The sequence below is a fragment of the Bradyrhizobium sp. MOS002 genome, assembly GCF_003020115.1.
Taxonomy (GTDB): Bacteria; Pseudomonadota; Alphaproteobacteria; order Rhizobiales; family Xanthobacteraceae; genus Bradyrhizobium.
Window position 1 is genome coordinate 734,628 of sequence record NZ_PYFX01000002.1, and the last position, 113,910, is coordinate 848,537.

103 protein-coding genes, 1 tRNA gene and 4 pseudogenes (1 of these 108 cut by a window edge) are annotated in these 113,910 nt (G+C 64.1%); 58 read left to right on the plus strand and 50 right to left on the minus strand.

Translation table 11 applies throughout. The features are described from left to right. The 6 genes from C7G41_RS08135 to napE form a co-directional block, all read right to left on the minus strand. Positions 1-363: the start of an ATP-dependent RecD-like DNA helicase gene (locus tag C7G41_RS08135; RefSeq protein ID WP_007596183.1), read on the minus strand. It extends 753 nt beyond the left edge of the window; 363 of the gene's 1,116 nt are visible here — the first part of the coding sequence; its start codon is at positions 361-363; its stop codon lies off the left edge, out of view. Positions 364-449: 86 nt separating this feature from the next. After that, complete coding sequence (locus tag C7G41_RS08140; RefSeq protein ID WP_106942040.1) at positions 450-1,103, minus strand: NapC/NirT family cytochrome c; 654 nt, start codon at positions 1,101-1,103, stop codon at positions 450-452. After that, positions 1,100-1,570 (minus strand): nitrate reductase cytochrome c-type subunit, encoded by a 471-nt coding sequence (locus C7G41_RS08145; protein ID WP_199198246.1) that lies wholly within the window; start codon positions 1,568-1,570, stop codon positions 1,100-1,102. The genes C7G41_RS08140 and C7G41_RS08145 overlap by 4 nt, the downstream gene beginning before the upstream one ends. Next, a complete protein-coding gene (gene napA, locus C7G41_RS08150) occupies positions 1,567-4,080 on the minus strand; it encodes a nitrate reductase catalytic subunit NapA (protein ID WP_106942042.1) in 2,514 nt (837 codons plus the stop codon). The genes C7G41_RS08145 and napA overlap by 4 nt, the downstream gene beginning before the upstream one ends. Positions 4,081-4,096: 16 nt before the next feature. Next, positions 4,097-4,411, minus strand: a complete 315-nt coding sequence (locus C7G41_RS08155; RefSeq protein ID WP_106942043.1) for a chaperone NapD — start codon at positions 4,409-4,411, stop codon at positions 4,097-4,099. 26 nt (positions 4,412-4,437) lie between these two features. Beyond that, positions 4,438-4,623, minus strand: a complete 186-nt coding sequence (gene napE, locus C7G41_RS08160; RefSeq protein ID WP_106942044.1) for a periplasmic nitrate reductase, NapE protein — start codon at positions 4,621-4,623, stop codon at positions 4,438-4,440. 207 nt (positions 4,624-4,830) lie between these two features. Here napE and C7G41_RS08165 point away from each other — a divergent pair, with 207 nt between their 5' ends. The 5 genes and pseudogenes from C7G41_RS08165 (at position 4,831) to C7G41_RS08185 (ending at position 9,816) form a co-directional block, all read left to right on the plus strand. Then, entirely contained in the window at positions 4,831-5,958 is a 1,128-nt protein-coding gene (locus C7G41_RS08165; RefSeq protein ID WP_199198247.1) for a helix-turn-helix domain-containing protein, read from the plus strand. A gap of 88 nt (positions 5,959-6,046) precedes the next feature. After that, positions 6,047-7,285, plus strand: a complete 1,239-nt coding sequence (locus tag C7G41_RS08170; protein ID WP_106942046.1) for an acyltransferase family protein — start codon at positions 6,047-6,049, stop codon at positions 7,283-7,285. An 83-nt stretch (positions 7,286-7,368) separates the two neighbouring features. Beyond that, on the plus strand, positions 7,369-8,574 hold the full coding sequence (locus C7G41_RS08175; protein WP_106942047.1) for an LLM class flavin-dependent oxidoreductase: 1,206 nt from the start codon (positions 7,369-7,371) through the stop codon (positions 8,572-8,574). A gap of 11 nt (positions 8,575-8,585) precedes the next feature. After that, positions 8,586-8,910: pseudogene (locus C7G41_RS08180) on the plus strand (DUF2200 domain-containing protein). Positions 8,911-9,027: 117 nt separating this feature from the next. Further along, a complete protein-coding gene (locus C7G41_RS08185; protein WP_106942048.1) occupies positions 9,028-9,816 on the plus strand; it encodes a LuxR C-terminal-related transcriptional regulator in 789 nt (262 codons plus the stop codon). 57 nt (positions 9,817-9,873) lie between these two features. On the opposite strand, the gene C7G41_RS08190 is transcribed toward C7G41_RS08185, so the two are convergent. Continuing rightward, positions 9,874-10,743 (minus strand): transglutaminase family protein, encoded by an 870-nt coding sequence (locus C7G41_RS08190; RefSeq protein ID WP_106942199.1) that lies wholly within the window; start codon positions 10,741-10,743, stop codon positions 9,874-9,876. Positions 10,744-10,923: 180 nt separating this feature from the next. Between C7G41_RS08190 and C7G41_RS08195 the strand changes: the two genes are divergently transcribed. From C7G41_RS08195 to C7G41_RS37320, 10 genes are all read left to right on the plus strand, one after another. Further along, positions 10,924-11,793 (plus strand): transglutaminase family protein, encoded by an 870-nt coding sequence (locus C7G41_RS08195; protein WP_106942049.1) that lies wholly within the window; start codon positions 10,924-10,926, stop codon positions 11,791-11,793. Between the two features lie 88 nt (positions 11,794-11,881). Beyond that, positions 11,882-12,109 (plus strand): hypothetical protein, encoded by a 228-nt coding sequence (locus C7G41_RS08200; protein ID WP_199198248.1) that lies wholly within the window; start codon positions 11,882-11,884, stop codon positions 12,107-12,109. 88 nt (positions 12,110-12,197) lie between these two features. Then, positions 12,198-13,361 (plus strand): cytochrome P450, encoded by a 1,164-nt coding sequence (locus tag C7G41_RS08205; RefSeq protein ID WP_106942050.1) that lies wholly within the window; start codon positions 12,198-12,200, stop codon positions 13,359-13,361. A gap of 502 nt (positions 13,362-13,863) precedes the next feature. Then, positions 13,864-14,826, plus strand: a complete 963-nt coding sequence (locus C7G41_RS08210; protein WP_106942051.1) for a sulfonate ABC transporter substrate-binding protein — start codon at positions 13,864-13,866, stop codon at positions 14,824-14,826. 38 nt (positions 14,827-14,864) lie between these two features. Continuing rightward, positions 14,865-15,818 (plus strand): sulfonate ABC transporter substrate-binding protein, encoded by a 954-nt coding sequence (locus C7G41_RS08215; RefSeq protein ID WP_106942200.1) that lies wholly within the window; start codon positions 14,865-14,867, stop codon positions 15,816-15,818. Next, on the plus strand, positions 15,815-16,990 hold the full coding sequence (gene ssuD / locus C7G41_RS08220) for an FMNH2-dependent alkanesulfonate monooxygenase (RefSeq protein WP_106942052.1): 1,176 nt from the start codon (positions 15,815-15,817) through the stop codon (positions 16,988-16,990). The genes C7G41_RS08215 and ssuD overlap by 4 nt, the downstream gene beginning before the upstream one ends. Further along, positions 16,987-17,793, plus strand: a complete 807-nt coding sequence (ssuC, locus tag C7G41_RS08225) for an aliphatic sulfonate ABC transporter permease SsuC (RefSeq protein ID WP_106942053.1) — start codon at positions 16,987-16,989, stop codon at positions 17,791-17,793. The genes ssuD and ssuC overlap by 4 nt, the downstream gene beginning before the upstream one ends. Before the next feature lie 20 nt (positions 17,794-17,813). Beyond that, positions 17,814-18,650 carry an ATP-binding cassette domain-containing protein gene (locus C7G41_RS08230; protein ID WP_106942054.1) on the plus strand — a complete coding sequence of 279 codons (837 nt, stop codon included), beginning with the start codon at positions 17,814-17,816 and terminating at the stop codon, positions 18,648-18,650. Between the two features lie 32 nt (positions 18,651-18,682). Continuing rightward, positions 18,683-19,264 (plus strand): flavin reductase family protein, encoded by a 582-nt coding sequence (locus tag C7G41_RS08235; RefSeq protein WP_106942055.1) that lies wholly within the window; start codon positions 18,683-18,685, stop codon positions 19,262-19,264. A 95-nt stretch (positions 19,265-19,359) separates the two neighbouring features. Continuing rightward, a complete protein-coding gene (locus C7G41_RS37320; protein ID WP_018453881.1) occupies positions 19,360-19,518 on the plus strand; it encodes a hypothetical protein in 159 nt (52 codons plus the stop codon). Positions 19,519-19,585: 67 nt separating this feature from the next. Here the strand turns inward: C7G41_RS37320 and C7G41_RS08240 are convergent, their stop codons facing one another. The 9 genes from C7G41_RS08240 to C7G41_RS08280 form a co-directional block, all read right to left on the minus strand. After that, on the minus strand, positions 19,586-20,734 hold the full coding sequence (locus tag C7G41_RS08240) for a M20 family metallopeptidase (RefSeq protein WP_106942056.1): 1,149 nt from the start codon (positions 20,732-20,734) through the stop codon (positions 19,586-19,588). A 304-nt stretch (positions 20,735-21,038) separates the two neighbouring features. After that, a complete protein-coding gene (locus tag C7G41_RS08245; RefSeq protein ID WP_106942057.1) occupies positions 21,039-22,424 on the minus strand; it encodes a sigma-54-dependent Fis family transcriptional regulator in 1,386 nt (461 codons plus the stop codon). 44 nt (positions 22,425-22,468) lie between these two features. Next, positions 22,469-22,819, minus strand: a complete 351-nt coding sequence (gene fliN, locus C7G41_RS08250; RefSeq protein ID WP_007614079.1) for a flagellar motor switch protein FliN — start codon at positions 22,817-22,819, stop codon at positions 22,469-22,471. 3 nt (positions 22,820-22,822) lie between these two features. Continuing rightward, a complete protein-coding gene (locus C7G41_RS08255) occupies positions 22,823-23,443 on the minus strand; it encodes a FliH/SctL family protein (protein ID WP_106942058.1) in 621 nt (206 codons plus the stop codon). Further along, complete coding sequence (gene fliG / locus C7G41_RS08260; RefSeq protein ID WP_106942059.1) at positions 23,443-24,534, minus strand: flagellar motor switch protein FliG; 1,092 nt, start codon at positions 24,532-24,534, stop codon at positions 23,443-23,445. The genes C7G41_RS08255 and fliG overlap by 1 nt, the downstream gene beginning before the upstream one ends. A 17-nt stretch (positions 24,535-24,551) precedes the next feature. Then, complete coding sequence (gene fliF / locus C7G41_RS08265; protein ID WP_106942060.1) at positions 24,552-26,162, minus strand: flagellar basal-body MS-ring/collar protein FliF; 1,611 nt, start codon at positions 26,160-26,162, stop codon at positions 24,552-24,554. A 192-nt stretch (positions 26,163-26,354) separates the two neighbouring features. After that, a complete protein-coding gene (locus tag C7G41_RS08270; protein ID WP_002714638.1) occupies positions 26,355-26,630 on the minus strand; it encodes a DUF1153 domain-containing protein in 276 nt (91 codons plus the stop codon). 368 nt (positions 26,631-26,998) lie between these two features. Then, positions 26,999-27,706 carry a flagellar hook assembly protein FlgD gene (locus tag C7G41_RS08275; RefSeq protein ID WP_106942061.1) on the minus strand — a complete coding sequence of 236 codons (708 nt, stop codon included), beginning with the start codon at positions 27,704-27,706 and terminating at the stop codon, positions 26,999-27,001. A 13-nt stretch (positions 27,707-27,719) separates the two neighbouring features. Continuing rightward, positions 27,720-29,372, minus strand: a complete 1,653-nt coding sequence (locus C7G41_RS08280; RefSeq protein WP_106942062.1) for a flagellar hook-length control protein FliK — start codon at positions 29,370-29,372, stop codon at positions 27,720-27,722. 346 nt (positions 29,373-29,718) lie between these two features. On the opposite strand from C7G41_RS08280, the gene mnmA reads away from it, so the two are divergent. The 5 genes from mnmA to C7G41_RS08305 all read left to right on the plus strand — a co-directional run bounded on the left by mnmA (position 29,719) and on the right by C7G41_RS08305 (position 32,950). Beyond that, complete coding sequence (gene mnmA / locus C7G41_RS08285) at positions 29,719-30,900, plus strand: tRNA 2-thiouridine(34) synthase MnmA (RefSeq protein WP_106942063.1); 1,182 nt, start codon at positions 29,719-29,721, stop codon at positions 30,898-30,900. Positions 30,901-30,978: 78 nt separating this feature from the next. Continuing rightward, positions 30,979-31,617, plus strand: coding sequence for a class I SAM-dependent methyltransferase (locus tag C7G41_RS08290; RefSeq protein WP_106942064.1), 639 nt, complete (start codon positions 30,979-30,981; stop codon positions 31,615-31,617). A 44-nt stretch (positions 31,618-31,661) separates the two neighbouring features. Beyond that, positions 31,662-32,018: a hypothetical protein gene (locus C7G41_RS08295; protein ID WP_106942065.1), complete on the plus strand. Its 357-nt coding sequence runs from the start codon at positions 31,662-31,664 to the stop codon at positions 32,016-32,018. Between the two features lie 229 nt (positions 32,019-32,247). Further along, positions 32,248-32,324, plus strand: a tRNA-Met gene (locus C7G41_RS08300). Between the two features lie 356 nt (positions 32,325-32,680). Further along, the gene (locus C7G41_RS08305; protein WP_106942066.1) at positions 32,681-32,950 is read left to right on the plus strand and encodes a hypothetical protein; all 270 of its coding nucleotides are present in this window, start codon (positions 32,681-32,683) and stop codon (positions 32,948-32,950) included. A 111-nt stretch (positions 32,951-33,061) separates the two neighbouring features. On the opposite strand, the gene C7G41_RS08310 is transcribed toward C7G41_RS08305, so the two are convergent. The 4 genes from C7G41_RS08310 to C7G41_RS08330 form a co-directional block, all read right to left on the minus strand. Continuing rightward, positions 33,062-33,790, minus strand: a complete 729-nt coding sequence (locus tag C7G41_RS08310; RefSeq protein WP_106942067.1) for a DUF72 domain-containing protein — start codon at positions 33,788-33,790, stop codon at positions 33,062-33,064. A gap of 43 nt (positions 33,791-33,833) precedes the next feature. Beyond that, a complete protein-coding gene (locus C7G41_RS08315) occupies positions 33,834-34,760 on the minus strand; it encodes a Ku protein (protein ID WP_106942068.1) in 927 nt (308 codons plus the stop codon). A gap of 984 nt (positions 34,761-35,744) precedes the next feature. Then, positions 35,745-36,119, minus strand: a complete 375-nt coding sequence (locus tag C7G41_RS08325) for a hypothetical protein (protein ID WP_106942069.1) — start codon at positions 36,117-36,119, stop codon at positions 35,745-35,747. A 288-nt stretch (positions 36,120-36,407) separates the two neighbouring features. Beyond that, on the minus strand, positions 36,408-36,656 hold the full coding sequence (locus tag C7G41_RS08330; RefSeq protein WP_106942070.1) for a hypothetical protein: 249 nt from the start codon (positions 36,654-36,656) through the stop codon (positions 36,408-36,410). Positions 36,657-36,888: 232 nt separating this feature from the next. Between C7G41_RS08330 and C7G41_RS37690 the strand changes: the two genes are divergently transcribed. The 7 genes from C7G41_RS37690 (at position 36,889) to C7G41_RS37325 (ending at position 45,487) form a co-directional block, all read left to right on the plus strand. Continuing rightward, positions 36,889-37,074, plus strand: coding sequence for a hypothetical protein (locus C7G41_RS37690; RefSeq protein ID WP_199198249.1), 186 nt, complete (start codon positions 36,889-36,891; stop codon positions 37,072-37,074). Between the two features lie 71 nt (positions 37,075-37,145). Then, a complete protein-coding gene (locus tag C7G41_RS08335) occupies positions 37,146-37,826 on the plus strand; it encodes a response regulator transcription factor (protein ID WP_199198250.1) in 681 nt (226 codons plus the stop codon). A 9-nt stretch (positions 37,827-37,835) separates the two neighbouring features. Continuing rightward, positions 37,836-39,260: an ATP-binding protein gene (locus tag C7G41_RS08340; protein ID WP_106942072.1), complete on the plus strand. Its 1,425-nt coding sequence runs from the start codon at positions 37,836-37,838 to the stop codon at positions 39,258-39,260. A 60-nt stretch (positions 39,261-39,320) separates the two neighbouring features. After that, positions 39,321-40,244 (plus strand): RNA polymerase sigma factor RpoH, encoded by a 924-nt coding sequence (gene rpoH / locus C7G41_RS08345; protein ID WP_106942073.1) that lies wholly within the window; start codon positions 39,321-39,323, stop codon positions 40,242-40,244. Between the two features lie 79 nt (positions 40,245-40,323). Then, positions 40,324-43,506, plus strand: coding sequence for an efflux RND transporter permease subunit (locus C7G41_RS08350; protein ID WP_106942074.1), 3,183 nt, complete (start codon positions 40,324-40,326; stop codon positions 43,504-43,506). After that, positions 43,503-44,774, plus strand: a complete 1,272-nt coding sequence (locus C7G41_RS08355; protein WP_106942075.1) for an efflux RND transporter periplasmic adaptor subunit — start codon at positions 43,503-43,505, stop codon at positions 44,772-44,774. Before C7G41_RS08350 ends, C7G41_RS08355 begins: the two co-directional genes overlap by 4 nt. 11 nt (positions 44,775-44,785) lie before the next feature. Continuing rightward, a complete protein-coding gene (locus C7G41_RS37325; protein WP_158267996.1) occupies positions 44,786-45,487 on the plus strand; it encodes a hypothetical protein in 702 nt (233 codons plus the stop codon). Between the two features lie 49 nt (positions 45,488-45,536). Here C7G41_RS37325 and C7G41_RS08365 read toward each other — a convergent pair. The 5 genes and pseudogenes from C7G41_RS08365 to C7G41_RS08385 form a co-directional block, all read right to left on the minus strand. Beyond that, positions 45,537-46,746: pseudogene (locus tag C7G41_RS08365) on the minus strand (ABC transporter substrate-binding protein). 2,717 nt (positions 46,747-49,463) lie between these two features. Continuing rightward, positions 49,464-49,700, minus strand: a pseudogene (locus C7G41_RS38990) (transcriptional regulator); the annotation flags it as partial. Positions 49,701-50,183: 483 nt separating this feature from the next. Next, entirely contained in the window at positions 50,184-50,411 is a 228-nt protein-coding gene (locus C7G41_RS37695; protein WP_199198251.1) for a hypothetical protein, read from the minus strand. Positions 50,412-50,586: 175 nt separating this feature from the next. After that, a complete protein-coding gene (locus tag C7G41_RS08380) occupies positions 50,587-51,852 on the minus strand; it encodes an ABC transporter substrate-binding protein (protein WP_106942078.1) in 1,266 nt (421 codons plus the stop codon). A 318-nt stretch (positions 51,853-52,170) separates the two neighbouring features. Continuing rightward, positions 52,171-52,413 carry a hypothetical protein gene (locus tag C7G41_RS08385; protein ID WP_106942079.1) on the minus strand — a complete coding sequence of 81 codons (243 nt, stop codon included), beginning with the start codon at positions 52,411-52,413 and terminating at the stop codon, positions 52,171-52,173. 252 nt (positions 52,414-52,665) lie between these two features. On the opposite strand from C7G41_RS08385, the gene C7G41_RS08390 reads away from it, so the two are divergent. Further along, positions 52,666-52,947: a hypothetical protein gene (locus C7G41_RS08390; RefSeq protein ID WP_106942080.1), complete on the plus strand. Its 282-nt coding sequence runs from the start codon at positions 52,666-52,668 to the stop codon at positions 52,945-52,947. 115 nt (positions 52,948-53,062) lie between these two features. Further along, on the plus strand, positions 53,063-55,915 hold the full coding sequence (locus C7G41_RS08395) for a winged helix-turn-helix domain-containing protein (protein WP_245446467.1): 2,853 nt from the start codon (positions 53,063-53,065) through the stop codon (positions 55,913-55,915). A gap of 111 nt (positions 55,916-56,026) precedes the next feature. Here the strand turns inward: C7G41_RS08395 and C7G41_RS08400 are convergent, their stop codons facing one another. Beyond that, the gene (locus C7G41_RS08400; RefSeq protein WP_106942082.1) at positions 56,027-58,927 is read right to left on the minus strand and encodes a winged helix-turn-helix domain-containing protein; all 2,901 of its coding nucleotides are present in this window, start codon (positions 58,925-58,927) and stop codon (positions 56,027-56,029) included. A gap of 172 nt (positions 58,928-59,099) precedes the next feature. Then, on the minus strand, positions 59,100-59,993 hold the full coding sequence (locus C7G41_RS08405; protein WP_199198252.1) for an SDR family NAD(P)-dependent oxidoreductase: 894 nt from the start codon (positions 59,991-59,993) through the stop codon (positions 59,100-59,102). A gap of 359 nt (positions 59,994-60,352) precedes the next feature. Between C7G41_RS08405 and C7G41_RS08410 the strand changes: the two genes are divergently transcribed. The 4 genes from C7G41_RS08410 (at position 60,353) to C7G41_RS08430 (ending at position 63,522) form a co-directional block, all read left to right on the plus strand. Further along, entirely contained in the window at positions 60,353-61,408 is a 1,056-nt protein-coding gene (locus tag C7G41_RS08410; protein WP_106942083.1) for a catalase family peroxidase, read from the plus strand. Continuing rightward, the gene (locus C7G41_RS08415; RefSeq protein WP_106942084.1) at positions 61,405-61,968 is read left to right on the plus strand and encodes a cytochrome b; all 564 of its coding nucleotides are present in this window, start codon (positions 61,405-61,407) and stop codon (positions 61,966-61,968) included. Before C7G41_RS08410 ends, C7G41_RS08415 begins: the two co-directional genes overlap by 4 nt. Positions 61,969-62,030: 62 nt before the next feature. Next, the gene (locus C7G41_RS08420; protein ID WP_199198253.1) at positions 62,031-62,531 is read left to right on the plus strand and encodes a Dps family protein; all 501 of its coding nucleotides are present in this window, start codon (positions 62,031-62,033) and stop codon (positions 62,529-62,531) included. A gap of 310 nt (positions 62,532-62,841) precedes the next feature. Beyond that, on the plus strand, positions 62,842-63,522 hold the full coding sequence (locus C7G41_RS08430) for a YoaK family protein (RefSeq protein WP_106942086.1): 681 nt from the start codon (positions 62,842-62,844) through the stop codon (positions 63,520-63,522). 119 nt (positions 63,523-63,641) lie between these two features. On the opposite strand, the gene C7G41_RS08435 is transcribed toward C7G41_RS08430, so the two are convergent. Continuing rightward, positions 63,642-64,889, minus strand: a complete 1,248-nt coding sequence (locus C7G41_RS08435) for an oxalate decarboxylase family bicupin (protein ID WP_106942087.1) — start codon at positions 64,887-64,889, stop codon at positions 63,642-63,644. A 143-nt stretch (positions 64,890-65,032) separates the two neighbouring features. Here C7G41_RS08435 and C7G41_RS08440 point away from each other — a divergent pair. After that, positions 65,033-65,447: pseudogene (locus C7G41_RS08440) on the plus strand (molybdopterin dinucleotide binding domain-containing protein); the annotation flags it as partial. Between the two features lie 23 nt (positions 65,448-65,470). Here the strand turns inward: C7G41_RS08440 and C7G41_RS08445 are convergent. The 5 genes from C7G41_RS08445 to C7G41_RS08465 all read right to left on the minus strand — a co-directional run bounded on the left by C7G41_RS08445 (position 65,471) and on the right by C7G41_RS08465 (position 72,436). Continuing rightward, positions 65,471-67,033: a sensor histidine kinase gene (locus tag C7G41_RS08445; protein WP_245446468.1), complete on the minus strand. Its 1,563-nt coding sequence runs from the start codon at positions 67,031-67,033 to the stop codon at positions 65,471-65,473. A 41-nt stretch (positions 67,034-67,074) separates the two neighbouring features. Continuing rightward, positions 67,075-70,218, minus strand: a complete 3,144-nt coding sequence (locus C7G41_RS08450) for an efflux RND transporter permease subunit (protein WP_106942089.1) — start codon at positions 70,216-70,218, stop codon at positions 67,075-67,077. Continuing rightward, complete coding sequence (locus C7G41_RS08455; protein ID WP_106942090.1) at positions 70,215-71,387, minus strand: efflux RND transporter periplasmic adaptor subunit; 1,173 nt, start codon at positions 71,385-71,387, stop codon at positions 70,215-70,217. The genes C7G41_RS08450 and C7G41_RS08455 overlap by 4 nt, the downstream gene beginning before the upstream one ends. 20 nt (positions 71,388-71,407) lie before the next feature. Next, the gene (locus C7G41_RS37700; protein ID WP_199198254.1) at positions 71,408-71,917 is read right to left on the minus strand and encodes a hypothetical protein; all 510 of its coding nucleotides are present in this window, start codon (positions 71,915-71,917) and stop codon (positions 71,408-71,410) included. Positions 71,918-72,094: 177 nt separating this feature from the next. Then, positions 72,095-72,436, minus strand: coding sequence for a hypothetical protein (locus tag C7G41_RS08465; RefSeq protein ID WP_106942091.1), 342 nt, complete (start codon positions 72,434-72,436; stop codon positions 72,095-72,097). A gap of 314 nt (positions 72,437-72,750) precedes the next feature. Here C7G41_RS08465 and C7G41_RS08475 point away from each other — a divergent pair, with 314 nt between their 5' ends. The 10 genes from C7G41_RS08475 (at position 72,751) to C7G41_RS08520 (ending at position 81,544) form a co-directional block, all read left to right on the plus strand. After that, positions 72,751-73,536, plus strand: coding sequence for an alpha/beta hydrolase (locus C7G41_RS08475; protein ID WP_106942092.1), 786 nt, complete (start codon positions 72,751-72,753; stop codon positions 73,534-73,536). Positions 73,537-73,634: 98 nt separating this feature from the next. After that, a complete protein-coding gene (locus tag C7G41_RS08480; RefSeq protein ID WP_106942093.1) occupies positions 73,635-74,501 on the plus strand; it encodes an MBL fold metallo-hydrolase in 867 nt (288 codons plus the stop codon). Then, positions 74,498-76,144 (plus strand): malonate decarboxylase subunit alpha, encoded by a 1,647-nt coding sequence (mdcA, locus tag C7G41_RS08485; protein WP_106942094.1) that lies wholly within the window; start codon positions 74,498-74,500, stop codon positions 76,142-76,144. Before C7G41_RS08480 ends, mdcA begins: the two co-directional genes overlap by 4 nt. 10 nt (positions 76,145-76,154) lie before the next feature. Further along, positions 76,155-76,472, plus strand: a complete 318-nt coding sequence (gene mdcC / locus C7G41_RS08490) for a malonate decarboxylase acyl carrier protein (protein WP_106942095.1) — start codon at positions 76,155-76,157, stop codon at positions 76,470-76,472. After that, the gene (locus C7G41_RS08495; RefSeq protein ID WP_199198255.1) at positions 76,469-77,407 is read left to right on the plus strand and encodes a biotin-independent malonate decarboxylase subunit beta; all 939 of its coding nucleotides are present in this window, start codon (positions 76,469-76,471) and stop codon (positions 77,405-77,407) included. The genes mdcC and C7G41_RS08495 overlap by 4 nt, the downstream gene beginning before the upstream one ends. Continuing rightward, positions 77,394-78,116 (plus strand): biotin-independent malonate decarboxylase subunit gamma, encoded by a 723-nt coding sequence (gene mdcE, locus C7G41_RS08500; protein ID WP_106942096.1) that lies wholly within the window; start codon positions 77,394-77,396, stop codon positions 78,114-78,116. The genes C7G41_RS08495 and mdcE overlap by 14 nt, the downstream gene beginning before the upstream one ends. Beyond that, positions 78,091-78,771, plus strand: a complete 681-nt coding sequence (mdcG, locus tag C7G41_RS08505) for a malonate decarboxylase holo-[acyl-carrier-protein] synthase (protein ID WP_106942097.1) — start codon at positions 78,091-78,093, stop codon at positions 78,769-78,771. Before mdcE ends, mdcG begins: the two co-directional genes overlap by 26 nt. Next, on the plus strand, positions 78,768-79,649 hold the full coding sequence (mdcB, locus tag C7G41_RS08510; RefSeq protein ID WP_106942098.1) for a triphosphoribosyl-dephospho-CoA synthase MdcB: 882 nt from the start codon (positions 78,768-78,770) through the stop codon (positions 79,647-79,649). Before mdcG ends, mdcB begins: the two co-directional genes overlap by 4 nt. Continuing rightward, positions 79,646-80,596, plus strand: a complete 951-nt coding sequence (locus C7G41_RS08515; RefSeq protein WP_106942099.1) for an AEC family transporter — start codon at positions 79,646-79,648, stop codon at positions 80,594-80,596. Before mdcB ends, C7G41_RS08515 begins: the two co-directional genes overlap by 4 nt. A gap of 9 nt (positions 80,597-80,605) precedes the next feature. Further along, a complete protein-coding gene (locus C7G41_RS08520) occupies positions 80,606-81,544 on the plus strand; it encodes an acyltransferase domain-containing protein (RefSeq protein ID WP_106942100.1) in 939 nt (312 codons plus the stop codon). Positions 81,545-81,756: 212 nt separating this feature from the next. Here the strand turns inward: C7G41_RS08520 and C7G41_RS08525 are convergent, their stop codons facing one another. The 7 genes from C7G41_RS08525 to C7G41_RS08555 all read right to left on the minus strand — a co-directional run bounded on the left by C7G41_RS08525 (position 81,757) and on the right by C7G41_RS08555 (position 89,676). After that, a complete protein-coding gene (locus C7G41_RS08525; RefSeq protein ID WP_373681103.1) occupies positions 81,757-82,761 on the minus strand; it encodes a helix-turn-helix domain-containing protein in 1,005 nt (334 codons plus the stop codon). Positions 82,762-83,034: 273 nt separating this feature from the next. Further along, a complete protein-coding gene (locus C7G41_RS08530; RefSeq protein ID WP_106942102.1) occupies positions 83,035-84,327 on the minus strand; it encodes an HlyD family secretion protein in 1,293 nt (430 codons plus the stop codon). An 11-nt stretch (positions 84,328-84,338) separates the two neighbouring features. Beyond that, the gene (locus tag C7G41_RS08535) at positions 84,339-84,542 is read right to left on the minus strand and encodes a DUF1656 domain-containing protein (RefSeq protein ID WP_106942103.1); all 204 of its coding nucleotides are present in this window, start codon (positions 84,540-84,542) and stop codon (positions 84,339-84,341) included. Beyond that, on the minus strand, positions 84,539-86,443 hold the full coding sequence (locus tag C7G41_RS08540) for an FUSC family protein (RefSeq protein ID WP_106942104.1): 1,905 nt from the start codon (positions 86,441-86,443) through the stop codon (positions 84,539-84,541). Before C7G41_RS08540 ends, C7G41_RS08535 begins: the two co-directional genes overlap by 4 nt. 172 nt (positions 86,444-86,615) lie before the next feature. Continuing rightward, positions 86,616-86,996: a response regulator transcription factor gene (locus C7G41_RS08545; RefSeq protein ID WP_199198256.1), complete on the minus strand. Its 381-nt coding sequence runs from the start codon at positions 86,994-86,996 to the stop codon at positions 86,616-86,618. Positions 86,997-87,097: 101 nt separating this feature from the next. Then, positions 87,098-87,769: a response regulator transcription factor gene (locus C7G41_RS08550; protein ID WP_106942106.1), complete on the minus strand. Its 672-nt coding sequence runs from the start codon at positions 87,767-87,769 to the stop codon at positions 87,098-87,100. Further along, complete coding sequence (locus C7G41_RS08555; RefSeq protein ID WP_106942107.1) at positions 87,766-89,676, minus strand: ATP-binding protein; 1,911 nt, start codon at positions 89,674-89,676, stop codon at positions 87,766-87,768. The genes C7G41_RS08550 and C7G41_RS08555 overlap by 4 nt, the downstream gene beginning before the upstream one ends. A 457-nt stretch (positions 89,677-90,133) precedes the next feature. On the opposite strand from C7G41_RS08555, the gene C7G41_RS08560 reads away from it, so the two are divergent. Beyond that, positions 90,134-90,985: an AraC family transcriptional regulator gene (locus C7G41_RS08560; RefSeq protein WP_106942108.1), complete on the plus strand. Its 852-nt coding sequence runs from the start codon at positions 90,134-90,136 to the stop codon at positions 90,983-90,985. Then, the gene (locus C7G41_RS08565; protein WP_106942109.1) at positions 90,982-91,191 is read left to right on the plus strand and encodes a hypothetical protein; all 210 of its coding nucleotides are present in this window, start codon (positions 90,982-90,984) and stop codon (positions 91,189-91,191) included. The genes C7G41_RS08560 and C7G41_RS08565 overlap by 4 nt, the downstream gene beginning before the upstream one ends. A 1,107-nt stretch (positions 91,192-92,298) precedes the next feature. Here the strand turns inward: C7G41_RS08565 and C7G41_RS08580 are convergent. Then, entirely contained in the window at positions 92,299-92,853 is a 555-nt protein-coding gene (locus C7G41_RS08580) for a helix-turn-helix domain-containing protein (RefSeq protein WP_106942111.1), read from the minus strand. Between the two features lie 225 nt (positions 92,854-93,078). Between C7G41_RS08580 and C7G41_RS08585 the strand changes: the two genes are divergently transcribed. Further along, positions 93,079-93,816, plus strand: coding sequence for an SDR family oxidoreductase (locus tag C7G41_RS08585; protein WP_106942112.1), 738 nt, complete (start codon positions 93,079-93,081; stop codon positions 93,814-93,816). A 48-nt stretch (positions 93,817-93,864) separates the two neighbouring features. Here C7G41_RS08585 and C7G41_RS08590 read toward each other — a convergent pair whose 3' ends face one another. Together C7G41_RS08590 and C7G41_RS08595 are read right to left on the minus strand one after the other, a co-directional pair. Further along, positions 93,865-94,764, minus strand: a complete 900-nt coding sequence (locus C7G41_RS08590) for an SMP-30/gluconolactonase/LRE family protein (RefSeq protein ID WP_106942113.1) — start codon at positions 94,762-94,764, stop codon at positions 93,865-93,867. Between the two features lie 57 nt (positions 94,765-94,821). Beyond that, entirely contained in the window at positions 94,822-95,481 is a 660-nt protein-coding gene (locus tag C7G41_RS08595) for a GntR family transcriptional regulator (protein WP_106942114.1), read from the minus strand. A 230-nt stretch (positions 95,482-95,711) separates the two neighbouring features. Between C7G41_RS08595 and C7G41_RS08600 the strand changes: the two genes are divergently transcribed. From C7G41_RS08600 to C7G41_RS08640, 9 genes are all read left to right on the plus strand, one after another. Further along, positions 95,712-96,728, plus strand: a complete 1,017-nt coding sequence (locus C7G41_RS08600) for a TRAP transporter substrate-binding protein (protein WP_106942115.1) — start codon at positions 95,712-95,714, stop codon at positions 96,726-96,728. A 75-nt stretch (positions 96,729-96,803) separates the two neighbouring features. Then, the gene (locus tag C7G41_RS08605; protein ID WP_106942116.1) at positions 96,804-97,313 is read left to right on the plus strand and encodes a TRAP transporter small permease; all 510 of its coding nucleotides are present in this window, start codon (positions 96,804-96,806) and stop codon (positions 97,311-97,313) included. 58 nt (positions 97,314-97,371) lie between these two features. Further along, positions 97,372-98,652, plus strand: coding sequence for a TRAP transporter large permease (locus C7G41_RS08610; RefSeq protein ID WP_106942117.1), 1,281 nt, complete (start codon positions 97,372-97,374; stop codon positions 98,650-98,652). A 30-nt stretch (positions 98,653-98,682) separates the two neighbouring features. Then, positions 98,683-99,177: a type II 3-dehydroquinate dehydratase gene (locus C7G41_RS08615; RefSeq protein ID WP_106942118.1), complete on the plus strand. Its 495-nt coding sequence runs from the start codon at positions 98,683-98,685 to the stop codon at positions 99,175-99,177. Positions 99,178-99,191: 14 nt separating this feature from the next. After that, positions 99,192-99,848 carry a hypothetical protein gene (locus C7G41_RS08620; RefSeq protein ID WP_106942203.1) on the plus strand — a complete coding sequence of 219 codons (657 nt, stop codon included), beginning with the start codon at positions 99,192-99,194 and terminating at the stop codon, positions 99,846-99,848. After that, complete coding sequence (locus C7G41_RS08625; RefSeq protein ID WP_106942119.1) at positions 99,848-100,666, plus strand: sugar phosphate isomerase/epimerase; 819 nt, start codon at positions 99,848-99,850, stop codon at positions 100,664-100,666. The genes C7G41_RS08620 and C7G41_RS08625 overlap by 1 nt, the downstream gene beginning before the upstream one ends. A 28-nt stretch (positions 100,667-100,694) precedes the next feature. After that, positions 100,695-102,416, plus strand: a complete 1,722-nt coding sequence (locus C7G41_RS08630; protein WP_106942120.1) for an FAD-dependent oxidoreductase — start codon at positions 100,695-100,697, stop codon at positions 102,414-102,416. Between the two features lie 157 nt (positions 102,417-102,573). Next, positions 102,574-102,735 (plus strand): DUF2934 domain-containing protein, encoded by a 162-nt coding sequence (locus tag C7G41_RS08635; RefSeq protein WP_106942121.1) that lies wholly within the window; start codon positions 102,574-102,576, stop codon positions 102,733-102,735. 76 nt (positions 102,736-102,811) lie between these two features. Next, positions 102,812-103,117: a DUF2934 domain-containing protein gene (locus C7G41_RS08640; protein WP_245446472.1), complete on the plus strand. Its 306-nt coding sequence runs from the start codon at positions 102,812-102,814 to the stop codon at positions 103,115-103,117. A gap of 336 nt (positions 103,118-103,453) precedes the next feature. Here the strand turns inward: C7G41_RS08640 and C7G41_RS08645 are convergent, their stop codons facing one another. Next, positions 103,454-104,185 carry a DUF3750 domain-containing protein gene (locus C7G41_RS08645; protein ID WP_007614034.1) on the minus strand — a complete coding sequence of 244 codons (732 nt, stop codon included), beginning with the start codon at positions 104,183-104,185 and terminating at the stop codon, positions 103,454-103,456. 121 nt (positions 104,186-104,306) lie between these two features. Here C7G41_RS08645 and C7G41_RS08650 point away from each other — a divergent pair, with 121 nt between their 5' ends. Continuing rightward, on the plus strand, positions 104,307-104,567 hold the full coding sequence (locus C7G41_RS08650; protein WP_007595982.1) for a hypothetical protein: 261 nt from the start codon (positions 104,307-104,309) through the stop codon (positions 104,565-104,567). A gap of 159 nt (positions 104,568-104,726) precedes the next feature. Here the strand turns inward: C7G41_RS08650 and C7G41_RS08655 are convergent, their stop codons facing one another. Continuing rightward, positions 104,727-104,957, minus strand: a complete 231-nt coding sequence (locus C7G41_RS08655; RefSeq protein WP_106942122.1) for a hypothetical protein — start codon at positions 104,955-104,957, stop codon at positions 104,727-104,729. On the opposite strand from C7G41_RS08655, the gene C7G41_RS08660 reads away from it, so the two are divergent. After that, complete coding sequence (locus C7G41_RS08660) at positions 104,956-108,072, plus strand: DEAD/DEAH box helicase (RefSeq protein WP_106942123.1); 3,117 nt, start codon at positions 104,956-104,958, stop codon at positions 108,070-108,072. The genes C7G41_RS08655 and C7G41_RS08660 overlap by 2 nt on opposite strands. A 3-nt stretch (positions 108,073-108,075) precedes the next feature. Here the strand turns inward: C7G41_RS08660 and C7G41_RS08665 are convergent, their stop codons facing one another. From C7G41_RS08665 to glgA, 5 genes are all read right to left on the minus strand, one after another. After that, a complete protein-coding gene (locus tag C7G41_RS08665) occupies positions 108,076-109,347 on the minus strand; it encodes a DUF892 family protein (protein WP_106942124.1) in 1,272 nt (423 codons plus the stop codon). Between the two features lie 146 nt (positions 109,348-109,493). Further along, positions 109,494-109,787, minus strand: a complete 294-nt coding sequence (locus C7G41_RS08670; protein ID WP_106942205.1) for a hypothetical protein — start codon at positions 109,785-109,787, stop codon at positions 109,494-109,496. 96 nt (positions 109,788-109,883) lie between these two features. After that, the gene (gene glgX / locus C7G41_RS08675) at positions 109,884-112,121 is read right to left on the minus strand and encodes a glycogen debranching protein GlgX (RefSeq protein ID WP_106942125.1); all 2,238 of its coding nucleotides are present in this window, start codon (positions 112,119-112,121) and stop codon (positions 109,884-109,886) included. Positions 112,122-112,164: 43 nt separating this feature from the next. Continuing rightward, a complete protein-coding gene (locus tag C7G41_RS08680) occupies positions 112,165-112,422 on the minus strand; it encodes a DUF3606 domain-containing protein (RefSeq protein ID WP_106942206.1) in 258 nt (85 codons plus the stop codon). Between the two features lie 74 nt (positions 112,423-112,496). Further along, a complete protein-coding gene (gene glgA / locus C7G41_RS08685; RefSeq protein ID WP_106942126.1) occupies positions 112,497-113,906 on the minus strand; it encodes a glycogen synthase GlgA in 1,410 nt (469 codons plus the stop codon). Between the last annotated feature and the right edge of the window lie 4 nt (positions 113,907-113,910).

Sequence of the window (113,910 nt, forward strand, 5' to 3'; positions counted from 1 at the left end):
ATCGACCATCGAGCATTCGTCGATCACGATCAGCTTGGCCTTGGAGGCCGGGGCGTCGTCCCACAGCTCGAAGCTGGGCTGCTCCTCGCCGGATTCGCGGGTGCGGTAGATCAGCGAATGGATGGTGGAGGCTTCGTCGCACCCCTTGTTGCGCATGACCAGCGCCGCCTTGCCGGTGAAGGCGGCGAACTTCACCTCGCCGTCGACGCCGTCGGCGATGTGCCGCGCCAGCGTGGTCTTGCCGGTGCCGGCATAGCCGAACAGGCGGAACACCGGCGGCGTGCCGTTGCGGCCGGGTTTGGCCTTGAGCCAGTCGCCAACGGCTTTAAGCGCGGCATCCTGATGCGGGGTGAATGTGGCCATGTCTGCTTTGAGGAGGGGGCGAAACGGAGCGATTCGCCAGCCCTCAAACTAACCATTCGCCCCGCCGGTTCAAGCGGGCCTCGCCCCTATTGCCAGCCGGGAACGCCGCGCATGTCGGGCAGGTGGTGGGCGATGCCCTTGTGGCAGTCGATGCAGGTCTTTTCCTTGGTGAACAGGAAGCGCTGGTGGGCGACCGAGGCCCGCGGCGACTGCTTGGTGATGTCCATGGAATCGGCGCTGTGGCAGTTGCGGCACTCCAGGGAATCGTTGGACTTGAAGCGCGCCCATTCATGCGCCGCCAGCTCGAGCCGGTGATCCTGGAATTTCTCGCGGGTATCGATCGTCCCGAAGAGTTTGCCCCAGACCTCCTTGGAGGCTTGCATCTTGCGGGCGATCTTGTCGGTCCAGTTGTGCGGCACGTGGCAATCCGGACAGGTCGCGCGCACGCCGGAGCGGTTGGCGAAGTGGATGGTCGACTTCAGCTCGGCGAAGACGTTGTCCTTCATCTCGTGGCAGCCGGTGCAAAATTTTTCGGTGTTGGTCAATTCCAGTGCGGTGTTGAAGCCGCCCCAGAAGATCACGCCGGCCATGAAGCCCGCCAGCACCAGCACGCCGAGCCCGAACACCGAGCTCGGCCGGATCAGCACCTGCCAGAGCTCGCGCGCAAAGTCCAGGCTTCGCGCGACGAAGCCGCGTTTGGCCTTCATTCCCTCGTCGGGCTCATCGGCGGTCGTCGTCATCGGCGGCCACCGGGGCTTGCGCGCGACAGCAGCGTATCGATGTCGGTGAAGTCGTTGCTGACGGGCGGATTGGCGGTGTTCTGCGGCACGTGGCACTCCGTGCAGAAGAAGCGGCGCGGCGAGATCGAAGCCAGAAACTGGCCGTCGCGATCCATGAAGTGGGTGATCGAGACCATCGGCGCTTGCGATTCCGCGATGCGCGCCCGCGCATGGCAGGACAGGCACTTGTTGCCGTTGAGGTCGATCTGATAGCCGTCGATCGTATGCGGGATCACCGGCGGCTGTTCCGGATAGTTGCGCACTTCCCTTTCGGAGGTGTTGCGGTTCGGCAGCATCGGCGGCGCCGGTCCTTCGTCGTTGAGCGGCGTCGGGCCGCGCAGGCCTGACGTCACCGTCTGCGCGGTCAGCGAGCTCGCGCCGGCTGCGATCGCGACCGCGAGCAGCGCGATTCCAAGTCGTTTCATCATGACACGTTCACCCGCTCGATGCGCACGGCGCACTTCTTGTAATCGGTCTGCAGCGAGATCGGATCGGTGGCGTCCAGCGTCACCTTGTTGATCAGCTTGGATTCGTCGAACCACGGCACGAATACGAGGCCACGCGGCGGCCGGTCGCGGCCGCGGGTCTCGACGCGGACACGGATGAAGCCGCGGCGGGACACCACCTTCACCTCGTCGCCGCGGCGGATCTTCGCCTCCTGCGCGTCGTCAGGATGCATGAAGCACACGGCCTCGGGGAAGGCCTTGTAGAGCTCGGGCACCCGGCGCGTCATGGTGCCGGAATGCCAGTGCTCGAGCACGCGGCCGGTCGAGAGCCAGTAGGGATATTCGTTGTCCGGCGATTCCGCCGCCGGCTCGTAAGGAAGGGCGAAGATGCGTGCCTTGCCGTCGGGATAGCCGTAGAACTGCACGTCGGTGCCCTGCTTGACATAGGGGTCGCTGCCTTCGCGGAAACGCCATTTGGTTTCCTGGCCGTTGACGACAGGCCAGCGCAGGCCGCGCTCGCGATGATAGGTGTCGAACGGCGCGAGGTCGTGGCCGTGGCCGCGGCCGAAGGTGGCGTATTCCTCGAACAGGCCCTTGTGGACGTAGAAACCGAACGCCTTGGACTCGTCGTTGAGGTAGCCCTGCTCGATGTCGGAGACCGGAAACTTGTCGACCTCGCCGTTCTTGTAGAGCACGTCGAACAGCGTCTTGCCGCGCACGTCCGGCTTCTTGGCGATCAGCTCCTCCGGCCACACGTCCTCGATCTTGAAGCGCTTGGAGAATTCCATGAGCTGCCAGAGATCGGACTTCGACTCGCCCGGGGCAGCGACAAGCTGATGCCAGAACTGCGTACGCCGCTCGGCATTGCCGTAGGCGCCTTCCTTCTCCACCCACATCGCGGTCGGCAGGATCAAATCGGCGGCGAGTGCCGTCACCGAAGGATAGGCGTCCGAAACCACGATGAAATTGTCGGGATTGCGGAAGCCGGGATAGGTCTCCTCGTTGGCGTTTGGGCCGGCCTGGAGGTTATTGTTGACCTGCACCCAATAGGCGTTGATCAGGCCGTCCTTCAGCATCCGGCTTTGCAATACGGCGTGCGCGCCGGGCTTGTCGGGAATGGTGCCCTCGGGCAGCTGCCAGATATGCTCGGCCTTGGCGCGGTGCTCCTTGTTGGTGACGACCATGTCGGCCGGCAGGCGGTGCGAGAAGGTGCCGACCTCGCGCGCGGTGCCGCAGGCCGAGGGCTGGCCGGTCAGAGAGAACGGGCTGTTGCCGGGCGAGGAGATCTTCCCCGTCAGAAGGTGAATGTTGTAGATGAGGTTGTTGCACCAGACGCCGCGGGTGTGCTGGTTGAAGCCCATGGTCCAGAACGAGACCACCTTGGTCTTGGGGTCGGCATAGAGCTCGGCCAGCGCCTCCAGTCGGTTGAGCGGCACGCCCGACATCTCGGCCGCCTTCTCCAGCGTGTACTCGGAGACGAACTTGACGTACTCGTCGTAGCTCATCTCGGTGGAATCGTTGGCCTTTGCCGCGCCCGTCGCCTTCTTCTGCAGTGGATGCTCGGGCCTCAAACCATAACCGATGTCGGTCTGGCCGCGCCTGAAGATGGTATGCGCGGCAACGAAGTCCTTGTTGACCCGGCCGGTCTTGATGATGTGGTTGGCGATGGCGTTGAGCAGATAGAGATCGGTCTGCGGCTTGAAGATCATGCCGATGTCGGCGAGGTCGAACGAGCGATGCTCGAAGGTCGAGAGCACGGCGACGCGAACATGCGGCGCGGACAGCCTGCGGTCGGCGAGGCGCGTCCACAGGATCGGATGCATCTCCGCCATGTTGGAGCCCCACAGCACGAAGGCATCGGTGGCCTCGATGTCGTCATAGCAGCCGGCCGGCTCGTCGATGCCGAAGGTGCGCATCATGCCGGCCACGGCGGAGGCCATGCAGTGCCGAGCATTGGGGTCGATGTTGTTGGTGCGGAAGCCGGCCTTGAACAGCTTCACGGCCGCATAGCCCTCCCAGACCGTCCACTGGCCGGAGCCGAACATGGCGACGCCGTTGGGCCCGCGCTTCTTGATCGCCTCCTTCCACTTCACCTCCATGATGTCGAAGGCTTCGGTCCAGGTAACAGGCGTGAACTCGCCGTTCTTGTCGTATTTGCCGCCCGTCTTGCGCAACATCGGCTGCGTCAGGCGGTCGTGGCCGTACATGATCTTGGAGAGGAAGTAGCCCTTGACGCAGTTGAGGCCGCGATTGACCTCGGCCTTGATGTCGCCGTGCGTGGCGACGACGCGATTGTTCTTGGTCGCGACCATCACGGAGCAGCCGGTGCCACAGAAGCGGCAGGCGGCCTTGTCCCATTTCAATTCGGCGACGTCGCGCTCGGCGACGAGGTTCGCAGCGAGCGCTGGTGCCGGCATGCCCGCAGCGGCGGCCGCGATGGCGGCGGCCTCGAGCTTCAGCATCTGGCGGCGGTCGAGCTTTGGCGATGTCATAATGGCTCTTCCTGACTCAGGCGGTTTCAATGGCGTGGAAGACCAGCGCTGCGGAATAGACGTCGGGCAGCGACTGGATGGTGTTGAGCAGGGTGCCGAGGCTGCCGGAATCAGGCGCCTCGGTCACGACGATGAGCTTGCCGCGCGGGTCGCGGCCGTGGATCTCGCAGCCGGCAAGGGCGGTGATCGCGGCTTCCAGCTGGTCCAGACGCTCGGGGCGCGCCTGCACGATGATGCTGGCAATTTCGCAGCCTGGCGGCGCGACGACGCGGTCGGTGCTGAGCACCCGGCCGGTAATCAATGCTCGGCGGTTGAGTTTGGATTCGGCCATGATGCCTGTCTTTCGCTTCGAGGAGATCAATGCGGGGAGGGCGGCGGGCCGGGAGGGCCGGCGAACATCTGGTAGATCCAGACGCCAAGCCCGTATGTGCCGACCGTTCCGACCGCGAGAACGGGCATCACGACCGCGGTCAGGAACAGGAATGCGAAAATCTCCATGCGCTTACGGCGCACGCGCGAAGTCGCGTCGTCTGGGGCCGACATATTCGGTCTCGTCTGAAATGTGGGGATTGGGACGGCATCCGGGCCGTTGCCTTGCTGCATTTTAGATGCAGCAGGGCCACCGGCGCGTTGATCTGGATCAATCCGTCCATTAGCGGCGGTCGCCGCGGACGGAGCCACAACCGCAATTTTGGGTTGTTCCCGTGCGAAGGCGATGCGACAGTTTGACATCGAACGGGGATACGAGTTGTGACCGCGACAGGGCTGACGGCGATCGATGTCGGACTTCGCGGCGCTGCGAGCGGCGTATTCCTGTTGATCGTTCTCGTGGCCTTGCTGCGTCGTGCGACCGGCCAACAGGCTTTGCTGGGCATCGCGATGTGCGCAGGCGGCATATTCTATGCGATCGCGACGGCGCCCAACCTTCCCAAATCGTCATGGTGGTGGGTGTTGCCGATCCTGTCCGCGCAGCCTGCGGTCTTCTGGCTGTGGGCGCGCGCGGCGTTCGACGACGATTTCGTCCTGAGGCGTTGGCACGGTGCCCTGTGGCTCGCCATCGTGGCTTTCGGGTTTGCGATCACGCTGGGCTGGGCGTACTGGCCCGCTTTGGCCGGCGCAGGCGGGCGAGCTCTGGCTCTGGCCACCCTGGTGCTGGCCCTCGCTGCCGCGGTTCAGACGGTCAAGACCTGGCGAGCCGATCTGGTCGCGCGGCGACGCCGACTGCGGCTGGCGATGCTTGCGATCAATGTCGTGCTCATCGCGACCGTCGGCGTCGCCGGCTTCGCCGCAATTCCCGTCGCGGTTCCCGGTGCGCCGGGCAGTCTCCCGACCGCGCTCGGGCTGTTCGTGGTGGCCATGCTTGCCGGCATCGGCCTGTTCAGCGCGCCGGCGATGGCCGTCAATGACGCCACGGCCGCGATCGCATCCGGCGAGGCGGGGAGGCAAGCCCCGGCCGCCGATCGCGCCGCCGCGGGGCGGATCGTCGTCGACCCGATCCTGCTCCGGCGCCTCGACCATCTGATGACGGTGGAGCGAACCTACCGCCAGGAAGGTCTCGCGATCGGGGCGCTCGCGGCTCGGCTCGACGTTCCCGAGCATCGGCTGCGCCAGGCGATCAATGAAGGGCTGGGCTATCGCAACTTCAATGCTTTCCTCAACCGCTACCGTATCGATGACGCCAGGCTGGCACTGTCCGACGTGACACAGCGGGAGGTCCCGGTGCTGACCATCGCCATGGATGCGGGCTTCCAGTCGATCGGACCTTTCAATCGCGCGTTCAAGGCCGAAACCGGCATGACCCCGACCGAATTCCGGCGTGAGGCGCTGAGCCGGCCCGACAGCTCTGAACTCAGCCAGCCGCGCCGCGAAATCGGCTAGCCGATTTTTGGATCAGGCGAGAACGCCCTGTGCCGATTGGTTAGACCGTCCAGCATAAACTACCCATCCAGCCGGAACGAGCCTATCCATGTCCCACTCCACCGCCGTCACCCCTGCATCGGAAAGGCTCCACGCCCTCGACGCGGTCAGGGGTCTTGCCCTGCTGCTGGGCATCGTCCTGCACGCGACATTGTCGTTTGTGCCGGCGTCGCCCCGGTTCTGGATCATCCAGGACACCCATCCAAGCGCCGCTCTGGGCCTACTGTCCTTTACCATCCACGTCTTCCGGATGACGACCTTCTTCCTGATGGCCGGCTTCTTTGCCCGCATGAGCGTTCACCGCCGGGGAAGTTGGGGCTTCGTCAGGGACAGGCTGCAGCGGATCGGCCTGCCGTTCGTGATCGGCTGGCCGCTCGTGTTCATGCCGATAGCCCTGATCGTGAGCTGGGCATCTCACTTTCCAGATGGCGGTCTGATCCACCCCGCGTCCGGCTGGCTGCCGGCATTGCCTAGGTTCCCCCTGACCCACCTCTGGTTTCTTTATGTACTGCTGGAGCTCTATGTCGCGACGCTCCTGCTGCGCGGCGCAATTGTGTGGCTTGATGCATCAGGTGCGCTACGCATGGTGTTTGATCGCGTCTTCGCGCGGATCATGCGAAATCCGCTGGCTCCCCTGGTTCTGGCAATCCCGATCGGCATCGCCTTTTGCCTCGACCATCGTTGGATCAACGTGATGGGCGTGAGGACGCCGGATCAATCGCTCGTCACCAATGCGCAGGCCTGGATCGGCTTCGGCACCGCATTTGGCGTCGGTTGGTTCCTGCATCGGCAGATCGTTCTGCTGCGGCTCATCGAGCGACGCTGGCTGGCGTATGTGCTGCTCGCGCTCGGCCTGATCCTGGTCAGCTTCGCGTTGTCAGGCGTGATGTTGTCGCAGCCTGGCGCGCCGAAACTGCCGGTCAGCTTCGCCACGCTCAGGCTGATCTCCGCCGTCCTCTACGCACCGGCGATTTGGGTTTCCACATTCGCGGTCCTCGGCCTCGCCCTCCGCTTCATGTCCGGCTTCAGTCGGACGTGGCGCTACCTCGCCGATGCATCCTACTGGCTCTATCTGATCCACATGCCGATCGTGATGGCGCTGCAGGTCGCTCTGTCGCAGCTCGACTGGCCCGGGCTGATCAAGTTCGCCGTCATTCTCGTCGTCGCGCTTCCTCCGATGCTGGCGAGCTATCATCTGCTGGTGCGCTTCACCTTCATCGGTGTGGTCCTGAATGGCCGCCGTGCTGAAAAGCACCTTCTCCCGCAAGGCGGAATTGCGACCGCGTAGACAGCGCCGCCCCACGCATTAAGATGCCGGCAACAAAAATATAAGCGGCAAGAAAACTTGCAGGAAAACTTGGGAGAGGCGTCATGAAGTTCGGCATCTTCTATGAGCTGCAACTGCCACGTCCCTGGGTGGCCGGCGACGAGCTCAGCCTCTACCAGAACGCGCTTTCGCAGATGGAGCTTGCCGACCAGCTCGGCTACGACCACGCCTGGGTCGTCGAGCATCACTTCCTCGAGGAATATTCGCACTCGCCTTCGCCGGAATCCTTCCTCGCCGCCGCCAGCCAGCGCACCAAGAACATCCGGCTCGGCCACGGCATCCTCCAGCTCACGACGAACCATCCCGCTCGCGTCGCCGAACGCGTCGCGGTGCTCGATCTGCTCTCCAACGGCCGCTGCGAATTCGGCATGGGCGAGAGCGCCTCCATCACCGAGCTCACGCCGTTCGGCCGCGACATGGAGACCAAGAAAGAGGTGTTCGAGGAAGCCGTCGCGGCGATCTTCCCGATGTTCAAGGACGCGGGAAGCGAGCATCACGGCAAATATTTCGACATCCCCTTGCGCAACGTCGTCCCGAAGCCGGTGCAGAAGCCGCATCCGCCGCTGTGGATGGCCTGCTCGCAGCTGCCGACCATCGAGCGCGCCGGCCGCCATGGCTTTGGCGCGCTCGGCTTCCAGTTCGTCAGCGCGGACGCCGCGCATGCCTGGGTGCACGCCTATTACAACGCCATGACCAAGCGTCTCGCCAAGCTCGCCGACTACGAGATCAACCCGAACATGGCGCTGGTGTCGTTCTTCATGTGCGCGAAGACGGACGAGGAGGCCCGCGCGCGCGCCGACGGCGCCACCTTCTTCCAGTTCGCGTTGCGCTTCTACGGCGCCTCGCAGAATCGCCAGCGTCCGGCGCCCTACACCGTCAACATGTGGGACGAGTACAACAAGTGGAAGCGCGACAATCCGGAGGCCCAGGAGGCCGCGCTGCGCGGCGGCCTGATCGGCTCGCCCGAGACCATCCGCAAGAAGCTGAAGCGTTTCCAGGGCTCGCACATCGACCAGGTCATTTTGCTCAACCAAGCGGGCAAGAACAGCCACGAGCACATCTGCGAATCGCTGGAGCTGTTCGGCCGCGAGGTGATGCCGGAATTCCAGAATGATCCGGCGCAGGCGGCCTGGAAGCAGGGCGTCATGAGCGGCGAGATCCAGCTCGAGGAAATCGACACCGAGGCCTTCACCGACCGCTACGGCAAGCTCGCCATCAGCGTTCCGCCGGCGAAGGCGGCGGCGGGGTAGGGGGGCTACTCATGGAAAAGCACCGAATCTATACGATGAGCTTCGCAAGGGTGTACCCGCTGTACGTTGCGAAGGCGGAGAAGAAGGGACGGACGAAGGCTGAGGTCGACCAGATCATCTCCTGGCTGACAGGCTATGGTCAGAAGCAGCTGGAAGCTCAACTGAAAAAGCAGACGGACTTTGAAACCTTCTTTGCGAAGGCGCCTCTCATCAATCCCCTGCGAGCCCTGATCAAAGGCGTCGTATGCGGCGTCCGGGTCGAGGATATCCAAGCTGATCGATGAGCTGGCCAAGGGAAAGGCGATGGACAAGATCTTGCGAAAAACGGACTCCTGATCGGCGCCCTCGGTCCACTCGGCTCGGCGGCGTTGCGCGGGCCATGCCGACGAGCTCCGTCTTCCGCCGCGCCGCCAATGCTGATAACTTTCAGCAAAAGGCGATAGGGAGAAAGCGATGCGGTCTCGGTCTGTGCCCGCAAATCCGGCGGCCGGCGATGTCACGGCCGCGGTGCTCGCCATCGGGCGCCCCGATTTTCCCAAGGTGCTGATCGACACGCTGCGCCGGCAGGCCGGGGTTGGCCATTGCATGGTGTTTGCATTGAGCCGTGCGGGCGCGGCAAGTTGCCTGCTGGATGCCGGCAATATCCCGACCGGCGGCGATCTCGGCGCCGCCTATGCCGGGCAATTTCACGAGTCCGATCCAAATCGCGATGCGCTGTTCGAAGCCGGAATCAGCGAGCCGATCGTACTGCCGTCGTTCGCGCCAAGCATGTACGGCGCGCGCTATCGCAAGATATTCTTCAAGGACTCGGACATCGTCGACAAATGCGCGACCGCGATCTGGACTGGCGACATCTGCTTCTATGTCAACTTCTACCGCATCACGGCCCAGGGCCGCTTTCGCGACGTCGAGCGTGCGCGACTCCAGGCCATCGCACCTGCGATTGGTGCCAGCGTCGCCCGTCATTTCCAGCGGGCCGCGACCGCGCCGCTCGACCAAAACCTCGCCGCGCTGTTCGCGACCCGCGCGCCACTGTCCGCGCTGACGCCGCGCGAGCAGGACGTCTGCCGCCGCATCCTGCTCGGTCTCAGCTCCGAGGCGATCTCGCAAGCGCTGGGCATCAGCCTGCATTCGACGCTCACTTATCGCAAGCGCGCCTATGAGCGACTCGGGATTTCATCGCAGAACGAGTTGTTTGCGATCGTGCTGGGTCTGCTCGCGGGGCCTGACGACCTGAATTGACGGTGCGCCATCACCGCTTTTTCATGGGGAGTTCAGGCGCCTGATGTTAACGCACACTCACACCGCAACTAAGCCTGTTTCGCGATCTGACTTCATTTCTGGCTGGCGGGACGTCCCGTCCGAGAGGATCTCTTCTGTCAAAACGGAGAAATGCGCGAGCTCCGTTGGGCCAAACATTGTTGAGATAGCGACGTCGGCGGCGTCGCGCCCGCGAGCAATGACAATTCGACCAATGCGGGGATGATTGTGTCGAGCGTCGAACGTATACCAACGCCCTCCGATATAGGCTTCGAACCACGCACTGAAATCCATCGGCGCTGGGTCCAGTGGAACACCGATATCACCCAAATATCCCGTGCAGTATCGCGCGGGAATGTTGACGCATCGACACAACGCGACCGCCAGATGGGCGAAATCCCGGCATACCCCGATGCGCTCCTGGTGCCCTTCCGAAGCCGTCCGATCGCTACGAGCGAAGCGATAGCCAAACTGAATGCGGTCGTGAACGTAGTCGCAAATGGCCTGCACCCTCTGCCATCCGCCATCGACATGGCCAAACGTGGACCAAGCAAGATCCGAGAGCTTTTGGGTATCGCAGTAGCGGCTTCCCAAAAGATACATCAGCGCGCTATCGGGTAGTTCGTGGAGGGGCACCTGTGGGGCATTCGGCGCCACTGCATCGGGCAATCCGCTATCCTTGATGATGAACTCCGTGCGGATTTCGATTCGCCCGGCGGGCGCTACAAGGCGGGTGCACACATTGCCGAAAACATCGGTGTAGTCCTTGGCCAGGACATTCGGCGAAATCCGCATGGAATGGTCTGTCAGCAGATCTGCCTTCCGGGACGGATGGACGGTGAGCATGAGCACCATCGGAACCTCCTGGAAGCAATTGAATGCGATATCGTAACCCGCCCGGATCCTCACGACCGTCTCCCTGCCTGTCACCATTGACAGTGCACACAAAGCTCGATCGCCTCGCTTGTTCCTCGGAATCGGCTTGTAATTTGCTGAAATCCTAGGCAGTCGTGCGAGGCGCACAATTCACCTTCCCGCTTGGAATCGATGCGCGAACCGGGTCATATCTCAAGGTCCTGAGCAAATGCGATGACCCTTTACACTGTCCATCACAGCACGGTTTATCGCTATCGCCGACCAGTCAGGCTTGGTCAGCATCAGATGCTTTTTCGACCGCGCGACAGCTTCGACCAGCGCCTGCTCGACTGCCGCCTTGTCGTAAGACCAGAGCCGGCGGAAATTCGCTGGATCCACGACGTCTTTGGCAACTGCCTAACGTTGATCGACTTCAATACCAATGCAGAGACGCTTGAGTTCGAAACCACCATTCGCCTCGAGCATACTCCCGAGAACTCGCCCGACTTTCGAATCGAGGAGTACGCTCGAGCGCACCCATTCACCTATGACGAAGGCGAGCTTCCGGACCTTGCGCCATACATTCGCCGTCAGTTTCCTGACGGTCAATGCATAGAGGACTGGTTGTCACGCTTCATGGAGCTCGGGAAAATCCGGCCAACCGGCCAGTTGTTGATGACGCTCAACGAAGCAATCGCTGAAAGCGTTTCATATCAGCGCAGGACGTCGCGAGGGACGCAAACGCCAGCCGAGACGCTCAGCTCTCAACAAGGGACTTGTCGTGACTTCGCCCTTCTCATGATTGAAGCAGCTCGCCTGCTGGGCTTCGCAGCCCGCTTCATGACCGGATATATTTATGTGCCCGATCGCGACGGACCAGTAAGGCTCGGTGGCGGCTCGACGCATGCGTGGTGTTCGATCTACATCCCCGGTTCCGGCTGGGTGGAATTCGATCCCACCAACGGCATCGTGGGAAATCGCGAGTTGATCAGAGTTGGCGTTGCTCGAACTCCGGGTCAAGCTGTTCCGCTCTCCGGGAGCTATTGGGGCGAACCTGACGACGACGCCGGGATGGAAGTCGCGGTCAACGTGAAGTCGGAGTAACCACAAGAGCTGCTGCAAAATCTTCCCTGCCGTAACGAGCTTCAGGACCCCGAACGTCCCTACCTGCAGTACTCCCAATGGCCGCTTGATGAAGCGCGAGTTGATCGAGCCATGTCCTGAATCGCCGCTCGAGTATCGGATGCTGTTCTACACATTGCCGGGCAACGCGTGGCGGGTTGACGCCATGCTCCCGCTGCTGAACGAACCCGCAGCTTGGTCCGATCGTTGCGAACGGCGCTTCCGCGAGTTGCCTGGTTTAAAGAGCTGGCAGATCGACTATTGGCTGACGCGTGGTCGCGCGTTGGTGGACGCTTAGTCTGCCGTCCCTATCGCTGGGGACAGACGCCGGCCACGTGGCTTGCTAGTCTGGCCTGAAGGACACGAGAATCCAGGGAGAAGCCGCCTTGAGTACCGCGCCGCGCATCGACATCGACCCGGCCGCATTCTGGGCCGATCCCTATCCGATGCTCGCGACAATGCGCAAGGAGGCGCCGATCGCCTTCGTGCCGCAGCTCGGTTCGACGCTGCTGACGAGCCGCGACGACATCTCGATCTCCGAGAAGCAGATCGACGTGTTCTCCTCGCACCAGCCCGCAGGCCTGATGAACCGGCTGATGGGCCACAACATGATGCGCAAGGACGGCGAGGCGCACCAGATCGAGCGCCGCGCGATGTTTCCGACGGTGTCGCCGAAGACGGTGAAGGCGCACTGGGCCGCGCTGTTCCAGGCCCATGCCGACCGCATCATCGACGCGATCGCGCCCGGGCGGATCGATTTCATGCGCGATTTCGCGTTGCCGTTCTCCGGCGAATGCCTGAAGTCGATCACCGGCCTCACCAATATCGGCTTTGCCGACATGGACGCCTGGTCACAGGGCATGATCGAGGGCATCGCCAATTACGGCGGCGACGCAGCCGTCGAGGCGCGTTGCCATGCGGCGACCTCGGGTATCGATGCGGCGATCGACGACATCCTGCCGGTGATGCGCAAGCATCCCGACCAGAGCATCCTCGGCGTGCTCCTCGCCTCGGGCATGGCGATGGAGAGCGTGCGCGCCAACGTCAAACTCGCGATATCAGGCGGCCAGAACGAGCCGCGCAAGGCGATCGCCGGCACGGTGTGGGCGCTGCTGAGCCATCCCGACCAGCTCGATCTCGTGCGCAAGAACGAGGTGACGTGGCTCCAGGCCTTCGAGGAATATGCCCGCTGGATCTCGCCGATCGGCATGTCGCCGCGGCGCATCGCAAAGCCTTGGACCATCCGAGACGTTTCGTTCGAGACGGACGAGCGGGTGTTCCTGATGTTCGGCTCGGCCAACCGCGACGAGAAGCATTTTGAGCGCGCCGACCAGTTCGACGTGCGGCGTGATACGGCCAAGAGCGTCGCATTCGGCGCCGGCCCGCATTTCTGCGCCGGCGCCTGGGCCTCGCGCGCCATGATTGCCGACGTCGCACTGCCGACCTTGTTCGCGCGTGCCGGTCGGCTCGAGATCGCAGATGACGAACCCGTGCGGATCGGCGGCTGGGCGTTCCGCGGGCTGCAAAATCTGCCGGTGAGATGGTCTTAGCAGTTTCGGTGTCATCGCCCGCCTTGTGCGCAATTGCGCACTGGAGCGGGCGATCCAGTACGCCGCGGCGGTTGTGTGACGCATTGAAGTCTCAGGAATACTGGATTCCCCGCCTTCGCGTGGAATGACAGTTGAGATGGAAGACGCTTCGCGCCACGACAGCTCCCAGTCCGCCATGATGCCATCCTGCTCCTGTTTTGGCCGACGAGTCAAAGCCAATTTCGGATAAGGCGTAAGTCGTTGTTTTCGCACGCCCCGGCTACTGTGCATGGGTTGTTTTCGAGGTTTTTTGAATCTCGGCCGGGTTGCGTGCGTTTTTCACATTCGCGTGCGGAAAAATATCCCCTGCATTCGCGCCGTGGATTGAAAGATTATTCATGCGCTCCGCCACGCGCGCAGTGCCTGCATCGCTATTTTTCCGCGCGTCTCGACACCTCCGATAAGCCGCACCATCATTCCCGAGCACGAATGAAGGACGGCCGCATGCGGCCTGGAGTGTCGAATGCAGCGTCGGGACTTTCTCAAGCTATCCGTTGGAACTGCGGCAGCCACCGCATTCGCTTTGCACGCCGACGCACAAGGAACGTCACAAGGCGCGGTGAAGGAAATTCGTATCGGCTACCAGAAGACCGGCGTGCTGGTTATCACGCGTCAGCAGGCCGCCCTGGAAAAACATTTCGCTCCCCTGGGCATCGACGTGAAATGGGTCGAGTTCTCGTCGGGGCCTCCGATGATGGAGGCGATGAATGTCGGCAGCATCGATTTCGGCGCGGTCGGCGATTCCCCGCCGGTGTTCGCCCAGGCCGCGGGCGCGGCGATCGTCTATGCCGCCGGCCAGCCCATCACCAACGGGCAAGGCATTCTGGTGCCGAAGGATTCGCCGATCCGCGGCATCGCCGACTTGAAGGGCAAGCGCGTCGGCTTCACCAAGGGTTCCAGCGCGCACAACATCGTGGTGCAGACGCTGGAGAAGGCGGGCCTCACCTATGCCGACATCACGCCGGTCTATCTGACGCCGCCGGATGCCGGGCCCGCTTTTGCCAATGGCAGCATCGAGGCCTGGGCGATCTGGGATCCGTATTTCGCGATCGGCGAGACCAAGCAGGGCGGCCGCATCCTGATCAATGCGCGCGACGTCACCAAGACCAATTCCTTCTTCATCGCCAACCGCGAGTTCGCGAAAAACCACGGCGCCATCCTGCAGCAGATCATCGATGCGACGACCGCGGCCGGTCGGTGGGCCGAGCAGCACCGCGACGAGGTCGCCAAATCGCTCGCCGCGATCACCGGCGTCCCGTTGGACATCCAGACCGTCGCCGCCAATCGCGCGAATTTCGTGGTCGGCCCGGTCACCGACGACATCGTCAACACCCAGCAGGGCGTCGCCGACCGCTTCCACAAGCTCGGCCTGATCCCGAAGCCGATCGTGATCCGCGACATCGTCTGGCGCAACCCGGCAGCCTGATCGTGCCAACCAATCTCCCCATTTCAAAGGGTTTGAACATGAGGCGTATTATCCAGCGTCTGATCGCGGCCATCGTGCTATCGATCGGCATCGTCGCCGCCGCAGTCGGCACCTCCTACGGACAGGACAAGGTCGTCCGCATCGGCTACCAGAAATACGGCAAGCTGGTCCTGCTCAAGAGCAAGGGTACGCTGGAGCCGAAGCTCGCCGCCGACGGCTACAAGGTGGTGTGGACCGAATTCCCCTCCGGCCCGCCGCTGCTCGAGGCGCTCAATGTCGGCGCGATCGATTTCGGCAACACCGGCGAAGCCCCGCCGATCTTCGCGCAGGCCGCCGGCGCGCCGATCCAGTATGTCGCCTATGAGCCGCCGGCGCCGAAGGGCGAGGCGATCCTGGTGCCGAAGGACAGTCCGCTGAAATCGGTCGCCGATCTCAAGGGCAAGAAGGTCGCGCTCAACAAGGGCTCCAATGTCCATTACCTTCTGGTCAAGGCGCTGGAGAAAGCCGGCGTCAGATATTCCGAGATCGAGCCGGTATTTCTCGCACCAGCCGACGCGCGCGCCGCCTTCGAGCGCGGCGCGGTCGATGCGTGGGTGATCTGGGATCCGTTCCAGGCCGCCGCGGAAGCCGCGACCGGCGCACGCACGCTCGCCGACGGCACGGACATCGTCGCGAACCACCAGTTCTATTTCTCCTCGAAGAAATTCCTCGAAGCCCATCCTGATATCGTCGACGCCGTGCTGGCCGAGCTGAGCGCGGTCGACGATTGGGCCAAGGGCGATATCCACGCGGTCGCCGAGCAGCTGGCACCGTCGATCGGCCTGTCAGTCCCGGTGGTCGAGGTTGCGCTGAAGCGGCAATCCTACGGCATCAAGCCGCTGACCGATGCCGTCATCGCCGATCAGCAGCAGGTTGCGGACGCGTTCTTCGCGCTCAACCTGATCCCCAAATCCATCAAGATTTCCGACGTGGCCCGGAGGCCAGGATCATGAGCACGCACAGCAAGCAAGCGAACGCCAACATCCTCTGGTTCCTGCCGACCCACGGCGACGGCCGCTATCTCGGCACCGGCATCGGCGGCCGCGAGGTCAATTTCAACTATCTGCGCCAGATCGCGCAGGCCGCCGACCAGCTCGGCTATTTCGGCGTGCTTCTGCCGACCGGGCGGTCTTGCGAGGATTCCTGGATCGTCGCCTCCTCGGTCGCGCCGTTCACCGAGCGGCTGCGCTATCTCGTGGCGGTCAGGCCCGGCCTGCAATCGCCGAGCGTGGCCGCGCGCATGACCGCGACGCTCGACCGCATCACCAACGGCCGGCTTCTGGTCAACGTCGTCACCGGCGGCGATCCCGTCGAGAACAAGGGGGACGGCATCTTCCTCGGCCATGACGAGCGCTACGAGGTCACCCGCGAGTTCCTCAGCGTCTATAGCGAGCTGCTCGCCGGCAAGACCGTCAACGTCGAGGGCAAGCACATCCACGTCGAAGGCGGCAAGCTGCTGTTTCCTCCGGTGCAGTCGCCGCGCCCGCCGCTGTATTTCGGCGGCTCCTCGGATGCCGGCATCGACGTCGCCGTCGACACCGTCGACAAATACCTCACCTGGGGCGAGCCGCCGGCCTTGGTCGCGGAGAAGATCGCGAAGGTGAGGGAGGTGGCCGCCGCACGCGGTCGAAAACTATCGTTCGGCATCCGGCTCCACGTGATTGTCCGCGAGACCAGCGACGCGGCCTGGCAGGCTGCCAACGAGCTGATCAAGCATGTCAGCGACGAGACCATCGCGACTGCGCAAAAGAACTTTGAGCGGATGGATTCGGTCGGCCAGCAGCGCATGGCGCAGCTCCATGGCGGCAAGCGCGACAAGCTCGAGATCGCCCCGAATCTGTGGGCCGGCGTCGGCCTTGTGCGTGGCGGCGCCGGCACGGCACTCGTGGGCGACGCCCAGACGGTCGCGGCCCGCATCAGGGAGTATCAGGACATCGGCATCGATACCTTCATCATGTCGGGATACCCGCATCTGGAGGAAGCTTATCGTTTCGCCGAGCTGGTGTTCCCGCTGCTTTCGTTGGAGCAGCCCAGCAACGTGACCAGGCTGCACTTCAACGGTGGTCCTTTTGGTGAAACGGTCGGCAGCGACTTCCGTCCGCAGCACAAGGTGTCGCAGTCATGAGCCTGATCGACAGCGTTTCACTCCCGCGCGGGTTGCGCCTGCCGCGCGTCGACGGCCTGATCCAGTGGATCGTGCCGCTCGCCATCATTGCGATCTGGCAGGTCGCCAGCGTCACCGGCTTCGTGCCGACGCGGGTGTTGCCGGCGCCGAGCGACGTCTTGCTTGCGGGCTGGAAGCTGCTGCTCTCCGGCGAGCTCGTGCGCAACATCTGGGTTTCGTTCTGGCGCGCCTCGATCGGCTTTCTGATCGGCGGCAGCATCGGCTTCGCGTTCGGTCTTGCCAACGGCCTGTCGCAGCTGTCGTCAAAGCTCACCGACACGACGCTCCAGATGGTGCGCAACGTGCCGCATCTGGCGCTGATCCCGCTGGTCATCCTGTGGTTCGGCATCGACGAGAGCGCGAAGCTGTTCCTGGTGGCGCTCGGCGTGTTCTTCCCGATCTACCTCAACACGCTGCACGGCATCCGCACCGTCGATCCCCAGCTGATCGAGATGGGCCGCATCTATGGCATGACCGATGGCGAGCTGTTCCGCCGCGTGATCTTTCCGGGCGCGCTGCCTTCGATCTTCGTCGGCATCCGGTTCGCGCTCGGCATCATGTGGCTGACACTGATCGTCGCCGAAACCATCGCGGCCTCCTCAGGCCTCGGCTACATGGCGATGCAGGCGCGCGAGTTCATGCTGATCGACGTCGTCGTGCTCTCGATCCTGATCTATGCGCTGCTCGGCAAGCTCGCCGACAGTGCCTCCCGTGTGCTGGAGCGCCTGACGCTCTCCTGGCACCCGGCTTTCCAGAAACGTTGAGCAGAAATACTGGGAATCACATGCAGACAGCCCTTCGTACCTCCCTTCCGGACACTGAGCTCGCCACCCGCGCCAATTTCGCGCCTCACGCCCGCGTCGTGCGCGAGGAGCGCCCGGTGCAAACGAGCGGCCTGCCGCTCAGCATCCGCGGCCTGCGCAAATCCTACGGCGACAACGAGGTGCTGCGCGGCATCGACCTGCACATCCCCGCCGGCCAGTTCGTCGCCATCGTGGGCAAGAGCGGCTGTGGCAAGAGCACGCTGCTGCGCCTCATCGCCGGCCTGGAGAAAAGCGACGCCGGCAGCATCTCGCTCGGCGACGCTGTGAAGCCCGAGGATATCCGCGTGATGTTCCAGGAGCCCCGGCTGTTGCCCTGGGCCCGCGTTCTCTCCAATGTCGAGGTCGGCCTCGGCCGCGATCGTGCCTCGTCCGACGCGCATTCGCGCGCGGAGAAGGCGCTGACCGAGGTCGGGCTGACCGACAAGCGCGACCAGTGGCCCTCGGTGCTGTCGGGCGGCCAGAAGCAGCGCGTAGCCCTTGCCCGCGCGCTGGTCTCGCGCCCCCGTGTGCTCGCCTTCGACGAGCCGCTCGGCGCGCTGGACGCGCTGACCCGCATCTCGATGCAGCGGTTGCTGGAGCGGGTCTGGCGCGACCAGGGCTTTACCGCGATCCTGGTGACCCACGATGTCGCCGAGGCGGTCGCGCTGGCCGACCGGGTGCTGGTGATCGAGGAAGGGCGGATCGCCCATGACGTCGTGGTTAACGCGGACCGGCCCCGCGAACGCGGCTCGGCCGAGCTCGCGGGTCTCGAAGGCTCGATCCTGAGCCACCTTTTGTCGGCGGACGATCGTACCTAAATAGAGAGGGACCCCCGCTTGGGGACGATGCCATGAATGTAGTGCCCCGCGATCTCATGACCGAAAATGCCGTTTCGTCCACCGATTTCCGCGGCGCCATGCGCCACCTGACCGGCGGCGTCAGCGTCATCACCGCCGGACGGGGCAAGGACATCACCGGCATGACGGTCACCTCGGTCAGTTCGTTCTCGGTCGATCCGCCGACGCTGATCGTCAGCATCAATCGCGATGCCTCCTCGTTCCCGCTGATCCGGCGCCACGGCGCCTTCGGCGTGAACATCCTCGCAGCCGATCAGCTCGAAATCGCCGAGCGCTTTGCCGGCAAGGGCGGGCTCAAGGGTGCCGATCGTTTCGCGGGCGCCAGATGGGTGACGGCGGTCTCGGGTGTTCCGCTGCTGGTCGGCGCATTGTCCGCCGTCGATTGCGAAGTCGAGGAGATCTTCGAGCGCCATTCGCACGGCATCGTCATCGGGCGGGTGCGAGACGTCAGGAATTCGACCCGCAATGCTGCGCTGGCCTATTGGCACGGCCAGTACGTGGCGGTGGATCAGGACGAAGACGCGCTCAGGCTTGCGGACGTCAGCGTTCCCACCCAGGTCCGGCGCGGCATTTGATCGCCGCCGGCGACGGGGCGTGCAGGCTGGCGTTTTCCCCGTCATCGCTCTAGAAGCGCTGCCTGAGCCTTCCGCCGGGACAGCAATGGAGCGCAATGATGAAACGCGTCGCGACCTGGGCCTTCTACGCGGTCGGCGCGCTCGCGATCGCCTATCTCGCGCTCTACGCCTATGCGATGTTCAGCGGCCATCCGATCGTGCCGGGCGACCCCATCCAGATCTTCCGCAGGCCGGATGCGCCGAGCTATTCGTGAGGTTCTCGCGGACGGGCGCTGTGTAGGGTGGGTTACGCTACGCTAACCCACCCTACGGCACCCGTTTTCACCCCCGCAAGATCGCCAGCGCCAGTGCCTGCGCGCGCGGCACGATGCTGTCGAGTTCGAGATATTCCTCCGGCGTGTGCGCGAGGCCGCCGACCGGACCGAGCCCGCAGATGGTCGGCGTTCCCACAGCGGCGGTGAAGCCGGAATCGGCGCAGCCGCCGGAGAACTCGCCCTGGAGCGTGGTGAGGCCGGCCTGCTTTGCGGCGGCCTGATAGTTCTCGAACAGCGCTTTTGAATCGGCGCTCTGCACTACCGGCACGAACTCGCCCTTGACCGTGAGCGTCGCGCTGGTGCCGGGCACGTAAGGTGTCGCGATGATTGTCTCGATCGCAGCCATCACCCTCGCGCGATCCGCCGGATCGACGTAGCGCAGGTCGATCTGCCCTTCCGCGTAAGGCGCCGTCGTGTTGACGGATTGCCCGCCCGAGACGAGGCCGACATTGAGCGTGATGCCCTTGTCGAGATCGGTCAGCGCGTGGATATGCACGATCTTGTGCGCGAGCTCGCCGATCGCGCTGACGCCGGCGGCAAAATTGGCGCCGGAATGCGCGGCCTTACCCGTGATGGCGAAATGCATGAAGATGCCGCCCTTGCGGCCGGTGACGATATTGCCGGTCGGGCGGCCCGGCTCGGAATTGAACACGGCACGCGCGGCGCGTCCTTCGCGCTCGATCACCGGCCGCGAGGAGGGCGAGCCGATCTCCTCGTCCGAGGTGATCAGCAGCTTGATCGGGTGCGGGTTGCCGCCGAATTTGTGGAAGGCTGTTGCCACGAAGATGTTCATGACGACGCCGGACTTCATGTCGGCAACGCCGGGACCATAGGCGCGCTTGTCTTGAATCGTGAACGGACGCCGCGCGGCCTCGCCCTTGCCGAACACGGTGTCGCGATGTCCCATCAACAGCACCGGCTTCTCGTTGCTGCCGGGCTTTGCCACCTCGGCGTGGATCGCATCGCCGAAAGTACCGTGGCTTTCGCGCCGGAACGGAATGCCGTGCTCGGCGAAATGCCGCTCGAACCGCGCGCCGACCGCATCGACGCCTTCCTTGTCATAGGATCCGGAATCGATGTTCACGACATCGCGCACCAGGTCGATCATCGCCTGCCGCTGCGTCGCCAGCCAGTCCGTGATTTGAGCTTCAGACATTTTACCCTCGCGTGGTTTCACCGCGCTTATAAGGCGTTGCGCGAGCGCGACCTAGTCGCAGGATGCGGCCCGGCCATGTCCACCAATGTCGTCCCGGCGAAGGCCGGGACCCATACCGCGGAATCTATCGATTGGTGGCGGTAGGAGACCGAACGATGAGTCTTCGCCAAACTGCTGCCTGGGGTTATGGGTCCCGGCCTTCGCCGGGACGACACCGTATATTTGGCTAGCAGGGTTGGTCGGAAAAACAAAAATGCCCGGGACTGGCCCGGGCATTCGCATTCTCTCAATCAGCGTAGAGCGTCTACGCCCCCACCATCGGCATCCGCGGATACTCGCCCGGCGTTCCTGCGGGGGTGATCGGAATGCCGCCGTCGGAATACTCGTTGAGCTTGTTGCGCAGCGTACGGATCGAGATGCCCAGGATGTTGGCGGCATGGGTCCGGTTGCCGAGGCAGTGCTTCAGCGTCTCCAGGATCAGGTCGCGCTCGACATCGGCGACGGTGCGGCCGACCAGTGCCCGCGTCACCTGCTCGGCGGCCATGGTGGCATGCGCCACGGCCGGCACGGTCTTGGCGAGGTCGAGGCGGTCGCCGTCGGGCGTGAGGATCGCATCGGCGCCGATCTCGTCGCCCTGCGCCATCAAAACCGACCGGTGCATGGTGTTTTCGAGTTCGCGGACGTTGCCCTGCCAGCGGTTGGTGGAAAGCACGCGTCGCGCGTCCGCCGAGATCGGGCGCATCGGCACGCCGTTGGCTTCGGCGTATTTCTTCACGAAGTGCTGGGCGAGCTCGAGGATGTCGAGGGGGCGCTCGCGCAGCGGCGGGATCTTCAGATTCACGACGTTGAGCCGGAACAAGAGGTCCTCGCGGAACGTGCCTTCGCGCACCGCATCCACCAGGTTGCGGTTCGAGGTCGCGATGATGCGAATGTCCACCGGGACGGGCTTGGTGCCGCCGACACGGTCGATCACGCGCTCCTGGATGGCGCGGAGCAGTTTCGATTGCAGGCGGACGTCCATCTCCGAGATTTCGTCGAGCAGCAGCGTGCCGCCGGTTGCCTCCTCGAACTTGCCGATGCGGCGGGCGATCGCGCCGGTGAAGGCGCCCTTCTCGTGGCCGAACAGTTCGGACTCCAGCAGATGCTCGGGGATCGCGGCGCAGTTGATCGAGATGAACGGGCGCTTGGCGCGGCCCGAGCGGGTGTGGACGTAGCGGGCCAGCACTTCCTTGCCCGTCCCGGATTCGCCGGTGATCATCACGGAGGCGTCCGAGCCCGCGATCTGCTGAGCGAGCTTGATCACCTTGGCCATCGCCTCGTCGCGATAGACCAGCTCGCGGGAATCGTTGGCGACCGCGGCCAGCACCGCCGCGATCAGTTCCGGGTCCGGCGGCAGCGGGATGTATTCCTTGGCGCCGGCATGGATCGCGGCGACCGCGGCGCGGGCGTCGTTGGTGATGCCGCAGGCGACGATCGGCGCGTGGATGTGCTCGGCTTCGAGCCGCATGACGAGATCGCGGATGTCGAGGGCGACGTCGACCAGCAGGAGGTCGGCGCCCTTGCCGCCGCGCAGCACGCGCATCGCCTGATCGTGATCCTCGGCATGGGTCACGGTGGCGCCGTTCGCCATCGCGATCTTGGTGGCGGTGGTGAGCTGGCCCTTCAATGTGCCAACGATGAGAAGCCGCATGTCAGTCTCCTGTCCGTCTGGTCGCGCTGCCGCGCGTCATCGCTTTAGGCGCGTTCAGTCTTGATGATTTCGGTCATGGTCACGCCGAGCTTGTCCTCGACCAGGACGACTTCACCGCGGGCGACCAGCTTGTTGTTGACGTAGATGTCGATGGCCTCGCCGACGCGCCGGTCGAGCTCGAGCACGGTCCCGGGTCCGAGCTTCAACAGCTCGCTGACATCCATTTTCGAGCGGCCGAGCACGGCCGAGACCTGCACCGGCACGTCGAATACGGCCTCGAGGTCGGCGGCGGCGCGCGTCGCATATTCGTCCTCGTTGTAGCCGACGTCGGTGCCGGCAGGCGGCATCGGGCCGTTGAGATCGGGCAGCGGGACCTGTCCGTCAGTGTCGCTCATGGCTTAATTCCCCCTGCGGGACGCAACATAGCGTCCCACCATTTCGTCGATCTTGGCCGTGATGGCGGCGCGCTCCAGCACGACGCCGCCATCGGCCCATTCGATCCGGCAGTCGCCGGTGGCAATCTCGGGCTCGGCCAGAATCACCAGCCGGCCTTCGAAGCCGTTCTGCCTGGCCAGCCGCTCGATGTTCTCGCGCGCGGCGTCGTAGAGCGCGTCGTTGATGCGGACGACGAGATGCGGCGTCGCGACCAGATGCGAGAAGCAGTCCTTGACCAGCGCGACGATCTCGCCGAGCGGCTCGGCGGCGACCAGATCGGCGCACAGCTTGCGCGCCACCGCGACCGCGACGTCGACCGCCTCGGTCTCCATCTTGGATTCGATATTGCCGATGCCCGAGGCGATGCCCCGGATGGCGATGTTGATCTCTTCCATGGCAAGCGCGACGCGGCGGTCGCTTTCGGCCTTGGCCTCGCGCTGTCCGGCGGCGAAGCCGTCCTGATAGGCGCGCGCCTCGGCTTCCGCGACCTTCTGGGCGATCTCGGCCGCGGTTGCGGCCTTCTCGCGCGTCCGGTCGGGCGCGGCGAAGTCGTTGTCGAACAGGAATTTTGCCGGAGCGGCCATCAATACACCAGCTCGTCGTCGGCGCGGTTCTTGGTCAGCATGATTTCGCCCTTGGCGGCGAGATCCTTGGCGAGGTTGACCAGCAGCGCCTGGGCCTCGTCGACGTCGCGCAGGCGGACCGGACCCATCGCCGCCATGTCGTCCTGGAGCATTTTGGCCGCACGCGAGGACATGTTGCCGAAGAAGAAGTTGCGGACGTCCTCGTTGGCGCTCTTGAGCGCGACGCCGAGCTTGTCCTTGTCGACGTTGCGCATCAGGGTCTGGGCGGAGCCGGAATCCAGCTTCACAAGGTCGTCGAAGGTGAACATCAGCGCCTTGATGCGCTCGGCCGATTCGCGGTTGTCCTCTTCCAGCGAGGTGATGAAGCGGGTTTCGGTCTGGCGGTCGAAATTGTTGAAGATTTCCGCCATCACCTCGTGGGCGTCGCGTCGGCGGGTCTGTGACAAATTGGACATGAATTCGGTGCGCAGCGTCTTCTCCACGCTCTCGATCACCTCCTTCTGCACCGCCTCCATCTTCAGCATGCGGTTGACGACGTCGAGCGCGAGATCCTCGGGGAAGATGCCGAGCACGCGCGCGGCGTGTTCCGGCTTCAGCTTCGACAGCACCACCGCGATGGTCTGCGGATATTCGTTCTTGAGATAGTTGGCGAGCACCTCTTCCTGCACGTTGGAGAGCTTCTCCCACATGTTACGGCCGGCCGGGCCGCGGATTTCGTCCATGATGCCGTTGACGCGCTCGGGGGCCAGGTATTGCTGGAGCAGCCGCTCGGTGGCGTCGAAATTGCCCATCAGCGCGCCGGAGGCCGACATCCGCGAGACGAATTCGAGCAGCATGTCCTCCACGGTGTCGACCTCGACGGTGCCGAGCGTCGACATTTCCAGCGAGAGCTGGCGCACCTCGTCGTCGTCGAGCAGCGACCAGATCTTGCCGCCATATTGCTCGCCGAGCGCCAGCATCAGGATCGCGGCGCGCTTCGGTCCCGCCACCGCTTCGACCTTCGCGCCGCCACGGCTGCCGGCACGCTGACCGAGCGTGGAGATCACGCTGGTGATGTCGTTGGAATTGGCGTTTTGCAGGGCTGCGGCCATGTCAGATCACTTCTCGATTATTTCGCGGGTTCGGTCAGCCATTGGCGGATGATGGCGACCGTCTCGTTGGGATTGCGCTCGGCGAGTTCGCCGACGCGATGGACGGATTGGGCATGGACCTGGCCCTGGACGGTGGCGACGTCGATCGCGCTCGCGGCGCCGCTCGGCAGGAGCGTCTGGCCGGACGGCGCTGCCTCGTCGTTCGCGGCCGGGCCGGTGAGGACGCCGGAGATGGCGGCTGCGACTTCGTCGGATGCCAGGATGCGCCTGACCAGCGGCCGGATCACCAGGAACAGCACGACCAGGCCGAGCAGCATCATCACGCCGAGCTCAACGAAGTACATGACGTCGTCCTTGGTGAACTGGAGCATGCCGAGCAAGCCGCTTGGCTCCGCGATCGGGGTGGTGGAGGGGGCATCGGCAAAGCGCAGATTGACGACCTCGACCTGGTCGCCGCGCTTCTGGTCGAAGCCGATCGCCGAGCGCACCAGCGTAGCGATGCGGTCGAGCTGCTCCTTGGTGCGGTCCTGGTAGGCCAGATCGCCCTTCTCGTTCTTGGAGTAGATGCCGTCGACCAGCACCGCGACGGAGATGCGGTTGACCCGGCCGGCCTCGGTCACCTCGGTCTTGGTGGTACGAGAGATCTCGTAATTGTTGGTCTCTTCGCTCTTCTTGCTCTGGTCCTTGGCCGCAACGCCGCCGTTCTGCTGGTTGCCCGGCAACTCGTTGTTGACGGTGACCTGGCCGTTGTTGTCGGCGGTCATGCTCTGCTCTTCGCGGGTCTGGCTCGAGCGCAGCACGCGACCTTCGGGGTCATACTTGTCCGAGGTCTGGGTGATCTTGTTGAAGTCGAAATCGGCGGAGAGCTGGACCCGGGCGCGCCCCGTCCCCACCACGGAGGAGACGATGTCCTCGACCTGCTTGCGCATCCGCTTCTCGAAGGCGGTGCGGCGCTCGTCGCCCATCGCCTGCTCCGGATCGGTCTGGGCGCCGTCGGCGAGCAGCTGCCCGGTCTCGTCGACGATCGAGACCCGCTGCGGCTTCAGCCCGTTCACGGCCGAGGCGACGAGGTGGCGGATGGCGCGGATCTGCTGGGCTTCCAGCGCGCCGCGGACCCGTACCACGATCGAGGCCGACGGCTCCGGCGCCTCGCGCGAGAACAGCGGGCGCTCGGGCAGCACCAGATGGACACGGGCGGCCTGGATGCGGTCGATGGCGCGGATGGTGCGGGCGAGCTCGCCTTCCAGCGCGCGGAGATGGTTGATGTTCTGGACGAAAGAGGTGGTGCCGAGCGCATCCGACTTGTCGAACACCTCGTAGCCGACGCCGCCGCCCTTGGGCAGGCCGCCCTCGGCGAGCTTCATCCGCAGGCGGGTGACCTTGTCCTTGGGCACCATGATGATGGTGCCCTCGTTGCGCAGCTCGAACTGGATGCCCTGGCGCTCCAGGTCCTTGATGATGCCCGAGGAGTCCTCGACGCTGAGGTCGGTGAACAGCGTCGTCATCTGCGGCGTGGTGACGCGCATGATGACGAACGCGAAAAAGCCGACGAGCGCGGCGGTGACCGCGATCATCGCCCCGAACCGGGCGGCTCCGATACCCTTCAGAAAGTCCGCAAGACCTTGCAAGCAACCGCCCCGACAGATTCGGCTGCTTTCACAGGAAAGGCCGACTGGGCAATTATTGCCTAGGTGATGGTTTCGATATGGTTAACGAAGGTTAAGAGCTGCGACAAAAGTAGCGCCAAAACGTAACATGAAAAAAATCGGCCTCGCGGGGCGAGGCCGATTTTCGTCAAAAGCCGCAGATTTCCGGATTGCCTACTGGCGATATTGCTGGATACGGGTGGTGCGAAGTCCCGCGAGACCATGCTGGTCGATCGAAAACTGCCAGGAGAGGAATTCGTCAACCGTCAGGGTATAACGGCTGCAGGCCTCCTCGAGGGAGAGAAGACCGCCACGGACTGCGGCGACGACCTCGGCCTTGCGGCGGATGACCCAGCGTTTCGTGCCGGGTGCAGGCAGATCCGCAATCGTCAACGGACTACCGTCCGGCCCGATGACGTATTTTACCCTCGGGCGATGGGGTTCTGTCATGGCGTACTCACAAACTCTCAACCACTGAACTCACTCAGGAACCGTACGCTCGCCGGCTTAAAAATCCGCTAAGCCTAAGGCTTCAATACAATTCTCGTTGAAAATGGCTGGAACGCAGCCGACTCGACCGGCGGGACGTGCGTCCAGGCGGGCCGAGGGGGGTGTTCGTAAATACTTTACTAACGAATAGGCCTGCGGGGGTGTCGCGAAGCCTCTCAACGTCGTCCTGGCGAACGCCAGGACCCATAACCCCAGCTCGAAGTTTGGCGAAGACTCGGGGTTACGTCCTCGCGCTAAAACGACTTTCGGTGGCAATGGGTCCTGGCTTTCGCCAGGACGACATCGAATGTGTGGATCGCGCGCCGTCCTTAATTGCTGGCGGTCGCGATGATGCTCTTGACTTGGCTCAGAGTGTAGCTGGCGCCGTCGATGGTCAGCAGCGGCGGCGACTGGGTCAGGTCGACAGACGACACCGTGCCCTGCACCTGCGCGGCGATGCCGACATTGTTGTTGGCGACGTCCTTGCCCGTGGCCGAGATCGTGTACTTGCCGTCGGGCCATTGCGTGCCGTCATTGCCCATTCCGTTCCAGGTGAACGGAACGTCGGTGCCCGCGCCGGCGGTGTATTTGCCGGTGAACACGGTCTGGCCGCTGGCATTGGCGACGGTGATGTCGACGGTGGCGTCGCTGGGCACGTTGAGATGCCAGGTTGCCGACGAGTTCGTCATGCTTGCGGTCGTGCCGTCGACCAGGGCGGTCTTGCCGACGAAGCCGAGCGCCTGGGTCGCCTGCGTGGTCTGTTGCAGGGTGACGAGCTGGGACAGCGAATCGTTGGTCTTGAGCTGCTGCTCGACGCCTGCGAACTGCACCAGCTGCTGGGTGAACTGGTTGGTGTCGAGCGGATCGAGCGGGTTCTGGTTCTGCAGCTGCGTCGTCAGCAGCGTCAGGAAGGTCTGGAAATTGCCGGCGAGCGTCGCGCCGGTGCTCGAGCCCAGGCTTGGGTTCGACGAGGATTTAGGCAGGTCGGTCGTGCCGGAGACGACGGACGGGGCGGTGGCGGCATTCGTGGTGGTCATGATCGAATACTCCTCACACTCTGATATCGACGCCGCTGCTCGATCCGAGCATGCGGCCGTAGCTGCGCCCGACCGGGGCCGCGGGAACTGCGTCCTCGTCGCTGACGATCAGCCGGCGGGCATTGCCGCCATTGTCGTTGTTCTGGCCGGAGTTCTGGCCCGATGAATTCTGGTCGCGCAGGCTGAAGGACAGGCCGTTACTGCCGGTCTTGAGGCCGGCATCGTCGAGCGCGCGCTGCAATTGCGGCGCGTCCTGCCGCAGCATCTGCAGCGTCTCCGGCTTCTCGACGGTGAGATGCGAGGTGACCTGGCCGTTGCGGTCGACATTGATGCGGACGTCGATGCGGCCGAGGTCGAGCGGATCGAGGCTGATGTCGAACCGGGTCTTGCCCGCGCGCGCGGCGGCGGCAATTTCGATCGGCACGCCGCTGATCGGAATGGCCGTATTGGTGGCCGCGGTCGCCGTGAGCGTCGCAGTCGATGCGGTCGCGGCCGAAGTCGTATTGGTCAGTGACGCCTGCACGGCCGAGGCCGCCTGCGCGCTGGTGTCGGTGGTGGGGACAGCGGCCTGCGTGTCCGCATGGGCATGCGGTGTCGCCGTCGCCGGTGCCGCATCGGTGGTGCGGTCGGAAGTCCCGGCCTTGGCGTCGGCTGCGTTCGCGTCGATGGGCGGTTTGTCGGCTTGCGGATGCGCCGCGTTGGCGGACGCTGCCGTCGCCGAGGTTTGCGCGGCGTTCGCCTTGCCGGTGTCCTGGCCGATGTTGGAGACGTCGCTCGCGCCTTGCGCGATGGCTGCGGCCTTGAACGATGTTTTTGGCGTGCCCTGGTCGACGGCGGCGATCAGGCCGGCATTGGTCTTGGCATCGGTCGCGGTCGAATCGGTCGTCCCGGTCGCGGCATCGGCCAGCGTCGCCGAGGTGTCGGCATCGACCTTGGCACTTGCGGTCTTGGCGCTCTTGTCGCCCGGCGTCGCGGTATCGGTCTTGGTGCCGGCGATCTGCGCCGTGATGGATGCGCTGGCGGCGATGCCGGCGGCGGCAATCGTCAGCGGCGAGGAGGCGGAGCCAGCGGCCTGGTTCGCAGTCGCGTTGGGATCGACCGGCACGGCCACCACGACTGCATTCGGATCGGGTAAGGCGGCCTGCGTCGCGTCAATCTGCGCGGCGGCGGCGGTATCGACGGCGGCGGCGAGGCCATCGGTGCCGTCGGCCTTGTCCGCTTTGGTCTCGTCGGACTTGTCCGCAGACTTGTCGGCCGATTTGGCGTCGGACGCCTTCGGCTTGTCCTTGGTCTTGCTATCAGCCTTGGCGGCATCAGCCGTCGCGTCGTTCTTGGCGTCGTTCTTGGCATCGCTCTTGGCGTCGTTCCTGGCGTCGTTTTTGGCGGACGTGGAATTGTCGGCGTCGTCGCGGGCCTTGCTCTGCGAGGACTGGTCGCTCGCCGAGCGATCGCGCGGGCTCTTGTCCGAGGCGGACGATGAATCGGTCCGGCGCGGGGTGTCCTGCGCGGAGGACGCCGCGCTGTCGCTGATCGCCTGGGTGTTGCTGTCCACCAGCGAGCCGAAGGAGTCGTTGGACGTGTCGTTCCGCGCTTGCGACCGGGCAGGCTTTTGCTGCGCGCTCTGGACTTGCACGCTTGCCGCGACATCTGACGTACGAACGACCACAGGCAACCCCTTGGAAACATCTTCGCCATGAGAGGTAGCAAGGAGCGGGCCAGCCCCGCGCGCAGAAATTTTATCAAGCGGAATCAATGCCTTGATGATTTGGCGCCTCACCGCGGGGCCCTCCGCGCCCCCGGCATTTCTGCCTCCCCGGCAAGAATTGCCCTAACCTTTCGGCGTGCGTGATTGCTTCACCGGAAGGCCGCCTATATTAAAGAGACAGCTCTCAGCCGCTTTCGACCGGGCAGGCCGCGCCATTCGGGAACCAAGGTTCCCGGGGACCGCCTTTGTCCCGCCGGAAGCACCCAGCGGATCGCCCAACGCCGCCGTCCACAACGCTTTAAGGCCCATGCTCAACAGTCTGGATCTCGAAGGCCGTCCTGAGGATACCAGGGTCGTCGTTGCCATGTCGGGCGGCGTCGATTCATCGACGACGGCTGCGCTTTTGAAGGCGGAAGGCTACGACGTCGTCGGCATCACGCTGCAGCTCTACGACCATGGTGCGGCGACCCATCGCAAGGGCGCCTGCTGCGCCGGCCAGGACATCCACGACGCCCGCGACGTCGCGGCCAAGCTCGGCATTCCCCATTACGTGCTCGACTACGAGGACCGCTTTCGCGAGTCCGTTATCGACAATTTCGCCGACAGCTACGCGCTCGGCGAGACGCCGGTGCCGTGTATCGAGTGCAACCGCTCGGTCAAGTTCCGCGACCTGCTGAAGACCGCGCGCGAGTTAGGCGCGACCGCGCTCGCCACCGGCCATTACGTCGCCTCGCGCCGCCGCGACGACGGCTCGCGCGCGCTGGTGTGTGCCGCAGACGCCGATCGCGACCAGAGCTACTTCCTGTTCGCGACCACGCAGGAGCAGCTCGACTATCTGCGCTTCCCGCTCGGCGACATGACCAAGCCCGAGACGCGCGAACTGGCGCGGCGCTTCGGTCTTGCGGTCGCCGACAAGCACGACAGCCAGGACATCTGCTTCGTGCCCACCGGGCGCTACACCGACATCATCACCCGCCTGCGGCCGAACGCGATGGACCCCGGCGACATCGTCGATCTCGACGGCCGCGTGCTTGGTCGCCACAACGGCATCGCCAATTTCACCATCGGCCAGCGCCGCGGCCTTGGCATCGCGGCCGCCGCTCCGCTGTTCGTGGTGCGGCTGGAGGCCGCCAACCGCCGCGTCGTCGTCGGCCCGCGCGAGGCGCTGAGGATGCACCGCATCAGCTTGCGCGACGTCAACTGGATCGGCGATGGCGACATCGACCGCGCCATCGGCAATGGCCTCGAAATGTTCGTGCGCGTGCGCTCGACCCGCGCGCCCCAGCCCGCGTGGCTGCGCGGTGCGAACGGCCATTACGAGGTCGAGCTCGTCGCCGGCGAGGAGGGCGTCTCGCCCGGCCAGGCCTGCGTGTTCTACGACGCACCTTCCGGCCAGGCCCGCGTGCTCGGCGGCGGCTTCATCCAGAGCGCCGCCGCGAAGGCCGCTAGCAGCACGACGAGGCCGCTCGCAGAAGCGGTCCGCGGCTAAGCGCATGATCCGGAAAAGTGTGCAGCGGTTTTCCGAACAGATCATGCGCAATATAAGAATCTAGACGGGGCAGGGGGCATGGCAGCAGACATCTCGCGGGCCGGGGTTGAGAAGGCCTATGGCCGCTGGGCGCCGGTCTATGATCTCGTGTTCGGCAAGGTGTTCGACGCCGGAAGGCAGTCGACCATCGCGGAGGCCGACCGCATCGGCGGCCGCATCCTCGACGTCGGCGTCGGCACCGGTCTCTCGCTGTCGGATTACGCGCGCACCACGAAAATCTGCGGCGTTGACATCTCCGAACCGATGCTGCGCAAGGCGCAATCGCGCGTGCGCGCGATGCGCTTGAGCAATGTCGAGGTGCTCTCGGTGATGGACGCGAAAAACCTCGCTTTCCCCGAAAACTTCTTCGACGCGGTGGTCGCGCAATATGTCATCACCGCGGTGCCCGATCCCGAGGGCACGCTCGACGAGTTCGTGCGCGTCTTGAAGCCCGGCGGCGAACTGATCCTCGTCAACCACATCGGCGCGGAAAAGGGTTTGCGAAAACTCTCCGAGCTCGCGTTTGCGCCCTTGGCTCGCCGTCTCGGCTGGCGCCCGGAGTTTCCGTGGGCTCGCCTGGTCGACTGGGCCGCAAAGCACGGCGGCGTCACGCTGGCCGAGCGCCGTCCGATGCCGCCGATGGGGCATTTTTCGCTGATCCGCTACCTCAAATCGTGATCGGGGGCGCGGAACACGCGGGCTGACCCGCGCGTTTCCATCCCATGCGCACCACATCAAACATCATTCTGGCCAGCCTCCTGATCGCCGCCTCCGGCAGCGCGATCGCTCAGGCCCCGCCCGCCCCGGCGACGCCGCCGCAAGCGACCGCGCCGCCATCGCCGCAACGCAGCCCCGGCTGCGCGCCCTCGGACCGGCTCACCACCGCGCCCGACGGCACCACCACCGGCCAGTCCCGGGAACCGCTCGGCGACAAATTGGCAAAGTCGGACGGCGTGCTCTGCCCGCCCTCCGGCGTCGACCCCGACATGCACGCCCCGGCGCCCCAGACCGGCAGCAACACCCCGGTGATCCCGCCCCCCGGCAGCCCCGGCGGCGACCCGACCGTCCGGCCGAAATAACGCCCGTTCTTCCTTCGCCTCTCCCCGCTTGCGGGGAGAGGCCGAAATCCGCGCAAAGCGCGAATTTCGGGTGAGGGGGACTCTCCACGAGTCCGGTGTGGGAAAGGGGCGAATTCGGCCCCCAAATCACCCCCCGACAACCGCGCCACTTTGCTTGACAGCCCGCCGCCCCCTTCCTTATATGCCGCGCGTTCGCGAGATCGGCCTTGTCAGGCCCTCGCGACCCTGTGGCGGGGTAGCTCAGCTGGTTAGAGCACGGGAATCATAATCCTGGGGTCGGGGGTTCGAGTCCCTCTCCCGCTACCAAAAATCAGGCACTTCCCCCTAATCTGCGACCCTCGGACTTTCTTGGAGTCGAAGCGTGGGCGCGCCTCAGCGGGCAGAACCCTCGCGATCTGTTAAGGATCGGCCGTACCCACCAAGCACCCGGAAGCCAAGCGCGACAGCTATGGGGTCCGAGTGCAGGATTTCCGGCAGTTGACTAACTGATCGCAATTTCCCGCGGCCTCTTCGGCCGAGCCTTGCTGCAGCCGACGCGATCGTGCCAGAGCCGCGGAACACGGGACAAACCTCGGCTCTGCCGATTGCGAATCCCTGCTGCGTGCTAACCGCTCGGAACGAGAAGACGGGCGAAAGGATTCGTCCCGGCAGGAGCAAGCTCGATGCTGATGACGAAGGAAAGATGGCCGGCGATCCGAACGCTGCGCGGATGGGCGCTCAGCGTGCTGCAGGAGGCGGGCGCCATCCACGAATGCGAGGAGCACGGTTGGGCGAAGGACCGGGCCGACCCGCATGCGCGTGAGCACGCATTGGATATCGCCAGGCAGGAGCCACCCGAGGGCTTGTCTCCGGATCAGGCCGTCGGGCAAGTGCGCGAGGTTTTGCATTCGATCGGCGATACGTGCCCGGAGTGCCCGCCACGTCCTGATTAGGTCGCCTGCGCTGTCGCGCCGCTCGGATGGCAACGGATTCGTGCGAGCCTCAAAGCCTTGGACGAAGGTGGAGGACGTGAGGGATATCAGCGGGGCCGCTGCGGAAGCCCTTCAAGCGAGCAAGTCTAGTGCGTTTTCGAGTGCTGCCCCGGCGGCGGTGTTGTCGAAGATGCACCAGGTCTCGCTAGACGAGGACGCAGCACCGAGCCGTGGCTTCAGCGTTCGAAGGAACGCGCCGTCGTACGCGGAGTAGTAAATGCGCGGCGCTCCATGCAGTCGAAAATAGCGCAGGCCCGGCCACCCGCCCGGCAGGTCAGCACCGGGCACTCGCGCCGGATCCGCGGCGACGCGGCCAATCCGACGTCCCCTCAGCCAAGCACTGACCTCGGGCGTGAACCAGCTGACGTGACGCGGCTCGCAAGCGAGAGCGGCTGAGGTCCTTTCCTGCAGTGAGCGGAACAGGAACTCCGCATCGGACTCAACGAACATTTTGCGAGGCGCAAACTGAACGAGCAAAACCCCGAGCTTCGCACCAAGTCCGGCGCTCTCTTCGATGAACCGATCGAGTTCACCGCACGCTAGCTGTGACGAATGAGTGACAGACTTCGGTACCTTTACCGAAAAGCGGAAATCATCGGGCGTCGCGTCCGCCCATTTCTCGTAGGTCGAACGCCGATGCGGCTTATGAAATGATGAGTTGATCTCGGTGGCGTTCAACACCCGCGCGTAGCGTTCAAGCTGGCTACCTACCCCGCCAACTCTTTCCTTGCAGACTCGCGGAACATTCCATCCCGCTGTGCCGAGCCGCAGCTCAGTCTTGACATGTGCGGCCTCTTCCATGTCAGTCCGTAACTGCCATCGGGCATCACCGGATGTTTCAATCTCACGCCGACTTCCGCCGCGCCCCTGCTGTCGGCTTCTTCGCCGCCGCTTCCTTAGCCGGCTTCTTACCGGCGATCGGCATCAGCATCTCCTTCTGAGCCGCGGCAGCTTTCTTCGTCTTCTTGGCAGGCTTTTTTGGACGCTCGGTCTTTGCTGCCCCGCCGACGCTCTTGCGTAGCGCGTCCATCAGATCGACGACGTTCTCGCCTTTCGGCCGATCCTTCGGCACGATCGGCTTGCCGGCGCGCTTCTGGTTGATGAGCTCGATCAGCGCGCTTTCATAATGGTCTTCGAACTTCTCCGGCTCGAACGATCCAGCCTTCTGGTTCACGATGTGCCTGGCCAGATCGAGCATGTCCTTCGTCACTTTGACGTCTTGGATATCGTCGAAGTATTCCTGCTCACTACGCACCTCGTAGGGATACCGCAGCAAGGTGCCGACCAGGCCCTTGTCCATTGGCTCGAGCGCAATGATGTGCTCTCGGTTGGTGAGCACCACGCGCCCGATCGCAACCTTGTTCATCTCGCGGACGGTCTCGCGGATGACCGCGAAGGCGTCGTGGCCGACTTTTCCGTCCGGACGGATGTAGTAGGGGCGGATTAGGTAGCGCGGATCAATCTCGGCCTTGTCTACGAACTCGTCGATCTCGATGGTACGCGTCGATTCCAGTGCGATCTCCTCAAGCTCCTCCTTGGTCACCTCGATGAACTGGTCCTTCTCGAGCTGGTAGCCCTTGACGATGTCCTCGTTGGGCACCTCGTCGCCGGTGTCCGCGTCGACTTTCAGGTACTTGATCCGATGACCGGTCTGACGGTTGAGCTGGTTGAAGGAGATCTTCTCGCTCTCCGACGTGGCGGGGTAGAGCGCCACGGGACAGTTCACCAACGAGAGACGCAGAAAGCCTTTCCAGTTCGCGCGGGGGGCCATGGTACGCAACACTCCATTACGGGGACTTGGACTCAAGACGAACGGCGCGACACAGTTCCGACACCGCCCGCAGGTGTCCACCGCAAATTGATCCCACGGTCTCAGTCAAGCGCCCGGGCGAAAGGCGCGCAGACTTGGCTCGTACGAACAAAATAAGAACGTATAGCGGTGACCCAACCCATGGCAGATCCTCGGTCATTAGACCTCTGTGGAATCAGCCAATCCATTGCTCTAACGGGAGCGGCGACCCAGCCCGTCGGGCAACACACCCCCGTCAACCCCTCCGCACAAAAATTTTACGCTTTACCGAAATTCGGTTTTGGCGTATGTGTCGCCCATCCCGGTTCATCCTTGAGGGGCGATCTCGTTGTCGTCTTGATTGCGAGCCGGGCTTGCGGTGGACGCGGCAGCGTCGGCATGAGAGGTGCGGGCAGGGCGGGTAGTCCCTGTGAGCCCGCGGCCACATGCGGACGAGCGGCGCTGCTAGGCTTCGTCTCGTCTGTAAGTTTCCGGCTCCGTCGACAGGGCCGGGAAAACTGCGGCGAAATGGCGGGCCGTGCGTACGGCAAAACCGTGTGGTCCTGGCCGTCGTTGCTACGGTCAAGTTGTCGCGAAGGTGCGAGCGAGCCCAACCGGGCGGACTGCATCATCCCAAATTCGCGAGGCGAGGGAGGCCAGAAGGAAAGTTCGGCTCCCGGGAGAGCACGGCATAAGCCGTCCAACCATCGCGCAGGGAAGGCCGAGTGATTGGCTACACCTGTATGCTGCTGTGCGGTTCTTTTGCGCTACATCTTCGCGCAGCGGACCGCGGGTGCCAGCCGGCACCCGGCCTTCCCTGCGCCCTCTTGGACAAGAGGGTGAAGTGACCAGGCAAAGCTCGGGCGATTTGCGCCGCGAGAAGGCGAAGCTGCGTCTGTGTGGCCGTAGGATGGGTTTCGCTTCGCTCTACCCATCCTACCAGTGCTGCTACAAGTGCGCGACTGGCTAGCTGCAGCTCAGCGGCAACGGCCGGCCCGGATGCAGCTCGTACCAATCATAGCAATCCGGACCCGCGCCGTAGAATCCATATCCGGGCCGGTAGCGACCGTAGCTGTGAAACGCGTGCTGGCGGAGGCCGCCGGCATGATCGCCGAAGCCGAGGTGCTCGCCGCCGAACCGGGCGCCGCCGCCGAATCCGCCCTCATGTCCCATGCCGCCGAAATGCGCGCCGCCGCCAAAGCCCGCATGTCCGCCGCCGAAGCCGCCACCGCCAAATCCGCCGTGGCCGCCGCCGCCACCACCGCCGTGCGCGTCGGCCGTGCCGATCGCGAGCGTCGAGGCGAGTGCTGCTGTTGCCAGAATCATGATGACTCGTTTCATGGAAAACTCCTCTCGTGTTGAGCCCGGTCATCCCTGAAGCCCGCTTCCGCGTCGCGCGGTGCGCGCGAGGCTGCTTGATGGCTGGGCGTGTGACGCTGGAGAGGTAGGAGCGCTGCGCGGCAATCCAACTGAATTCGAGGTCAGACTCCGGCGCGCCGTCCACGAAGGCGATCGCGCGGCGCCTGTCCGCGACGCAACGCGAGGGAGCGGGCTGACCAGATCAGTCCGCTCCCTGTCATTCGATAGGCGTCCGGCGGCGAAGTCACCCGGCCGGATGCGTTGGCGCGATCAGAAGAAGCTGCCGGTGCCGGGCTCGCACGGCACGTTGTTGCCGGTCCACGGCGCCGTGGCGAAGGCGCCGACGCGCGGAGCGGGGATGCAGGCGCGCTCGCCCTGATAGACCGGCGCGCTCGTCGCGACCGTGTCGGCCTCCATCGCGGGCTGCTGCACGACGCGATGGTGCTCGCGCGCCATCACGGGGCCGCCGAGCATGGCCGCTGCAATCAGTCCCATCGACAATAATCTGGACGTGGTCATTCGCTCTCTCCTTTGATGACATCGGGCCGACCAAGCCGGCTGTTGATGGAGGTGTGCGCGATCGGGCGTGATTCAAATGCACGATTTGCTCACCGCAATTCAACGGCCCGTGAGCCGATGTAACGTCGCACCACGATCGTGCGAATCCATAACATCCGTTGTCCCCCGGACGACCGCGAGCGTGTCGAGCGCATATGTTCGATGCAGCGCAGTTCGAAGCGGAGCCCTGAAGATGATCACGACATTGGCAACACGCATCGCCCGTGCACTGGCGCTGCTGGCGCGGCGCGCAGCCGGCATCATGAACTGCAATTCAATGGCGCCCCATGCGCCGCGAGCTTATCTCGTGCCGCAGCGAGTGGCCGGCAACAGGCGGCATCAAGGTCGCGCGTTCGACGCGCGCGGGCATCGCACATGACCCAGCGCGTCGCCGAGCCCACGCGCCCCTACCGCGCGCCGAGACGCCGCGTGGAACGTGGAGCGAGGATCATGAACCGGATTCTCCTGATTGAGGACGACGCCGAGACCGCCGAGGCGATCGTCGCGGAGCTCGCCGATCGCGGCTTCGAGGTGCATTGGTCCGCCGACGGCGTCGACGGCCTCGACCGCGCGCGCGCGTCGAGCCCCGATGCCATGATCGTCGATCGCATGCTGCCGGGAATGGACGGGCTCACCGTCATCGAGGCGCTGCGCAACGATCAGGTCAGGACGCCCGTCCTGGTCCTGAGCGCGCTCGGCGCGGTGGACGACCGTGTGCGCGGATTGCGCATGGGCGGAGATGATTACCTCACGAAGCCGTTCGCGATCATCGAGCTGGTCGCGCGGATCGAGGCGTTGCTGCGCCGTCCGATCGACAGCCGCGAAACCATCCTGCATGTCGGACCGCTCGAGCTCGATCTGATCGAGCGGACCGCGCGACGCGGCGAACGCCGGCTCGAGCTGCTGCCGCGCGAATTCCGCCTGCTCGAATACATGATGCGCCGGAACGACCAGGTGCTGACGCGCGCGATGCTGCTCGAGGAGGTCTGGAACTACAAGTTCGTTCCGGCGACCACGAACCTGATCGACGTGCATATGGGCCGGCTCCGTCACAAGGTCGACGGCACCGGAGAGGTGCCGCTTATCCACAACGTCCGAGGCTCCGGCTTCGTCCTGCGTTCGCGGCAATAGGGGGCGGCGATGCGTCAGATCCAGCTGATCCGCTCAAGCACGTTCCTCTGGGCCCTGGCCATGGCGGCCGGCTTCGCGCTGTTCGTCGTCGGCCTGTTCGCATTCATCTACTGGGAGCTCGATGACTATCTAATCGCGCGATCCGATCGCATGATCACCACCCAGATTCACTTCATCGCAGAGCTGTCGCCCGCCCACCGCATCAGCGCGATCGCGGATCATCTCGATCAGGATTCCAGGGGCGTGCAATACGCGGGACTGTTCGATGCCGCGGGCACCCGACTTGCAGGCAACATCGACCGCGTGCCGCGCGAGCTGGGGCTCGACGGCGCGGTGCGGGGCGTGCGGCTCGATCTCATCAAGCAGCCGGCGGTGCACGATCCCGTCGTCAGGGTGGTCGGCAAGCGCCTCGATGGCGGCGAGGTCCTGGTGGTGGGACGGAATGTCGATGAGACACGCGAGATCTCAAGCGTGGTGGGGCAGGCGCTGGCCCTCGGCCTGCTGCCGGCCTTCAGCCTCTGCCTGCTGGCCGGTGCCTGGCTCAGCCTTCGCGCCCAGAGGCGGGTGGAGGAGGTCAACCAGCGGGTTCAGCGCATCGTCGCCGGCGAGCTGCGCGAGCGGCTGCCGCAGGACGGGACGGACGATCCGTTCGCGCGGCTGGCCGGGATCGTCAACGGCATGCTCGACGAGATGGAGACGATGATCAATGCGCTCGCCGGTGTCGGCAACGACATCGCCCATGATCTCAGGACTCCGCTCACGCGCGTCCGCCTGGCGCTGGAGCGCGGGCGCTCCCATGCGGGCACGCTGGAGGAGCTGCAGGAGACCATCGACAAGGCCATCGCCGGCATCGACCAATCGCTCGCGATCGTCACCGCCCTGCTGCGCCTGACCGAGATCGAGAACAACCGCCGCATGGCCGGCTTTGGCGAGGTCGCGCTCGACGAGATCCTGCGAGAGGTGTGCGACGTCTACGAACCCATCGCCGAGGACAAGCGCGTGGGGCTCAGCGTGGTCATCGCGCGCGATGTGCAGGTGTGGGGCGACCGGGACCTGCTGTTCGAGGCGGTCGCCAACCTCGTCGACAATGCCGTCAAGTTCACGCCGTCGGGCGGGCGGGTGGAGCTCGCCCTGGAAGCGGACGACGACACGGCGCTCGTATGCGTCAGCGATACCGGGCCCGGCATCAGCGAGCAGGAACGCGAGGCGGTGCTGCGGCGGTTCTATCGCTCCGACAAGATGCGCCATACGCCGGGCGTCGGCCTGGGACTGAGCCTGGTCGCCGCCATCGTCAAGCTGCACGGCTTTCGGCTGATCGTCGGTCCGGCCCCCGGAGGGCGGATCGAAATCCTGGCCTGGACCGGACGCGCGGGCAAGGTCGCCACGCGCCGGTCGCGGACATTGTTGCACGCCGACGCGGACCAGATGGGATGAGCCAGATGGCGCGCGATGCTTTCGAGACTGAACAGCCGGCCTGAAGCGTGGGAGCGATCAATGCAGACTAGCCACGAAGTTACGAGGATCAATCCTCCTGCTACGCCGGTCGCACCGGTGCCGGCGCCGTTCCTCAGCGCGTATTCCGCGGCCATCGGGCGTTACGACTTCCTCGAGCCCGGCCAGGAGCAGCAGCTTGCACGCCGCTGGCAGCAGACGAGGGACCGGAGCGCGGCGGACGCGCTCGTCACCAGCCATCTCCGGCTCGCGGCCAGGCTGGCGCGAGGCTACAAGGGATACGGCCTTCCGATGGTCGATCTGATTGCCGAGGCGAATCTGGGCCTCGTGATCGCAGCGTCACGCTTCGAACCCGACCGCGGCGCGCGCTTCTCCACCTATGCGGTCTGGTGGATCAGGGCCGCCATTCACGAGTACATCCTGCGGTCCTGGTCCCTGGTCAAGATCGGCACGACCGCCGCGCAGAAGAAGCTGTTTTTCAAGCTCCGCGGCGAGATCAGGAAAGCCACCGGCAGCGGAATGTCGGGGCTCACGCCCGACGTTGTCGAACTGATCGCCGGGAAGCTCGAGGTCACCGCGCGTGAGGTGATCGAGATGGACGCGCGGTTGCATGGCGACATGTCGCTGAATGTGCGCGTCGGTGGCGAGGACAGCGGAACGGAGCTGGAAGCCTTGCTGGTCGACGGAGCGGTCGATGCCGAGACGGTGCTGGTCGATCACGAGCAGACCGAGCGGCGTGCCAGCGCCTTGCGTTTTGCGCTCGGTGGGCTTGCGGCGCGGGAACGTCGCGTCTTCGAGGCGCGGCGGCTGACCGAATGCCCCGTCACGCTCGATCGGCTGGCCCACGAACTGTCCATATCCAGCGAACGTGTCAGGCAGATCGAGATGCGCGCCTTTGCCAAGGTCAAGAGCGCCGTGATGCTCGCCGCGCAGGATGCGCCACGGGGCACCGCATGCAGCGTCTGAATTCATTTTCATTTGAACGCAAGTCCGGCCGCTCTCATCTGTCCGACGATCCCGCGTAACCCGCTCCAGGCAGACCACAATGGGAATTGTTCGCTTCGCGCTACGGCTTCCGCACACATTCTATGTGCTTGCCGCGCTGATCCTGTTCCTTGGCGGCATCGCGATCCGCTCGATGCCGACAGATATTTTCCCGGAGATCCGGATCCCCGTGGTCACGGTGATCTGGAGCTACACCGGCCTCTCCACGCCTGAGATGGAGCAGCGCGTCAGCACCTACAGCCAGTATTCGATCAGCGCCAATGTCAGCGGCATCAAGAATGTCGAAGCGCAGACCCTCAATGGCCTGTCGATTCAGAAAATCTACTTCCAGCCGGACGTCAATCTCGACCTCGCGATCTCGCAGATCGTCTCGGGGACCAACGCCATCCGCGCCCTGATGCCGCCGGGAATCCAGCCGCCGATCATCGTGCAGTTCAATGCCTCGAGCGTGCCGGTGCTCCAGCTCAGCCTGGAGTCGAACAGCCTGAACGAGCAGCAGCTCTACGATTTCGGCATCTACCGGGTCCGCCAGCAGCTGGCTCCGGTGGCGGGAGTGACCCTGCCCACGCCTGCCGGCGGCAAATACCGCCAGATCATGGTCGACATCGATCCGAACAAGCTGCTGTCGCGCGGATTGACGCCGCTCGACATCGTCAATGCGGTCAACACCCAGAATCTGACGCTGCCGACCGGTACGACGAAGATCGGCGACATCCAGTACACCGTTCGCACCAACGCGACGCCGGCCACGATCCAGGATCTCAACATGATCCCGGTCAAGTTCGCGAACGGGGCCACAATCTTCCTGAAGGACGTCGCCCAGGTTCGCGACGGTGCCGAGGTCCAGCAGAACATCGTGCGCGAGGACGGCCACCGCGCCGTCCTGCTCAGCATCATCAAGAACGGAAATGCCTCGACGCTCGCCGTCGTCAACGGCGTCAAGGCGGCGTTGACGTCGATCCGCGCGGCGGCTCCGGCGGGGCTGAAGATCAACGAGCTGTTCGACCAGTCGATATTCGTGACCCATTCGGTCAATGGGGTGCTGCGCGAAGGTGCGATCGCGGCCGGCCTCACAGCGCTGATGATCCTGGTGTTTCTGGGATCATGGCGATCGACGCTGGTCGTCCTGATCTCGATTCCGCTGGCGATGCTGTCCTCGCTGATCGTGCTGTATTTCCTCGGCGAGACCCTCAACACGATGACGCTCGGCGGGCTTGCCCTCGCGGTCGGCATCCTCGTCGACGATTCGACGGTGACGATCGAGAACACGCACCGGCTCTGGACCGAGGAAGGCATGCCGTTGTCGGAGGCGACCCTGCATGGAGCTGCCGAGATCGCGGTGCCGACGCTGGTCTCGACGCTCGCCATCAGTTGCGTGTTCACTTCGGTCGTGTTCCTGGAAGGTCCGGCCAAATACCTCTTCACGCCGCTCGGCCTCGCAGTGGTGTTCGCGATGCTGGCGTCCTACGGGCTGTCGCGGACGCTCACGCCGATCACTATCGGCCTGCTGCTGAAGGGCGAGCGTAATCATGGCGAAAGCGGGCGCCCGTCGAACATCTTTACGCGCGCCTCCGCTGCGTTCGAGCGCGGTTTCGAGCGCCTGCGCGATGGCTATTCCGATCTCCTGCTGAAGCTATTGCGGCATCGGGCCGTCGTGCCCGTCGTCGCAATGCTGGTGCTGGCGCTCGGAGCCACCATGTTCGCCTATGTCGGCAGGGACTTCTATCCCCTGATCGACGGTGGTCAGATCCAGCTTCATGTTCGCGCGCCAGCGGGCACGCGGATCGAGCGCACGGAAGCGATCTTCCAGGCGGTCGAGGACAAGATCCGCGAAGTCATTCCGGAACGCGACCGGGCGTTGATCGTCGACAATATCGGTCTCCCGGCGCGGGCCTACAATCTCGCATTCACCGACGGCTCGACGATCGGGGTGAATGACGGCACCATTCTGGTGTCGTTGAAGGATGGGCACAAGCCGACGGCGGATTACGTCAGGAAGCTGCGGCAGGTGCTGCCAGCGGCCTTCCCGGAGAACACCTTCTATTTCCAGGCGGCCGACATCGTCACGCAGATCCTGAACTTCGGCCTTCCGGCGCAGATCGATGTCCGCACGGTCGGTTACGGCAGCAACAATCTGGCCGTGGCCAAGGAGCTGCAGAAGAGCCTCGCGGCGATCCCCGGCGTGGTCGATGCGCATCTACAGCAGGAGGTCGATGCTCCCGCGTTCTACGCCGACATCGATCGCACCCGCGCCGCGCAACTGGGTCTCAATGCGAGCACGGTGGCGACCAACATCAATGTCAGCCTCAGCTCGTCCGCGCAGGTCTCGCCGAATTTCTGGACGGACCCGACGTCAGGCATTCCCTATTACCTGGCGGTGCAGACACCCGAATACAGGGCAGATTCGCTGAACGCCCTGGGCAATACGCCGGTGTCGGCCTCGGCCGCCGCAAGCGGCCAGACGGTGCCCGGCTTGCTCAGCAATGTCGCGACCTTCAAGCGGGGGACCGTTCCCACCAATTCGAACCAGGCCAACGTCCAGCCGGTGTTCGACGTCTATGCGAGCGTCCAGGGCCGCGATCTCGGCAGCGTCGCGGCCGATATCGAGAAGGTGACGTCAACCCTGCAGAAGCAGCTCCAGCCAGGCAATTCGATCCAGGTCCTGGGACAGATCCAGAGCATGCATCAGTCGTTCCGCGATCTCGGGATCGGACTGCTGTTCGCCGCCATCCTGGTCTACCTTCTGATGGTCGTGAACTACCAGAACTTTGGCGATCCCTTCGTCGTCATCATGGCGCTGCCGGCGACATTCTGCGGGATCGTGACGATGCTGTTCATCACCGGCACCACGCTGAACGTACCCTCGTTGATGGGGGCCATCATGGCGATCGGCGTTGCCTCGGCAAATTCGATCCTGCTTGTGACGTTCGCGCGTGACGAGCAGTTGAAGGGACATTCCGCTTTCCAGGCGGCACTGAGCGCGGGCCGAACGCGGATCCGGCCCGTCCTGATGACCGCGGCCGCGATGATCGTGGGCATGATCCCGATGGCGATCGGCGGGCCGGGCGAGGAGCAGAATGCGGCGCTCGCGCGGGCAGTCATCGGCGGTCTGCTGTTTGCAACCCCGACCACCTTGCTGATCGTGCCTTATCTTTTCGCCATGCTGCGTAAGGGCAACGACGGCAAGCCTCGCCACGGCGTATTCGAGGAGCAACCGGAATGAGCGACGTTCGCGCAAGGACCGATGACGACGGGGCGAGAGATCGCCCCGGGGCGGAGAACCTCCGAGTCGTGGAGCTGCCGGGCAAGGGTGCACGATCCGGGCGCCGTTACGGTGGCGCGCTGCTCGGCGGAGGCGTGCTCCTGCTGCTTGCGGGCGGTCTCGGCATCGGCGGCTGGCGGCACTATGAGGCCGCGCGTGACGTGGCCGCCGTGGCAGAGCAGGTTCGGACCAACGTTCCCGAAGTTCGGGTGGCGACAGTCAAGCCCAGCGGCGACATCGTGAAGGTCAGCCTGCCGGCGACGACGACTGCGTTCGAGGCGGCCAATATCTTCGCGCGGACCAGCGGCTACATCGAGAAGCGTCACGTCGATATCGGCGATCGGGTCAAGAAAGGCGATCTCCTCGCGGAAATCACCGCTCCTGAGCTGGATCAGCAGATCGCGCAGGCGCAGGCGACCCTCGCCCAGAACCAGGCCGCCCTTCAGCAGGCGCAGGCGAGCCGGGAACTGGCCGACGTCACCAATTCGCGGGACAGCAATCTCGTCAAGCAAGGCTGGTTGACGGCACAGCAGGGCGACAACGACCGCCTCACCCTGCGCGCGCAGCAGGGGGCGGTGGGCGTCGCCCAGTCGAACATCGCGGCACAGGAGGCGCAGATTCGCGTTCTCCAGCAGGAGAAGTCCTACCAGCGCGTGGTGGCCCCGTTCGACGGTGTGGTCACGCAGCGGAATGTGGACAATGGCAGCCTGGTGCAAGCCGGGTCTACCTTCATGTTCACGATGATGCATTCCAACGTGATCCGGACCCAGGTCTTCGTGCCGCAGGACGAGGCTTTCGGAGTTGCCCCGGGCGTCGACGCGGACATCCGCGTCCCCGAGATTCCGGGACGAACGTTTGCGGGCAAGGTCACGCGGATCGCAACCGCGCTGCAGCCGGGGAGCCGAACGCTGTTGACCGAGATCGACGTGCCCAATCCCGACGGCCTGCTCAGTCCCGGCATCTATTGCACCGTCGAATTATCGATCCCGCGTCGGACGCCATCGATGACGATCCCGTCAGATGCGCTCGTCTTCGATCAGAACGGCCTCCACGTCGCGGTCGTGCGGAACGGCACGGTCCATTTGCAGCAGGTCTCGATCTCCAGGGATTTCGGCACCGCGGTGGAAGTGCGCGACGGCGTGCAGCCCGGCGATCAGGTCGTGCTCAACCCTGCGGTCACTCTGGTGGAAGGCAGCAAGGTCACCGTTCGCAAGCTTGAGACGAGCTAGGGACACGAAAGATGATGCGGGTCGCGTTTGCAATGATGGTCGCTTTCCTGCTCGGCTTCTCTCCGGGCCAGGCACAGGTCGCAACGACCGGCAGCACCGCAATGGATCTGCCGACGGTGCCGGGCGCGATCGTGATCTCGCCGCTCAACAGTCCGGGGCCGTTTTCCGCATCGACCATGCCGGGTGCGCCGGATACGACGTTGGCGCCCGTCCCGCTTGCGTCGGATCCGACGACGCCGGGAACGGTGGTCGTCTGCGCGCCACCCTCGTCATCACCGGCGCCAGTGCCGGCGACTCCAACCGTATCGCCCACGGGCCTTTCGCCTCCGGGCATCGCGGCGCCGATCCTGCCGGTCACGGGACAGAGCGGTAGCTCCATCGGGACGATCTCCGCGGCCGCTCCGGCGGGAACAGGTGCGACGGTGGCCTGCAGCTCGACGCCGGGAGGACAGGTGACGAGCGCTGCGTCTCTGCCGCTTTCGATTTCGCAAGTGTCTCCGAGCTCCGCGCCCGGCACGATCCCGGCGGACACCGGCGACGCCGGCGGCACGGGCATAGACCCGAATGCGGCCGTCGTGCCGAGCCCTAACAGCTCGGCTTGCGCGGAAGGGGTCTCGATGAACCTGGCGGAGCCCGCGACGGTGATGCCGGCCAACGCCTCAGGCGCAGCGCCGACGCCGGGCGTGTCGCCGATCCTGCCGCCGGGATGCTGAGGTGGACTTGCAGGGCTTTCGTGTCATTGCATCACACCGCATTCGCCAGTCAAATTGCCCGGCGCAGCTTGCGGACTTCGGCATCCGGGGGAAGGACGCTTCCACCCTCCCTGTATTTCCAGTCCACCATGACGGCCTTGTTGCCCCTGATCGCGGTGCGACCGACGAATGTTCCCATCGTGCTTTGATGGTCGATCGAACGCCAAATTGCCGGTCCAAACGGTGTATCGAAGCTGACATTACCAAATCCATCCGCCATCGTTTCAGTATCGAGGCCGCCGAGCCGTTCGATCGGAGCCACGATGGAGCTGATCATGGCGTGACCGACCACCGAGCCCATGGTGGGGGCCTCGCCATATCGCGACGAATAGGCCGATGCGAACGAGCTGTTGGCCTGGTCCAGGATCTCGGTCACGGGATAGCCGGTCACGATCCATCCTGTCGGCGCGTCCTCTCCGAGAGGATGGAGATATTCGGGCTCGCCCGTCGTGAACGACACGACATCTCGTCCTTCGAACAGGCCGCGATCCTTTCCTTGCCGGACGAATTTGGTGAGATCGGGCCCGAAGGTGATATTGAGGATCGCTTCGGGATTCTGCTGTGCGAGCGCGTTCACGACCACGCCGGCGTCGATAGCCCGCCAGCGGCGGCCACTGACTGCCAACGAACGCGACATCGGGGCGGCGTTGGCGCAGAAGCTGCATGAACCACCTTACGGCCGACTGTCCGTACTCGTAGTTCGGAGCGATCGTCGCCCATCGCGTCGCCTTGAGTTGAGCGGCCTCCTCCACCAGCATCGCTGCCAGCATGTAGGTCGAGGGGCGGAGCCGGTAGCAATATCGATGTCCGTTCTCCCAGACGAGGGCGTCCGTGAGCGGCTCGCTCGCAACGAACAGGATGCGGTTCTGCCGTGCGAAGTCGCTGATCGCGAGGCCGACATTCGACAGATAAGCGCCTGCCAGCAGATCGACGTCGTTCCTGCGCACGAGCTCCTCTGCCGCGCGGATCGCGACGCTGGGTTTGCCTTCGTCGTCCCGGCTGATGACCTGCAGCTCGCGCCCGAGAAGGCCGCCTTTGGCGTTGACCTGTTCGACCGCCAGCTGCCAGCCGCGACGATAGGGCAGGGTGAACGCGGGCGCGCTGCTATAGGAGTTGATCTCGCCGATCCTGATCGGTCGCGTGCCCTGCGCACGGATGGTGCCGGGCGAAAACACCGACGCGCCGATGCCGCCCAAAATCTGTCGTCGAGAGATGTTCATCAATCAAGCTCCGGAAGATGGAGTGAGGAGCAGTGTCGGCCGAAAGGCATCGCAACCTAGTGGTAGGTGCAGGATGGGGGCCTATCGCCGTCGGATGTCGAAAGCGAGATGCCCGGTATTTCAGCCAGAGTGCGGGCAAAGGCGAGGGCTGGAAGATCGATGTCCTGATCGAACAGAGCGCTGACTGGACCGACGAGATCGAGGGCGGTCTGCTGACGGTTCGATCCCGCCAAGATCCTTGCCCATGCTGCCGCAACCTTCAGCTCGTAAAAGCGGCACTGCTGGTCCCTGGCGACCGACAATCCTTCGCCGAACAGCAATTCGGATCGAGACAGGTCGGATGGATCGTTGGCCAGGAGAATTTCAGCCTTGATCCTCAACAGATCGGCAAAGCACCACAATTGCCTGCCTTGCCGCGACATCGACAAGGCCTCTTCCACCACGGTCAGGGCCTGCGCAGCCTCGCCGCTCGCGAGCAGGCCTTCGGCGAGCGATCCGAGAAACTCGGGATTGCGCATCAGCCATCCGTTCTCGGTCCGCGCCTTCAAGCCGCTGCGCAGCAGGGCTATTCCGTCGTGATGCTTGCCTTGCAGAACCAGCAATTGTCCCTTCAGGCAGGACGTCCAGCTGGTCCAGAAAGCTATTCCCTCGCGCGTGACGAGCTCGAGAAGAGAGGATATCGCCTGATCGGCGGTGGCAAGATCATGCGTCATCAGCGCGATCGGGCAGACGGCGTTGCGGAGTGCATAGGCGATCGCAAGCTTGTCCTTCTCGCGCTGGGCTTCCTGCAGGCACTCGGCGGCCAGGGATCTGCTCTGGGCGATCCTGCCCTGCAGCAGCAGGACGCGCGCCAACATCGCCTTGGCAAGAACACTCTGGTTCAGCAGAAACCACATCTGGTTCGCGCCGCCGTTCAATCCGTGAGCCGAATGGTCCAGGGACAGCGTCAACTCGCGTTGTGCATCCTCCTGCATTCCAAAGAAATGGGTGGCGGCGCCGATCAGGCGACGGCCTACCGCCTCGTTGGCGGGATTTCCGGTGCGCAGCGCGATCTCGAGGTAGCGCTCGCCGACCTCCTTGGCCGCGGCATATTGGCCCGAGTTGAGGTTATAGCTCCACAAGGTCCAGACCGCCTTGAGCTGAAGCTCGAGGTCGGACAATTCCTCGGCGAGAACGAGACCGATGCTCAGCGCCGCCTTCATGCGGTCCGCTGTTCCCGCCGTGTTGAGAAGCGCGAAGCCCAACGCGACATAGAGCTGCGCCTTGAGCTTCGGAACGCAGGTGAACCCGGGAGTGAAATGCTCAAGCGCGTGCTCGATCCGCGTCGAACATTCCACGAAGGACAGCAACTGCATCCATACCGGAACGAAGCCGGCCGTCAGCTCAATGCCAAGCGCGGTATCGCCGCCGGGCGCGAACGCCCAATCGAGTGCGGCATGCACGTTTCCGATCTCCTGGGCGAAGCGGGAGATGTCGTCGGGAGCGGGAGAGGCATCGCCGAGTGGCGCGATGATCTGCCTGAGAAAGCCGGCCTGCCGCCTTGCCGCCCGCTCGACGAGGCCTGCCTCTGCGAGCTTCTCCAGTGCATAAGCGCGGGTGCTCTCCAAGAGCCGCCATCGCCCCTCGAATGAGGGGTCCAGTGACACAAGCGATTTCCCGACCAGATTGAACAGGGTTTCAATGACGTCCGACCGCGACAGAGTGTCGTCCATCATTGCACTGGCCGCATCGAGTGTGAAACCGGCCGGAAACACCGCGAGCTGGCAAAGCAGGTTCTGCTCTGCCGGGGGCAAGAGGTCATAGCTCCAGTCCAGGGTCGCCCGCAGGGTCTGATGTCGCGGCAACTGGTCGCGGCGGCCGGCGTTCAGGAGCTCGAAGCGCTTGTCGAGACGGAGCAGTACGGTGTCGACCCCGAGATTGGCGGCCCGGGCTGCGGCAAACTCCAATGCGAGCGGAATGCCGTCGAGCCGGCGACAGATGGCGGCGATCTTCTGAAGCTCCTCCGCGCCCGCAACGAAGCTCGTAGGCAGCGCCTGCGTTCGCGCGACGAACAGCTGCACTGCGCTTGCCCGCAGCAGCAAGTCGGGATCGTGCATATCGGGATCAGGAACCGACAGCGCCGGAATGGCCGCAACATATTCGCCGTCGATGCGGAGGCCTTCGCGACTGGTCGCAAGAACGGTGACGTTCGGGCAATAGCGAAGCACGGCACTGGCGATCTGCGCGGCCACTTCGATTACATGCTCGCAATTGTCCAGGACAAGAAGCAGACGGCGGGTTCCGATGGCCTGCGCAATGCTTGCGGCCGAGACTTCCTTGTCGATCGAGGCGAGCTTGAGTGCACGGGCGCATGCGGATGCCGCAAGTGCCGCATCCTGCAGAGTCGCGAGCTCGACAAGCGCCACGGAATCGTTGAACGCGGGCGCGACGCTGCGCGCCAGCTCGATTGCCAGCTTCGTCTTTCCGATGCCGCCGGGTCCGACGAGGGTTACCGCCCGATAGGCCGAAAGCACATCGACCAATTGGCTCATGCAATCCTCGCGGCCGATGAGAGGCGCACGGATACTCGGCAGGTTGCTTGAAAAGGGCACGTCGGCTGGGATCGTTACCGGTGCGGCGGCAGGGTGATCCAGATGCCCGCTCCGCCAGGTCCCGGCGAGCGTATATCCGCGGCCCGAAACCGTCTTGAGCAGATTGCGATCCTCGCCGAGCGCCTTGCGGACGGCCGAGATATGGACCTGAAGCGTGTTGTCTTCGACCGTCAGGCCCGACCAGACGCTTCCGATCAAGTCATCCTTGGTAACCAGGAGACCAGCCGAGTCGACCAGCTTCTCGAGAATCTCGAACGCGCGGCTTCCGATCGGCACCGCGACATTATGGTGTCTCAACTCTCTTCGTTGGCAATCGATATGCCAATGTCCGAAAGAGTAGGTGCGATCAACCGGCGATGACATGGGGGCCCGTGAATCAATTCCGCTGCCGTGATCCGGGGGAAATCACGAGCCCGCCCTTGCGATCACCGAAACCTTGGCAACAATTTGAAAGCGTCAATACGCTTGGTCTCCTACAGGGGAGATCGTCGGCGTGTCAAGAAGGCCCGCTCAGTCGCCGGCGCTTCGTTCACTTTCGATGCTGGCACCCGACACGTTCGTGTTCGATACACGAATTCGTGACGACGGTCAGGCGCGTGTCAGAATGGGAGGGTCCGTCGGAGGGAACCTGATGCCATCAACGGGCGCATCATTTATCCGCATCGCCGAGAATCGTCAGCGCAAGAATTCCGGAGCGCAAATGCATCCAGGAGACCTGCACCTGTCGCAAGAACGGCGGCCTGATCGTAAGCCGCCGTCCTTCCTTCCGCCGGGAGGTGAAAATCCGGAACGTTGAGACGATCAACTTCCAGTCCGCGTCAAGCGCACCTGCTCCGGTTCGCGAACTCAATAGCCCGAAATGGGCTCGCAGGGCGGCCGGCGCCAGGGGGCGGTTGCGTAGGCACCGACGTCGGGAGCACGCGCGCAGCCGCGCTTGGCGGAGGCGGGCACGCGCTGAGCCGACGCATAAGCCTCGACATTGGTGCGCTTCGCGTTGCCTTCGCGAGCCATCGCGGGGGAGGCAATCATGGCCGCGACCACGAATCCGGCGGACAAAAGCTTCAGTGTCGTCATCGAACATCTCCTTGAGAAAGCGACGCCGGGAACGCCTCGGCTCGCACCTGAGAGGTGTGCATGCGTGCGCCGGATCCGCAGTGTTGATCGAACGAACATTTCCCTCTTTGCACGAAACCGTCGCGGTGCGTTGGCGTCTGACATCGACAGCTCATCCGACAGGGAGCTCCGCGCTCTAGTCACGCGAGGACGTCGCCTGGTCCGTGCGATCGTCGAGCAGCGGGCCAAACCATTCCCATCTTTCGCCGGTGAAGCGCATCATCTGGAGCTGCTCGATCGGACGAAAGTCCGTTGGTGATGTCTTTATTCGAACGCCGGGAATGTAGGCTTCGATGTCGAGATCGAGATCGGTGGCCACACGCATGATCCTTTCGTGCGTGAGGTCATCGCCGCAACGCCTGATCACCTCCACGAGTGCACTCGACATGTTGAAGGCCACCAGCGGCCCGCTCTCCGATCGATCTGCCTCCGGATAGTATTTCGCCATGAACGCGCGAAAATGCTGCATGCCCGGATGGCTGTCCCACTGCGGATCAGTCACGTCCATCTGATACCCCGCGCTGAGAATTCCCTTCGCGTTGTCCAGTCCGGCGGGCTTCAGCACCGCGCCGACCGAGATCGAGACGTTGGTCACGATGTGGATGGGACGCCAGTCCAGCTCGGCGAGCTTCCTGATCGCCTGGGCGGCGAATTTGGGTGTTGCGATGTCGATGAATATTTCGGGCGCAGCGGCCTTGATCGCGGCGACCTCGGAGTCGATCGTCGGCGTGCTGATCTCATATGACTGGCTGGCAATCACCATTTGCGCGTACCTGTCCTGCAGCACGTCCTTCAGCCCGAGCAGATAGTCGCGTCCGAAGTCGTCGTTCTGGTACAGGATGCCGATCCTTGCCCCCGGATGGTGCCGCAGAATGTAGTCCGCATAGATGCGTGCTTCGGTTCGGTAGCTCGGTTGCCAGCCGATGGTCCACGGAAAGTGCTCGGGATCGGCCCAGCGCGATGCTCCGGTGATGACGAAAAATTGCGGCACATGCCGGCTGTTCATGTATCTCTGGATGGCGGCGTTGCTGACCGTGCCGAACGGCGCGAAGATCGCAAGCACCTCGTCGTCCTCGACGAGCCGTCGCGCTTGCTCGACCGCTTTGGATGGACTGTAGGCGTCGTCATATGAAATGAAATTGATCTTCCGGCCGTTGATCCCGCCATTGTCGTTGATCATGCGAAAATACGCGCTCATCGTCTTGCCGATGATGCCGTAAGCCGATGCCGGGCCGCTGTAGGGCATGATGTTGCCGATCCGGATCTCGGTGTCGCTTGCGCCGGGATCGTATCGCGGCTCCGCGGAAGCGCTGCCGGCTGCAAGCACGGCGCAGGAGATGAGGAGCTTTCCCAGGCGCCACGCGTTGCCCGAAATCGAATAACCAGTTCTGCTTGTGATCAAGCGATGCCTCCATGGCGCTGCCGGTTTTTGCAGGTGCCAAACCCTGACGAGGCGTGGCTCGGCCGCGCCCGTTCGGGGCGCCGGACGAGCGCGTGCAGCAGTCGGCGTCGCGACTATAGCGCGGGTGGCGCCGTGGGCCCGGTTACGGATGCTGAAGAACTGTTAAGTTTCGCAGTTCTCGGGCCGGCCATCGGGATCGATGTCATCGGCCTTGCTGCAAAGCCGGCAGGGTGCGCCGCATGGCGCGGTCGCACTCCCGGATTGCGGACACCGTCATCTGCACCTGCAGGACGCGCAGTGCTCGATTGTGGTGTCTCGTCATCGATGCCAGTGGTGGTCGTGAAATTGGCCCACGCCGAAGACGGGCGCGGCACCACCGGGCCGTTCGAGGCCCATTCGCCCGGCCGGCGTCAGTGCGCCGCCATTCAGCACGTCGCGATCCGGGTACATCGATGCAAAGGCTGCCGGCTCCTGATCGGCGAAAGACCAGGCTGCGGATGCGGACGATATCGTTGCCGTTGAGAGCAGCGCCGCGGCGATTAGAATTTTGAATACACTCATAGCGATTCTCCATTGTTTGCTCTGTGCGGAGAGTCGCTTGGCGATAATCGCTGCTCGGCTGGTGGCGTTTCCGAATATTGTTTTGATGAAGGTTATCTAGGTCGTCGGAGCGGAAAGTCCCGGTGGATCTGCATCACTCTTGCGGGAAGAGTCTGTCACGCTTGTCAGGATTCTCGCGCGTTTGTGCGTGGTCAAACGCGTCAGGTGTCCGTTTCTGGAAGGCAGATAGTTCGAACACCTGGAGTGTGAACGATGAAATCATTTGCTGTTGTTTGCGTCCTCGCCGGCGTTGTGCTCTCGGGCACCGCGTCCGCCCGCGGCGGCATGGGATCGCATATGTCGATGGAGAGCGGCGGTGCGCTCGGTACGAGCGCCGCCACACCCGGAACGAATTCGCTGGGCACCGCCCTTTCGTCGTCGGACAGCGGTGGTCACGCGACGAAGGGTCCGTTGCTTGGCACAGACCAGACCATCGACAAGGAAGACGCCCGGCTTGAGAAGATGCTGGAAGGATCGATCTGCCGCGGCTGCTGAACGGGGCGCATTGCGAGACAGGGGCCGGCGGCTGCGCCGCACGGCTACCTGTGTCTTTCGACTGGGTTGGTGGTAAGCTGGACTGAAAATGACGAAACCGCTTGGGGCTGTCCCAATGATGGCTGAGCCAGGCCAGCGTCCCGTCTACATTTGCGCGGAATGGGAAATCGATCTTGCCAGACGCGAATTGCGCGCGACCGGAGAACTCGTTCCCTTGGGGGGGCGTGCCTTTGAAATTCTTGCGGAATTGGTTCAAGCGCAGGGCCAGCTCGTCACCAGGGAAGACCTGACGGAGCGCGTCTGGCGCGGCGTCTTTGTCGAGGAGAGTGCACTTCGCGTGCATATCGCGGCGATCCGAAAGGCGCTCAGTTCCGACCGCGACATGCTGTCAACCAGCGTTGGCCGCGGCTATCGTTTGCTGGGAGCATGGCGAGTCCAGCATATGGACACCCCGCTACAATCTGCCGCAACCGGCCTGCTGCCGTCGATCAACATTCCCAGCGCATCATTCGATCTCATCGGCCGAACGGCTGCGATCACACATTTGTGGCGGCTTCTGTCGGCCTATCGCATCGTGACCCTGGTCGGACCTGGCGGCATCGGAAAGACGTCGCTCGCGCTGGAGGTCGCCAGAACGCCGCCGCCCGGCTTTGTGGCTGACCGGCTGCTGGTCGAGCTGGCCTCGCTGTCCGATCCAAAGCTCGTCTGCTCGGTCATCGCCAGTGTCCTCGGCACCAAGCTCGAGGGCGAGGAGATCTCGCCCGATGCGATCGCGCGTGCGATCGGCTCTCGGCCATTGTTGCTCATTCTCGACAATTGCGAACACGTCATCGACGCCGTGGCGCCGGTGGCCGAGCTGGTTGCCAGCCACTGTGCGGGGACGATCATTGTTGCGACAAGCCGGGAGGCGCTGCGTATCGAGGGGGAGCATGTCTACCGCGTGCCTCCTCTGGGCGTGCCGCCTGAAGCCTGGCACGAGCCCGCTGGCGCTTCTGCGTACAGCGCAGTGGAATTGTTCACGAGCAGGGCGAAGGCGCTGGGTTCAAGCTTTGTGCCGGACGAGGAGAACATAGGCGCCATCGCATCCATCTGCCGGCGGCTCGACGGCATTCCGCTGGCGATCGAGTTCGCGGCGGCGCGCGCAGTCATGCTTAGCCCGCCGAAGATCGCGTCACTTCTCGATGACAGGTTCAAATTCCTGACGACCGGCCGGCGCACGGCGTTGCCGCGGCAGCAGACCCTGCGCGCAACGCTCGACTGGAGCTACGACCTCTTGCCGGACGACGAGGCGTGGCTGCTCCGGCAGCTCGGCATATTCGCCGGCGAGTTCCAGCTCGATGCAGTGATTGCAGTTGCCGGCGAGGACATCCGCGATGTGACCGGCCAGCTTGCCAGGCTGGTGGCAAAGTCGCTCGTTCTCGCGGATATTCGTGGCGACAGTCCGCGCTATCGCCTGCTGGATACGACGCGTGCGTATGCATTGGAGAAGCTGCGTGCCGGCGGAGAACATGCCGGCGCAGCCCGCCGCCAGGCAAAATACTATTGCGGATTCTTTGCCAGCGCCGAAGCCGACAGCGAAGTGAGGCCGCAGGCCGAGTGGCTCACCCTCTATGGCCGACACATCGACAACGTGCGGACGAGTCTCGATTGGGCCTTCTCCCCCGGCGGGGACTCGCAAGTCGGGGCCGCCCTGACGGCGGCCGCGGTTCCGCTCTGGGTGCAATTGTCGCTGCTCGCCGAATGCCGCGAGCGGACCGAACTCGCTTCGGCGCGCCTGGATCCGACGGCTGCGAACGCGCCGCGGCTTCGGATGCAGCTGTCGGCCGCGCGCGGCTGGTCGCTGATGTACGGTGTTGGCAGGGCCCGGGAGGCCGGTCCCGCTTGGACTGCGACCCTGCAGCTTGCCGAGCAGCTCGGTGACAGGGATTACCTGCTGCGCGCGCTGTGGGGGCTCTGCATCGATCAGTTCAACAACGGCGAATTCCGCCGGGCGCTTGAATTTGCGAATCGTTTCGCGGAGGTGGTGGCCGACTCCGGCAATCCCGTCGACCGCATGATGGCCGACCGGCTTCTCGCAACCACGCTGCATTATCGCGGCGACCAGCGGCTCGCCTATCATCATATCGGGCGAACCCTGTCGCGGCTCTCGGAGCTTGCGGCAAAGCCGCAGGTCATTCGTTTCCGGTTCGACCTGCGGGTCTCGGCGCGCTATTTCCAGGCGCGGATCCTGTGGCTGCTTGGCCTTGCGGATCAGGCCTTGAGCGTCGTCGAGCACAACGTCGAGGAAGGCCGGACCAGTGGTCACGCACTGACGTTTTGCAGCGTCCTCGGCCAGGGTGCCTGCCCGATTGCGCTCCTGGCCGGCGATCTCGACGCGGCCGAGCGCTATTGTACGATGCTGCTCGAACACACCGAGCGACACCCGATCCGCCTATGGAATCTGTGGGCACGCGCCTTCAGGGGCCTCTTGATCTCGCGCCGGGGCGACCTCGCGACCGGATTGCCCCTGCTGCGCAAGACGTTCGAGCTCGCGGGCGAGGCGCGCCATCTGCCGCGCTTTCTGCTTCCCCTCGGTGAACTCGCGGTATGTCTCGGCGAGGCCGGCGAGGTATCGCAGGGGCTTGCGACCGCCGACGAGGCGCTCGCGCGATGCGATGCGAGGGACGAGGGGTGGTATGTCGCCGAACTCTGGCGCATCAAGGGCGAATTGCTGTTGCTTCCCGGCGAGCACCGCTCGACGAGCGCCGCCGCGCAGGCCTTCGACAGGGCGTTCGAGGTGGCGCGGAGCCAGGGAGCCCTGGCCTGGGAGCTGAGGACGGCGATCAGTGTGGCACGGTTGAAGGTGAGCGAGGGGCATCCGGCCGATGCGCGCCATGTTCTCGCGTCCGCATACGGCAAGTTCACCGAAGGTTTCGAGACAGGGGACCTCCGCGACGCGCGTGCAATGATGGCGAAGCTCAAATCGTAGGTCCTGGATGCGCCGGGGAGCGGCGCCCGATTCAACCAATCGGATGCCGGTGCGGCCTCTGAGAGCGCCGCATCAGTTGGCGCAAAGCGCGCTTGCGCGATCAGGAAAGGGTCATCTGGCCGCAGACGCGCACGGGCGCGCCGGCTTCAGTTCGGCAAGCAACTCTCTCGCCATCTTGAGGCTGCGCGTATCGAACCCCTCGGTAAATCGCAGATAGACGGACGCAAGCATATCGTGCGCCTCCTGGCGGCGGCCGCCTCGCTGCCATAGCCTCGCAAGCCCGATCGCCGCGCGAAGCTCATAGCCGAGCGCCCCCTGATGATGGGCGAGGTCGAGCGCCTGCACGAAGCTCATCTCCGCCTGCGAAAGATCCGGATTGCTCTTGTGTATCAGCGCTTCCGCCCTTGCGCGCAACATGTCGGGCATTTCCATCATGAAGTTGCAGTGTCGGGCCTGGGCAATCGCCTGATCAATGGTGTCCAGGGCTTCGTCACCATGACCCGTCGCTGCCAAGGCTTCGGCGAGGACCATGCTTAACCCTGAGACCGCACCGAAGCACTGGCTCTGCAGCTTCTCGATCGAGCCTTTCAGCATAGCGAGCCCGATGCCGGTCTCGTTGCGGGCCAGCAGCGCAATCCCCTTCATCGCCTCGCCGACCATCTGGAGAATGGCGAGGTTGTGCCTTCGGGCCTCCACGATGAGCCTGTCGACATGTTCCTCACAATCCTCCGTATCGCCATTCCAGAAGAAGACGTCGAATGCCCATGCTAACGCTCGGCAGAACATGACCGGATGGTTCGTTACGATGACGTCGGAGATGGCCCGGCGCACCATTTGCGCTGCTTGATCCGGGTATCCCTGAAGCCAGAGGACGCGCGCAAGGGTGATTTGAGCGTGTTTAGGGTATTCGAGGGTGAGGCCGCTAAGGATGTCCCCATCCAGGCCCGGATGACGCAACGCCGCTTCGATGTACGAGCGGGAGTCAGCGAACCTGCCGAGATACTGGCAGGACATGCTGAGCAACACGCGCATGCGCGCAACGGCAATGGGATCGTTGCTGGTCAGCGCAATGGCTTCGCCGCGCTTGGCGGTGGCCAGTGCCCCATCATATTTTCCGACGAACAATTGAACTAGATGCAACTGGTCGATCAAACGGATCTGACCTTGCACGTCGCCGATCTTCTCTGTCAGTTCGAGCGCCCGGTTGAGATGATTAACACCCAGTTCGTCGAGCCGTCCCGTGAGCATGCGGGCGGCGCCCAGCGCAGTGTGAAGGACGAGGCCCTTCCTGATGCTTCCATTGGTTTCATCGCGTGCTTCGATGGCGCGGGTGACCCAGAGCTCGCATTCTGTCAACAGCGACAGCTTGAAGAAGAGCGGTATCGATGCCGCGACTAGCGCCACGCCGACCTTGCGATCTCCCTGATCTGAGAAGCACCACGCCAGCGCGGCGCGGACGTTACCGAACTCCTCGGCAACCGCCGAAAGGTCTCGGTTCGCTTCGCTCCCGATCCTTTCAAGGAGACTGAGAAAGTAGCAGGCGTGACGTCGCGAGATCGCGCCAGCGTGCCCGCTGGCGACAAGTTTCTCTTGCGCGTATGCCCGGGTCGAGTCCGCAAGGCGGTAGCGGGTTGGTTGCAAGCCGGTGTTCAGTGCAAGCATCGACTTGGCAACGAGGCCGTCGATGATCGCCAGGATCGTGTCGTCGTCCTCCGTGGCCGCGGCGATCGACCGGGCGGCGTCCAGGGTCATGCTGCCGACGAACACCGACAGCCGGCCGAGAATCGCGCGTTCCGGTTCGGATAGAAGATTGTAGCTCCATTCGATGGTTGCGCGCAGCGTCCGGTGTCGGGGCAGTGCGGTGCGACGTCCCTCCCAGAGCAGATTGAGGTGCTGGTCGAGGAGTTGGAGCATCGCTCTCGCGCCATATGCGCCCACATGGCCGGCGGTGAGCTCGATGGCGAGCGGAATGCCGTCAAGCCGACGGCAGAGGTTGCCGACATCAGAGGCGTTCGTATCGGTCAGCGCGAATTCACTGCCTCCTGCCGTCGCACGCTCCACGAAGAGTTTAACGGAGGGATAGGCGAGGGCGTTCGCAGCCGTGAGAACGGTCTTTTCCGGTGGGCTCGGCAGTGGCGGGAGACGGTATGTGAACTCACCTTCGACGCGCAGCAATTCCCGGCTCGTGGCCAGGATGTGCAGCTCCGGGGCCGCCCGGTAAAGCCGCTCGGCCAGCGCCGCCGCTGCTTCGATGACATGCTCGCAGCAGTCCAGAATGAGCAGCATGCGCCTGTCGCGCAGGAATGTCGCCAGGCTGCCCGTCGGATCATTCGATCGCGCCAGCAGTCCAAGTGACGATGCGACGATCGCCGGCACCGGAGCGGCGTTGCCGGTCTCGCCGAGACCGACGAAGTGGACATGGCCGGCGAATTCCCCGCGCAGGGCGTGGCCCGCGGAAACGACGACCGTGGTCTTGCCGATGCCGCCTGGGCCGATGACCGTGACGAAGCGTTGGGCTCTCAGCCTTTCCGAGATGTCCTGGATGGCTTGCTCACGCCCCACCATCTGCCGAGGATGCGCCTGCAAATTGTGGACGTAAGTCGGATCGATCGGCGCAGGTTGCCTCTGTTCCGGACGCGAGACCGCAGCGACGAAGCAGTAGCCCTGTCCGGAGATCGTGCTCAGATATCTGACGCCGCCCTTGCCATCTCCGAGTGCCTTGCGAAGTGCGGCGATATGGACACGCAGGCTGTTTTCCTCGACGTTGGCGTCCGGCCATGTCGTGGCTATCAGATCCGTCTTGCTCACGACGTTGCCGGCCTGCCGGACCAGCGCCAGCAGGATGTCGAATGCGCGACCCGACAGTTGCAGCGGGCTTCCGTCTCGTTCAATCCGCCGCTGCAAGGGGTCGAGGCGAAACGGCCCGAAGAGGAAGATCTCCCAGGCGGACTCGTCTTGGGCGGAGCGGCCAGCTTGGGCCATCATGTCGTTGCTATGCCAGCGGGGGGCCATTTTCGGATATCAACCCGGCGCACGACGCGTCACGTTCTAGGACTCGGCAGCACACCAAGACGTGTGAACGCAGGAGTCCTCAAACGGTAACATCCGGTGGTTTCAGGGTAAAGCATCGGGCTCCATCACTTTCGTCTGAGGCTTGAACGTGCGACGCCACGACGCGCACGCCCTATCCGATGAATGCGGGCTTGAGAATGTCCTCCAATCCGATCCGGCGGAGCAGTTCAGCACGGGCGCCGTCGGCGACGGCGCCGACGGCTGCAGCTCCGTCGTCGTCCGGACCGAAATGAACTCGCAGCGGACGCTGTCCGAATGGCATGTCGACGATATCGGCTATGGCGGTCGCGACGTCTTGCGGAGTTCGATCCTTCGCCGGAAGCTGCGCAAGTGCCGACAGCGCGATCTCGCTCAAATCGGCCGTCGGACCATCCGCGTATTCCTCGGCCCGAACGGTGTCCAGCGGCCGGCCGGAGCGAATATAGTGGCCGGGCCCCAGCGCGCTGGGAACGACGATGGTCGTCTCGACGCCCCAACGCGCGAGCTCGCCGGCATAACCGAGCGCCAGCGCGTCAAGGGCGGCCTTTGAGGAAGCATAGGCGCCCAGGAAAGGAACCGAGCCGCCTCGCGCGCTGCTCGACGAGACCCATATCAGCAGGCCATGGCCCTGCTTGCGCAACTGTGGCAACGCGGCCCGATTGAGCCGTTGCGCACCCAGCACGTTGGTGTCGTACAGTTCGGCAAGCTGGGCCGGTGTAAAGGCCTCCGCCGGCCCGTAGAGGACCTGGCGGGCATTGTGCACGATCACGTCGAGGCGGTTGTTCTCGGCGATGATGGCATCGATGGCCGAGTTGACGGAGGCTTCCGAGGAGACGTCGAACGCGATGGTTCGGAGATCCGCACCATGCTTGCCGCCCTCGGCTCCCGCCTCCGCGCCGCCGTGCTCATCGTGGTCATCCGCTTCCCGCAATGAAACGTAGACCGTATGGCCGGCCTGCGCCAATTTCCTGCAGGTGCTTCGTCCGATGCTGTTCGCAGCTCCTGTGACGATGATCACTTTGTGCATTCGCATCCCAATCGCATTCCACCCTCCGCAAGGACGCCAGCGCCGTTGCGACACGTTCCTCGTTCGGCAATCGATCGCTGGCCTTGCGCGAAGAGCTTCTGAAATACGGTCGGGCGCGGGACGGGTCTTTCGAGCCCGGCGGCTGATTTCCAGATCGCACGAAATTTTTCGAGAAAGCCCGAAAGCGGGTCGGGACGAGCTTCCCGCGGACCGGGCAGGCCCAAACGTGCCTTCGCGAAATTGGCGTTGGCTTTCAGAAGATCGCGCCCGTGGCCGCCGGCTACAAGGAAACTGAGCCGCTCGACAGGACGGGCCGCGCGACGCGTCCGTGTGGAATTCGCTCGTTGCAAGGAAAAGCAATGAATCAATCAGGCAGACCGCCGCGCTCGAGACTCGGATCGCTCGTGTTGATCGCTGCCGTCGTCGGAGGCGCAGCAGCCGCGTTCGCCTACACTGCTGGCTGGCTCTCGCCCGGGCGCCTGACGCCGGAGCGGATGATCGCGGCGCTGACGCCTCCGAGCGGCGCACCGCTCGGGCACCGGCGAAATCACGCGAAGGGGATCTGCTTCACGGGCGTCTTCGAGGCCAACGGAAACGGCGTGGAACTTTCGCGGGCCAAGGTCTTTGCGCGCGGCACGTATCCGGCGCTGGGCCGCTTCAATCTCGGCACCGCAGATCCGAACGCTGTGGATGCAACTGTCCGTGTGCGCGGTTTGGGATTGCAGATCGCTGTGGCGGACGGCGAGGAGTGGCGGATGGCGCTGATCAACCCGCCGGTCTTTGCAGTGTCGACGCCGCAGGCGTTTCACGACCTGCTGATCGCATCCGCCAAGAAGGAGCCGGAGGCGATGAAGATTTTCATCCAGGCAAATCCGGAATTTGTCGCCTTCGCGGGCTGGGCCAAGACGGCGCCCTGGACCACCAGCTATGCGGAGGAGCCCTACCACGGGCTCAACAGTTTCATCTTCACGAATGCGAAGGGCGAGGAGCACGCGGTGCGATGGTCGCTGCTCCCCACTGTGCAGCCCGGTTTGGTTTCGCAAGCCGAGCTGGAAAAGCGCGGTCCGGATTTTCTCGAGCAGGAGATCGCGGAGCGGATCCGGACCGCCGGCCCGCAACGCTGGACCATGGTGACGACGGTCGCCGATCCCGGCGATCCGACCGCAGACCCGAGCAAGCCATGGCCCGAGGGCCGCCGCACGGTGCAGGTCGGAACGCTCATCGTGCAGCGGATCGAACCGGAGCAGGACGGGCCCTGCCGCGACATCAACTTCGATCCGACCGTGCTGCCTCAGGGAATCCGGGTGTCCGACGATCCCTTCCCGGCTGCACGCTCGTCGGTCTACCGCAGGTCCTACGATTTGCGTGCGGCCGAAGCCGGCGACTATCCGCGAACCGGGACGGTCAAGCCATGAGCAACGTTCCGCATCGTTTCGCCCCCATTCAGCGGCTGCTGCACTGGCTGATGGCAGCCTGTATCTTTGCTATGTTCTTCATCGGCGTCGGCATGGTCTCCACCGTGGCGCCGACATATCCGCCCCTGATCCTGACCCACAAGACGCTCGGCGTCACCCTTCTGGTTCTCGTCGTGATCAGGCTGGCCGTGCGGCTCCATTACGGCGCGCCTCCGTTGCCGGCGGATCTTCCGCCGGCGATGAAGCTGGGAGCGAGATTGTCGCACCTGCTCCTGTATGGCTTCATGATCGTCATGCCGTTGCTGGGTCTCGGCATGCTTTGGGCCGCGGCCTATCCAGTCGTCCTGTATGGGGGAATCCGAATTCCGGCGTTGCTGCCGCAGAGCGATCGCGTGCACACATTGCTGTGGAATGCTCATTTTTATCTGGGCTTCGCGTTCTTTGCTCTCGTGCTGCTGCATCTGGCGGCCGGGTTGTTCCACGCATTGATCCGCCGCGACGGCGTCTTCGGGACGATCGCGCTCCTGCCGTCGCGGAACAGGACGACGCCAGTGGAATGACCGCTCCGCATATCGGCGAGATGCGCCACTAAATTTCTCAACCTCCAACAAGGATGACGACAATGAGCAAGGCAGATCTCCAAAGTCCGACGGATCTCGGGGCCAATGCGAACCGGGACGTTCCAGCCGCGCTGAGAGCGCTGCTGGCCGATGTCTTCGCGCTGTACCTGAAGACCAAGAACTTCCATTGGCACGTATCTGGCAGTCATTTCCGCGACTATCATCTCCTGCTCGACGAGCAGGCCGAGCAGATTTTTGCCATGACCGACGACATTGCCGAGCGGGCACGCAAGATCGGCGGAACTACACTGCGCTCGATCGGCCACATCGCGCGCGAGCAGCGCATTCTCGACAACGACGCTGATTATGTCGATCCGCAGGACATGCTGGCCGAGCTGCGCAGCGACAACCAGCAGCTGACACGGGAGATGCGCCGGGTCCACGAGCTCTGCGATGAATACGGCGACGTCGCGACCGCAAGCCTGCTGGAAAACTGGATCGACGAGACGGAGCGGCGGATCTGGTTCCTGTACGAGACCGGCCGGAGTGGCCCGAGTTCGTAGGTGCGGGCATGCCGTCGCTGCATCCTCAAAAGATAGCCCGGGCGGATCCTCGTGGGCTTGCGCTCATTCATGACCGGCGGACCGGTCGTGCGAACGAGAGTCAAACCATGGCTGACATGTCGAATTCAAAAATCGGAGTCGTCATGCTCTATGACCCGCCCGCCATTCGCCCCAGCCAGCGACGGTATCAGCCATGATGACGGGGCCGATGTACACGAAGCACCGTGAGATTGCCTGGCGCGGCGGGCACACGAGGTCAACGTCGCGGCTTGTCGCCGAGACCGCCTGCTGACCTCGCGGGCCGACCAATATGGCGATGCAAGCCGCATCTTCCGCGCTGGACGTCGAGGCGCCCGTCGGCGTCTACGCTCCGGAGCGATCCCTTCTCGTGGCATCGGTTCTGAGCATGTCAGGTGGCTTCCTCGACGCCTTTACCTGGCTCTCGCTCGGTGGCGTGTTTGCCAATTCGCAAACCGGCAATGTCGTATTCATCGGCGTCTACGCGATGTCCGGCCAATGGAAGCAGGCGGCCCACCATCTGCTTCCGATGGTCGCGTTTCTGCTCGGCGCGTCGATCGCGATTCGCATCCGGGCGCCGCTGCGCTGCCTCGTCGGAGAGATCGTCTGCCTGGCAGCGGCGATGCTATTGCTTCATCGCGTACCGGATATGGTCGCGATCCTCGGAATCTCTTTCGGTGTCGCGCTGCAGTCGGCGAGCTTCAGGCAGGTCGAGCGTTGGAAGTATCTCTCGACTACCGTCACCGGCAACATGTTCCGCGCCATCGACCAGTCCGTTGCGACATCCGATCGTGATGCGGCACGTGGCGCCGGGGTCATGCTTCTGCTCAGCCTGATGTTCCTGTTGGGAGCCGCCCTCGGCAGTTTCGCGACGAGGTGGCTGGGCGCGTGGAGCCTTGCCCTGCCGATTGCATCGTCGATGCACGTTCTTTGGTTCTGCCGCCGGCATCGCGATCGGCGAGACCAAGGCTGACCCTCTGAGCCCAGAGGCTTCGAAACGGGCATACGTTCGCCCGTGGGCGAACACTATAGACGATATCGGAAGCGCTATGGTCGGCAGAATAGGGGCGCGATGTCCGGCGCTCCCTGTGTTCAGGACTTCGGCATGACGCCCGGGCTGTTGTCGGGCCACTGGGCGATCAGCTTCTCGTCGACGTTGAAATGCTGGGCGACCAGCCGCGGAGGCGTGTGCGTCAACCAGTTGGAGAGCGACACCTCCTCGTAGCGGGGCGCACGGAACACGCCGACGAACTGCAATTCGGTGTCGCCGACATTCTCGACATAGTGGCCGAGATTGCGCCTGACATAGCCGATGTCGCCGGCCGAAAAATCCGTCGTCAGCGCGTTGGGGCCGGTGTCGAACACCGTCATCCGCGCCTTGCCCTTGATATAATACTGCCACTCGTCGGCATTCGGATGCCAATGCATCTCTCTGACTGCTCCCGGCGGCATCGTCACCAGCGCCGCGGCGACGGTGGTGGCGACCTTGAAGTTACTGCTGTCGGCGACGCGGATGCTGCCGGCTGAGCTCTCCTTCACCGGCGCTGAACTGCCGAGCGGATGGATGAACGGATAGGGCGGTGCTTCGGCGTGCTTGGCGATTGCGGCGCGATCGGCGGCGAGATCGCCGGGCACCGTGCCCTGGAAGATCCAGCGATTGTGCAGCGGAATCCTGGCGAAGGCGTCGGCCGGCACGCCGAAATTCTTCGCCAGCACCTCGGGCGGCGTATGGGCGAGCCAATCGGTCACCAGCAGCGTGTTGAACTCATTGGCGTGGCCGTCGTCGAAACAGATCACGAATTCGCAGCCGTCGGGCCCCAGGCCTTGCAGCGAATGCGGCGCGCCCGGTGGGAAATACCAGAGGTCGCCCGCCTTGAGGTCCCCGACATAGGGACGCCCCTGCGTGTCGAGCACGGTGATGCGGCAACTGCCGTAGGTCATGATCGCCCATTCGGCCGCCTGATGCCAATGCAGCTCCCGGATGCCCCCTGCGGACAGCCGCATGTTGACGCCGGAGATTTCCTTCGAGATCGCGAAATCCGCGACGGTGACTTGCCGCGCCCAGCCGCCATCCTGGATCCGTCTGGGTGCGTTGTTGAACGAAGCCCAATCCATCGGCAGGCCGCCGACGTCGGTCGCGGGCGGGGTTTGAACGGAGGGAAACTGTTCGCCGAAAGCCGGGTTCTGCGGACCGGGATCGGTCAGGCTTCCGGGGCTCTTGGCGTTGATCGCGCCTTGCGGTGGCTCGTCTGGATTGCCGAAGGTTGCTGCCTGTGCGCCGGAGCCGGCCATGGCGGCGCCTGCCGCAGACATGGCCAGCAAATCACGTCGGGAAAACATATTGGGGTCTCCTGAGAATAGTCAAAAGCCTCTGTGGCGACGGGGCTACGGACGCCGAGCCTAGTTCCTGGCTGCCGGCACGGCTTCCGCGAACGGCCTTGCTTTTTCCGGAATGCACTGGCTGCTTCAGCCCGCGGCCTCGGAGCTTGGTCTTCCCGGGCTGCGGCGAGGACCCGCCGCAAAGCGACCCCGATTTCCTGTGGCTCCACCATACGCAGCACCGACCAGTACAACACCACGCTCTACTCGCTGTCCGACCGTTATCGCGGCGTGTTCGGCCAGCGCGACGTGGTGTTTCTCAACGAATACGAACTGAGCAAGCGCGGGCTTGCCGACGGCGATCGCGTCGACCTGATAACGGCCTCGACCGATGGCGCCGAACGGATCGTGCGCAACTTCCGCGTCGTGGCCTATTCCTTTCCGACCGGCTGTTGCGCGGCGTACTATCCGGAGACCAATCCGCTGGTGCCGCTCTATGCCCGTGATCCCCTCAGCTTCACGCCGTCATACAAAGGCGTCCCGATCCGCCTGGTACGCTCGGCCTCTTCCGGGCGATAGCTGTAGAGCCGGAAACGTAGCGCTCAGGTATCTGCGTGGAGGTCGCAGCGCGGCGAATCCACCGGGGCGGAGACCGGCAGCGTGAACCAAAAGCGGGCGCCGCCATTCGCGCCGTTGCCTTCGGCGCCGATCCGACCTCCATGTGCTTCGACGATCGAACGACAGATCGGCAGTCCCATGCCCATCCCGCTGTCCTTGGTCGTGAAAAAGCTCTCAAACAGCCGATCGATATGTTCGGCGGGGATGCCAGGACCATTGTCCTCCACGGAGCAGCACAATTTCGCCGCGTCCTGCGTGACCGTGCTGATGACGATCCTCCGATCATCATATCCCGCTTGCGTCATCGCCTGCACCGCGTTGATGGCCAGATTGACGATCACCTGCTGGAGCTGGGTGCGGTCACCGAGCACCTGCGGCCTGGCCGGATCAGGCCGGTGCAGGATCGTCACGCTGCGGGATTCCATCTCGTGTCGCAGGAAGAGCAGCGCTTCGCGAATGATGTCGTCGAACGGCAGGGATGCCTGCTCGGGGACTTTCCGCGAGGCCATCCCGTGAACGCGCGCCACGATGTTCGCGGCTCGTTGGGTATCCACGACGATGTTTTCGATGGCCTTGCGAATCTCGACGATATCGGGGACGGGCCTGTTCAGCCACCGCAGCCCGGCCGCACCATTGGTGGCGATAGCGGCCAGGGGTTGATTCACTTCGTGGGCGATTGATGCGGTGAGCTCGCCGAGCATCGAGACGCGCGCGGCGTGTGCGAACTCGGCCTGCACCTGCCGGAGCCGCTCCTGAGCGCGAACTCGCTGTGAAATGTCGATCGTGCCAACCAGGCTTATTTCGAGATCATTGATGGGGCCGACCCGAGCCGTCGTGAAGAGAACGTCGACGACGCGGCCGTCCCACGTGACCATCCTGGTCTCTTCCTCGAAGTTCGTCTCGCCGCGATAACGAGACTCCATGGCCCGCCGGAACGTATCGGGACGTTCCTTCCAGGTCTCGGCCATGGAACGTCCGACATAGTCGTCGACGCCGCCTCCGAACATCTGGATGGTCCGTTCGTTGGCCTCCTGAAACGAGAGCGCATCCATGCAGGTCCGGAGGAATTCTGGATGGCTGTCGAAATAGGCGCCGAGGTCCTTGACGCCCTCGGCGCGCAATTTTCGGAACAGCACGACCAGCCTGCTGGCGTCGAGCTGCCGGAATGCGATCGGCATGCGGCTGAACAAATGACGGTAACGCTGTTCGCTTCGCTCCAGCTCGACATGGGCTTTCTTCTGGGCGGTGATGTCCATGACCGCGCCGACGAGCGTCAGCGAAGCGGCCAGAAAAGCAGCGAAAGCGATCGCCGCAAAATTGTCTCCAAGCAGTGAACAGGCGAAGGACAGCAGGGTCAGAACAAGGCTACCCCAAGCCCACAGCAGAATCCGATCCTGTATTGTCTGGATCGGCAGCACACGGCGCCACCATCGCCGGGGCTGTACGGGGTCGGAGCCATCCAGGCATTCGAGCGTCATGCAGAAGGTTTTACCGCCCGGCCGAAGAGCGGTCTTTTGCGTTTTCGTCGGTGCTTTGTCAAAACGCACGAAGCCGTGATCGAGGCGGCATCATGCCGACGGCGACCTGCTCAAGCGGATTCATGGCGCAATCCCGTATCTGCGTCGCGCATGGATGGACCGGATGCCTCGGCTGACCGCGGCTTGCGTCCGGTGAACCAATTGCTGAGCCGGTCCAGATAGAGATAGACGACGGGTGTCGTGTAGAGCGTCAGGATCTGCGATAGCATCAGGCCGCCGACGATCGTGTAGCCGAGCGGCTGACGCAGCTCGGCTCCGGTGCCAGAGCCGATCATCAGCGGCACGCCGCCCAGCAGCGCCGCCATCGTCGTCATCAGGATCGGGCGAAAGCGCAGCGTGCAGGCCTGGTAGATCGCCTCTTCCGGGCTGAGCCCATCCTGGCGCTCCACCGCGAGGGCGAAATCGACCAGCATGATGCCGTTCTTCTTGACGATGCCGATCAGCAGGATGATGCCGATGATGGCGATGACGCTGAGATCCATGTGGACCGCCAGCAGCAACAGCAGCGCGCCGATGCCGGCCGAAGGCAGCGTCGACAGAATCGTAATCGGGTGGATCAGACTCTCATAGAGCACGCCGAGGATGATGTAGATCACGATCAGCGCCGCCCCAATCAATAGCGGAGTGCCCGACAGGGAGGACTGGAATGCCTGCGCATTGCCCTGGAACGAAGCCGTCAGCGAGGCGGGCTTGCCGGTGCTCTTCTCGATCTCCTGGATCGCCGCCACCGCATCGCCCAGCGCAACGCCAGGCCGCAGGTTGAACGAGATCGTCACCGACGGAAACAGGCTCTGGTGGTTGATCAGGATTGGCGCGGGCTTGATGACGCTATGGACCAACGTGCTCAGGGGGACCTGCTGGCCGGTGGCCGAGTTCAGGTAGATGTCCTTGAGCGCTTCGGGGCCGTACTGGAAACGCGGATCGACCTCCATCACGACATGGTACTGGTTCAGCGAGGTGAACATCGTGGAGACGATGCGCTGGCCGAACGCGTCGTCGAGGGTGTTGTCGATCGTCGTGGGCAGGATGCCGAAGCTCGATGCGACCTCGCGATTGACGGTGACCTCCAGCCTCGGGCCAGCATTGGCCTGATCGCTCGCGACGTCGGTAATGAGGTCGAGCGCGTGGAGTTTTGCCAGGAAGATCGCCGACCAATTGGTGAGCTCGTTGGAATCGGCATCCGTCAGCGTGTACTGATATTGCGTCTTCGTCAGCCGGGCGCCGATGGTGATGTCCTGCGCGGCCTGCATGTAAAGTCTGATGCCCTGAATATGGGAGAGCGCAGGCCCCAGCCGCGCGATGATCTGATCGGCACTGGCCTTGCGCTCGGGCTTCGGCTTCAGGACGATGAAGATACGTCCCTGGTTGAGCGTCGCGGTCGGACCGCCCGGGCCGATATAGCTTGCCACCGACTGGACCGCAGGATCCTTCGAGAGGATGTCGACGACCGCCTGCTGGCGCTCGGACATGGCGGGGAAGGAGATGTCCTGTGCGGCTTCGGTGATGCCGACGATCTGCCCGGTGTCCTGTTGCGGGAAGAAACCTTTCGGTATGATCACGTAGAGATAGCCAGTCAGCGCGACGGTCGAGAGCATCACGAGCAGCGTCGCGAAGCGATGACGCAGCACGATTCGCAGGCCTCTCGCATAAAGCGCCAGCAGTGCGTCGAAACCGCGTTCGAAGGCAAGGTAGAACCGGCCGTGCTTCTTCCGCGAGTCGTCCTTCAGGAGCCGCGCGCACATCATCGGCGTCAGCGTCAGCGAGATGATCAGCGACAGCAGCAGCGCGGCGGTGATCGTGATGGCGAATTCCTGGAACAGCTTGCCGACGTAACCGCCCATCAGGAATAGCGGGATGAACACCGCGATCAGCGACAGGGTGATCGAGACGATGGTGAAGCCGATTTCGCTGGAGCCCTTGAGCGCGGCCTCCATCGGCGTCATCCCCTGTTCGAGATGGCGCACGATGTTCTCGATCACGACGACGGCATCGTCGACCACAAAGCCCACCGCGATCGACAGCGCCATCAGCGAGAGGTTGTCCAGGCTGTAGCCGAGGGCGTAGAGCACTGCGAACGTGCCGACCAGCGACAGGGGAACCGTGATCGCGGGAATGATGGTGGCCCAGAAATTCCGCAAGAACAGGAATATGACCATCACCACGAGTGCGACCGTCAGCATCAGCGTGAATTGAACGTCGGAGACGGCGGCGCGAATGGTGGCGGTCCGGTCGGCGGCGATCGTCACCTTGATTGCGGGCGGAACGGAGGCCTGCAGTTGCGGCAGCAGCTTCTTGATGCGGTCGACCGTTTGGATCACGTTGGCGCCGGGGACACGCTGGACCGCCAGGATGATGGCGGGATCCTTGCCGTACCAGCCGGCGAGGAGGTCGTTCTCGGGCCCCTCGATCGCCGTGCCGATGTCGCGCATCCGCACCGGCGAGCCGTTGCGATAGGCGATGATGAGGTCTTCATAGGCGGCGGGCTTGAGCAACTGATCGTTGGTGTTCAGCGTGTAGGTGACGCGCGGGCTGTTAAGCGTGCCCTTTGGCAGGTCGACATTGGCGCCGGCGATCACGTTGCGGACGTCTTCGAGGCCGATGCCGCGCGCGGCAAGCGCCTGCGGATTGACGCGAACACGGATTGCGGGCTTCTGCTGACCGCCGATGCCGACGAGGCCCACGCCCGGCACCTGCGAGATCTTCGGCAGCAGGATGTTCTCCGCATAAGCATCGACTGTGGTCAGCGGCAGCGAGTCCGACGTCAGCGCGATCAGCATGATCGGTGTTTCGGCCGGATTGACCTTCCGGATCGTCGGCGGGTAGGGGATGTTCGGCGGCAGGAACGGGCTTGCGGCATTGATCGCGGCCAGCACGTCCACCGCCGCGCTGTCCACCGTGCGCGACAGCTCGAATTGCACCGTGAGCTGGGCCACGCCAAGTGCGCTGGACGAGGTGAGCTGGGTGATGCCAGGAATCTGGCTGAGCTGCTGCTCGAGCGGGGTGGCCAGCGACGAGGCGATCGTGCCCGGGTCGGCGCCGGGCAGTTGCGCCGAGATCTGGATGGTCGGGTAGTTGACGTTCGGCAGCGCACCGACCGGCAGCAACGGATAGGCCGCAAGGCCGCACAGAAGCAGGCCCGCCATCAGCAGGGCGGTTGCGATCGGCCGCAGGATGAAGGGCGCTGAGAGGTTCATGGGATTGCGGCCTGCACGGCACTCTGCAGGTCGGCTTCACGCGCTGCCTTGCCGTGCAGCTCGAGAACGCGGCTGCCTTCCGTCAATCGATACTGTCCGTCGATGACGACGACGTCGCCGGATTTCAGGCCCTGATCGATCAGGGCCTTGCCATCGGTAATCTGGGCGACGTGAACCGGACGCAAGGCCGCCGTCTGGTCGTTGCCCACGACATAGACGTAGCTGCCGTTCGGCCCCTGCTGCACGGCCGAGCCGGCGACGGTGAGCGCATCCTTCTGAATCTCGAGCAGCAGGCGCGCGTTCACCAGCTGGCCCGGCCACAGCCGGTGCTCATGGTTCGGGAACACCGCCTTGAGCTGGACGGTGCCGGTCGTTCCCGCGATCTCGTTGTTGACCAGCAGCAGTGTACCTTCGTCGAGCTTCGTCTTGTTGTCCTGGCTGTAGGCGATGACCTTCAGGGAGCCCTTTGCGGCGTGCTCCTGGATCATGGGCAGGTCTGCCTGCGGCAGGGTGAACAGCAGTGAAATCGGCTCGATCTGGGTGACGACGACGAGGCCGTTGGCGTCGGTCGGATGAATGACGTTGCCGACATCGATCTGGCGAACGCCGGTGATGCCGGGAACGGCAGAGGACAGGCGCGTATAGCTGAGCTGGACGTTGGCCTCGTCGATCTGGGCCTGGTCGGCCTTCACGGCGGCCTTGAGCTGTGCCACCTGCGCCGTCTGCGTCTCGATCAGTTGCGGGGTCGCATAGCCCTTGTCGCCAAGCTGGTTGTAGCGGGAAAGATTGGCTTCGGCATTCACGAGCTGCGCCTGGTCCCTGTCGCGATTGGCCGTCAACTGCTCGATCTGTGCTTCGTAAGGACGTGGATCGATTTGGGCAAGCAAGTCGCCGGCCTTGACGGTCTGTCCCTCGGTGAAGGCGATCTTGACGATCTGTCCTTGAATCTGGCTGCGCACGACGTCGGTGTTGTAGGCGATCACCGTGCCGATGCCGCGCAGATAGATCGGAACGTCCTTGCCCGTGACCGTGGCGGCGACCACCGGCACCGCAGCGGGCACGGGTGCGGCTGCCACGGCCGGCTTCCGGTTGGTGCCGAAGAACCAGAAGCCTGCGCCGACCATGACCGCAGCGAGAGTAACGAGCGTAATGGTGAGGTTCCGTTTCACTGTGATGATCCTCCTTGACCTCAGGGATTGCCGGAGCTGTCGATCGATGTTGTGCCGTTAAAGGACGTTGCGCCGTTCAAGGATGTGGGGCCGGCCACCGGCACGGACGGACTGATTCCGGCTCCGCCGATTTCAGTGGCGCCCAACGGAATTCCGACGCGGCCGACCGTCCCTGTCGAGGGCAGGGACGAGACCGCTGCGGTGCTGCCGGCGCAATTGGTCGATGAGCCACCGGACAGCCCGCCGCCGTCGAACAATGCTCCGGTCGATGCGGCGTTGCCGGACCCGGCACAGCCCATCGTGCTTTGCGCAGGATTGATCGGGGAGATGCCGGGCGTTGTGATTTCGGTCGATCCCAGCGGGATGCCCACTGGCCGCGTGGATTGCGGGTTGAGCGGCGACGTCGCAAGCATGCCGGTAGGCGGCTGCATGCCCGGCACCGTTGTTTGCGCGATGGCCGCAGCCGGGGCCAGCCACAGCATGGCGGCCGCAAGCATCACACCGTTGTATGTTGAATACTGTTGTCGCATGGATGAAAGCTCCGGCCGACTGCGATCGAACAATAGGAAGCCGCGCGAGCGCGGGTATTTCCAGAACGCACGTCCTGCTGCTCGGCTGCACGACGGCGAGACGCTTCATGCGCCGCATTCTCTTTCGCCCGACCACTTTGGCAGGTCGCCTCGCCATCGGCCCTGAGGCAGCCTTCGCTATCTCAAGACGGCCCGCGCGTGTGCGATCTCCCGGCTGCACGTGGCGATGTCGCCGGCGCGATTGGCGGTGCGTGCGCGATCGAGCGAGTCGAGCGCGTCGGTGAAATCGACGCCGTTGCCGCCAGTTGCTTCCGCGAGCGAGCGGGGCGTGGGTTGATGGCCGCGCAGCGCGCTGAGGCTCTCCGGCTGCCAGCCGTGGGAGCCCGCGTCCCTTTCTATGGCCAGATCGAGCTGGGCCTGAGTCTGCGCGATGTCATCGGTGCAAGTGCCGGCATGAGCCACCATTGTTGCGTACAGCAGGGCGAAGAGGGCCAAGCTGCACTTTGCGATGGATGTCATTGTTCGATCCTATGCTTGGATTTCAGGTGACGTCAGGAACGTTGTCGTGAATGACAGGGCGCGTCTTGATCGTCTTTCGTGTACGAACGCCGGCCGTTCACGCTTGCGAGAGGTCATGTCATGAATGTCAGCGTGCATAACGTGAGCCCCAGAAATGCATTCCTCAGCCAGACCGCGTCCGGAGGATGGTCGAGCAGAGATTGTCGCAGCTCGCGTGTCCCGGCGTGCGAAGTGGCAAGGATAGTTGTTTGCGGAAATACGCAAGCCTGGCTCGAAACTAGTATCGCGTCATTCCAACCCGGAGTGATCCCGACATGAAACACCTCAACGCTGGCGTCGCCTTTGCCGCCGCCCTTTCGCTATTCTCGACCGTCGCCCCGGCGCGCGCGGAACCGCTAAAGAACATCGTGCTGGTGCACGGCGCTTGGGTGGATGGGTCCGGCTGGAAGCCGGTCTACGAGATCCTGACCAAGGAAGGCTTCCGCGTCACCATGGTCCAGGAGCCCGAGACCTCGTTCGCCGACGACGTCACTGCGGCCAAGCGCATTCTCGATCTGCAGGATGGCCCGACGCTTCTCGTCGGTCACAGCTACGGTGGTTCGATCATCACCGAGGCCGGCGTTCATCCCAACGTCGCCGGTCTCGTCTACGTCGCCGCACATGCGCCCGACGTTGGCGAGAACGAATCGGCACTGGGCAAGAAAACGCCGAGCGTGCTCGGGAAGACCGAAGGGGTCATCAAGGTGACGCCCGACAAATTCACCTATCTCGATCCCGTGCAATTCCCGAAACTGTTCGCGCCGGATCTGCCGCGCGAGCGGGCCGAGTTCGTCGCGCGCTCGCAGATCCCGGCCGCGACCCAGGTCTTCAGCACGCCGCTGACGGCGGCGGCGTGGAAGACCAAGCCGAGCTGGGGCATCGTCGCCGGCAACGACCAGATCATCAGCCCGGATCTAGAGCGCTGGTACTACGAGCGCGCCAAGAGCCAGACCACCGTGATCCCCGGCGCCAGCCATTCGGTCTACGAGTCGCGTCCGAAGGAAGTGGCGGCGGTCATCACCCGCGCGGCGCGCAGCATTCAGTCGCCGGTCACACGCTGACCGTGCTTTTGCCGGTCCTGACGCACGATCGGCAGAAGGAAGGACGGCGGGAGTGACAGCACTCCCGCCGCCCTGAATGCCCCGTCCGGAGAATTCGAATGAAAATGATCGAGACGACCGGCTCCGCCCTGAATTGGAAAGTGACGACGGTGAAGCGGGCGGGACTGAGCCGCGACTTGCCGTCCGGAAATCCGGATCTGATGTGGGTCGCGAATTCGTCGACGCTGATCTACGGCGAGCGGGATGCGGTTCTCGTCGACACGTTCCTCACCGCCGGGCACTCGAAAACGTTGCTGGACTGGGTCGTTTCGTGCGAGCGGAATCTGACCACGATCTATGTCACGCACGGGCACGGAGATCACTTCTTCGGCCTGGCGCCGCTGCTCGATCGCTTTCCGCATGCAAAAGCCGTTGCTGTTCCCGAGGTCGTCGACGAGATGAAGGCGCAGCTCTCGCCGGGATCGCTCGACGGCTTCTGGCGCAAGCGCTTTCCGGGCGAGATCGCAGAGCGCCTGGTGGCGGCGGCTCCCCTCGAAGGCGAGCTCACGCTCGAGGGGCACAAGCTCGTCGTGGTCGACATGGGACGAACCGATACGGCGCGCTCCACCGCCCTTCATGTCCCCTCTCTCGACCTGATTGTCGCCGGCGACACCGTGTACAACGGCATTCATCCCTATCTGGCCGAAACCGATACGCAGAGCCGGCTGGAATGGATCGCCGCGCTCGGCCGGCTCGAGGCCTTGAATCCGCGCTTCGTGGTGGCCGGACACAAGAAGCCGGGCGATGACGACGCTCCGCGCGACATCGCAGAGACCCGCCAATACCTGCTCGATTTCAACCGACTCGATAAGGCGACGACATCGCCACGCGAGCTTTACGAGGCGATGCTCGAGCTCCATCCCGACCGTGCCAATCCGGGATCGCTCTGGAGTGGAGCCAACGCCGCAAAGGAGCAGAGGTCATGACGAGCTGGCAGAACAATCGAGCCGCGCGCGATGCGCGCATTGCGGCGGGAGCTGGCCTTGCCCGCGGCAAGGTCGTTGAGGCACACGACGTCACGCGCCTGCTGGAGGCCGTGGTCCGGCCGGGTGACCGGGTTTGCCTGGAGGGCGATAACCAGAAGCAGGCGGATCTCTTGAGCAGCGCGCTGCTGGCGGTCGATCTGTCCAAGGTCAACGATCTGCACATGGTGCAGTCGGGTGTCGTTTTGCCAGAGCATCTAGACCTTTTCGACCGCGGAGTCGCGAAGCGACTCGACTATGCTTATTCAGGGCCGCAATCGGCGCGCATCGCGCGCATGCTGTTCGGCGGCAAGATCGAGCTGGGCGCTGTTCATACCTATCTCGAACTGTTTGCCCGCTACTTCATCGACCTCACGCCGCACGTCGCGCTGATCGCCGCCGTCAGCGCCGACCGCGAGGGAAATCTCTACACCGGCCCGAACACCGAGGACACTCCGACCGTGGTCGAGGCGACGGCGTTCAAGGACGGCGTCGTGATCGCGCAGGTCAACGAGATCGTCGACACCGTTCCGCGGGTCGACATCCCGGCGGATCGGGTCCATTTCATCGTCAAGGCCGACAAGCCGTTCTTCGTCGAGCCGCTGTTCACGCGCGATCCGGCCGCGATCACGGAAGGCCAGATCCTGACCGCGATGCTCGCGATCAAGGGTGTCTATGCGCCCTATCGCGTGCAGCGGCTCAATCACGGCATCGGCTTCAGCACGGCTGCGATCGAGCTCCTGCTGCCGACATTCGGCGAGAGGCTTGGACTGAAGGGCACGATCGCGACCCACTTCGCGTTGAATCCCCATCCCGCGCTTATTCCCGCGATCGAGTCCGGCTGGGTGCGGCAGATCCACTCGTTCGGGTCGGAGGTCGGCATGGACGACTACATCCGCGCCAGATCCGACATCTACTTCACCGGTCCCGACGGCTCGTTGCGCTCCAACCGCGCCTTCTGTCAGACCGCCGGCCTCTATGCCTGCGACATGTTCATCGGCTCCACGTTGCAGATCGATCTGCAAGGAAATTCGTCGACCGTCACCACCTCGCGCATCGCAGGCTTCGGCGGCGCTCCGAACATGGGGGCGGATGCCCGCGGGCGGCGCCATCCGAGCGAGCCCTGGCTGAAGGCCGGAGCGGAGGCCGATCCCGACGGCTCGGCACTGATGCGCCGCGGCCGCAAGCTGGTGGTGCAGATCGGCGAGACGTTCGGCGACAAGAACGTGCCGCTGTTCGTCGAGAAGCTCGATGCGATCGAGCTCGCCGAAAAGCTGAAGCTCGATCTCGCGCCGGTCATGATCTACGGCGACGACGTCACGCACATCGTCACCGAAGAGGGCGTGGCAAACCTGTTGCTGTGCCGCACCGCTCAGGAGCGCGAACAGGCCATCCGCGGCGTTGCCGGCTACACCGACGTCGGCCGTCGGCGGGACCACGGCATGGTCTCGCGCTTGCGCGAGCGCGGCGTGATCCGCAGGCCGGAAGATCTCGGCATCAATCCGCTCGATGCGGATCGCAGCCTGCTGGCGGCGCGCTCGATCAAGGATCTCGTGCACTGGTCGGGCGGACTCTACGCGCCGCCGTCAAAATTCAGGAACTGGTGAGGGACAGACCATGGAAGATCTCAACTTTCAACACCAGGTTCGCGCGCGAGCCGGCGGCACCAGGCAAAGTGCGATTGTCGGCGTGGTCGCGTCCGGAAATCTGGAAGTGCTGGTCGAGCGAAGCTTGCCGGACGCGGAATGCGCCGTGGACATCAAGACTGCGGCCGTGGGCTTCGGAGCAGTCTGGAGCGCGGTGATCGGCGATTTCGTCGAGCGCTATTCGCCGGGTGGGCTGAAGTTCTCGATCAATGACGGCGGCGCGCGTCCGGATACGGTGTCGCTGCGGCTGGCGCAGGCGGTGCGATTGATCGCGGAGGCCGGCCAATGACCGCTCCGCTCAAGGACATCACCCCGGCCGAACGGGCCCGCAGCACCAGCTTCTACGAGGCGTCGGCTCGCACGCGGCTGGAGCTGCTGCTCGATGCCGGCAGCTTCGTCGAATTCATCGGGCCGGAGCAGCGCGAGGTCAGCCCGCATCTGAAGATATTCGATCTTCCCGAGCAGTTCGACGACGGCATCGTCGTCGGTCACGGTCGCCTTGACGGTTCGCCGGTGTTCGTCGCCGCGCAGGAAGGCCGCTTCATGGGCGGCGCGTTTGGCGAGGTGCACGGCGCCAAGCTGACCGGGCTGCTCCGCGCCGCGCGCCGGATCAGCTCGATCCCCGTTCTGATCCTGTTTGATACCGGCGGGGTCCGGTTGCAGGAGGCCAATGCCGGCGAGCTGGCCATCGCCGAGATCATGCGCGCCGTGATGGAAGCGCGCAGTGCCGGCGCGAAGGTCATCGGTCTGATCGGCGGCAGGTCCGGATGCTATGGCGGCGGCGGCCTGATCGCAGGCTGTTGCTCCGCTCTCATTGTTTCGGAGCCGGGGCGCATCGCGGTGTCGGGCCCCGAAGTGATCGAGACCAATCGCGGCATCGAGGAGTTCGATTCCCGCGATCGCGCTTTGGTTTGGCGGACCATGGGAGGCAAGCATCGCCGCCTGCTCGGCGCCGCCGATGTCTTCGCCGACGACAACGTGCAGGATTTTCGCGAGGCCGCGCTGGAGCTGCTCGGCCTGCTCGGACCTTTCGGTCTCGACAGGCTGAAGGCCGAGCAGCGGCGGCTTGCCGACCGGCTGCGCAGCTTCGGCGACTGCGGCGATGCCGTGGACATCTGGACGGCGGAAGGCATTGCGCATGCCGAAGCCGTTCCAGAGCTGCCGGCCGATCAGTTCATTGCCCTTGCCAACCGGATCGGGAGGACCAGCCGTGACGCTCGATAATATCCTCGCTTCGCTCTTTCCCGACGGCCATGAGGTGAGGAACGACAAGGGCGTCATCCTCGGCTCGGCGACGCTGCGGTCCGGCGGCCGGATGCTCGTGCTTGGTGTTGCGGACCGGACGGCGCTAGGCGTCGACGAAGCGATCAGGCTGTCGGGCCACGTCCTGGAGTCGATTGACCGGGACTCCGGGCCGATCCTGGTGCTCGTCGACAGCGACAGCCAGCGCATGAGCAAGCGGGACGAGATGCTCGGGTTGAACGAATTCCTCGCGCATCTGGCGAAGGTGCTGATCCATGCGGACATGAATGGCCGCCCGACCATCGGCCTTCTGTATGGTCACTCGGCTGCGGGCGCCCTGCTTGCGACGGGTCTTGCGACGCGTGTGCTGGTCGGATTGCCCGGGGCCGATCCCGCGGTGATGGACCTGCCGTCGATGGCAAAGGTCACCAAGCTGTCGATGGAGGCCCTGCAGGAAAAGGCGAAGTCGACGCCGGTGTTCGCACCGGGCCTGTCCAATCTCGCACAGATGGGCGCCGTTCACATGACGTGGAGCAATGCCACGTCGCTTGCCGACCCGTTGGAGGCGCTGCTGGCCGGTTTGCCGGCCGTGCAGGACCGGCGGGATGCGCTCGGCAAGGAGCGTGGCGGCCGGCTGAAGGCCACTGAGATTGCGGAGCGCGTTCATGACCTCGCCCTGCAAGCACGGTGAGCGTCCACCGGGTCGTCATGACCTGGTCTTCGTCAGCCCCGAAGGCTGGCGCGCAATGCTGGACGCGCGCGACGATCTCGCAGCCGATTCCCTTCTCGCGCGCTGGCCAAAAAAGCGATGGCCGACAATCAGGCGGCGCGCTTTGCCATGCGAGGCAACCGGCCTCGCGCTGGGCCTGCCCTTGCCACCCTCTGCCGGCAAGAAACGGGTCTCCTTCGTGGTCGATATCGACCACGTCATCTCGGTTGCGAGGCCGCCGTCGCTGCGGCAGGCGCGGGCCTACGCGCCGCGCAACTGGTGGCCGACGCTCGACCGGCTCGATGGGCTGGCGCTTCGCCATTCGGTGGACGCGCGCGTCTTCGGCAGCCTGGCCTGGCAGGCGCTGACCGGGCTCGACTACCTCACCGGCCGTTCCGACCTCGATGTCCTGTTCGAGTTTCGCCGCGAAACCGACATCGATCGCTTCGTCGCCGATGTTGCCGCAATCGAGACTGACGCGCCGATGCGGCTCGATGGCGAGTTGATGGGCGCCGACGGCGCTGCGGTGAACTGGCGCGAATTCCACGGCGGCGCGAGCGAGCTTCTGGTCAAGAGCCTCGAACGCGTGGTCCTGCTCGGCAGGCCTCAATTCATGTCGGGAGCTATGGGATCATGATCACCACGGCCGCAAGGGGCGTGGAACGGCAGGTTCTGCGCCGAGCGCGGATCGCGCCCGATGTCCCCGCCATCGGCGCCGTCGCCGCCGATTGCCTCGTCAAGGAGCTCGAGACCTGGCCGAAGCCGGGGCTGGTGAGCCATGTCGACAACGGCAGTCACGTCGACATGGATGCGGGCACGTTTCGTCGCAGCGCTGCGGCTATCAGGCCCTATCTGCAACGAATGGCTGATGAGGGCGCGCTCGGCTGCGGCATGGGGCGGCTGCGGATCATTGGTCTTGAAGCGGAGCGGGCCATGCTGGCGGCGACTGCGGGGGTCAACACGCACCGTGGCGCAATCTTCGGGCTCGGCCTGCTGTGCGCGGCCGCCGGCGCGAGAGCTGGCGGGTTGGTCGATCCCGGGCTACCGCTTGGCGCTGTCGTGGCGCGCCTGTGGGGCGAGGCCATATTCGATGGTCCGGTGCTGCTGCATAGCCATGGCAGCGCAGCCCACCGCCGCTTTCGCGCGGGTGGTGCACGGATGGAGGCCGCAAACGGATTTCCCAGCGTCTACCGGATCGGCTTGCCGGCCTTGCGCAGCGCGACGATGATTGCGCCGGAAGATACTGAAGCAGCCCGGGTCGAGGCGTGCTTTGCGTTGATCGCATTCGTCGAAGACACCAACCTCCTGCATCGCGGTGGGCTCGACGGCCTTCGCTTTGCACATGACGCGGCGCGTCGCTTCATCGCTTCAGGCGGCGTCGGCGCGTCCGGCTGGCGTGCGCGGGCGCAGTCGATCCACGAAAGCTTCGTCGCCCGTCGCCTCAGCCCGGGTGGATCGGCCGACCTGCTTGCCATGACGCTCTTCGTCGACGCCCATGAAAGGCCTGATCCATGATGTCCAACGCGATCCTGATGGCGCTGGTGCCGGTCTTCTTCGTTCTCTTGCTGGGATACGCCGCCGGAAAATTTCATATCGTCGACAATCTTCACGTCGACGCTCTCAACGCACTCGTGATGGATTTTGCGCTGCCGGCCTCTCTGTTCGCGGCGACAGCGTCGGCGTCGCGCCGCGAGATGATCGAGCAGGTTCCGCTCTTCCTGGTGCTCGGCGTGACGATGCTGCTGCTCTATCTGGCCTGGTATTTTACCGCTCGCGGGGTCTCCAAGGTCTCCCGGTCGGAAGCATCGTTACAGGCGTTGACGATTGGCTTTCCGAATCTCGCCGGCGTTGGCCTTCCGATCATGACTTCAGTCGTGGGGTCGGCCGGCACTGTTCCGGTTGCCGTCGCATTGGCGGCGGGGTCGATCCTCATCAGTCCGCTGACCCTGATCATGGCGGAAATGGGCGCCGCAAAGGCTCGCGGCGAGCAAATGGCGGGGCGGCAGGTCTTGACCGCAATTCGGCGTGCGATCACCAAGCCGGTGGTGCTCGCGCCCGCGCTTGGCATCCTGTTCTCGTTGTCGGATGTGAGCCTCGACGCGCTGGCCCATGCGAGCCTCGCGCTGATCGGAAGTTCGGCTGCCGGCGTCGCCCTGTTTCTCACCGGAGCCATTCTGTCGGCGCAGTCGTTTCGGCTGGACTGGAAGATCGTCGCTGCAACGGTGGCCTCGGACATCGTGCGCCCGCTGCTGGCAGTTGCGCTCATTTATCTCATTCCGATTACGCAGGATGCGGCGAAAACGGCTATTCTGCTCGCCGCGACGCCCTCGGGCTTCTTCGGAATCCTGTTCGCCGTCAACTACCGGCTGGATTCCGCAAGGGCGGGGTCGATGGTCATCGCCAGCACCGGATTCAGCGTCGTGACCCTGGCCATCGCGATCGCGCTGCTCTTTCCCCACTAGGCCGCGACCATGACGCTTGCGATCCTCTGCTCGGGACAAGGCGGCCAGCACCGGGACATGTTCGCTCTCACGAGCGATGCGCCGGAAGCCGCGCAGTTGTTTACGCATGCGACGGCATTACTCGGTGGCAGGGATCCGCGCGAATTCGTCCGCGGCGAGGCCGATGGGGTCCTGCACCACAACCGTGCCGGCCAGATTCTCTGCACCTTGCAGCCGCTCGCTGCGGCGTGTGCGCTCGCAGATGTCATTCCACGTGGCGTCATCGTTGCCGGCTATAGTGTCGGCGAAGTCGCGGCCTGGGGTGTCGGCGGCTTGTTCGATGCGACCGCCACGCTCGATCTCGTGGCGCGCCGCGCAGAGGCCATGGATGCGGCCACGCACGCCGGCGATGGACTGATCTTCGTCCGTGGTCTTTCGCGAGACGAGATCGGTCGCCTTTGCGAACGTCACGGCGCGGCGATCGCCATCGTCAATCCCGGCGATGCCTTTGTCATCGGCGGCGGCCGGGAGGCGCTAAGCGGGATTGCCGCAGACGCGCGGGCGACGCACGGCGCAAGGATCGTCGCGTTGCCGGTTGAGGTGGCCTCCCACACCAAACGGCTCGCCGCGGCGTCCGCCGTATTTCGTGAAACTCTACGTCTGGTACCGATGGTGTTCCCGCCGCGGAGCGCTGCGCGCATTCTGAGCGGAATAGATGGCACTCCGGTCGTCTCGGCCGACAGCGGTCTCGACAAGCTTGCGGCGCAGATCTCGCAAACCGTGCAATGGGCAGATTGCCTGCAAGCCTGTGTCGAAGCGGGCGCGACGGCGTTTCTCGAGCTGGGGCCGGGACATGCGCTGAGCGGCATGGCCGCTGAAATCGGGGCCGGACTTCCGGCTCGCTCGCTGGACGATTTCAGAAGCCTTCAGGGCGTCCGCGCCTGGGTTGCGCGTCACCTGAGCGCCTAAGCGCGACAAATTCCGAAGAGACAATCGCGCTGCGCGGTTGAAAAAAAAGGGGCCGTCCTTTGTGGGAGGACGGCCCCAAAATGCTCGTATGCCCAGGGAGGAGAGAGGCTCGAGCGGTGACTTGGGGGTCTCAGTCACCTAACATGCGCAGCATCGCCGATTGCCCGGCCAAAGTATTTCACGAACCCCGGCTGTTTCTCATTTCGCATGATTCACGTGAAGTCCGCGGGCAGCACGTGGGACACGGCCAAGCGTGTCGCAGCCGGATCGCCGCCGGAGAGTCGGGACGAAGCCGACGCGTTCCGGCTGGCGCATCGCCAGCGCGCGGGGCTTTCACCTGTGATCCGCTTGAAGACGGTCGAGAAATGCGCCTGCGTGCAGAAGCCGACGGTCAGCGCCACCTCGGCGAGGACCGTCTCGGAATTCGATAGCAGCGATTTCGCACGCTCGATGCGCTGATGCAGCAGGTATTCCCGCGGTCGGTATCCCGTCGCGGCACGAAACTGGGCCGCGAAGTGCATCCGGGACAGTCCCGCCACCTTGGCAAGCTCGGACAGGGTGATGCCATGGTCGAAGTTTGTCCCGACATACTCCTCGACGCGCCGCAGCCGCCATTTCGGCAACGCATTGACTTTCACTTGAGGAAGCTCGCGCCGGGCAATGTGCATTGCCAGCGTCCGGCCGATGCAGCGTGCGAATTCCCGGTCGGCCGAATGGCCGCGTTCGGTCAGTGCTTTCGCAAGCTGCTCGGCAAACGGGTCGCGGAGCAGGACGAGGTCGTTGAGGCCTTCCGGCGCCGCGGGGCCTGCTCCGGGCCGAAGAGGCGAAAAATAGCCGGCGGCGGAGACGTGGAAGTGCAGGAAATCGCACGGCGCGTAGAACTGCGCACCGAGCCGCTGCGACGGTGCCCCGATATACAACGTCCCCGCCGGCATGACGCCGTCGAAGATGGTGTGACGGCCTCTGGTCAGTTTGACGCGTGTTGCTTTCAAGGCGATCGCCAGGAAGTATCGGTCGCAAGGCGTCCGGGCTTCTTCGTGCCTTATGCCTGTTTGTGCAGACGTCCAGCGCGAGATCGTGATGTCCTCGGACGCGGTGCCGGCATGTTGGCCGGGCTGGCGCCACCTTCGTTCGAGGAGAAATGCGCGAGATTCTTGCGGGGAGGCCGGTTCGAGGCGGCTGGGCTGATACGTCACCCGGGCGCCGGCCGCTTGCATATCAGTAAGCATCGTTCGTCCCCGTGTCGTTGGATTCTGCTGCCGTCGGGGACGGCAGCAGAATGCAATTGGTCCAGGTTCGAACGATAGGTGCGACCGCGTCGGAAGGCTCGTTAAGGAAGCTGAAGCGGTATTAGATTTTGCAAATGCGGCCGGATGCGACCGCGTGTCGCGAAAAGTTCAATTTGATCAAAGGGATCAAATGCAGGTGAGGAGAGAACCCACCGGACGAGAGGTGCATGCGTCCCGTCCGGCCGGGCGTCTTCGTCTGATTCAGGGCAGGCGTGGCGAGGCGTCGAGGCCGGGTGTGAGGCCGGGCGCGATCGTCTCTGCCGGGGGGACCGCGGGTTCGCGCGAATACGGAACGGCTTCCACCGCGGGGCGCTGTTGGGATGTGGCCTGAAGGCAGTTCGCGCGAGGCGGACGTCCCGCGCCGAACAGATCGGCGACGGGATCCACGAAGTTCGTGCGGAATTGCTCAAGCCGGCTTTGGGTTTCGCCTGAGGGCTGCCGGATCGTCACCGTTGCCGTCATGCCGGAGACCAGCGGCACCCCCGGAGGCACCGCGTCGATGGCGACGCGAACCGGTACGCGCTGCGCAAGCCGAACCCAGGTGTAGATAGGATCGACGTTGGGCAAGCCTTGGGTGCCGGATGCGGCGTTCGACACGCTGACGCCGCGGGTCACGGTTTTTACATGTCCCTGAAGCGGCTTCGAGTAGCCGACCAGCTGTGCCTCCGCGCGATCGCCCACGCACACGCCGGCCATCTTGGTCTCTTCGAAGTAGCCGTCGATCCAGAAGCTGTTGGCATCGATGATGGAGACGTTGCTGGTGCCGGTGGCAGCATAATCGCCGACGCGCAGCAGGAGGTTGGTGACGTAGCCGTCGACCGGACTCGTTACGTTGGTTCGCTTCAGGTTTAATTCCGCCTGAGCAAGCTGATGCGCCGCCGCCTCATACGCGGCCTTTGCTTGCAAGGCATTGCCGGCGAAGATCTGCTGTTCCTCCGGCGTCGTTGCGAGGTTGGACAAGCGCTGGCGCCGGTTGAACTGGGCCTGCTTCACTTCGAGATCCGCCGCGCGCTGGTCGAGGACGGCCTTGCCGACATGGGCGGCCACCTCGAAGTCGAAGGGGTCGATGACGTAGAGCACATCGCCTCTATGGACGAATTGATTGTCGGTCACCCGCAGTTCTACGATCTCGCCCGAAACTTGCGGCGCGACGTTGGCGACCTGGACGCGCACGCTGCCGTTCCGCGTCCAGGGCGCGGTGACGTAATGCTGCCAGGTCGCGAGCGATATCAAGACGGCGACCAGTGCGATGCCGAGGGTGGCAAGATGTTTGCCGGCGCCGTGGATGAAGCGGCGGGCCCCCTCGCGCAGCACCTTCGCGGATGGAGCCGCCTGTTCCGGAGGTCTGACGCCGTCTGCGACGTGATCGCTGATGTCGCGCGCAACGGTCTCCGGCATGTTCGAACCGTCCAAGGTGTCTACGGCATCCACCGGTACTGTGGCCGGTGGTTCGCCGTGAAGCGGGGCGGCGCTGCGGGGCAGGGTGGCTTCCATGACTTTTCTCCCTAGAAGAATAGTGCGAGCATGCCGAACATCGCCACGTAGAGGCTGAGTTCGGCCAGCGACGGGTTGCTGAAGAATCTTGCGAACCCGACGAAGCGCAGCAGCGGGCGCAGCATCAGGAACGCGAGCATCGCCGTTGCCGCATAGGAGACGATGGGAGCAATGAGCACGCCGCCGATGACGAGTTCCCGATAGGTGTTCATCATGATCGTTTCTCTCGGCTGGAGCCGGTCGGAGATTGTGACGGCGTGAACGCCGCACTTGCCGCAATCAGCGCGGCTATGGCTGCACTGGTGGACAGGTTGCTTCGCGCTCCCGCCTCGTGCAGCGCCCCGGCCGAAGCGAGGATCGCGCCGCCGTCCCGCCGGGCGAGAGCCTCTCGCGCGGCCTGCGCCGCTCCCGCGAGCGGGCCCTGTCCGATCCGGTCCAGTTCGGCACAGCAGCGCCGCAGGGCGTCGGCCTGGTCGAAAAGGTGCATGGCAGTGCCGGCGATCTGATCGTTGATCGCGGAGGGGCCGTTTGCGGTCACCATCTGTTCGATCCGGGCCGCGTCGCGAAAGGTGGCTTCCTCCGGCGCGAGGTGCCGGGCTCGCCCGCAATCCTGGCCGCTCAGTTCGCGCCGGACCTCTCCCAGCAGCAATCGAACTCGCCGGTCGCCCGACAACGGAGGCAGCAGCACCTGCGCCGCGAAGACGAGCGCGGATGCCAGGCAGACAAACAGGCTCGTCACGACAAATACCCGGGGGTCGTAGCTCTGCGGATTGGCCGGCGCGAGCACGGCGAGCGTGAACACCAGGACCAGGCGGCCAAGGGAAGACGGCAGCGGGCTCGGCAGCGTGATCAGCAGCGCGAGGCCGATGACGACAGGCGCGAGACCGATCGCCAGCAACTGAAACTCGGACACACCGTCGAAGACGAGGTATTTCAGGGTGCCGGCCAGCACGCAGGCGATGGGCGTCGCCATCACCGCCACCATCATAAAGTTGCGTGGCGAGGGCGACGTCGAGCCGAGGCCGATGATCACGGCGACAAGTGAGAGGCAGAGTTCTGTTGTCGGCCAGCCCGCAAGCACGAAGAAGATTGCGATCAGCGTGAACGAGATCGCGGCCCGTGCGCCGGTTTCGACCGCGATGCGGCGCGAACGATAGAGCGGCGCGCGCCATGCACGATAGGGGCGCGTCCCTGCACGCAGCGCATCGAGGCTGCTGCGCACCTGCGCGTTCTTGCGGCTGATTTCGGTCCGCAGCCAGGATCGGGAAATCGCCATCAGCCCGACCGCATCCTGGTCCGGATCGTCCGCATTCTGCGCCGGAGCGGACGTGGCGGAGAGCGCTGCCAGCATGCGGCCGAGAGAGAACGCGCTGACGAGGTCGACCAGCGCGGAACGCGCGGCCGCGGCTCTTGTCGTGCCAACGCTCGATTCCGCCGCTAGGCTCGCGATGTCCGGGCGCAGCGCTGCGATGTCATGCAGCATGCTCGCCGAACCGTGCGCGGATGGAGCTCGGCCGCGCTCGGCATCTCGCGCGAGATCTATGACCCGGCTAGCCAGCGCCTCGATGCGTCTTGCCAGGGCCGGGTGATAGTTCGGCGCGGCCAGAACTTCATTCACGAGCGCCACCGCGAGGACCCCGATGCTGATGGCCGCGCCCCGCGCGACACCGGTCGGGAATACGTTCAGCGGACTGTCGATCTGCTGAATGGCAATCAGCGCGACCGTGGTGCAGCAGAGAGACGCTGCATAAGCGCGATTGCCGTCGAGCATCCCGACGGCGCAAACGCAAAGGCCGACCCAAATGCCGAGCACCGCGAGCAGGAGGCCGTCGGTTTGAGAAAACACGCCGGCGATCGCGATCGATGCCGCCACGCCGATGGCGGTAGCGAGCAGCCGGTAGCCGGCCTTCTCCATGCCTTGACCGCGCGTGGGCAGTGCCAGGATCGCCACGGTGAGGGCCGACGACGAGGGCGATTCGAGCTCGAGCCAGAAGCTCACATAGAGCGCGAGAAGCATCGCGAGCCACACCCGCAGCGCAAAAGCCCAGGAGCTCGCCGGAAAGCCGGCGAAGACCAACGGGCGCGCCTCGGCGGTAGCATGGGCATTGATTTGCATCGCGCGAGATCCCCATTCCCCTCGGCAGAGCGGCCAGCCCTGCCAGTGTCGTGATACGCGCGCGAATATGAGGTGCGGGGGCCCGCCGGTATTCCCGGTTCACCAACCTGGTTGCCGGATTGCACGTGGGGTTGAGGGAAAATGGCTCTCGTCCGCCCGGCCGCGAGCTGGACTATTGCGGCCCGTTGCCTGCCAGCGCGTCTTCGAGGCAGCGGATGATCTCGTCACCGCTGGAAGGCTTGCCGAGATAGCAATGCGCGCCTGCGGCCATGACGCGCTGACGCACGGTTTCGCTCGGAAACGCCGTCATGAAGATGATTGGAAAATGGCGGCCGGCGGCAACCAGCTGGGCCTGCAGCTCATCGCCGGTGATGACCGGCATCTGGACGTCGGCGATCATGCATGCCGGATCGTCTCCGGGCGCCTGCCGCAGGAAGTCCATGCCGGATTCGTAGGCCTGGGCCTCGTAGCCGACCGAACGCACGAGGCTCGCCAGCGATGCGCGAACGCCTTCGTCGTCATCCACGATCGCAATCACCAAGCTCTTGGCCATGGGCGCCCAATCCTGACCGCGGTGTTCCGCAAGGAAGAGCATCTCCCTCGGCGCGGCCGATGACGCTTTATGCACCTGGGGCAGTCCCGCCGGAATTATACTCAGGTTTGGTCCGTAGTCCTGCGGGTCTGGGAAACCCCGAGCGCCTCGGCCTTGCGAACGAGGTCAGCGAACGACCGGACCCCCATCTTGCGCATGACGTTCCCGCGGTGGATCTTGACCGTGATCTCGCTAAGGCCGATCAGGGCGGCGACCTGCTTGTTCATCAGGCCGGCGGTGACATGGCCCATCACCTCGCGCTCGCGCGCCGTCAGGGTCTCGTACTGGGCGCGGATGTCCTCCTTGGTCGCGGCTTCGGCCCGGTGCTGCGCATCGCGCTCGAGCGCCGCGGTCACGGCGTCGAGCATGTCCTGGTCGCGAAATGGCTTGGAGAGGAAATCGACGGCGCCGGCCTTCATGGCACGCACCGACATCGGTATGTCCCCATGACCCGTCATGAAGATGATCGGATAGCTGATGCCCTGCCGGACGAGCTGGCTCTGCAGATCGAGCCCGCTCACCCCGGGAAGGCGGACGTCTAGCACGATGCAGCCGGGGCCGTCGGGCAGCGAGCCTCCAAGCAGTTCGGACGGCGAGCCGTACAGGCGCGTATCGAGGCCGACTGATCGGAACAGGCTGTCGAGCGAGGCGCGGATCCCTGCGTCGTCATCAACGATGATAACGACCGAGTTGAGCGATTGGGTAGGCGGTTGCGCGTGGTCTGGTCGTGTCATGATCGAGTGTGTTCTTGGCTGTATGGCAGTGTCAGGCGGAATGTTGCTCCCGCGCCCGGGGTGCTCTCGGCCGACAACTGGCCGCCGTGAGCTTCCACCGTCGTTCGGCAGATCGCAAGTCCCATGCCCATTCCACCGCGCTTCGTCGTGAAGAACGGATCAAACAGGTGCGGCATATCGTCGGGCCGGATGCCGGGACCGCTGTCCTGAACCGTGATGGCGAGTCTCTCGGCGTCGATGGCGCTGGCGCGCAGCATGACGGTACGGGAACCGCGCTGGTCGGACATGGCCTGGCCGGCATTGACCAGCAGGTTGACCAGCACCTGCTGAAGCTGGATGCGGTCGCCGCGAATTGGCCTCAGGCCGGGCTTCGTCTCGACAGTCAGGACGACGTCGTCGTTCGCGAGCTCCCGCGCGACCAGAAGGGCCGCTTCCTGGATGATCTCGGCGATATCGAGGCTGTCCTGCTGGGCAGGCGCCTTCTTCAGGAAGGTGCGGATGCGAGCCACGACCTCGCCGGCACGGCGGCCTTGTGCGACGACATGAACGATCGTGGCCGCGACCTCCTTCAGATCGGGCACGTCGCGCCGCAGCCATCGCAAGCCGGCCTCGCCGCTGGTGACGATCGCCGCCAGCGGCTGATTGACCTCGTGGGCGATGGAGGCGCTGAGCTCGCCGAGGGTGGCGACGCGCGCGGCATGGGCGAGTTCCGCCTGCGCCGCGAGCAACGCATCCTGCGCCTGCCTGCGCTCGGTGATGTCGACGACGAAGGCGAGCACGTTGCGGTCGCCGTCAGGCCCGGAGGGGAAGGTGATCGTGAACAGCACGGGAACTTTGCGTCCGTCGAGCCTGACGAGCTCGGTTTCGCCTTCGTAGAATGGCTCGCCTTCCGCGAACGCAATCAATGCGCCGAGGAAACTGCGGTCGTTCTCGCCGAGAAGCAGGTCCACATTCTCGATAAAGGTCGAGGCATCGTTTGCTCCCGCCATCTTTTGCAGTGCCGGATTGACGTCGGTGATTGCAGCGAGTCGGCGGGCATGCCGGACGAAATCGGGATATCGCGCCAGATGGTCGCGCAGGCTTGCTCCCGCGGCATCCAGCGATTGCAGTGCGGTTCGGAGTTCGCTCCAATCCTCTTCGACGACGCCGATCCGGCTTGCGTCGAACATCCGGCGGTATCGCTGTTCACTTCGCACCAGCGCGCTGTGTGCGGCGACGCGGTCGGTGACGTCGGTGTGCGTTTCAAGGACCCCGACGGGCTTGCCAAGACGGTCGTGCTGCAGAGCCCATCGGGCATCGACGGTAAGCGCCGCGCCGTCTTTCGTTCGTTGCTGCACGCGGCCTTCCCATCGACCGGTGCCCACCAGGTTCGCTTCGATGACCTCGCGCCGGTCGGGATATCTGGTTTGCAGAAGCGCGTCGGCGAGCTGCCCGACCACCTCTTCGGCAGACCATCCGTAGACCTGCTCGGCCGTCTTGTTCCAGAAAGTGATCACGCCGCCGCGATCCCTGACGAAGATCATGTCGTGCGAAAGGTTGAGCAGGCGGGCTTGCGCCGCGAGACGCTTCGTCGCCGCGTGATTTTGCAGCGCCAGCAAGGTCGTGATCCCGATTGCCGCGAGGCTCACCAGCACACGAAGGGCGGGTGAGGCGATGGTCCGCAGATCGTGTGACACGAGATAGGCGGTGACCGTCAGGGCGATGCAGCCGGCTGCGGCGACGATGGTATCGTCGCGCCGGTTGGTCTTTGCCGCGAGCAGGATCGCCACGATATAGAGAACCGCCACGGCACCCTCGAGCGGTGTCAGGACGTCAACAAGGAAAACCGCAAAGGCGAGGACGGCGGACAAGGACCGCAAGCCGGTGCGGCTCATGGATGAGCCCGTAGTCAGATCATGACGCGTCATCGTCGCTTGCAGTCGTTCTTTTCACATCGGGTATCAGCTGCGTTGATGCCGCGATTTGATCGCGTTCACAACATCCACCCGCGCAATTTTCGTGCTGTCGTGGAAGACCTGTCGCGCCGCTCGATGCGGTGAAGGCACCGGCGAGCGGCATTCCGGAAGAACCAGGGAGTTCGCGTGGTCCCGCCGGTGGTTGGTGCGCGGAAAGCGCGTCAACTTACCGCAGGCATCGCGCCGCAAGTTCTGTCCGCAGCCGCGCTGCCGGTGAGGCGTTGCACCGGTTCGCTCGCCCGACGAACAGGTCGTGATCATACCTAGGTATGACGCGGTCAACCCGAGAACCTATAGACGCACCCGCGGGTAGAATGGATCGCGCACACCGCCGAATTACTCTGTCCCCATGGCATTCGGGCAAGGCAGTCAGCCAGGCCGGATCGAAACGGGACAAGGAGATTCGACGATGTCGCTGCAGATGTCACGCTCACAGGCGATCAAGGATCATGACGTTCGCGCGATCGATATCTCGGCAATCGATCGCGATCGGCTCGGGCTATCGAAACTCCCCGGCCGGTTCGACGAAGGTGGAACGATGCTGTCTTTCGTCCATCTGGACATGGCCCTGGCGGTCGAGCATGCGGCGGACGCCGAACGTTCTGTCGCTCGTGGACCTGGCTTCAGGCTCTCCGCAAAACTCCTTGCAGCGCCGCCCGCCGAGAGCGAACGGGCGTTCGCAGGAGGAGAATTCACCGATCCGGTGATGCGGCGCCTGTCCGATGCGCTCGCGGCGACCGAAGCCACGCCCGATGCCCATTCCGCCATCATGGCCGACGCTCTGCGGCTTGCGATCCTCACCCGGACGTTTAGTCGGCAGGCTCCCAGCGCACGGGCGGAGCTCGATCAGGCCGACGCCATTCGCGAGGAGGACGCTGGACGGTCCGTAAGGTCGCTGCAGAATTGGCGTCTCAGGCGCGTCCTGCAATATGTCGACAAGAATCTGACTGCAAAGATAACGCTTCAGGACATGGCTGCCGTCGCCGGCCTGAGCAGGATGCATTTCGCCGGGCAGTTCCGTGCGGCCGTCGGCGTGCGGCCTCATGAATATCTGCTGAGGCGCCGCATCCAGCGCGCCCAGGAGCTCCTCAAGCAGGCCGAAATTACGCTCGTGGATGTCGCCCTGACCGTGGGCTTCCAGACCCAGGCGCATTTCACCACGGTGTTCAAGCGCTTTGTCGGCGATACGCCGTATCAATGGCGAAGCGCTTATCTCGCGCAATTCATGCCGCTGCCGTGCGCAAAGGCAGGCCCGTCATGATCAACATTGGCATTCAGGCGCTGCTGCTGTCGCAAGCCAGTCTTCATTTGACGCTGACGCATCATGAATTGATGGAGATGATCGAAGTTCTCCGCGCTCTCGGCAATTCGTACCGCCTCGCTGCGTCAGAGCCTGGAAGCACCTTTCTCTATGGACGCCTCGCCTTCAATTTTTGTCGAGGCGCTGTGATGTGGGCCGCGCGGTAGGCGGCACTTCGGTGGCACCCGGGCGTCGGGTATCTGCGACAGCGACTGTTTGCTGTGCGTGTCCAATACCATTCAGCGCCTGCAGACCATTGGGCTCCCGCGAATGCCCTTGGCGGCCGCCCAACGTCACTGCGGTGTGCCCCGCGGCCCGGCTTGGCCGCTGGCGCGCTGATCGGGATCAGCACGTCGGTGGCGAGATCGATCCGCTGGAAGCGGTCCGGGTCGATCCGGATGTGATGTATGCTTTAGTCTGGTGACGCAGCCGAATTCCGGTGATGGTGTACCAACCTCTTGAGCGACCAACTCCGAGGCTTCGACGCATGGGAGGACTACCCGTCGGGCAAAACACCGTCATCCCGTCAACCCCTCCTTGCAAAAATATTCCACTTTGCCGAAATTCGGTTTTGGCGTATGTGTCGCCTATCCCGGCTCATTCTTGAGGGGCGATCTTGTGGTCGTCACGTTCGCGAGCCGGGCTTGCGGTGGACGCGGCAGCGTTCGGGTACGAGAGGTGTGGGCGGGGCGGATTGCTCTCCGTGAGCCCAAGGCTTCGTGCCGACGAGCGGCGCTGCTAGGCTTCGTCTCGTCATCAGGTCGGCGGCAACGTGCACAATGTCGTCGAAACCGGTGGCGAAATGGCGGGCCGTGCGTACGGCAAAACCGTGTGGTCCTGGCCGTCGTTGCTACGGTCAAGCTCTTGCGGATGCGGCATCTGCGTCAACCGGCGCGGTGTCGGCGACTCCTGTGAGAGTGAGGGAGGCCAGCAGGAACTCGGCTCCCGGGAGAGCACGGCATAAGCCGTCCAACCATCGCGCAGGGAAGGCCGAGTGATTGGCTACACCTGTATGCTGCTGTGCGGTTTTTCTGCGTGTGCTTTTCGCGCAGCGGACCGCGGGTGCCAGCTGGCACCCGGCCTTCCCTGCGCCCTCTTGGACAAGAGGGTGGAGCGACGAAGCAAAGCTCGGGCGAAACGCGCCGCGAGGACGAGAGGTCATGTCCGCTGTCGGAAAGGTCTCTCTATCATGTCGCGGCATGCAACCGAAGCTTATCCCTGTCGAAGGCCGGATCTGCCGAAGCAGGCCTCGATGCGATTTGGAGCGAGTGACCTCACGCGGCGCGGCGGCGAGTCGTTGCCTTCGTCTTGGCCTTTGTCCTGGCCTTTGCCTCTGTTTTTGCCTTCGGCTTCTCCGGCGCCGCCGATGCCGGGGTGCGCCGAGCCCCGGGGCCGGGGTGGGTATGAACCTCCTTGGCCAAAAGCGGCTCGCCGCATTCGGAGCACACCATGACCGGATCGAAGTCCTTGCCGCATTTGCGGTGTTGATGCAGCAAAGGTCGCCCGCGTATGTCGACCATATGAGTGTCGCCCCAATGCACGATCGCCATCATGATCGGATAGAGATCGAGCCCCTTCTGGGTGAGGATGTATTCGTGCCGCTTGGGCGAGTCCTGATAGGGGATACGACGCAACACGCCCTGCCGGACCAGCTTCTTCAGCCGTTCGGCGAGCAGGTGGCGCGTGATTCCGAGCGAAGACTGAAACCCCTCGAAACGGCGCGTGCGCAGGAAGCATTCACGCAGGATCAGAAGGGTCCAGCGGTCGCCGATCACGCCGATGGTTCGCGCCATCGAACACGGCTCGTCCTCCAGCTCACCCCATTTCATTCCGGATCTCCACTCCGCCCCGGGCTTCCGCGCGAACATCGTCCAGGAAGCCTTTGGTTCGGATATCATTCTAAATCGGTACTGACTGCGAGACAATGTGTTTCCGAGGTCACATGAAGCGCAAAATGCACTTGAATTGACAGTTCGTTTTTAGAACTGTATGAATGATCCACGGCCTGAAGTTTGGCCGGACGACCGGATCCAGGCCTGACCGGGAGAAGACCCTTGCAAAAGAGAAACGCGACCGTGGCCGTGATCGGCGCCGGTGATTTTATCGGCAGCGAGATTGCAAAGAAGTTCGCCTCCGAGGGCTTTACGGTGTTCGCGGGACGCCGCGACGGTGCCAAGCTCGAACCGCTCGTCAAGGAGATCGAGCAGGCCGGCGGCGACATTCACGCCCGCGCGCTCGATGCGCGCAAGGAAGACCAGATCATCTCGTTTCTCGGCGATGCCGACAAGCACGCGCCGCTCGAGGTTTGCATCTTCAACGTCGGCGCCAACGTCAACTTTCCCCTTCTCGACACGACCGAACGGGTGTTTCGCAAGGTCTGGGAAATGGCTTGCTATTCCGGCTTCCTCGCCGGCCGCGAGGCCGCGCGCCTGATGCTGCCCCGTGGCCAGGGCAACATCTTCTTCACCGGTGCGACGGCGAGCTTGCGCGGCGGAAGCGGCTATGCGGCCTTCGCCAGCGCCAAGTTCGGCCTGCGGGCGGTCGCGCAAGCCGCGGCGCGCGAATTGGGCCCGAAGAACATTCACGTGGCGCATCTGATCATCGATTCCGGCGTCGACACGGAATGGGTCCGGCAACGGCGGATCGAGGCGCTCGGTCCGAACGCGCTGGATAATCCCGACCTGCTGATGCCGCCGTCGTCGGTCGCCGAATCCTACTGGATGCTCTATCAGCAGCCCAAGAGCGCCTGGACCTTCGAGCTGGAGATTCGTCCCTTCGGGGAGAAATGGTAGCGGAGCCGGTTCACGATGGCCCGTGCAAGGGTGCAGAATGAAAAGGGTTCAGGATGCATTGCCGAAGCGGTGTTCTGGAAGCCCCTGTGCGATGCCATCAATGGCCAGAACATGACCCGCCTGGGGTTCGCGGCTCAGTTGCTCGCGATCCAGAAACTTTCTGGTCGTCGTCACGAACAAGGTCTTCAGATCGGTTCCGCCGAAGCACACGCAGGTCGGATTGGTCGCCGGCACCGGAATGACGGTGTCGATCCGGCCGTCCGGCCGATAGCGCACGACCCGGCCGCCGGAGAAGAATGCGGTCCACAATCCGCCGGCGACGTCGATACACGCGCCGTCGGGCCTCTCCCCGGAGGCGCTGTAATCCGCGAACAGCCGTCTGTTGCTGATGACGCCGTCATCGAGATCGAAGTCGAACTGCCAGGTGCGGTATCGCCTCGTATCGGTGAAATAGAGCGTGCGATTGTCGGGTGAGAACGCGATGCCATTCGTCACGATGACATCGCCGAACATGCGCGCCGTCCGGCCGTCCGCATCCACACGATACAGCGCTCCGTTCGGCCGATGCAACTGGTTGTCCATGGTGCCGATCCATAGCCGGCCCCGCGCGTCGACACGCCCGTCGTTAAGGCGGTTGTCGGGGCCGCTTTCGACCTCGCAGAGCTGACCTGGAGGACCATCATCGGACGCGCGGCGATAAAGTCCGAGATCCTGCGCGAGCAGGTGGGAGCCGTCCGCCGTCAGAGCCTGACTGCCGAGGAAGTTGCATGCGTAGGGAACAACCTGATGCGCGCCTGTCGCCGGATCGAACGATTGATGCAGCCGCCGGTCGATGTCGACCCACCACAGCTTGCGGGAGCGGTCGCACCACAACGGCGTCTCGCCGAGGATATCGCCCGCGGCGACCGCGGTCTCGACCCGATGCGCTCCGATCATTTCGGTTGTCATCCCGATATCCGATTCCAGCCACGGCGCTGTCGTCGCAAGACGTCAGGCGGTGGGCAATTAATCCTCGTTCCAGGAGGCGAGGGCGTGCGCGACGCAACCGTTGATGTGCTCGGTGAGCACGGCTTTGGCGCTCTTGATGTCGCGCTTGAGGGCGCAGTCCAGCAGCGCCTTGTGCTGGTTGATCGTCTCCGCGCCCCGGTAGCGCAGCGCATAGCGGAAATATTTGTCGAACACGACCGCATGAGTCTGCATCAGTTCGCGCGAACCGCAACTCGAGATCAGCGCCTGGTGGAACTCGCCGTCGTAGCGTTTGCGCAGCTCGGGATCGTCGCCTTCGCTGAGCACAGTGCGTTCGGTCGCCGCCAGCTTGTGATGCGCCGACACCACGCGGCCTTCCCACTCCACGTCGCCGGCGCGGAACGACTCGGCCATCGCATGATGCTCCAGCAGGATGCGCAAGCCCGCGAGCTCACGCAGGTTCTGGATGGATATTGGCGCCACCTCGAAGCCGCGCTGGCCCTCGGCGACCACAAAACCCTCGGACGTCAGACGATTGAGGATCTCGCGCAGCGTGCTGACGCTGAGGCCGTAATCTTCCTTCATGGCATCGAGCTTGAGGCGTCCGGATGGCGTGAGCACTCCGAAAATGATGTCGGCCCGGATGCGCTGATAGCCGCTGTCGCCCGCCGACAGGGGCCGTTCCTCAAGTGACGTCATGCCTTCTGATCCCGCCTGTCCCGATCGGCCGGCCACTTCGGAGGTGGCCGAACCATCAGTGTTGCCAGCAATATAGCAGATTTCAAATGTCGGACGTACAGCAAATCATCATATGAAACAGATATCATCATTTGACATGGAAATATATGTGTGATGTCTAAATAGGCTGAGGGCACGAAAAATGATGGCTTAAGCCGCCGTTCGCGCCCGTTCGAACAGGGAGGAAAACGATGAGCTTGCTGGTACGGGCGCTGTCTGCGACGGCGATCTGCGTGGCGCTGACGGTCGGCGCATCCGCTCAGAACGTTCAGGAGCGCACGATCAGGTGGGGACACCTGAACAACACCGATCACCCCGTCAGCTTTGGCGTGCAGAAATTCGCCGAGATCCTGCTGGCGAAGAGCGGGGGCAAAATGAAGGTCCGCGAGTTCGCGGCCTCACAGCTCGGCAACGAGTTGCAGCAGCAATCCGCGCTGCGCGGCGGCACCCAGGAAATGCTCTCGGCCTCGACGACATCACTTGCCACCGTCGTTCCGGAATTCGGCCTGATCGATTTCCCGTTCCTGTTCAACACGACCGAGCAGGCCGATGCTCTCGCGACCGGCAAATTCGGCAAGGCGATGATGGATACGCTGCCGTCGAAGGGGCTTATTGGCCTCGGATATTGGGGCCTGGGCTTCCGCAACGTCACCAACAGCACCCGCCCGATCACCAAGCTCGAGGACTTCAGCGGCCTCAAGCTTCGTGTGATTCCGAATCCGGTCTATCTCGAAAGCTTCAGTGCCTTTAAGGCAAATCCGGTCCCGATGGCTTTCGGTGAGCTATATTCGGCGCTCGAGACCCGCACCGTCGACGGCCAGGAGAATCCCTACACGGTCATTCTCTCGAACAAGTTCTACGAAGTGCAGAAATACGTTTCCGCCACCAATCACACTTTCACCCTGAACATCATCCTGGTGAGTAAGATCTTCTGGGACAAGCTGTCGCCGACCGAGCAGGGCCTGATGCGCGAAGCCTATGAAGAAAGCCGCGGCTATCAGAAGGAGCAGACCCGCCTTCAGACCGACAAGGCTCTGGCGGAGCTGCAGGCCAAGGGCATGCAGTACAACGCGATCGCTCCCGAAGAAACGGAGCGCATGCGGAAGGCAGCGCAGCCGGTCGCGGACAAGACGTCGGCCAGCCTTCGTCCCGAGACGGTGAAGATCTTCAACGAAGAGGTCGAGCGCATCCGCAAGGACGTGAAGTAGTCGACTTCTGCTGTCACGCAGGCGTCGGAGCCGGCCAGTGGTCGGCTCCGCCCCTCATTTGCCCGGACGTCACGCATGGCGCGAGTTCTCGACCTCTATTGCACGTTCCTGAAGGCCGTCATTGCCGCGTGCCTCGCGGTCATGGTGGTCCTGGTCTTCGGCAATGTCGTCCTGCGTTACGGCTTCAACTCCGGAATCACGATTTCCGAAGAGTTGTCGCGCTGGCTGCTGGTCTGGTTGACCTTCCTGGGCGCAATCGTCGCGCTTCGCGAGCACGCCCATCTCGGCGTCGACAGCCTCGTCCGGATGCTGCCGGCCTCTGGCAAGCGCATATGCTTCGTTATCAACTATTGCCTGATGCTGTTTGCCGACTGGCTGCTGTTGTCGGGAAGCTGGCGCCAGACCATCATCAACATTGACGATCGCGCGCCGGCGACCGGTCTCTCGATGGCCATCTTTTACGCGGTCGGCGTGATCTTCGGCGCGTCGGCCGCAGTCATCCTTCTCTACGACCTCGTCCGGGTGCTCACTGGACAGGCGAGCGAATCCGACATGGTGGCCGTCAAGGAATCGGAAGAGCACTGATGTCTCATCGAACCGTGCCAGGCGGCGTCCACATCCAGCAGTCCACCGGGATCGCGTCATGACGATCGCCGTCTTCACCTTCTCGCTGCTGGGCGCCATGGCGCTGGGCATGCCGATCGCCTTCGCGCTGATCGTCTGCGGCGTGGCCTTGATGAGCACCATCGACATGTTCGACGCCCAGATCGTGGCGCAGAACGTCATCAACGGCGCCGACAGCTTTCCGCTGATGGCGATTCCCTTCTTCATGCTCGCGGGCGAGATCATGAACAAGGGAGGGCTGGCCAAGCGTATCGTGAATGTCGCGCTGGTCGCGGTTGGGCATTTCCGTGGCGGGCTCGGCTATGTCACGATCCTTGCCTCCTGCATCCTCGCGTCGCTCTCCGGCTCGGCGGCCGCCGATGCCGCGGCGTTGGCTGCCCTGCTGGTGCCGATGATGGTGGCGGCGGGGCACAAGAAGTCCTATGCAGCGGGCCTCGTGGCGGCGGGCGGCATCATTGCTCCCGTCATCCCGCCCAGCATCGGCTTCGTCATCTTCGGCGTCGCCGCGGGCGTCTCGATCTCGAAACTGTTTCTGGCTGGCATCGTGCCCGGGCTGCTGCTCGGCGCAGGGCTCTGTCTGGCCTGGGCGTGGGTGGTGCGGAAAGAGAACCTGACGCCCCCGCCAAGAGCATCGCTCTCGGAGATGGTGAAAGCGGTGGTCGACGGCTTCTGGGCGCTGATGCTGCCGGTCATCATTGTGGTCGGCCTGCGCTTCGGCATCTTCACGCCCACGGAAGCCGCGGTGGTCGTCGCTGTCTACTCCCTGTTCGTCGCGACCTGCGTCTACCGCGAACTGAAACTGTCGCAGCTCTACGCGATCTTCGTCTCCTCCGCCGTGACGACGAGCATCGTCATGTTCCTGGTCGCTGCGGCGCTGGTATCGTCCTGGCTCATCACGGTGTCCGAGATTTCGGCACAGATCGTCACCCTGCTGAAGCCCTTCATGGGAAACAACACGCTCCTGATGCTGGCGATCATGGTCGTGGTAGTGATCGTGGGAACGGCGCTCGACATGACACCGACGATCCTCATTCTCACGCCGATCCTGATGCCGATCGTCAAGGCGGCGGGCATCGACCCCGTCTATTTCGGCGTGCTCTTCATCATCAACAATGCCATCGGCCTGATCACGCCACCGGTGGGCATCGTGCTCAATGTCGTCTGCGGCGTCTCCAGGATCAGCATGGAGGATATCATCAAGGGCGTCTGGCCCTTCATGATCGCGCAACTGATCGTCCTGTTCGCGATGGTGCTATTCCCGGGACTGGTGACGATCCCGGCCAAATGGTTTGCCGGCTAGACGCGTCGGCACAAAAGAAGGACAAACGAAATGGCCGCAAGGATCATGATCCTCAACGGACCCAATCTCAATTTCCTCGGCATCCGCGAGCCCCACATCTACGGCTCGACGACGCTCGCGCAGATCGAGGCGAGCTGCCGGGCGCTGGCCGATCAGCTCGGAGTTTCGGTGTCGTTCCATCAAACGAACATGGAGGGCGAGCTCGTCAGCCTGATCCAGTCCGCCCATGGCAACGCGGATGCCATCATCATGAATCCCGCGGCCTATTCATTCACCTCGATCGCGCTGATCGATGCGCTGAAGATTTTCGAGGGCGTGAAGATCGAGGTGCACATCTCGAACATCCACGCGCGGGACGAGCTGCATCGCCACTCGATCACGTCGAGTGCCTGCACGGCGGTCATTTGCGGCCTCGGTCCCTATGGCTATCTCGCCGCGATGCTCGCGGCCGTCCAACGGCTGGGGCAATTGCCTGCGACCATTGTACCGGCTCTGCACGGGCTTGCGACCGGCGGCAAGGCGTAGGCATGGAGGGCGGAATGCGCGGCACGGGATTTCTCGCGATCTGGAGCGACGTCGAGGCTCACGACCTGACCGACTACCGGCACTGGCTGACGCGTGAGCACACCACCGAGCGCGTGACGACGAAGGGCTTCCTGGCATCGCGTGTCTTCCGCGCGGCAAGGGACGACATCGACCGCTTCTTCATTCTGTACGAGCTGGAAACACCGGAGGTCCTCGACGGCGAGGCCTATCTGGCGCGCCTCAACGCGCCGACGCCGTGGTCCCAGCGCATCATGCCTAAGCTCGGCAATTTCATGCGGGGCGGCGGTGTCATGATCGCGCGGGGAGGGCGGGGCGAGGGCGCATCGATCGTGGCGCTCCGGATCGAGACGTTGCCGAAAGATCCGCAAGGCCTGGCTCATGCGCTCGTTGCGTGCGACGGGGTTGCCGCGGTGCAGATCGGCGCGACCGACGAGGCGCGGACGTCGGTGCGGACGACCGAGAAGGGCATGCGGAAGAACGAGGGCTTCTTCGCGGGGCTTTTGCTGATCGAGGCGCTCGACGTCGCCTCGTTGCAGGCCGCCTTGCAGCGGGCGAGCGAGCTTGCGCCCGACGTCATGGCCGGGGCGAGCGAGCCGGAAGTTTATCAAAGCATGTTTGCGCTCGACGCCCGCATCGCGGATTTCGGCTGATGGCAACGTTCTCGCTCGCCGCGTTGACAGTGCTCGAGCTTGCGCCGCCCGAGATGATCGAATTGGCGGCGCTTTGCGGCTACGAAAAAGTCGGGCTCAGGCTGTTGCCCGCCACGCCTGGCGGTGTCGCCTATCGCCTGATGGACAATGCTCCGCTCTTGCGGGAGACGCTCCGGCGGCTGGAGTTGACGGGGGTGACCGTCGCCGATCTCGAGGTCGTTGCGTTCAGACCGGAAACCGAGATGGCCTCGTTCACGCCCTTCTTCGAGGTGGGCGCGCGCCTCGCTGCCAAACACATCCTCGTCGCGGCCTATGATCCGGATCTGGCGCGGTTTTCGGATCGCTACCAGCAATTTTGTGAAGCGGCAGCAAGCTATGGCCTCACCTCCGACCTCGAATTCATGCCCTGGACAAGCGTTCCAGACCTGAAGACCGCGAACCGGATCGTCGGCGACGTCGATCGTCCCGGCGCCGGCATTCTGGTCGACGCGTTGCATTTCGATCGATCGCAAAGCTCGCTTGCGGACCTTCGCGCCATCCCGGCGCAACGCCTTCACTACTGGCAACTCTGCGATGGCCCGGCCGAACGCCCGGCGACCACTGAGCAGCTCATCCATGCGGCTCGCGAGGAACGGATGTTTCCGGGCGAGGGCGGAATAGACCTGATGGGGCTTGCAAGCGCGATGCCGAATGACCTGACCATCAGCATCGAGGTTCCGACCGTTCAACTGGCCAGGAGCGTCGACGCCGCCTCGCGAGCACGCCGGGCGCTGGCGGCAGGCCAAGCCGTCGTGGAGCGGGCGCGCAGCCAGAGGTGAGAATTTCGGGACGGAAGGGTAGTTCGGGATGTCGCAAGCCGATCGCTCCTGGGACGTCGAGACCGATCTCCTGGTCGTCGGGGCGGGTGCCGCCGGCATGACGACATCGCTGGTAGCTGCCCTTGAGGGGCTGGATGTGATCCTTTGCGAGAAGTCGGGCACGGTTGGCGGCACGACCGCGACCTCCGCCGGCACCGTCTGGATTCCGGGCAACCGGCAGGGACGGCTTGCAGGGACGCCGGACTCGACCGAGGCGGCGCGGGTCTATCTTGAAGCACTGCTCGGCGAACACGCCGCGGACGCGCGTGTAGATGCGTTCCTCCAGACGGGTCCAATCATGCTCGACTATCTCGAGCAGAGGACGAGCGTACGGTTTGCAGCCCCGCCGGTACACCCCGACTACAAGAATCTTCCCGGTGCAGCAATCGGTGGTCGTGCTCTCGGCGCCGTTCCGTTCGACGGCCGCAAGCTTGGCAAGGACTTCCAGCGCATCAGGCCTCCGCGGCGAGAGTTCATGGTCCTCGGCGGGATGATGGTCGGGAAGGCGGACATCCCGGCGCTGTTGCGGCCCTTCCGCAATTGGACGAACTTCAGGCATGTCATCGGCCTGCTGAGCCGGCATTTGCGCGATCGGCTTCGCTACAGGCGCGGAACGCGTCTGATCATGGGCAACGCTCTCGTCGCGAGGCTGTTTGACAGTCTCCGTCGTTCCGGCGTGGATCTGCGATATGACACTGAGCTCACCGAGCTCATCCGCAACGGCGACGCCGTCGTTGGGGCCGTTCTCTCATCACCTTCGGGAGCATTGGCGATACGTGCCCGCAAAGGCGTGGTGTTGGCAACGGGAGGCATCGGCTGGAGCCGCGAACTTCGCGAAAGGTTTTTCCCCGAGGCCGCGCACCGATTTTCACTCGCGCCTTCGTGCAATACCGGGGATGGCCTGCTCGCGGCCGAACGCGTCGCCGCGGTGATCGAGCGCGATTTCGATAGCCCCGCTCTGTGGATGCCGAGCTCGGTCATGACGCAGGCGGACGGCCACGTCTCGGTATTCCCGCACATTATGCTGGATCGTGCCAAGCCGGGACTGCTTGCGGTGAACAAATCGGGCCGCCGCTTCGTGAATGAAGCCGACTCCTATCACGACTTCGTGGAAGCGATGTTGCGCTCGGACTCGTCTTCCGTATCGGCAACACCGGCTTTCCTGATTTGCGATCGCGCCTTTATCAGTGACTATGGCGTTGGTCTCGTTCATCCCGGGACGAGGGATTTGGATAAATTTCTGAAGGCCAGATATTTGCTGGCAGGCGAATCGATTGAAGCACTGGCCGAAAAGATCGGCGTCGATGGCGGCGAGCTTGCTCAGACGATCGAGCGATACAATCGCTATGCCGAGAGCGGTGTGGACGAAGAGTTCGGCCGCGGTTCAAGCGAGTTGAACCGGTTCAATGGCGATCCCCTGACCAAGCCAAACCCGTGCCTGCGGCGGATCGGTCCAGGGCCATATTATGCCGTTGCGGTATGGCCGACGGATCTCGCCAGCAGCGCCGGCTTGTGCACGGATTCAACTGCCCGGGTCTTGTCTAGCCGTGGGACGGCCATACCCGGACTCTACGCCGTCGGTACCGATTCATCCTCGATCTTTCGAGGTACTTATCCGGGTCCGGGCACGATGATCGGGCCTGCGATGGTATTCGGATGGTGCGCGGCAATGCATGCCGCGGGCGCTTCAAGTCAGGAAGAAGGTAACTGAAAGCCGGTCGTTCGCCGGGCCGAGCTAGGAACTCTTGCGCACCATCGACGCTTGACTCGGCGGGCCAGCGTCGCCGCCGATTTGCTGGCCTGCACGGCCCCGCCTCCAAGCCCCCATACCCCCCTGGGTGGGGCCGTGTCTCTTCACAGGAGATGCAATGCCTGAGCCGACCGATCACGACATCAGAGAACGCGCGCACCGATTGTGGGAGCGAGCCGGCAGGCCGGAAGGCCGCGAGGAAGAATTCTGGCACGCGGCCGAGCAAGAGCTACGCAACGAGGACAAGTCGAACACCATGCGGACGCCGGATACGCTGTGACCGACAAGTGCTGGCGCTGGGCGGAACAGAGCCTTCCAGAAGGAATTGAGGTTCTGAGCAGCACGGGCTGCGACGCATGCCCGTTCCGACGGCGGTGTGTGCGGTGGATGAGCAGCAAAAGATAGAGCACCAGATCGAACTCGCAACGCGAGCGGCTGCGCTCGTCAAAGACGAAACCACCGTCCAGCGATTCAGGAACTTTGCCGAGGAGCTGAAGCAAAAGCTCCTTCGCATGATGGGGCGCGGCAAGGTGCGAGCGCGCGCTTACGAGCTCTGGGAGCAGGCCGGTCGCCCGGCCGATCGCGATGTGGAGTTCTGGGTCGAAGCGGAACGGCAGATCGAACACGAACGCGAACTGCGGAGGCTCTCGGATTCCTCGTAGAAACGATAGAAGCTGACGCTGCCGGTCGCCACATCGGCACCGAACAAGCTTCGGACGCGCGTTCCTGGACAGAGAAAAGCCGCCGAGCTCTTCACCCTGGCGGCTTCAAAAGTCCGTAGCTGTTGGTCGCCTCTCCAGCCTCGTGCGTACCGCCGTTACCTTGTTTGCGGCCATGCAAGGTCATTCTAGGCCAAGGCGCTCGATTCTGCTGTGATGTGAAGCACACATTGTGCGTCCACACGCTCGCTGTCATCGCCCCGCTTGACCGGGCGATCCAGCGCGTGAATGACAATGGTACTTGGAGGACGACGCCATTGCCCTTTGCTGCGTCATGCACTACGCGCCGGCCGCGACACCCAGGCGGCCGATGCCTGGAAGCTTCAGCGCGGGGCGGCGGATGTCGAGGCCGAGCACCGCGCCGAGGAAATTGATCTCGACCCCTTCGACCCAGCCGATGGTCATGCCGAGATAGCCCGACAGCGACGCGTAGAGCCCCGTGCCGGACGCCGTGATGCCGGCCCAGCGTCCGCTGTAGGGAAAGTCCTTGCCGATGGCGGTCGGCGGCAGCACAGCGCGCAGCTCGGGAACGGCGTCCAGCGCCGCCTGCACGAAGGTGTTGGAATTCGGTCCCGGCCAGGCGCTGTAGTCGCCATAGGCGCGGAACTTGTAGTTCTCGATGACGGCACGGATCTTCGGAATCAGCGCTTCGGCCCGCGCGCCGTCGACCGCCACGACCGTTTCCGGGAGGGCGCCGAACCAGCGGCCGTCGGGCGCAAAGCCGTTGCTGCGAACAGGGTCGCCCCAGGCCGTGTAGTCGTATCGGCTGTAGGTCGCGGCGCCCTTCTCCTTGACGACGATCCAGGTGTGGACGGCAAAAATACTGCGCCAGCGCACGGTGCGCGCGGCGAACACACGGATCAGCGCGTCCGGATTGGCGGATGCGGGCGGCAGCAGGCCGGCGCTGGAGCGATCTGCCGTCTGCCAATTGCCGCGGCCGTCGCCGCGCAAATAATAGCGGCCGGCCGACACGCCGATCGGCAGGAAGATCAGCAGCAGGAACAGAATCAAGGGTTTCCTCAAGGGCCAACGGCGGTCAGGCGGGACGATGTCACCAATATAGTTCGCAAGGCACGCCGCGCCAGCGCTCTCCTGCTCTTGCATTCGGGTGGTGCGGCCATATGTTGCGTTCATGAGAAAGTTGTCGCTCGTCGAGGACCAGGCCATCCAGGCGCGAATCGCGTACATCGCGGGCGCCGAGATTTTCGATCGCCTCTTCGCCGGCATCCGGTTCGACGAAATCGACGGCAATCTGCTGTTTGCCATTGCCAGCGACGAAGACTGCGCGGCCGAGATCGAGGACGAGTTCTCGCACCAGCTTGCCGTGGTCGCAACGCATATCCTCGCGCAGAGCGTCGACGTGGTCGTGGTGCTGCCGAAGGTCCTGCAATAGCCGCCTGCCCGTTGGCCTTCTGCCCGTTCAGGCCGCTTGCCTTTGCCCCCTGTCTCTGCTTTTCAACGCAATTGCAAAATTGTAATGACGTCATTGGGCGCTCAGGCCCGAGGCGCGTTATCGATGGAGCTCGACGGGAGGGCTCGTCGTCGCTCGTCTCTATTTGCGAAACAAAGTTGGATACACATTGGCGCCCACCAGGAAAGCCCGGGCCACGACCGGCGCGATAAAGACAAAAAGCAAGAGCTCAAAGAGCGAGAGCTCAAGAGGCAAAGGCTCGAAAAGCAACAGCGCGAGAAGCAAGAGTTCGAACAGCACGGGCTCGACAAGCAAGCGCCCGGACAAGAGCGCCTCGCGTTCCGCGGTCGCCTCCTCGTCGCCGCTCGGCATGCTGGCGCTGCATCTGCTCGAGCAGTGGGACAAGTCCGGCCGCGACGGCCTCGTCTTCCTCTGCGATGACGAGAGCAGGGCGGAGCGGCTGGGCGGCGTGATCCACGCCCTCGATCCCTCGGTCGACGTGCTGGTGTTTCCGCGGCTGAACACGCTACCCTTCGACGGCCTCGAGCCATCCCGCGAGATCGCGGGCCGGCGCAGCTCGGTGCTGCGGCGTCTCGCCAAGGCAAAGAAGCCCGTCTTCCTGGTATCCACCGCGGAAGCGATCATGGAACGGTTGCCGCTGCCGGCGAGCTGGTCGCGGTCGAGCCTCACGCTGAAGGTGGGCGCGCCCTATTCCGAGCCCGAGCTGGAGACGCGGCTGGAAGCTCTCGGCTACGATCTCGACGAAGAGGCGGAGTATCCGGGCGGCGTCCTGTTCCACGGCAAGACGTTCGAAGTGTTTCCCGCCGGTGCGCTCGCTCCCTTCCGGATCGAGCATTCCGGCGACACGATCCGCAAGATCGTCGCGGTCGATCCGATCGAGCACGAGGTCGTCTACGAGACCGCGGAATTGATCATCGATCCCATGTCCGAGCGGATCGCGCTGGGAGCTACGCGCGGACAGCGGGCGACGCTTCCGGATTACTGCGGTCGCGCGCGATGGATCGCGGATGCCGGGGTGTCGGCCCACGCCGATAGCTGGATGGGCACGATCGAGGAAGCGGCGGGCCGCAGGGATGCGGAGCGTGAGTATCTGGGGCAGGCGGACTGGAAGCAGCTGAAGAAGCGCATCTGCGTGCTGCCGCGCAAGGCCGCCTTCATCTCGACGCCGGAGTTCTCGAAGCTGGCCTCGCCGCGCAAGGCGCTTCGCGCCTTCGTCGCCGACATGCAGCGCGGCGGATCGCGGCTGCTGTTCTTCGCGGCCGTCGAGGACGACCTTCGCGCGATGGAGCGCATGAGCGGCATCAAGACGGAGCGCCTGGCCGATTGGAGCGAGGTGACGAAGGCACGCAGCCGCGAAGGCGCGCTGCTGGCCGATTTCGACGCGGGGTTCATTGGCTCAGGCCGCAAGCCGCTTGTCGTCGTGACCGCATCCGACGTGCTCGGCAGCCGGGCCCATCATCCGCAGCCGATGGCGCGCGCCTGGAATCCGGCTTTCGATCATCCCGACGTGCCGGAAAAGGGCGCCGCCATCGTCCATCTGCAACGCGGGCTCGCCGTGCTCGATGGCTTGCAGACCCTCGACATGGGGCGGGGATCGCGGCGCGAGATGATCAGGCTCAAATTCGCGGGCGACAATGCCGTGCTCGTTCCGCCGGCCGATCTTGCAGTGATCTGGCCCTATGCCGGCGAGCCCGGCAAGCTGGCGCTGGACAAGGCGGACGGCAGCAGCTGGTGGGCGCGGCGCACCGAGGCGGAAGCGGAAATCCAGGTGGCCGCCAAGGCGCTCGCCAAGCACATCAGCCAGCGCCGCCGCCGCCGCGCACCCAAACTGGTGCCGCCGGGGGCTGCTTACGAAAAATTCGTCGCGCGCTTCCCTTATTTCACGACAGTGGACCAGGCCCAGGCGATTCAAGACGTCCTCGACGATCTTGCGGCGGGCCATCCCATGGACAGGGTAATCTGCGGTGACGTCGGCTTCGGCAAGACCGAGGTCGCGCTGCGGGCGGCAGCCGCAGTGGCGCTGTCGGGCAAGCAGGTGGCGATCGCGGCACCGACGACCGTGCTGGCGCGGCAGCATGTCGAAACCTTCCGCAAGCGGTTCGGCCCCCTCGGGATCGAGGTGGGAAGCCTGTCGCGGGCCAGTTCGGGCCCGGAGACGCGAGAGACCAAGGAAGGGCTGCGGCGCGGCACGCTGAAAGTCGTGGTCGGCACGCAGGCGCTTGCGGCAAAGGACGTGAAGTTCGCCGATCTTGGCCTCGTCATCATCGACGAAGAGCAGCATTTCGGAGCGGCGGAGAAGGCGAAGCTTTCAGGCCTCGCCAAGGGGGTGCATTCGCTGTGGATGAGCGCCACGCCGATCCCGCGCACGCTCGCTGCTGGCCTTGCCGGCTTCAGGGATCTCAGCGTGATCGCCTCGCCGCCGGTTCATCGCCTTCCCATCGTGACCAGGATCGCGCCGCTGTCAGAGGCTGCCATTGCCGCAGCACTGCTCCGCGAGCGCAGGCGGCATGGTCAGAGCTTCCTGATCTGCCCGCGCATCCAGGATCTGGAGCCGATGCTGGCTCGTGTGCAATCGGTGGCGCCGGAGCTGCGCATCGTCTGTCTTCACGGCAGATTGCCAGTGGACGAGATCGACGACCGCATGATGAGTTTCGTCGATGGCGAGGCGGATGTGCTGCTGGCGACCAATATCGTGGAAAGCGGTCTCGATATTCCGCGCGCGAACACCATCGTGGTGTGCTGGCCCGAAAAGTTCGGACTTGCGCAGCTTCATCAGCTCAGAGGACGGGTGGGACGCGGCGGCACGCGCGCGTTTGCTCATCTGCTGACGGAAACGACCTCGGAGCAGTCCGAGAAGCGTCTGGCCGTGCTGGAGGAGTTCAGCAAGCCGGGTGCCGGCTTTGCGATCAGCGAGCGCGACCTCGACCTCAGGGGCGCCGGCGATCTGTTCTCGGAACTGCAGTCCGGGCACGTCCAGGTGTTCGGACCCGTGCTCTACAGTCACCTTCTGAAGCTGGCCTCCGAGCGCACCAGCGACACCGGCGCCGATCTGTGGGTGCCCGATCTCAATATGCCGCTGGCCGACATGCTGCCCGAAGGCTACGTGCAATCGGAAGCGGTCCGGCTCGAGATCTATGGGCGCGCTGCCAGGTGCCGAAGCGATGACGATCTGGAAGATCTGGAGGAGGAGATCTCGCGTCGTTTCGGCAGGCTTCCGCCGGAGGCCCGCGACTTCTTTGCATCCGCCAGGCTCCGGATCGATTGCAAGCGGCGCGGCATCGTCAGGCTCGATGTCGGGCCCGAAGCCGTCGCCGCGACGTTCCTGCCGGGGCGGCTGCGGAAATCCAGAGGGAAGTCGCAGGCGCGATCGCTGCAGCGCGACGGCGACCGGGTCGTTCACGCCGGCCGCCGCGACGAGGATCCGTTCAGCCGGGTCGAGGAATTCCTCGAGCTGCTGGACGCCTAGGGATCATTCGGTCTGCTCGACTGCCGCGGGCATTTTCGCCACCGACATCAGTGTGCGAGCCACCTGGTTGAGGAGCTGATCGGCGTTCTCCTCCTCGGCCAGTGATTTCGACAGCAGGGCGACGATGGCACTGTGGCGAAGCTGCTGGGCGAGGTTGCGCGCCGTGCTGTAGCCCGCGATCTCGTAATGCTCGACGCGCTGCGCCGCGCCGATCAGGGCGAGGTCGGCCGCCGCGTCCTCCTTGTCCTCGCCCTCGGCCATGACTTCCTGGCCCTCCTCGACGAGGCCCATCATGCCCTTGCAGGGCTTGGCGCGGGCGGATTTGCCGAGCATTTCGAAGCATTCGTTGATGCGCTCGACCTGGGCTTCCGTCTCCGCGAGGTGCTGCTCGAACAGCTCGCGCAGCTGGTCGAAGCGGGCAGCCTCCGCCATCTTGGGAAGCGCCTTGGTCAACTGCTTCTCGGCGTGCAGAATATCGCGCAGCTCGTTGATGAGCAGATCGCCGAGACCCGCTTCGTCCGCCGGGGGCGAACTCTCGGTGACGATGGCCGAGGCCGGACCCGGCTCGCCCGCCTGGATTGCCGGCGAGTCCGTGAAGACCCAATCGCCCCCCTCGTTCCACGGCCCGCGCGTGTCGATCTCGCCATGATCGCCGGCGCCGGTGGAATCGTTGAAGAACTGGTCGACGAGGCCGGGTGTCGGGGCGATGCGGCCGATGCTGAAGGCCGGCTTGCCCATGCTCTCGAGCGCCAGCGCGAACGCCTTCATGTGCGTGATCTCGCGCGTCATCAGGAATTGCAGCGCGTCCTTGCTGCCGGCGTCGTCGCAGAAATTGATCAGCCGCTCGTAAACGATCTTGGCCCGCGCCTCCGCGGCGATGTTGCTGCGCAGATCGACGTCGAGCTCGCCCGTGATCTTCAGATAGTCGGCGGTCCAGGCATTGCCCTGGGAGTTGAAGAGATTGACTCCGCCGCCACCCGCGATGGCGATGAGGGGATCGGCTTCGGCCGCCTGGCGGTCGAACTTCGATGGCTTGAGATGCATCCGCGCCAGTGTGCCGACCACTTCCAGATGGCTGAGCTCTTCGGTGCCGATGTCCATCAGCAGGTCCTTGCGATCGGGGTCTTCGCAGTTCAATCCCTGGATCGAGTACTGCATCGCGGCGGCGAGCTCGCCATTGGCGCCGCCGAACTGCTCCAGCAGCATGTTGCCGAAGCGGGGATCCGGCTCGTCGACGCGAACGGTGAACATCAGCTTCTTGACGTGGTGATACATGGAGGGACTCTCGGATTGGAAGGACAGGAAAAGAAGGTGTCTTCCGAACGGGCGGCTTCAGCGTTCGTTCCTAGCGAAACGACCTGCGCCGATGATATCGGGCGCAGGTCGTTCGAAGTCGATCGGCAGATAGTGGACGTATTCGCTCAGCGTTGGTCCGGACGCTTGGCGGGCGGCCCATTCTTGTTACCGGGTGCGCCCTGAATATGCGCCGGGTCCTGCGATTGCACGGCGGTGTTGCCAGTGGAGCTCGTCGAGCTTGATCCGACGGTTTCATCGGGCTTGGCGGCCGGTCCGTTCTTGTTGCCGGGCTGTCCGGCAATGCCGGCTCCCGAATTCTGCGCGCTCGGCGCAGACGAAACGTCAGGCTTGCTGGCCTGCGCCCAGGCTGCTCCAGACAGCGCGAGAGCGGCGAGGATAACGGCACCTGTGAACTTCATCTCGGTGTTCTCCGATTGATGCCCCATCTGCTCGAACGCCGGTCACCTGCGTGCGTTCCGTCAACTCGAAGCGTCGGCTCACCGCATCGCGACGAACTATCCAGGTAGCGGCGCCTCCGCGACGTCCAGCAGCGCTCCGAGACCCTGGCGCAGGCGGCGCGTGGCGATGCTCTCGGTGGCGAGACCGAACACCACCAGGGACCGCCCGGTCATCGCATAAACGTGCCCGAACTCGAACGCAGGCATCTGCCCCTCCGGTTGATTGGTGTCGATCAACCCGAGCCAGCTGCGTCCCTCGGCGACGGCGGGCAAGGTGAAATTGACGACGTCGTGATGGGCGTTGTAGATCAGCAGCATGGTTGCATCCGAGCCGCGGCGCTTGATCCCGGTCTCTTGGGCGCGGCCGTCGAGCAGCAAGGCGAAACATTTGGCGTTGCCGTCCTGCCACTGCTCCGTCGTCATTTCCTCACCGGACGGCGCGAGCCACGTCACGTCCTTCACGTCCAGCTCTTCGTTGTGGGAACCGACCAGGAAGCGGCTGCGATAGAGAATCGGAAATGCCTTGCGCGTGGCGATCAGCTTGCGCGTGAATTCGCGAAGGCTGCGGCCGTTCGCGGTGATGCCCATCCAGGCGAGCCATGTGGTCTCGTTGTCCTGTGCGTACGCGTTGTTGTTGCCGTGCTGGGTGTGTCCGAATTCGTCGCCAGCAAGCAGCATGGGTGTGCCGTGGGACAGCAGCATGGTCGCCAGCAGATTGCGCTTCTGGCGCTCGCGCAGCGCCGTGATGTCCGGATCGTCCGTCGGTCCCTCGGCGCCGCAGTTCCAGGAATGATTGTTGCTATGGCCGTCGCGATTGTCCTCGCCATTGGCTTCGTTGTGCTTGTCGTTGTACGAGACGAGATCATTGAGATTGAAGCCGTCATGGGCGGTGACGAAGTTGACGCTGGCCCATGGCCGGCGGCCGCGCTTGTTGAAGAGATCGCCGGATCCAGACACGCGCTTGGCGAAGTCCGCGATCGATCCCTCGTCGCCCTTCCAGAAAGCGCGAACGGTGTCCCTGAACTTGTCGTTCCATTCCGCCCATCCCGGCGGAAACTGACCGACCTGATAGCCGCCCGGACCGATGTCCCAGGGCTCGGCGATCAGCTTGACGCTGGAGAGCACGGGGTCCTGGCGACAAGCATCGAGGAAGCCGCCGCCTTCGTCGAAACCATAGGGCTCCCGTGCCAGGATGGTGGCGAGGTCGAAGCGGAAGCCGTCGACCCGCATCTCGGTCGCCCAGTAGCGCAGGGAATCCGCGACGAGTTGGAGCACGCGCGGGTGCGACAGGTTCACCGTGTTCCCGGTGCCGGTGTCGTTGATGTAGTAGCGCCGCTGGTCCGGCAGCAGGCGGTAATAGCTGGCGTTGTCGATGCCCTTGAACGACAGGGTCGGGCCGAGCTCGTTTCCTTCCGCGGTGTGATTGTAGACGACGTCGAGGATGATTTCGATGCCATGGGCGTGGAACTGGTTGACCATGGCCTTGAATTCGTTCGCGAGCGGCGTCTTGAGGTAACGCGGCTCCGGCGCGAAGAAGGCGAGGGAGTTGTAGCCCCAGTAATTGCGCAAGCCTTTCTCGACCAGATAGCTGTCGTCGACGAAGGCATGGATCGGCAACAATTCCGCACTGGTGATGCCGAGCGACCGCAGATAGGCCGGAACCTCAGAATGTGCGAGGCCCGAGAACGTGCCGCGGTCTGCGTCAGGCACCAGCGGATGCAGCTGGGTAAAACCCTTGACGTGCATCTCGTAGACAATTGTCCGCTCCCACGGCACTTCCGGCTTGCGCGCGGCGCCCCAGGTGAAGGCCGGGTCGATGACGCGACATTTCTGCATCAAGGGCGCGCTGTCGCGTTCGTCGTAGGAGAGATCCTTGTCGACATGGTCGAGCTGGTAGCCGAACAGCTCCGGTCCCCAGCGCAACCGGCCGACCAGCTGCTTGGCGTAGGGATCGAGCACGAGCTTGTTGGGATTGAAGCGATGTCCCGCGTCGGGTTCGTAGGGGCCATGGACGCGGTAGCCGTAGACGGTGCCGGGACGGGCCGCAGGCAAATAGCCGTGCCAGACTTCGTCGGTATATTCGGGGAGCTCGATCCGCTCCAGTTCGGTCTCGCCGCTGTCGTCGAACAGGCAGAGTTCGACCTTGGTGGCATGGGCCGAAAACAGCGCGAAATTGACGCCGAGCCCATCCCAGGTGGCGCCAAGCGGAAACGGCTTGCCCTCGCTGATGCGGGAGCGGCGCAGGCTCGAGGCCGCCCGCGTCAGGGCGTCATCCGAATGTACTGTTTGATCCATCGTTGCCCCCGAATAGCCCTTCAAGAATTTGGTGCAGTTGCCGTCACTTCCGCGTCGCCAGCTCGCCAACTGCCGCAGAAGCGATGACTGCGCCAGGAGGCACTTCGTCCGGCTTGGGCAGTGTGGCTGCCCTTTGCAGCGCCGCCTCCTTGCTGATGGCAGCAATCGAGTTGCCGATCCTCTCGACGATGCTGGTCAGCTCTGCGTCGGACAGTCCGAGACGCTTTCTGACGAGGCGCACCTGAGTACGGTCGGCCAGGTCGAGCTTGTTGCGGATCGGCTGTGGCTTCGGGCGGCGCATGGCGAAGACTCCTGTGTAGAACTGCAACCGTCCCTCAGGCGATTCCGTTCCCTGCTCGTCTTGCAGTAGCCCGTCTAGATCGAGGATTTGTAGATAGTGGCGTACGACTTGGCCGACTGTGTCCAACTGAAGGCCTGGGCCATGGCCGCGCGCCGCATATGATCGAGCCGGTCCTTCATGCCGAAGGTGGAAAAGGCCCGGCAAAGGCTTCCGAGAAAGCCGGGGGCCGATGCGCGGTCGAACAGGAATCCGGTCTCGCCGTCCACGATCGTCTCGGCGAGGCCGCCGGTACGATGGCCGATTGGTAGCGAGCCGAAGCGCTGGGCATACATCTGGCTCAGCCCGCAGGGTTCGAAGCGCGACGGCATCAGGGTAAAGTCGCTGCCGGCGAAGATCTTTCGTGCCTCGGCGTCGTCGAAGCCGATCTTCACGGCGATCGAGCCCGGCGCGCGCACCTGCGCCTGCAGCAGCGCCTCCTCGAACCGCGTTTCGCCTTTGCCCGTCACGACAATCTGGCCGCCCGCATCGACGATCGCTTGCGCGCTCTCGATCACGAGGTCGACGCCCTTCTGGTGCACCAGGCGCGCCACGAGCGCGAACAGGGGACCTCTTGAGACCGCCAGTCCGAACTGTTCCCTGACATCGTCGGCGTTCAATGACCGTTCGGCCCAGTCACCGGCGCCGAACGGCTGGAACAGCGAGGAGCAGGTGCGCGGATCCCAGCTCTCGTCGATTCCGTTCAAGATGCCGGAAAGCTGGTTGCGATCGGCCCGTTGCCGCAACAGCCCTTCGAGACCGCAGCCGAACTCGGCAGTGGTGATCTCGCGGGCATAGGTCTGACTGACGGTCGTCAGGTGGGAAGCGTAGACGAGGCCCGCCTTGATAAAGGACAGCCGATTGTAGAATTCCACGCCGTCAATGTTGAAGCTCGCCTCGGGAATCCCCAGCGGCGCGACCGAACTGCGGTCGAAGACACCTTGATAGGCGAGATTGTGGATCGTGAACACAGTTGGAATGTGCGCGTAGTGCCATTCCAGATAGCCGGGGATCAGGGCACATTGCCAGTCATTGGCATGGACGAGATCGGCGGCCCAATCCTTGTCGACCAATCCTCTCGCGACTTGCGCGGCTGCATAAGAGAAGGTCGCGAACCGGACATTGTTGTCGCCCCAATCGGCTCCTCGACCATCGGCATAGGGCGTGCCGTCGCGTTCGTACAGCGCCGGGCATCGGACCACGTAATAGGTCATGCCGTCGGCAGTATGCCCGAGATCGATCGCGAAGGCCGGAAGGGCCGCGAATGGCTGGCACCGTCCGACGGTCGTCAGGTCGTGCAACCCGCGCAGGACCGCCGGGTAGCCGGGGATGATGACGCGGACGTCGGCAAAGTCGCGCAAGGCGCGCGGGAGAGCCGCCGAGACGGCGGCGAGTCCACCCACTTGAATGAAGTCTGATACTTCGGGCGTCGCGAAAAGGATCCGCATGCGC

Coding starts and splice junctions, on each gene's coding strand:
- C7G41_RS08615 (WP_106942118.1), top strand. CDS start 98,683: ATGGCCGCAAGGATCATGATCCTCAACGGACCCAATCTCAATTTCCTC.
- C7G41_RS08560 (WP_106942108.1), top strand. CDS start 90,134: ATGTCGCTGCAGATGTCACGCTCACAGGCGATCAAGGATCATGACGTT.
- C7G41_RS08520 (WP_106942100.1), top strand. CDS start 80,606: ATGACGCTTGCGATCCTCTGCTCGGGACAAGGCGGCCAGCACCGGGAC.
- C7G41_RS08620 (WP_106942203.1), top strand. CDS start 99,192: ATGCGCGGCACGGGATTTCTCGCGATCTGGAGCGACGTCGAGGCTCAC.
- C7G41_RS08555 (WP_106942107.1), bottom strand. CDS start 89,676: ATGACGCGTCATGATCTGACTACGGGCTCATCCATGAGCCGCACCGGC.
- mnmA (WP_106942063.1), top strand. CDS start 29,719: ATGCTCAACAGTCTGGATCTCGAAGGCCGTCCTGAGGATACCAGGGTC.
- C7G41_RS08145 (WP_199198246.1), bottom strand. CDS start 1,570: ATGATGAAACGACTTGGAATCGCGCTGCTCGCGGTCGCGATCGCAGCC.
- C7G41_RS08415 (WP_106942084.1), top strand. CDS start 61,405: ATGAGCAACGTTCCGCATCGTTTCGCCCCCATTCAGCGGCTGCTGCAC.
- C7G41_RS08610 (WP_106942117.1), top strand. CDS start 97,372: ATGACGATCGCCGTCTTCACCTTCTCGCTGCTGGGCGCCATGGCGCTG.
- napA (WP_106942042.1), bottom strand. CDS start 4,080: ATGACATCGCCAAAGCTCGACCGCCGCCAGATGCTGAAGCTCGAGGCC.
- C7G41_RS08550 (WP_106942106.1), bottom strand. CDS start 87,769: ATGACACGACCAGACCACGCGCAACCGCCTACCCAATCGCTCAACTCG.
- C7G41_RS08210 (WP_106942051.1), top strand. CDS start 13,864: ATGCAGCGTCGGGACTTTCTCAAGCTATCCGTTGGAACTGCGGCAGCC.
- C7G41_RS08640 (WP_245446472.1), top strand. CDS start 102,812: ATGCCCGTTCCGACGGCGGTGTGTGCGGTGGATGAGCAGCAAAAGATA.
- C7G41_RS08660 (WP_106942123.1), top strand. CDS start 104,956: ATGCTGGCGCTGCATCTGCTCGAGCAGTGGGACAAGTCCGGCCGCGAC.
- C7G41_RS08655 (WP_106942122.1), bottom strand. CDS start 104,957: ATGCCGAGCGGCGACGAGGAGGCGACCGCGGAACGCGAGGCGCTCTTG.
- C7G41_RS08665 (WP_106942124.1), bottom strand. CDS start 109,347: ATGTATCACCACGTCAAGAAGCTGATGTTCACCGTTCGCGTCGACGAG.
- ssuD (WP_106942052.1), top strand. CDS start 15,815: ATGAGCACGCACAGCAAGCAAGCGAACGCCAACATCCTCTGGTTCCTG.
- C7G41_RS37320 (WP_018453881.1), top strand. CDS start 19,360: ATGATGAAACGCGTCGCGACCTGGGCCTTCTACGCGGTCGGCGCGCTC.
- C7G41_RS08255 (WP_106942058.1), bottom strand. CDS start 23,443: ATGGCCGCTCCGGCAAAATTCCTGTTCGACAACGACTTCGCCGCGCCC.
- C7G41_RS08215 (WP_106942200.1), top strand. CDS start 14,865: ATGAGGCGTATTATCCAGCGTCTGATCGCGGCCATCGTGCTATCGATC.
- C7G41_RS08295 (WP_106942065.1), top strand. CDS start 31,662: ATGCGCACCACATCAAACATCATTCTGGCCAGCCTCCTGATCGCCGCC.
- C7G41_RS08140 (WP_106942040.1), bottom strand. CDS start 1,103: ATGACGACGACCGCCGATGAGCCCGACGAGGGAATGAAGGCCAAACGC.
- C7G41_RS08420 (WP_199198253.1), top strand. CDS start 62,031: ATGAGCAAGGCAGATCTCCAAAGTCCGACGGATCTCGGGGCCAATGCG.
- C7G41_RS08275 (WP_106942061.1), bottom strand. CDS start 27,706: ATGACCACCACGAATGCCGCCACCGCCCCGTCCGTCGTCTCCGGCACG.
- C7G41_RS08670 (WP_106942205.1), bottom strand. CDS start 109,787: ATGAAGTTCACAGGTGCCGTTATCCTCGCCGCTCTCGCGCTGTCTGGA.
- C7G41_RS08435 (WP_106942087.1), bottom strand. CDS start 64,889: ATGTTTTCCCGACGTGATTTGCTGGCCATGTCTGCGGCAGGCGCCGCC.
- C7G41_RS08270 (WP_002714638.1), bottom strand. CDS start 26,630: ATGACAGAACCCCATCGCCCGAGGGTAAAATACGTCATCGGGCCGGAC.
- C7G41_RS37695 (WP_199198251.1), bottom strand. CDS start 50,411: ATGACGACACTGAAGCTTTTGTCCGCCGGATTCGTGGTCGCGGCCATG.
- C7G41_RS08290 (WP_106942064.1), top strand. CDS start 30,979: ATGGCAGCAGACATCTCGCGGGCCGGGGTTGAGAAGGCCTATGGCCGC.
- mdcC (WP_106942095.1), top strand. CDS start 76,155: ATGGAAGATCTCAACTTTCAACACCAGGTTCGCGCGCGAGCCGGCGGC.
- C7G41_RS08335 (WP_199198250.1), top strand. CDS start 37,146: ATGAACCGGATTCTCCTGATTGAGGACGACGCCGAGACCGCCGAGGCG.
- C7G41_RS08450 (WP_106942089.1), bottom strand. CDS start 70,218: ATGAACCTCTCAGCGCCCTTCATCCTGCGGCCGATCGCAACCGCCCTG.
- C7G41_RS08430 (WP_106942086.1), top strand. CDS start 62,842: ATGGCGATGCAAGCCGCATCTTCCGCGCTGGACGTCGAGGCGCCCGTC.
- C7G41_RS08315 (WP_106942068.1), bottom strand. CDS start 34,760: ATGGCCCCCCGCGCGAACTGGAAAGGCTTTCTGCGTCTCTCGTTGGTG.
- C7G41_RS08480 (WP_106942093.1), top strand. CDS start 73,635: ATGAAAATGATCGAGACGACCGGCTCCGCCCTGAATTGGAAAGTGACG.
- C7G41_RS08240 (WP_106942056.1), bottom strand. CDS start 20,734: ATGTCTGAAGCTCAAATCACGGACTGGCTGGCGACGCAGCGGCAGGCG.
- C7G41_RS08390 (WP_106942080.1), top strand. CDS start 52,666: ATGAAATCATTTGCTGTTGTTTGCGTCCTCGCCGGCGTTGTGCTCTCG.
- C7G41_RS08545 (WP_199198256.1), bottom strand. CDS start 86,996: ATGGCCAAGAGCTTGGTGATTGCGATCGTGGATGACGACGAAGGCGTT.
- C7G41_RS08600 (WP_106942115.1), top strand. CDS start 95,712: ATGAGCTTGCTGGTACGGGCGCTGTCTGCGACGGCGATCTGCGTGGCG.
- C7G41_RS08580 (WP_106942111.1), bottom strand. CDS start 92,853: ATGAAATGGGGTGAGCTGGAGGACGAGCCGTGTTCGATGGCGCGAACC.
- C7G41_RS08650 (WP_007595982.1), top strand. CDS start 104,307: ATGAGAAAGTTGTCGCTCGTCGAGGACCAGGCCATCCAGGCGCGAATC.
- C7G41_RS08465 (WP_106942091.1), bottom strand. CDS start 72,436: ATGACATCCATCGCAAAGTGCAGCTTGGCCCTCTTCGCCCTGCTGTAC.
- fliN (WP_007614079.1), bottom strand. CDS start 22,819: ATGAGCGACACTGACGGACAGGTCCCGCTGCCCGATCTCAACGGCCCG.
- C7G41_RS08395 (WP_245446467.1), top strand. CDS start 53,063: ATGATGGCTGAGCCAGGCCAGCGTCCCGTCTACATTTGCGCGGAATGG.
- C7G41_RS08400 (WP_106942082.1), bottom strand. CDS start 58,927: ATGGCCCCCCGCTGGCATAGCAACGACATGATGGCCCAAGCTGGCCGC.
- C7G41_RS08565 (WP_106942109.1), top strand. CDS start 90,982: ATGATCAACATTGGCATTCAGGCGCTGCTGCTGTCGCAAGCCAGTCTT.
- mdcB (WP_106942098.1), top strand. CDS start 78,768: ATGATCACCACGGCCGCAAGGGGCGTGGAACGGCAGGTTCTGCGCCGA.
- C7G41_RS08530 (WP_106942102.1), bottom strand. CDS start 84,327: ATGGAAGCCACCCTGCCCCGCAGCGCCGCCCCGCTTCACGGCGAACCA.
- C7G41_RS08340 (WP_106942072.1), top strand. CDS start 37,836: ATGCGTCAGATCCAGCTGATCCGCTCAAGCACGTTCCTCTGGGCCCTG.
- C7G41_RS08635 (WP_106942121.1), top strand. CDS start 102,574: ATGCCTGAGCCGACCGATCACGACATCAGAGAACGCGCGCACCGATTG.
- C7G41_RS08175 (WP_106942047.1), top strand. CDS start 7,369: ATGAAGTTCGGCATCTTCTATGAGCTGCAACTGCCACGTCCCTGGGTG.
- C7G41_RS08350 (WP_106942074.1), top strand. CDS start 40,324: ATGGGAATTGTTCGCTTCGCGCTACGGCTTCCGCACACATTCTATGTG.
- C7G41_RS08605 (WP_106942116.1), top strand. CDS start 96,804: ATGGCGCGAGTTCTCGACCTCTATTGCACGTTCCTGAAGGCCGTCATT.
- C7G41_RS08185 (WP_106942048.1), top strand. CDS start 9,028: ATGCGGTCTCGGTCTGTGCCCGCAAATCCGGCGGCCGGCGATGTCACG.
- C7G41_RS08680 (WP_106942206.1), bottom strand. CDS start 112,422: ATGCGCCGCCCGAAGCCACAGCCGATCCGCAACAAGCTCGACCTGGCC.
- C7G41_RS37325 (WP_158267996.1), top strand. CDS start 44,786: ATGATGCGGGTCGCGTTTGCAATGATGGTCGCTTTCCTGCTCGGCTTC.
- C7G41_RS08230 (WP_106942054.1), top strand. CDS start 17,814: ATGCAGACAGCCCTTCGTACCTCCCTTCCGGACACTGAGCTCGCCACC.
- C7G41_RS08325 (WP_106942069.1), bottom strand. CDS start 36,119: ATGAAACGAGTCATCATGATTCTGGCAACAGCAGCACTCGCCTCGACG.
- C7G41_RS08310 (WP_106942067.1), bottom strand. CDS start 33,790: ATGGAAGAGGCCGCACATGTCAAGACTGAGCTGCGGCTCGGCACAGCG.
- C7G41_RS08475 (WP_106942092.1), top strand. CDS start 72,751: ATGAAACACCTCAACGCTGGCGTCGCCTTTGCCGCCGCCCTTTCGCTA.
- C7G41_RS08170 (WP_106942046.1), top strand. CDS start 6,047: ATGTCCCACTCCACCGCCGTCACCCCTGCATCGGAAAGGCTCCACGCC.
- C7G41_RS08495 (WP_199198255.1), top strand. CDS start 76,469: ATGACCGCTCCGCTCAAGGACATCACCCCGGCCGAACGGGCCCGCAGC.
- glgX (WP_106942125.1), bottom strand. CDS start 112,121: ATGGATCAAACAGTACATTCGGATGACGCCCTGACGCGGGCGGCCTCG.
- ssuC (WP_106942053.1), top strand. CDS start 16,987: ATGAGCCTGATCGACAGCGTTTCACTCCCGCGCGGGTTGCGCCTGCCG.
- C7G41_RS08155 (WP_106942043.1), bottom strand. CDS start 4,411: ATGGCCGAATCCAAACTCAACCGCCGAGCATTGATTACCGGCCGGGTG.
- C7G41_RS37700 (WP_199198254.1), bottom strand. CDS start 71,917: ATGCGACAACAGTATTCAACATACAACGGTGTGATGCTTGCGGCCGCC.
- C7G41_RS08235 (WP_106942055.1), top strand. CDS start 18,683: ATGAATGTAGTGCCCCGCGATCTCATGACCGAAAATGCCGTTTCGTCC.
- napE (WP_106942044.1), bottom strand. CDS start 4,623: ATGTCGGCCCCAGACGACGCGACTTCGCGCGTGCGCCGTAAGCGCATG.
- C7G41_RS08540 (WP_106942104.1), bottom strand. CDS start 86,443: ATGCAAATCAATGCCCATGCTACCGCCGAGGCGCGCCCGTTGGTCTTC.
- C7G41_RS08355 (WP_106942075.1), top strand. CDS start 43,503: ATGAGCGACGTTCGCGCAAGGACCGATGACGACGGGGCGAGAGATCGC.
- C7G41_RS08195 (WP_106942049.1), top strand. CDS start 10,924: ATGACCCTTTACACTGTCCATCACAGCACGGTTTATCGCTATCGCCGA.
- fliG (WP_106942059.1), bottom strand. CDS start 24,534: ATGGCCGCAGCCCTGCAAAACGCCAATTCCAACGACATCACCAGCGTG.
- C7G41_RS08595 (WP_106942114.1), bottom strand. CDS start 95,481: ATGACGTCACTTGAGGAACGGCCCCTGTCGGCGGGCGACAGCGGCTAT.
- C7G41_RS08330 (WP_106942070.1), bottom strand. CDS start 36,656: ATGACCACGTCCAGATTATTGTCGATGGGACTGATTGCAGCGGCCATG.
- glgA (WP_106942126.1), bottom strand. CDS start 113,906: ATGCGGATCCTTTTCGCGACGCCCGAAGTATCAGACTTCATTCAAGTG.
- C7G41_RS08630 (WP_106942120.1), top strand. CDS start 100,695: ATGTCGCAAGCCGATCGCTCCTGGGACGTCGAGACCGATCTCCTGGTC.
- C7G41_RS08305 (WP_106942066.1), top strand. CDS start 32,681: ATGCTGATGACGAAGGAAAGATGGCCGGCGATCCGAACGCTGCGCGGA.
- C7G41_RS08200 (WP_199198248.1), top strand. CDS start 11,882: ATGAAGCGCGAGTTGATCGAGCCATGTCCTGAATCGCCGCTCGAGTAT.
- C7G41_RS08385 (WP_106942079.1), bottom strand. CDS start 52,413: ATGAGTGTATTCAAAATTCTAATCGCCGCGGCGCTGCTCTCAACGGCA.
- C7G41_RS08515 (WP_106942099.1), top strand. CDS start 79,646: ATGATGTCCAACGCGATCCTGATGGCGCTGGTGCCGGTCTTCTTCGTT.
- C7G41_RS08410 (WP_106942083.1), top strand. CDS start 60,353: ATGAATCAATCAGGCAGACCGCCGCGCTCGAGACTCGGATCGCTCGTG.
- C7G41_RS37690 (WP_199198249.1), top strand. CDS start 36,889: ATGATCACGACATTGGCAACACGCATCGCCCGTGCACTGGCGCTGCTG.
- C7G41_RS08525 (WP_373681103.1), bottom strand. CDS start 82,761: ATGCAAGCGGCCGGCGCCCGGGTGACGTATCAGCCCAGCCGCCTCGAA.
- mdcA (WP_106942094.1), top strand. CDS start 74,498: ATGACGAGCTGGCAGAACAATCGAGCCGCGCGCGATGCGCGCATTGCG.
- C7G41_RS08405 (WP_199198252.1), bottom strand. CDS start 59,993: ATGCACAAAGTGATCATCGTCACAGGAGCTGCGAACAGCATCGGACGA.
- C7G41_RS08625 (WP_106942119.1), top strand. CDS start 99,848: ATGGCAACGTTCTCGCTCGCCGCGTTGACAGTGCTCGAGCTTGCGCCG.
- rpoH (WP_106942073.1), top strand. CDS start 39,321: ATGCAGACTAGCCACGAAGTTACGAGGATCAATCCTCCTGCTACGCCG.
- C7G41_RS08245 (WP_106942057.1), bottom strand. CDS start 22,424: ATGCGGCTTCTCATCGTTGGCACATTGAAGGGCCAGCTCACCACCGCC.
- C7G41_RS08590 (WP_106942113.1), bottom strand. CDS start 94,764: ATGACAACCGAAATGATCGGAGCGCATCGGGTCGAGACCGCGGTCGCC.
- C7G41_RS08535 (WP_106942103.1), bottom strand. CDS start 84,542: ATGATGAACACCTATCGGGAACTCGTCATCGGCGGCGTGCTCATTGCT.
- mdcG (WP_106942097.1), top strand. CDS start 78,091: ATGACCTCGCCCTGCAAGCACGGTGAGCGTCCACCGGGTCGTCATGAC.